The following is a 115,343-nucleotide window of genomic DNA, read 5'->3' on the forward strand; positions in this document are numbered from 1 at the left end:
GGTTCATCACGCAGCCCACGGCGCTTGATTCGTCACCCTTGTGATTCCCTCCTTTCCAGCTCCTTCGATTCCCCTCCGCCCGTGGCTGGTGGCGCTTTCGCTTGGCCTCGTGACCAGCCTGGGAGCTCAGATCCTCAATCCGCTCAACCCGCTCGACAACCTCGAGGATGAGGTAGAAGACGAAGGATTTCCGGCAATGAAGATGCTCATCGAGGGGAGCATTCTTCAAGGCGTCACAGTGCCCCAATACGACGCGGAACACCGACTCAGCTCAGTCATGCGAGCGGCCAAGCTGACCATGGTGAATGAAGACCTGATCAACGCCGAAACCCTCCGCATCGACTTTTACAATCCAGATCGGACGCCGAAGGGCCGGATCGAGCTCGAAACTGCCACGGTCGAGGACCAGAAGACCCTCCGCTCGAGTGATCCTGTCTCATTGGTTTCCGATGAGTTGAATTTAAAAGGCACTGGACTCGTTTATGAACTGAATAAATCGCGTGGCTTCCTCTACGGCCCCGCCCATGCCACCACCCTCATCGATACCCGCACTTCCATGAAATCCACTCCCACGCAACGTTCGGTAATCGCCGGAGCCATGATTGCAGCCACGGCAAGTGCGTCGGCTGAGGGACTCGACAAGCTCGACGACCAACAACTCAAAGGCCTCGATCATCTGGCCGCCTCAAAGAAGTCCGAAGCCGAAGCGGCCGTCAAAGAAGCAGACGCAAGCCTCGAAAAATCCACCCGGCAATCGGGCGAAGCCGACGAGTCCCTCGGCAAGTTCCTGCGAGATGCCGCGATCGACGTGCCAAGCGGAGCCATCCCCGACCTCCAATCCAAGGTTCCTGATCCGGAAGAACTCGAGGCCCAGCAACTGGCCTCATTCAGCGCCGACGACGGAATCTTCTTCGACTCGGAGGCCGGTCTGCTTGTTTTCCTGAAAAACGTCAAAGCCACCCATCCGGAATTCACCCTGGTCGGGGCCGATGAAGTCAAAGTCTTCCTCGAGAAAGTGGAGAGCAAGGAGAGCAGCACGGCAGGCCCGGAGCCTGGCGCCAGGAAGATCGACCCGAAGGAGGCCGGCGACCTGTTAGGCGGAGCCAAATTTGGCGACCCTTCAAAGATCATTGCGACCGGCACCATCGTGGTAGAGAAAATCAAGACCAAGCCCGGCGACAAGAGCGCCAAAGCTTCCGGCCGCCAGATCGTCTTCGATTTCAAAACCAATGAAGTCATTCTCCGGGGCGGAGAACCGTGGATCATTTCTGAAACCATCAGTGGTCGCGTAGTCGATCCAAACGGTTACATCCGAGTGAATGTGGAAACCGGTGACGGATCATTCGTCGGAGATTCGGAAGGCTTCGTCGCATTCGACAAACCGAAGAAGAAATAATTTGATGGTCTCCCCAATGCCTATTCCTGAACCGCTGCTCGTGGCTGATGGCCTGCGCAAATGCTACTCCGGTCGTGCGGTGGTCGACAACGTCACCCTCAGCGTGGCGCCCGGCGAAATCGTCGGCCTGCTCGGACCGAACGGTGCCGGCAAAACAACATCCTTCTACATGATCGCCGGGCTCGTGCCACCCGATGCCGGTTCGGTCCAGTTCGGTAAACAGGACATCTCTCGCCTGCCGATGCACCGCCGCGCCCGGCTGGGTCTGGGCTACCTGCCCCAGGAAGAATCGGTATTCCGCAAGCTCAGCGTGCTCGACAACCTTCTTGCCGTGCTTGAGACGCGGCCGGAGTTCAACAAGAAACAGCGACTCGAACGGGCTGAAGAACTTCTGGAGCGCTTCAAGATCACCAAGGTCAGGCAGTCCGCTGCCATCACCCTCTCCGGTGGCGAAAAGCGCCGTCTCGCGATCGCCCGCACGCTCTGCACCGAGCCCAAACTGTTGATGCTCGACGAGCCGTTTGCCGGCATCGACCCGATTGCCGTCGAAGACATTCAAAAGATCGTCCGTGAATTGCGTCAGCGCGATGGACTCGCCATCCTGATCACCGATCACTCCGTGCGTGAGACCCTTTCGATCGTCGACCGCGCCTTTCTCATTCATGATGGAAAGGTGATCCTCGAGGGACCCTCCGACAAACTTGTCAACGACCCCATCGCGCGGAAACACTACCTCGGCGAAGATTTCCGGATGTAAAAAAAGCGCTCCCTTTCGGGAGCGCTTTTCCAAACACCAATGAACAAATTGTTTCGGTCTTAGGCAAAGACCTCTTTGATGGGAGATCCCTTGTCGGCCATGCGGAATGGGCGCTTCGTTGGCGACATGATCACGAGATCGTGCGGCACACCGAGAGCGTGACCAATGGTCGCATTGAAATCCTGAACCTCGACAGGGTTTTCCTTGATCCGGGTCGCACTCGCATCGGTCTCACCATAGCGGTAGCCACCCTTGATTCCGCCGCCGGCCAACAGGCAGGTAAAGGCAGCAGGATGGTGATCGCGACCGTTGTTATGCTCGGTTTTGATTTCCGGTGAACGTCCGAACTCGGTAGCCACGACGACCAGCGTGTCCTTGAGCATGTCCCGCGACGCGAGATCCGAAATCAGGGCCGAATAGCCCGCATCAAATTCCGCGCAGCGTGCTTCAACACCAGCGAAGTTGTCATAGTGGGTGTCCCAGCCTCCAAGATAGACCTCCACGAAGCGTACATCATGTTCGACCAGGCGGCGGGCGAGCAGACAGCCCTGGGCAAAGCGTCCGTTGCCGTAGTGTTTGCGAGCGGCATCGCTCTCACCCCCAATGTTGAAGGCCTTGAGGTCCTCACTGCTCATCAAGCGCACCGCTTCGGAGTAGAGCTCCTCGTAACCTTTCACTTCGGAATTCTCATAGCGATCATGGAACTGCTTGTTGAGGCGGTCCGCCAGAGAAAGCCGGCGATTGAAATCCTCACTGCCTACCGACCCAGGTCTGCGGCTATCCTTGAGGCCTTCGTTGGCATTCCCGATGGGAGCGGCGCCAAACTTGGCACCGAAGAATCCCCCTCCACCGCCGCCGCCATTGATGGCGACGTATCCCGGAATGTCAGGATTCAAGCGACCGGCAAGCTTGAGTGTCCACGCTCCAAGAGTCGGGTGTGAGATCGTGCCACGCGGTGCGTAGCTGGTTCGCATGATGTAGGAGCCCTGTTCGTGGGCTCCTTGATTGGACGTCATCGAGTTCACCACACAGACCTTGTCCATCACCTTGGCGGTCTTTGGCAGATAGTGGCCGATCTGGATGCCGTCCGCGCTGGTCGCGATCGCCTCCGTTTCACCCATGACATCCTTCTTCTTCGGCTTGGGGTCGAAGGTATCGACGTGGCTCATGCCGCCACCCATGTAAAGATAGATGACGCGCTTTGCTTTCGCGCCGGAGATCTCGGCGGCGTTGCCGACATTCGACCCGAGCATCGGGAAGAGATTCACCCCCAAGTAGCACTTGGCGGCGTATGACATGAACTTTCGGCGATCCAGTTCACTCAGGCGGTTGGCTTCAGACTTTTTCATGATTTTTTGGGACTTGGGTTTTTATTGAAGAAACAGGAACTCGGATGACATCACGAGTGCCGAGAGGATGTTACGATAGGCGTCGTCGGTATCGCCTGAGATTTTCACCTCGTCCATCATCCATGACATTTCCTCGTCACTTGGAGGACGGCTGAGGATGCCGACATAGAGGCGGCGAACCTTCTCGGTCGGACTGGAGGCGCCATCGAGGCTCTTGTAAATATGGGCACTGGAGTTGTTAACCAACTGGTCCTGGACGAATCCGTTCATCAAGGTGAGCACCTGGCTCACATTCGGCTCGGAGTTGGCACCATTGACGGTGTCGCGAGTGGACTGCCCGAAGAGGAACAGGAGGTGGCCATTCGGAGCAGGACTTGGAAGCTCGGAGGCGCGCACCTGGGCACCCTTCCCGTAGTCCCTGATTTCCTCACTCATCATCATCATCGAGTCACCACCTCTTTTCTTCCCCTTTCCGCCCACCATCGCGGCAAGTTCTCCGCAGTAGGCATCCAGTTCGGCAACGGTCTTCAGCTTGAGCACTTCATCGGAGAGATCCGACATCGTCATTCCGGGGATCACGGCACCCCCTCCGTTCCGACCGATCCGGACGCGATTGTCGAGAGTCCGGCGTGGCTTGGAATCCGGATTGCCGCCTGCCAACGTGATCAGCGAGTCCCAAATCTGCTCTGCCGAGAGCCGGGTCAGCTGACGACCATGGAAATCGTCTCCGTTTTGCACTTTGGCCGGATTCGGATTGGGTACGAATTGAAAGGTCTTGGTATTGAGAAGGATCTTCTGGAATGCCTGCAGATCGTAGTCGACCTCGACAAGGAGGTTGCTGATGTAGCTCATCAGGCCGGGAATGTTGGTGTCCTTCGCAGCCACATACTCGTTGATCGGCTCGTAAATCCCTCGACCCATGATCTTCTTCCACAAGCGATTGGCCATGACGGCCTGGAACTGTCCGTCGGTCTTGGTGGTCACCCACTCGGCAAGCTTGGCGCGACCATCGCCATCAACGCCACGATCCGATGTCCGGACCGTTTTCCCGAAGGGAGTTCGACCACCGATCACCTCGCCAGGTTGGGCGTCGCGATACTGGTAGTCCTTCGGCAGGCTGATCCGTCCACTTCCTCCCCCCATCAGGGTCTGCTCGAGGATCTGGTACCGCACCAATTCGATGATGTCGCTCTTTGCCGTGCCGCGATTTTTGTCGAGACGGGCTTCCTCATACAAAGGGCGAGCCTTGCGCTCCATCGGCACCGGGTTCTGGCCTTCCGTGAATGCCGCCAGTTCATAGAAATCGTGGCGCTCGGTGTCGCCAAATGGGTCGTCATGGCATTGCGCGCACTCCATCTGCGTCCCGAGGAAAATTTGCATGGAGTTCGCCAGATTGTCCAATGGCATGCCCTGATCCCGGAGGTAGTAGCCAACCGCGGCCTGGCCGTCAGCCCACAGCGACCCTTTGCTAGCGAGCAGCTCGGTGGTCAATTCATCCCACGGCTTGTTTGCCGCCACGAAATTGCCAACCCAATCCCGATAAGGGTTTCTTCCCGAGTTCACCCGCGCCATCTCATCCTTGATGCGAAGCAGATCGAACATCCAGTTCGTCATGTGGCTCGTGTAGCCCGGCGAATTGATCAGGTAGTCAATCAACTCGACCCGCTTGTTCGGATCATCCATTTCCAGGAAGAACAAGCCTTCTTCCGCAGTGGGGACCCGACCAATTCCCACCAAAAAGGCGCGGCGCAGAAAGGTTGCATCGTCGGTCACATCCGGCACTGGAAGCTTCTTCTGTCGGTACCAACCAGCGACGTAGGTATCGATTTTGAGGGCCGCCTGACGCACAAAATCAGGGTCATTGCCCTTGCTCTCGGTGTTGGCGCCGCTCAGAGGGCCGGTTGCCAGCAGCAAAATCGATGCAATGCAGGTAGAAATAGGGTTTTTCATGGTTTTTGGGGTTCGCTAAGAACTAGGTCCGGAGGGGGGCTCCGTCAATTTCAGAAGCCCGCGGCCGAGCACGCGCCTGCTCATTGGGTTCTCATTCCAACGAGCAGCAGCGGCCCCGCATGACGCGAGCATCCAGATAGTAACACGGGGGAATCTGGAAATCTTAGTGGAAATCGGAAAAAACCGGCTTTTTGTCGATCTCCCAGCCTTTTCCCCTGAAGTGACTCTCGCTCAACCGACCCAGAAGAGCCCGGCAATCGCGGCACTCATGAGATTTGAAAAGCTTCCCGCCATGACGGCCAGCAGACCAAACCGCGCGATTTCTCCCCGTCGCATCGGGGCCATGCCCCCCAGACCGCCGAGCAGGATGGCGATTGAGGAGAGATTGGCAAAACCACAGAGTGCCACGGTCACAATCGCCTGCGAACGGGGAGCCAGCAACTCTCGCCACTCCCGAAACTGCCCATAGGCCACGAACTCATTGAGAACCAGTTTCTGACCGATCAGGCTGCCTCCCATCGAGGCCTCACTCCAGGGAATGCCAATGGCCCATGCCACCGGTGCGAAGAGCTTCCCCAGGATCAGCTGGAGCGAGAGGTTCTCATGACCAAACCAGCTTCCGATCCCGCCCAGCATCAAGTTCAAGAGGGCGATCAGGCCAATGAAGGCCAGAAGCATCGCCCCCACATTCAAGGCCAATCTCATCCCACTCCCTGCTCCCAAAGCAGCGGCATCGAGGACATTGACGGGTTTGTCGTCACCTTCAGTCCATCCGAGACTTCCCTCCTCAGGCTTCTCCGTTTCGGGAACGAGAATCTTGGCAAAAAGCAGCCCACCGGGAGCTGCCATGAATGACGCCGCGATGAGATACTTCAATTCGGCGCCTAGTCCGACGTAGCCGGCCAGGATCGAACCCGCAACGCTGGCCAAACCGCCGCACATCACGGCAAATAATTCCGATCGCGTCATGCTCGCGATGTAGGGCTTCACCACCAACGGAGCCTCCGTTTGGCCGACGAAGATGTTTGCCGCAGCCGACAACGACTCGGTCCGGCTGGTTCCGAGCAGCTTCTGCAAAGCTCCGCCAAGCACCGCAATGACGACCTGCATCACCCTCAGGTGGTAAAGCACCGCGATCAGCGAAGAGAAGAAAATGATCACCGGCAGCACTTTGAAGGCGAACACGAAGCCGATCGAATCCACTTCCACCAAGGGACCGAACAAAAAGGCAATGCCTTCATTTCCCGCCGAAATCACGGCCGACACTTTGACGGAGACCCACTCCAGCGCTGCCCGCCCCCACGGCGCATAAAACACCAATGCCCCTATCGATACTTGAAGGGCTAATGCCCATCCCACCGTCCGCCAGCAAATCGCCGCACGTTCCTTCGACATCGCGAACGCGATCAGAAGCAGGAGCAGGATTCCCAGGACGGATACCATTCTCGCTGCTGTTAGCCGATATCGGGCCACCTCGCCAGCCAATAGCTCGGTAACGGGCACCGATGGTCTCGCGAGGTGCCGGCTCGAGACCGAAACCTGCCGGGTTGCACTTTACGGCGAAATCATTGCCCGCCCGGGGTAGGCGGCCACAAGCGCCACCCCGAGTCCGGACCAGATCAGCCGATCGCCCCATTCAGCGTCGCGCTCGGGCGCATCGCTGCGGATGTCTTGGCAGCATCCGGCTGATAGTAACCACCGATGTCGACAGGCTTGCCCTGCACCTCGATGAGTTCTCCGACGATTGTCTCTTCACCTGATGCAAGTGCTTCAGCGATCGGGGTGAATTCCGCTTTGAGATCCGCATCCTTGTCCTGCTCCGCAAGAGCTTGGGCCCAATAGAGAGCGAGGTAGAAATGCGATCCACGGTTGTCGATCCCACCCAACTTGCGGGTTGGCGACTTGTCGGTAAGAAGGAACTTGGTCGTCGCATCATCCAGCGTATCGGCAAGCACCTGAGCCTTGCTGTTGCCGTACTTGTTGGCGAGATGCTCAAGGCTCACGACCAGCGCGAGGAACTCCCCGAGTGAATCCCAACGAAGGTAGTTCTCTTCAACAAACTGCTGAACGTGCTTCGGAGCAGAACCACCAGCACCGGTTTCGAAAAGACCACCACCGTTCATCAGCGGCACGATCGAAAGCATCTTCGCGGAAGTGCCGACTTCGAGGATCGGGAAGAGGTCGGTGAGGTAGTCGCGCAGCACGTTTCCGGTCACCGAAATGGTGTCCTCACCCTTCTTCAGACGCTCGCAGGTGTAGGTCGTCGCCTCTTCCGGGGACATGATCAGGATTTCGAGACCATCGGTGTCGTGGTCTCCGAGGTACTGGCCGACCTTCTTGATCAACTCCGCATCATGGGCGCGGTTCTCATCGAGCCAGAACACGGCGGGGGTGTTCGATGCACGCGCTCGGGTCACTGCAAGCTTCACCCAATCCTGAATCGGTGCGTCCTTCGCCTGGCAGGCGCGCCAGAGGTCGCCGGCTTCAACCTCGTGCTCTAACAACGTCGCCCCATTTCCATCGACGACGCGGATGCTTCCCTTGCCAGGAGCCTGGAAAGTCTTGTCGTGCGAGCCGTATTCCTCGGCCTTCTGGGCCATCAGTCCGACGTTTGGCACGGTGCCCATGGTGGTTGGATCGAAGGCACCATTTTCACGGCAGAAGTCGATCGTCGCCTGATAGACGCTGGCGTAGGACGAATCAGGAATCACCGCGAGGGTGTCCTGACGTTTGCCTTCGCTGTCCCACATTTTTCCGGAATCCCGGATCATCGCCGGCATCGAGGCATCGATGATGATGTCGCTCGGCACGTGGAGGTTGGTGATGCCCTTGTCGGAATTCACCATCGCCAGCGCCGGACCATGCTCGTAGCAGGCCTGGATGTCTGCCTCGATCGCGGCCTTCTTGTCGGCAGGAAGTTGATCGAGCTTGGAGATCAGATCACCGAAGCCGTTGTTGAAGTCAACACCGAGGGCATCGATGTCGGCACCGTGCTTGGTCAGCAGGTCACGGAAGAACACCCGCACGCAGTGGCCAAAGATGATCGGGTCGGAAACCTTCATCATCGTCGCCTTCATGTGCAGCGAGAAGAGGATGCCTTCTTCCTTCGCGCGCGCGATCTGCTCGCCGAGGAAGCTGATCAGCGCGGCCTTGCGCATCACCGTGGCATCGAGGATTTCGCCCTCAAGCAAAGGTGCGGAATCCTTCAGGGTCGTGACGCTTCCGTCTTCCGCGACGAACTCGATTTTGAAAGTGGTTGCCTCTTCGAGGGTTACCGACTTTTCATTCGAGGCAAAATCGTTTTCGCCCATGGTCGCGACCTTGGTCTTCGAGTCCTTCGACCAGGCGCCCATGCGATGCGGGTTCGCCTTGGCGTATTCCTTCACCGCCTTTGGTGCGCGACGATCGGAGTTGCCTTCGCGGAGCACCGGGTTCACGGCGCTGCCCTTGACCTTGTCGTATCGGCCACGGATGTCCTTTTCGGCATCAGTCGATGGCTCGTCGGGGAAGTTTGGCAGTGCGTAGCCCTGGGATTGCAGCTCGGCGATGCAGGCCTTGAGCTGGGGCACCGAGGCGGAGACGTTCGGCAGCTTGATGATGTTTGCCTCCGGAGTTTTCGCAAGCTCGCCCAGCTCGGCGAGGGCATCGGCAACGCGCTGATCGTCTTTGAGAAAATCGGGGAATTGGGAAAGGATCCGGCCGGCCAGCGAGATATCGCGGGTTTCCACGTTGATGCCCGATGATGCGGTGAATTTCCGGATAATCGGAAGCAGCGAATAGGTGGCAAGCGCGGGGGCTTCGTCGGTCTGAGTGTAGATGATGGTAGGAACCTGGGACATAATGGCAGCCGGACTGGTTTTGTCGGGCGAGCGTTTAGTGCACGTGGCGTGCCGGGTCAACTGGAACGCGGAAATCGGCCTGATCTGGACAAGAGAAATCCCCGAAAAGGAAGATTTCCACAGAAGGACGCGAAGATCGCGAAGCTAAATTCCCACCCCGCATCAGAAGTTCTTCCTTTGCGGCCTTCGCGGCCTTCGGTGAAAACCCGATGGATCGATGGGTAGCGCCTACGGCCGTTTGAGCGTCATCGTCCCGCGATCCGCCTTTGATTGGTAGGTCGCCTCGAAATCCGTCTTCGTCAGTTTGCCCTTCACCGCATAGGTCCCGAGACCCGCCGGAAGCTCCATTTCCCCCTCCAGCGGCAGATTTCCCTGCGCATCCGGCGTGGCGGCGATGGTGTGCTTGTAGTCGCCAAAATTCACCAGCCCCCAGCCCGCCCGATAGCGAAAATCATACTCTCCGGCCTTTTCCTTGCTCGGATGGACGATGCACCAAAGCGGTCCCTCGTGGCCATTGACCTCGCTTTTCCACTCGCCGACCCACGCGCCTTCGACCGAGGTCGGCGGCTTCGGTTGGGCGAGCGTCTCTTTCGCGAAATCCCGCGTGTAGGACCCCGGGACGCAGGAGGCGAGTAGTATTGGCAGCAGTGGCAGCAGAATAAGTCGGTGCATCGTTCGAATCATCTCTGCTAAAGACTCCCCCATGCCGCCCCGCGAGTCCACTTCCGATGCCGAGAAAAAGGTGCGCGAGATCTACGCCGTGTGGGAAAGCCGTCCGCTTGAACGCGCCTGCACTGGCATCGCCCGCTGCTGCCATTTCAAGCTCAACGGCCGCACGCCCTACCTGACTCGCGGCGAAGCCATCGTCGCCGCCCGCGCCTGGCGCGCCGCCGGACGCAAGGAAGTCGTCCCCGCCCCCGACGGCTGCTGCCCCTTCCTGAAAAACGAGCGCTGCCAGATCTACGACGGTCGCCCCTTCGGCTGCCGCACCCATTTCTGCGAAGCCGCCGGCGGTCCCGCCTCGCGAAAGGAAGTCCGCGACCTCATCCAGCGGTTAGAACACATCGACCACCAACTCGGCGGCGACGGCCCAGTGAACTTCGTCACTGCGGTGACGGAGGCGATGGGTTTACTTGGGAAGTGATCGAGTCGGAGCCTCCGTCCGTTTGTCGGAAGGAAAAACCTTCTCGATCTGAGAAATTGGATAGTCCCTCTTGTTGAGGAGAATGGAGGTGCCATTGACTCGCCCTCTAACACTCAGAACATCGTGCTCTGGCATCACCTCAATCTCCTGCGTGAACCATCCACCCATTCTCTGGCGCGTTTCCGGAAGTCGCCTTCGAAGCAGCGGAAGATGAGCGGCTCGCGACACGCCCACATGATCGCATTTTCGAGAGCATCTTTAAACAATTCTCCTTCGTGAATATCGTCCGAAGTCGGCGTTCAGCTCGGCAAACCTTTCAGCCAAAAGTCGGACTTTTTCGGAGACGGCCATGGGCGAATGACACTTCATACCCGCTTCCCTTCCAGCACTTTTCCTCTGGACGGAGGCCCAACAGAACCAAGCTCCAATCCTCTCCGGTTACGGATTCACCGCCTTCACCCGAATCACCTCGATCCCCAGCGGACTGCGCGGTTTTTCGCCATCGGCGCGATAAAAGACCACGATGCTGTGCTGGCCCGGGCCTTGTTCGAGCGACCTCGAAATCAAACGCTGCAAGCCATTGCCTTTCGCTAAACCGACCTGAAAACCAATCGGCTTGTCGGGACTCAGCGGACGCATCACCGGACGAAGTGGCGGCAGGGCGATCCGTTCCGAGTTGTAGACCACCGCCAGCGGTCCCGGCGCGACATTCACCATGCTCGCCTTGCCTGGAGGAAGATTCGCGGGAATCACCAAGGAGGATGGCTTGTCCCAGGTGTTGTCCTTCTGACCCCGCCACATCACCACGATGAAGTCGCCACTTTCCGGCGGTTGAAGGCGATGCCACGGCTCGCTTTCCTGGCCGGCCTCGGGCACTCGGAAAAGCAAAGGACTTCCTCCGCCCGGCACGGTCACCGGCGCACTGATGCTGCCAATCCGCAACCGCAAGGAACCGCTCGCCTCATCCTTCCCCTCGGACGAAGCCACCGATACCTCAAGCGCCACCGGCGGCAAACTCCCGGGAGGCGCGGGCAACTGATAGCGCACCCCATCGCGAATCTCCTGACGAAATGGCGGCTCTTCTCCGACCGTCAGCAGGCGCATCTGGCGCGGCGGTGTCTTCACCGGCTTCGCCTCCTCCTCGGCACGGAGGACGAGCGCCGCAGCAAGCAACAAGAGCAACGATAAGCGAAAACGCATGCAACGGAATGAATCAGACTTCATCGGGGCGCAACCAGCGGAATCGAGTCATGATGAAACGTCGGCCAAAATCTCCCGCCTCGCCCGGGTTCTCGGGATTCAATCCGGTGTGATCAGGGTTTAGTGGCTGAGGCGTTCGTTGCACGATCGCCTCACACCAGGCTCGAGCCAATACCTTGCCCGACAGCGTCGAGCTTTCCCCGTAAGCCCGGATCACGAAGCTGTCCGACCGCGCCGTCAACACCGGGGCCAGCACCTGCAGCACATCTCCCTGCGTCAGGTATCCCGGCGCCCCCCAGGCCTTGCTGTTAGGTTTGAGCGTCTGTTCAAGTCGTGTGGCGTCGCGAATGTTGTCGGGGTGTCTGTAGTCACCGAGCGACTTCTCATTATCGAGCGGGTAGCCAGCATCGAATACCGCATTGAGACCCGCCCTGTCGATTGCAGCCTGCAGCGCCCCCGCATGCGAAGTTTCGTCGTCACTGAGCCGACGATTCACGAAATCCGACATGGAAAGGAAAGGCCCGCGAATTTTCACTTCCTCGACCACGGCCTCGGCCAAACTCGTGACCTCGTCGTCACTGAGCATTCGGAATGCCGACCAGACATTACCCTGGCCGTCGGCCCCTACTCCGCGGTCAACGCCATCAAAGCGATTGAGCAACCTCACCATCGGTGTGCCTTTCCCGTCACCCACATCACGAGTCGCAGAGAGCATCGCCTTCCATGCTTCGACACTTGTTGAATTCACATTGAAGGCTCCATCGACTGCCAGGTGATAAGCGGCCCGATGATAGTCGGAGAGATCCTCCGTTGTGACCCTCCTGGACGCTCCAGGAGCCAGCACCATGCGACCATTGGGAAGCGGGTACTTCATCGGGTCATCGACAAACCTGGCCTTCCTCTCCGGATCCCCACTCGACAGGAAGAAGCGATCCCACAGGGCATGATTCAATTCATAGGAAAGATCGTAAACCAGGAGATCCTTACCTGGCACGTCTTGCAGCAAGGCACGTGCGGTATCCGCCCAGTCACTCTTCGAAGCCGATCTTTCCCGATCGTTGGACCAGCCAATCACATCAGGGTGAAACCCGGCCGCCTCTTCCTCCGCGGCTGAGGCCGATGGCGGAACGGTGCGCGCGGAATGTTCGAGGCCAAGCCGCGGGTCGATCAGCGAATTCCCGATGGCAAACGAAGGGTGCCAAATGAATTCCGAGACCTGCGCATTCTGAAGCTGGCCCAGCGAAATCACACCCGTTTCCACTCGAGGAAGTTCGAATAGCACGTGATCACCCTGGCTTTCCTGAGGGGGCCCGAAGGGATTCCCATGATATCGCCCCTTTCGGAAGACCGGCTCCTGAGATCCCCAACTCACCGCATTGTCCGGCAAGTCACGAGTGTAGAGACCAAAGAACCATGGTCCGCCACCCGATCCCACACTAGCCAGCTTCCCGGCGATATTTTCCCATGGTGAACGCACCGAAAATGCCGCGCGCGGGTTCCAGTTGGCAAAGAAGGCTTCTTCAAAAACCTGCTCTTCGTTCGACAATCCACCGGCGTTGAGAATATTCGAGTAATGCTCATCAAACCACCTCAGGCGAATGCCCTCCCGAGTTCTCGGGTCCGGTTCAAGTGTCGGCCGGGGATCATCCCGATCAAGCAGCTCAATGTCCATCTTGCGCGAGTCGTCCCAAGCAATTCGGGGTTCCTTCCCGGCGCCATACTGAAGGGATGAGGAGATATACGACAGTTGCGGCAGTGCGTCGAAACGCTCGAAAGTCACCGGCTCGCTCCCCTCCAGCTTCTTCACCACCACTCGTGTATCATCACTCTGGTTGATCACGCCATTGCCACCATTCGACCAGTAAGGCGTCGGAGCATACCAGAACTGCACCGGGCGATAATTGATGCCACGAAGCGATGATCCCGAAACATAAAAACTTCGTGAAGGGTCCGGCGCCGTCGTGCAACTCAGCCGATTGTTCGACAAATCGTAACTACCAGGCTTATAGTAGCTGAGACCATCGTATTCCGCGGCATATTCAGGGGAGAAGACAAGGCACTCGCCGGGCCCGAATGTCGTGGCCGGGACCGTGAAATAATACGAACCCATGTAGGGATCCTTGTAACCCTCGTCACTGAAGATCCCCAGGCCTTCTCCGACAAATGAAGTACTACGTCCACCTTCAAAGGAAAGCCACTGGCTGCGCGAACGAAACACGACACCTCCTGACTGACTGTAGTGCTCGTTCTCCGTCCACATTTCCCATCGGCCGTTCCCCTGAATCATTACGATCATGTCTTCCGAACCGAGCTCGACGTTGTAGGGATTCCAGACCACCACCCGGGGATAGAGATGAGTTCGCATCTGAAAGCCTGATGTGGGTGAATCCGATAGCTTGAAGGTACTGACCTGCACAAAATTCGAAGCCTCCACGACAATGGGCTTCAGACTGGACCCTGCGTTTCCATCGAGAACGACCGGTTGCTCGTTGCATAGCGCAAATGCCTCACTCGAACCCGCCTTCCCTGAATCCGTCAGGGGACCGTAGGCCGCGACCTCCATGCCGGAAAACGGAACCACCTTTGTTGCCCAATCCCGGAGTAACCCGAACCTCGGACCCGCAAGATTCCATCGACTCTGCTCCCCCCCATCGATCATCGAATCCGTGTCACTCAGCCCCGCCACTCCACGCAACCTGGGCACCGTTCCATGGCTTTCGAAATAGGCGCTCAGATCGCTCTTCAGCCCTCCCCGGCTCACATCGGTCAGCAGGCCCTGCGAAGCGGTGGTGAAATCATGAAAATTCCTACGCGACCACTCGCGTCCTTCATTTCCCAACAAGGAGAGCGAGTGGGTGCTGAGCAGCGCAGTCACTCGGTCATCTGGAATATCAATCCCATCACCGATCACCTCCGCCTCCGCATGCTGAGCCGCCATCAATCGGAAATGAGCGTCACTCGCCTGTCCGGGAGTCACCTTCTCGTCCGCGAAGCGGTCAGGTGAAGAGACATTTGCCCGAACCCCCAAATCCCCGGTCCACCACGCCATGGCCCCTTTTCGACCATCCATTTCTCCGATACCGACCAGCGGCACCCGCACAAAAGAATCCCTCGTCGCCACCGATCCATCACCTACCAGCTCCACCGAATCGCTTTCCGCGAGCGACACTCTTGGATCTCCCTCTCCACTGACCAGCCATTTCCGAACCCGATTCTTCGCATCCCAGCCTTGTTCATTCCGATGATCCAGAAGGCTGCCACTCTGAGGATCGCGCGACCAGATCGAGGATCCATCGGAATTCCGGGTCGACCACGTCCCCGTCCAATGCGGATCCTCCCCGAGCGCGAGGATTCCCGAAGTCGCCGACACCCTCTGATCCGGACCGAGTTCGAGCTGGAGCTGGCCGATTGCCTGCATCAGAGCCATCCGCGCGTTGGCCCTCGCCGCCGCCAGATCGTGACCCGTGCTCGAGCGCCGGAGTTCGATGACCGAGAGGCTCATCAGTCCGATCAGGATCATGACCAGCAGGGACATCACCAGGACACAGGCGACCAAGGCAAACCCGCGCTTACGCGGGGGCCGGAGGAGACTGATCCTGGCAGCCGATTGCACGCCGACTCCATACAACTGCAAGGCCCTGATGGCCAAACCTTTCAGAGCCCCATGAAGTCACCGAAGCCTGAACCTCCCCGGACGAGGCCCCGTATTTTCCACGATCCATTCGCAAAAATCGGAATATCTGCCATCTTTCGTCATCCTAGAAGCCGCCAATAGGCACCACCTATGATGAAACCATCCCTACTCAGCCTGCTCCTCCTCGGTCCCGCCCTCATGGCTGCCGAACCTAGTCTTCAATCTCAGCTCGAAGCCCGCTCCGCAGAATCCGCGAAAAAAGGCGATCCTGCCGTGCGCAGCGAATACGCCAAGGGAATCGAAGCGGTCGCCGCCTCCGGAATCGTGGATAAAGCAAAAAATGTCGGGGATAAGGCCCCGGATTTCACGCTCAAGAATGCCACCGGCAAGGAGGTTTCCCTCAAATCGCTTCTCAAGGACGGACCGGTCGTGCTGACCTGGTATCGCGGCGGATGGTGCCCCTACTGCAATATTGCGATGGCCGCACTTCAGAAGGAGCTTCCGGAAATCAAGAAGGCCGGTGCCCAATTGGTCGCCCTGAGCCCGGAACTCCCTGATAAAACCCTGACTACCAGCGAGAAAAATCACCTCGAATTTGAAGTGCTCAGCGACACCAACCACGGCGTTGCCGACGACTATGGCATCGTCTTCGAGCTCACCCCGAAGGTCCGCGAACTCTACAAAAGCAAGTTCGACCTCACGGAATTCAACGGCAAGGACGCCGGCGACGGTAAACTTCCACTCGCCGCCACCTACATCATCGATACCGATGGCACGATCCGCTGGGCCTTTCTCGACGCCGACTATCGCAAGCGCGCTGAACCTTCGGATATCGTCGATTTTCTCAATGAAATGGCCGAATAGCCGAAAACTATCGACAGCAGGCCTCTGACCCCGTTCCCATTCCCACGCCTAAGCGGCACTGCTGTCCCATGTCCTCCCGCCTCTCCATCCGGTTCATCCTGGCCGCCAGCCTGCTCGCTGGTGCCGTGACATCCTGCACCACGCGCTCGCCAGCGCCGCCCCCAAAGGCGCAACGCACCCTGTATGAGTGGCACGATGATCACGGACCTGGAGAGGTCAAGGTACGCATCAACCTTACGTCCCAGCGGGCCTTCTACACACGCGGAGACCGCCCGATCGGCTGGTCCTTCGTGGCGACAGGCAAGGAAGGACACGGCACTCCGACCGGCACCTACTCGATCACCGAGAAAGTCGTCGATAAGTATTCCAATGCCTACGGTTGGATCGAGGACGAGTTCGGAAATGTGGTCAATGGCGATGCAAAGCCAAGCACCCCGGTTCCGCCCGGATGCGTCTACGTCCCGGCCCCCATGCCCTATTGGATGCGGCTCACCAACTACGGCATCGGCATGCACGCCGGCGTGATCCCCGAGCCCGGTGAACCGGCTTCCCATGGCTGCATTCGGCTGCCGAAACCACTCGCGCCGATCCTCCACGATGCAGTGGTCATCGGCACACCGGTAATCATCGAACGCTAGCCCCCGTTTCCTTTCGGAGGCGCATCGAATCCCGTGGCGCCGCGGTTGATTTGGTGGTATTAAGGTCCAGCTCGGATCGATCATGGGAATCTTCGCGACACTCCCGCGGGATGACCACGAGCGAATCCACCTTGTTTCCAACTCATGAACCGTCTGATTCCCATCGTCTTTTCCCTGTTGATCCCCAGCTTGCAGGCAGCCGAGCCCATCGAAGCCTACCCGCCGGCGGAAGAAGGGATGACCCGCCACGTCCTGAATCTTCCCAAAGAAAAGGATGAATCGCTCTTCAAGGTTGAGCTCATTTTGGGCAAAACCATCGAAATCGATTCCGCCAATCGGTATTTTTTTGGTGGAAAGCTTGAGACCAAGACCATTGAAGGCTGGGGCTATTCCTACCACATTTTGCCCGAAATCGGTCCGATGGCGGGAACCCTGATGGCGGTTCCGCCTAATTTGCCTAAAGCCAAGCGATTCATTGCAATCGGTGGCGAACCCTACCTGATCCGCTATAACAGCAAGCTCCCGGTTGTAATTTATGCCCCGAAAGATGTCGAAGTACGCTACCGTTTGTGGCGAAGCGACAGCGAAAGCAGCCTCATCCCCGAAGGATGAAATCGGGCAAGCACCGCAAATACACGATCATCCAAAAATTTCCCCGAGGTTGACCTCGGCCTGATTTCTGACTAACCACCCGCGCCACTACCAAGTCTATGATGCCTAAAATCCCCAAGCGAGTCGACTGGATCAACACCGTCTTCCTCCTGGCAATCTGCCTGATTGCCATCATCGGTGCCCCTCTCTACCTCTGGAAATACGACCTTCACCCCGTGCTCATCGGCATGACGGTGTTCTATCTTATCGCCACCGGCATGAGCATCACGCTCGGCTACCACCGTCTTTTCTCTCACCTCTCGTTCAAGGCCAAATGGCCGGTTCGTTTCTTCACCCTCGTTTTCGGTGCCTGCGCTTTCGAAAACTCCGCGCTCAACTGGTGCTCCGATCACCGTCGCCACCACAAGCACACCGACCACGAAGACGATCCCTACGACATCTCGCAGGGGTTCTTCTGGGCACACATCGGCTGGATTCTCTTCAAGAGAACTCCCGAGCCCCCACTCGATAACGTCGCTGACCTGCGCAAGGACAAGCTCGTCATGTGGCAGCACAAGTGGGACAAGCTCATTGCCCTGACCGTCGGCCTGCTGCTCCCCACCGTGATCGGCTACTTTCTGGCAGGTTGGGAAGGCGCTCTCGGAGGCTTTCTGATCGTCGGCACGCTCCGCGTCTTCATCGTCCAGCAGTGCACCTTCTTCATCAATTCGCTCTGCCACACCATCGGTGAGCAGCCTTACTCGACCCGTTGCAGCGCCCGTGACTCCTTCGTGATGTCGCTCGTCACCTACGGCGAAGGCTACCACAACTACCACCACGAGTTTCAGCACGACTACCGCAATGGCGTGAAGCCATGGAACTTCGACCCCACCAAGTGGGCCATCTGGACACTCTCGAAGCTCGGCCTCGTCTCGAACCTCCGTCGCGTCCCCCACTCGCGCATTGTCATGGCGGAAATGACCGAAGCCCGCCGCCGTGCTGAAGCCGAATTGGAGCGCGTCGCCGCCTCCGATGACGCCGCTTGGCGCGAGTCCGCCACCGAAGCCCTCAACGAGCTTCTCGAAAAGCTCGCTGCCAGCTACCACGAACTCGAGACCGCCCTCGCCGACAAGGTTGAGCTTTCGAAGAAAGCGCTTTCCCGCTGGCAAGGTGACACCCGTGAATTCCTCGGCCATCTCGCCGAAATTCGCGCACGCCGCCTGCCGTCCTTCGCCTGACCCGGCGAATTCCCCTTCCCATGCCGGCCCCGCACCCGCGAGGCCGGCATTTTTTTACCCAGCAGAGCCACCAAGCGTGCCAGCATCACCTCGGCCGCGGAAAAGCTCGATCCATCGCGCCGATGGTCCGACAGCCGAACTTGGCGCCAAGTCTGGCTCATCCGCCATTTCCGTACCAGATGCGGCCGAGCTCGACGGCCGCCGCCACCCGGCGGACCTATGCACTGACATTTCCACCGATTCTTTGCTGAACCGAGACCACCTTGGATCCGGATATCACGCTCTCGCCACACTGCCCGCCTAGCCGCTTGCTTTCGTGGCTCAACCACCCCACTCTCCCGCGCTCGCACCCATGGACTCTACTGAAGGCCAAACGATTCTGCTCGTTGACCCGGACCACGATTATCTCGAGTGGGCCACGAAGCATCTTTCTGCTGAAGACTTGCGGATCCTCCGCTGCGATCAGGCCGACAAGGCGATCAAAGTCGTCGAGAAGGCCACCATCGATCTGGTCATCGCCGATATGTCACTGCAGCCCTTTGACGGACTTGAGCTTCTCTCGCGAATCCGTCAGACCGCTCCCAATACCCTGGTCATTCTAACAACAGGCTTCCCGAGCACCGGTCAGGTCATCGAAGCCACTCAACAGGGCGCGCACGACGTGATGCGCAAGGAGTCGCTGGCCTTCGAACTGCGACCGGTTGTCGAAAGCGCCCTTCAACTCGCAGGCGAACGCCGCGATGCCGACCATACCGATCCGGAAGTCCAGCAACTGGACGGACGGGTGAAAATCATCGGCGTGTCACGTGCGCTCCAGGATGTTTTCAAAGTCGTCGGTCGTGTCGCCCGCTCGGATGCGCCCGTTCTAATCTTCGGTGAGTCGGGCACCGGCAAGGAGCTCGTCGCCCAGGCCGTTCACGAGTATTCCCCGCGTCGGCAACAGGAATTTCTCGCCATCAACTGTGGCGCCATCCCCGAAAATCTTCTCGAAAGCGAACTCTTCGGCCACGAGAAAGGCGCCTTTACCGGAGCCATCGCCAAACGCGCCGGACGTTTCGAACAAGCCGATGGCGGCACCCTTTTCCTCGATGAAATCGGCGATATGCCGCTATCCGTTCAGGTGAAGTTGCTGCGGGTTCTTCAAGATGGCACCTTCTCCCGCGTCGGATCGAACGAGACGCAGAAGGCCGATGCACGAATCGTTGCAGCGACAAACAAGAACCTGGCCGAAGAAGTCGCTGCCGGACGCTTCCGCGAAGACCTCTACTACCGACTCAACGTCGTGGAAGTGAAGCTTCCCGCCCTCCGGGAGCGCCCTGAAGACATTCCGCTTCTCGCGGAGTACTTCCTTCAGCGCATCACTCGCAAGAATGGCATGGCGCGCATCAAGCTTTCCGGCGAAGCCGTCACGGCCCTGCAAGCCCACCGTTGGCCCGGCAACGTCCGGGAACTGGAGAATACGATTGCCCGGGCATGCGCCCTGGCCTCTTCGAACGTGCTCCTCCCCACGGACATCCCTCTGGCCACCGCCCCGGGCGCATCGCGCAAGTCGCTGAAAGCCGCCATCGATACCCTGCTCGATGCCATGCCGGCTGGCAATGGCCACCGCTGGATCAACGAAGAGATCTGCTCGCGCACCCTTGAGAAAAACGATGGCGACCTCAAGCAAGCGTCCATCGCACTTGGCATCAGCACGGCCGAGTTCCGAAGCCAACTCCGCAAATCCTAGATCCAGCCAATCCCGCTAATCGAATTCCCGGCAAAAGCTCACAGGCAACTTGCCCGTCATCTCATCGCAGTTTAAGGTTTAGCGTTCCGGCATTTCATCGCTATTCTTCCGCCATGTTTCGACGCGCCGTCTTCCTCATCGCCATGATACCCATGGCGGAGGTTACGGGTGCCGCTTCGAAATTGGACGAAATCCCCGCCTACTCTCTGGGAATCGATGCCCTCTCCGGACAACTGTGGGACGTCGCAGCCGCCCGTTTTCAGGATGCGCTGGGTGAAAAAGACCTCGAAGCTCCGCAAAAGCAGGATCTTCTTCTTCGCTTGGCCGAAGCTCAGATTCGCGGGGGCAAGTCCGAAGCGGCTATCAAGACCCTCTCCGATCCGACACTCGCTGAGAATCCCGCGGTGCCATTCTGGACCGGACAGGCGCTGGCTGCGACGGGCCGCTTCTCCGAGGCGATCGAGTCCTTGAAGTCGGGTGCCACCGATGCCAAGTCCCCCCATCGCCGCGAGGCCCTGTTGACCCAGGCCGAACTGGAACGCGCCATTGGCGACACCGAAGGAGCGCTCGCCACTGTCGACGTTTTGTTGAAAAGCGATTCCCGGTCGATTCCCGCCCGTCTTCTGAAGGCCAGCCTGCTGCTCGACCAAGGCCTCGCCGATGAAGCCCTCAAGATGATCCCGGCCGATTCCAATCTGGATGACAAGACGGCCGCTGAAGCGAAATTTCTCCGCGCTCAGTCCCTGCTCGCCACCAAGAAATACGAGGACGCCCTGGCGATTTTCAATGCCCTGATCGAGTCTCCCAAAGGTCAGACGCTCGATCGCTACCACGCTGCCATTCTCAGTCGGGCCCGTACCCGGCTGGACCTCGGAGCCACCGCGGTCGCTGCTGACGGGCTCCTCGCCTTTATCCAGCAGAATCCGAAGTCCCCCCGTCTCGACGAAGCTTTCGATCTGCTCATGGAGTGCGTTCCGGAACAACCCACACCCAACGATGCCATACTAACACGTATCCGGGAATGGATCCCGAAAGTCCGTCTAACATCGCCAGCCATTCCTTCATCCAGTGAGCGAGCCGCCGCGAGCTGGCCATTCGTCGAGCCGGACCGGAACCCACTGGCCCCCGAGGCGATGTTCCACCTCGCGCTCGGGCTGAGGCGCGAGAATTCGATCGACTCGCGTGCCGCAGCGCGCCGCATGCTCAATCGCCTGCGACTTGAGTATCCGAAGCACCCGCTGATCCCACGTGTGATGCTCGAAGCCGGGCGCTGGGATCTCGAGGATGGTCGCAGGGAACAGGCCGCCTCCCATTTCGCGGCGCTCATCAACCTTCCGAACGTCCCACCCGAGCTGCGGGCACAGGGGCTCACCCTCGAGGGCACTGCACGTTTCAAGGAAAAGAATTTCGAAGGTGCCGCAGAACTTTTCACCCAAGCCGCGAGCTTGCTGGAAAACGAACAGCGCAATACCGCACGCCTCAACGCCGCAACCTCGCTCCTCTCGAGCGGCAGCCTCGCCGCATTCGAGGAGCTTAGCAGCGAAGTGGAAAACTCCGACCTTCAGGACCAACTCGACCTCGAGCGGGCTCTTTTCCTCGCATCGAAGCGTGATCCCGCCGCACTTCCGGCGCTGCGCGCCTTCGTCGAGCAACATCCAGAGCACCCAAGACTTCCGGAAACGAGGCTGAATGCAGCCTTGGCAGCACTCGATGCCATCCCTCCGGACGTCGAGTTCGCCCAACAGCAACTTGACGCCATTTCGAAGAAAACACGCCTGACCCTGCCCCCCGACCAGTTGGCACTTGCCGAGATCCATCTCCACAATCAACTCGGCGAATGGGCCGAAGCGGCCGAGCGCGCAAAGACCTACCTCAAGGAACACAAAGCGAGTCCGATGCGGCACTCGATTCAGTTCGAGCAAGGCAAGGCGCTCTTCCAAAACAAGGACTACAATGCCGCCCGACTTGTCCTGGAGAAACTCGCTCTGGAGGCTCCGGACTCCCCCCAGGCGGCTGCCGCCCTACTCCTTTCGGCACGCGCCGCCGCCGAGGGCGCAACGCCCCAGTCCCAGACGGAAAGCATCAATCTCTTCAACAAGCTGATCGAGTCGAACTCCCCTTTTGCCGATGTCGCCCGTCTCGAAAAGGCCGACATGCTGATTCACCGACTCTCACGCCTGGAAGACGCGATCCAGACTCTTGACCCGTGGTTCAAGAAGATGAAAAAGGACGACCCCTTGCTCTTGAGCGTCGGCCTTCTCCTCGGCGAAGCTCTTTTCGCCAGTGCTGAAAACAACACCGAGGTCCTCGTGCAAGCCCTCGCCGTCTATGACCGCCTGCTGGAGGAGCTCCCCAAGGATTCTCCCAGCCGCTCAAGCATCCTCTACCGCAAAGGCATGACTCTCGAGCGCTTCGAAATCCGTGAAGATGAAGCATTGGATTGCTACGTCGGCGTCGTTCAGGTCGCCGGCGATAGCTCGCGAACCGATTGGAAATCGGTCGAGTTGTGCGGCTTCAGCGCATTGCGGATTCTTGAGAAACGCGAACAATGGGCTGCCGCGAAAAAATTTGCCGAACGCATCGCGGACCTCAAAGGCCCGCGCTCCCAGGAGGCTGCGGATCGCGCCAAAGACATCGGCCTTGAGCACATGATCTGGGACGACCAGATCAACAGCGACCAAGAAAATCCAGCGGTCGAAAAGCAGGAGAACTGAGATCGCTGATCCCACACTCATTGGGAACTAAAGGTCCGGACGATAGAGGAGCCTCCATAGCGCCAGTCATGGCTCGCGCACCCGCTGCGTCGGAAGGCCGGGCGATCCCGTTCTAGTAGCCTGGATTTCACCTCGGACGATTTTTTTGGCGACAATCGCCAACTTTCTGCTCGATCTTTTTGCACTTCTGTCAGACAACTTTACATCCCCCTAGAACCCGAGCCTCTCGCGCGATTTCCCGACGAGCCGGAGAATTCAAAACCCGATAAAAAGAACCAAAACCCCTATGAAAATGAAACTGATGACGCTTCTGGCGTCGCTCACGCTGGTTTTGCCGGCAATGGCCCAAACGACGGTGATCGGAGGGGACATCAATAACGGCAACCTGGAAACACCCCTTGACTCGGCCCCTTTCCTGCCACCGGGCGGCTTGCTCACCAATGAACAGGACCACACGACCGGATCTGGCATGTCGCTCAAAATCGATCTTACGGCGAACAATGGAGCGGGCCAATGGAAAGGCTGGGCAGACAACGGGGCGAACGGGATCGAAGCCGACGTAGTTCCAGGCCAAACGGTCAGTGCCGGATTCTGGGTCTATGTCCCCTCGGAGACCACCTTCGGCGAGGGAAAAGGAGACGGTTCCACCGTCGGGCCCAACAAAATCGTCCAATACATCGAATTGTACAATCCCACTACCGATACCTGGACAGGGCTTAACTTCAGCAATCTCAATCTCGATACACTCACAACGAGAGACGCCTGGGTGAAATACACCATGCCTCCAGTAACCGTCGAATCACAATATACCAAGATTCGCACCAGAGCATGGAACCTCACTACCAACAGCCATGTAAACGGCAAGGAAGCATTCACCCCCGGGGGCGATCCTGAAAACAAGGCCGAACCCTCAGACTGGGAAGCTGCCGGATACAGTGGGGCCATCTACCTCGATGACATTTCACTGGTTGTGAGCGATCCGCCCCCGCCGGGCATCGGGATTGAAGGCAACGTCAGGAATGGCAATATTGAAGCGCTTGAGCTCACGCCCTTCGGAGCCCGGCCCTATCAATCGGCCTCCACCGAATTCAACCACACCCCCGGCGGCAGCAAATCGCTCGCCATCCACCTTGGTGGCGAGGGCGGGAACCAGCAGTGGAAGGGAATCACAGCCGGCAGCAACGTCACCTTACTCGTCAACCAGGGCGAGGTCATTGAACAGTCGGTGTGGGTTTACGTTCCTAGCGGAACGGTCTGGCCTACTGATCCAACCTGCCAGCTTCTGTTTCGAGTGAACAGCAACACCAGCTCGGAAGCCACCGGCATCAACACCAACCTGAAAACCCTGCCACAAGGAGAATGGAACCTCGTCACCTTCGACAGACCCGTGGAAGCGGGTGAGACACAAGTGACCACGAGTAAATGGTACATTACGGTGGGCGGAAGCGGAGGTGTGGACGTCGAGCAATTCAACGGGATTAACATCTATCTCGATGACTTCACTCTAACATCCAAGGTTCAGCCGCCGCCACCACCCCTTGAGATCGTCGTTGGCCCTGGAATAAACAATGGCGACATGGAGGCTGACACGCTTTCCCCGTTCAATACCGCTGGTGGAACCCGATCGACCGTCCAGAACCATACTCCCGACGGGACCAGCTCTCTCGCCATTGATCTCACGGCGAACAATAGTAACGGTCAATGGAAGGGCATCATCCCGGGTGGAATCAATGCCCGTCTGGCAAGTGACCTCGATACCGTCAACATGACAGCATGGGTTTATATCCCCGCATCAACAAGCTTTGGTCCAACAGCGAGTCTCAACCTTGAGCTTCGGACAAACCCGGGCAGCCTATACACTGCCGGAGCTCCTACCTTCAATCTGACCACTGCGGTCCGTGACACATGGATCAAGGTTGAAGCGCTGGGACTTCCGGTCGCCGAAGGAGCCACCCAAATCAGCCTCGGGAACTGGAACCTCGCCACCGTCGCCATGGTCGGTGCCAATGGAGACATCCCCGCAACCTCGGCCACTCCCGCCGACTGGCAGGCCGCTGGCTACAGTGGCTCGATCTTCATCGACGACGTCCAGGTTGAACTGATTCATCCGCAGGGACCTGACATTGTCGTCAACTCGATCGCATATGACGATTCAACGGGCGATGTCACCATCGAATACAGTTCGAAGGTGGGCCCCATCGATGTCTGGAAAAACATCCAGGGTGACCTCAATCCCGCCAACTTCGAAGTATGGGATCAGGATATTGATGGAGGAATCTACGTTGATACCTATGTCGACATCCCAGGCGAGCCAAGAGCGTTCTACGTGCTCGTTTCAGCGGGTGAAGAGCCTTATCCCGAACCATGATTTAGGATCGGAAATCCACCGGCCGCCTGCGTCCAATCGGGAGACCAGGCGGCCTTCTTCAGTCATCCTGACTCGGCGCCGGGAATTTTTGATTCAACCCTCCCTCGCCTCGGTTTACTGACAGGATCTATCCTGAAACCCGATGAACCCGCAGAGGAATTGCCCATTTCCCAAGATCCCTCGGACATGGCTGGTAATGACCAAACTTGCCATCACGATCGGCATCCTTGCGATTTCATCCTGTCAGGAGAAACCCGATTCCGATCGGGCCGGGCCTGCAGACCCGCCACTTTCTGTCCTGGATCTCGTCAAGCCAGCGCCGCGGCCACTTCACCCCAGCAGCAGCGACCCGGCCACGAGGGCGGTGCAGGTCCACTGCTCACGCTGCCACGCGCTGCCCGACCCTACCCAGCTCACCCGAAAACTATGGATCAACAAGGTCCTCCCGGAAATGGGTTGTTACCTGGGAATGCAGCAGCTCATCCCACAGTACGCGTCTTTCATTGAAAAGGGAGGCACCCCTGAGGAGGCCAAGCTTTACAGGGATCGCGGGATCTACCCCACCACGGCACTCATCCCGCAAGAGGAATGGGACTTGATCGTCGGATGGTTTCTCCAAAACAGCCCGGAAACCCTTCCGCCCAGCAACAACTTCCCTCAGCCTCCGCTCCCAGACGGCAAGTTCGAGATTGCCTTCGTCGGGCCGAAGAACCCGGTTCCAGAAACGACACTTATTCATATCGACCCCATCAGGCAGCAGTTCATCAGTTCAGATGCTGCTTCTAACAGCCTTGCACTCCACGATTCCTCCGGTCGGCAACTTGCCATCGCCAACGGACCGAGCCCCTTCACCGTCGCGAATACTCCCGCCCACTCTCCCACTCAACAGTTTCTCGCCATCGGCACTCTCCAGCCCAATGATGCGATGAATGGTTCCGTTTGGAGCAATCCGGGAAGCGACAGTTTCAGCGACATCAAGATCTCTTCGCTTCCTTTGCTGAAACGACCAGTCGATGCCGTTTGGCACGACCTCGATCACGATGGCAGTGAAGAGCTCATCGTGGCCGAATACGGCAACAAGACCGGTCAGCTCAGTCTGTTCAAAGAGGTGAACCAGGGTTCGTGGAGTCGAACCATCCTCAACCATAGCTCAGGCAACATCCGGGTCGAGGTCGTTGACATGAACAAGGACGGCTGGGAAGACCTCGTCGTCTTACGCGCCCAGGAATTTGAAGACGTCCTGATCTACTACAATACCGGCCAGCTCAAATTTCACGAATCTCATCTGTTGCGCTTTCCTCCCTACTGGGGAAACAATGATTTCGACCTCGCCGATTGGAACCAGGATGGTCACCTCGACCTGCTTCTCGCGAATGGCGATAACGCCGACAGCACCCCGGTTCTCAAGAATTTCCACGGTGTCTACCTTTACCTGAACGACAGGAAAGGCGGCTTCCAGTTCAACCAATCATTTCCTCTACATGGAGCATATGGAGTTCGCTCACTCGACTATGATCTCGATGGCGACCTTGATTTTGTCACCTTCTCAACGTTTCCCGATTTCGAGAAGGATCAGATTCCCGTCCAGATCATGGAACAGACCAGCCACCTGAAATTCAAAACTTACTCAATTCCCTCATCCAACAACTCCCGCTGGATCGTCATGGATGTCGGAGATCTCGATGGCGATGGAGACATGGACATCATCTTCGGCGCGAACCTGCCCAGTCCATCATCAGTCCCCCAATATCTCCGCGATCGGGCAGAACTGCTTCCTGGTGCATTTCTCGTTCTGAAAAACCTCGCCAGACGGTAGTGATGCCCTACCCAGACAGACTCAGACTTGCGATAAGTTGGTGGATTTCGAATGGTCAGCCATTCATCTCCATTGATCACTGAACGACAAACTCTAAAGAACCATCTGTGATTTGAAACCTTGGAAAACCTCCCGACTTCCCGCCGCAGAGTTCGTTCTTGCAACGCTCTGTCTGCTTCCCGCGATGCCCAACCTCGCCACCGCGGAAGTTAGAATCACAGAATTCCTGGCATCCAATGACGAGGGACTCAAAGATGAGGACGGCGAGCGATCTGACTGGATCGAAATCCATAACAGTGGAGCCTCGTCCGTTGATCTCGACGGATGGAAACTAACCGACAATTCGTCGAATTTAGGAAAATGGAGCTTCCCCTCCATCAACATCCCCTCCAACGGTCGAATTCTCGTCTTCGCTTCAGGCAAGGATCGAGGGCTTCCCGGTCTTCCGCTGCATACCAACTTCTCTCTCAGCAAAAACGGCGAATATCTTGCGCTGATAAAAAGCGACGGCACCACCATTGCGACGGAATTCAGCCCCTCCTATCCCATTCAGGCCAACGACGTTTCCTTCGGACATGCCGAAGGAGTGACAAGCGAAACCGTGGTCAGCCTCGAGACACCTGCCAGCGTCGGCATCCCGAGTCATCTCTCTCAGTTCAATTCCCAGTTCACTGGGTGGAATACCCACATCAATGGTGCCTTCAATGGAAGTGCCTGGAGCCCCATCACTCTGGGGGTCGGCTACGAAACGGATAACGGAAGCTATGGCAAGTTGATTGGTTCGGGCGGCGACATCGAAGAGAAGATGTTCATGGTCAATGCATCCGCCTTCATCCGCATCCCATTCCATGTCGCTGATGTCGGCGAGGTCACGGCGGCTTCGCTTACGATGCGCTGGGACGATGGCTTCACTGCCTATCTCAATGGACAAGTCATTGCTTCGGACCGAGCACCCACGACAGCGAGCTGGAATTCGACGTCCACGGACTACCGAAACGACGCCCTGAATAGCGAACAGATCCAGTTCCACATCGATCTCAAAACGTCCCCACTTGTCGAGGGGCTCAATCTTCTGGCCATTCAAGGATTCAATCAAGCCAGCAACAGCTCTGACTTTCTGATCCAACCTGAGCTCGTTCTTTCCCGCACGACCGGCATTACGAACGATCTGGTCTATTTTCCCACTCCGACTCCCGGAACTGCCAATGGCCTGGGAGAGAACGCACTCGCCCCGATCTTCGGAGAGGTCACCGACAGAGCCCCCCAACCACCGACGGGAAACGCTGAAAGCCCCCCGCTCACCCTGACAGCTGAAGTGCGTGACGGCACGCACAGAATTGAATCTGTTAGAGTCTTCCATCGAAGGATGTTCGCTGAGGAGATCAGTATCGTCATGAAAGACGACGGCATGGGTGTCGACTCGGTCGCCAATGACAAGATCTTCTCCGCTGCCATTCCCACCTCGCAGATTGAAGAAGGAGAGATGCTTCGCTGGAGATTCGAAACCTACGACGTCAGTGGCAACTCTAGAAGCTCACCTTCATTTCTCGACCCACTCGACAGCGACAAATACTACGGAACTGTCGCCACCGATCCGGATATCGCCACTGCCAATCTGCCGGTCATTCAAACTTTCGTAGAAGACGAAGTGGCCGTCGACACGCGTGCCGGAGGACGGGTGTCGCTCTACTATCTCGGACGTTTCTACGACAACATTCAAATGGATCTTCATGGGCAGTCGACCGCCGGCCCCTCTTTTCCCAAAAAGAGCCATGATCTCGACTTCAACAATGGAAATCGTTTCACGTGGAAAGAGGGTGAAGCGAAGGTCAAAGATGTCAATTTCCTCACCAACTTCGCCGACAAAAGCAGAATCCGCAACAGCCTGACCTATGAACTCTATCAGCTAACGGGGGCCGGCTACCACTTCGCCGTTCCCGTCAGGGTCGAACGCAATGGCCAGTTTCATGGAGTGATGGATATGGTGGAGGACGGCGACGATCGATTCCTTGAAAGACTGGGACTCGATCCGGAAGGATCCCTCTACAAGATTTACGACAGGTTGGTTGATCCGAATGCCTCGGCAAAAAAGACACGCAAAGAGGAAGGAACCCAGGATCTCCAAGACTTCATCGACAGCTTGTCTTCTTCCCTTTCCCTCACCCAACTCCGCAGAAACGCCTACGATAACATCGACATCGCGGCCACGATCAACCATCTCGTTGCCAATCAGATCATCGCCGTTTCGGATACCGGACCCAAAAATTACTATCTTTACCGCGACACCGAAGGATCCGGCGAGTGGAGACCGCTTCCGTGGGATGTCGATCTATCAATGGGTCGGCGCTGGACGGCGGACCACCAATATTTCGATGATCAGCTTTACGTCAATTACACCACTTATAACAACAATCCGCTTTTCACTCTGATCAACACCGCTCCGGAGTTTAAGGAAATGTTCGTGCGCCGGTTTGAATCCCTGCGGCGTCAGATCTTTCAATCCGCCTCCCCTCCTCAGGCAAATGACTGGTTCCGCAGCAAGGTGATTGCCAGTGAGTCCGCGATCAATCCTCCGGGGACGACATCGGACATCGATCTTGATTTTGCCAAATGGGGTTCGTGGGGAGACAATCTCTGGTCCACAGGATCCGCGGCCCGGATCTACAACGAGTGGCTTCCACGCCATCGCAAGCTCATTTTTGGAGACGACAAGCTGCTTGGCTTATCCATCCCATCAACGCAACCCGCTGCTCCCGACATCGTCATCAGCTCAGTGGACGAGAATCCTGCTTCAGGATCTCAGGAGGAGGAATATGTGATCATTAGGAATAATTCCGGCGATACGGTCGACCTCTCCGGCTGGACCTTGAGTGGTGCCATCGAATACACTTTTCCCGCTGGAAGTGTGATCCTTGCGGGAAATGGCCAAAGCGTATCGAACTACAGGGGCCTGATTCACGTCGCCAGGAATTCCGCCGCGTTCAGAGCCCGATCAAGTGGCCCGAAAGGCAACGAGTTCCGCTATGTGCAGGGCCCCTACTCCGGACAGCTTTCCGCACGCGGAGAAACTCTGACACTTCGCAATGAGGCCGGTGCTTTCATTGACGACTTCACGATCACCCCGAATCCGACACCCGCTCAGCAATATCTTCGGGTAAGCGAAATTCAGTACCATCCCAGCAACCCGACACCCGGCGAGTTGTCAGTCGATCCCGCGCTTGATGATTCGGATTTCGAGTTCATCGAACTGATCAACATCGGCCCGTCGTCGCTGGTTCTCGATGGCGCCTCATTCATCGAAGGCATTGACTTCACTTTCCCCACTGGAATCACGCTCGCCTCGGGGTCCCGCATTGTTGTAGCCAACAACCCCAGCGCTCTGGCAATCCGCTATCCGAGCATTCCGGTTCCGGTGTTAGGCCCTTTTCTCGGGCAACTCGACAACGCCGGGGAGCGTCTTCAACTCATCGACAAGGTTGGAGAGAACATCCTCGATTTCGAATACTCCGATGACTGGTATCCACCATCCGATGGAGAGGGCGCCTCACTCGTCCTGCGCGATACCTCCATTCCCTACAACGACTTCGACAAGCCATCTTCCTGGGGCAGCAGCCCGGAAGGCGCCGGCAGTCCCGGGGAACCCGGCACCGGCTACCTGATCCACTTCAATGGCTGGCAGGCTGAACACTATCAAGCCGCCGCGCAACTGCCCGGGCAACCCGGTCACCCCGATGCCGACGACGACAACGACGGCTGGTCCCTTTGGTATGAATACGCGCTCGGCATGGATCCGGACGTCTTCGATCCCCCGCTGTTCAAGCCAGAGACCATCGGCAGCGGATCATCAGCCAAATTTGGCATCCGCTACTCACGCCGCCCGAGAACCTCCGATGTGAACATTGAACTGCTCGCCTCCGGCAATCTCACGCGGCCCACTCCGCTCGACCATGCCGTGGAGGCCGATTTGCAAAGCGTCAGTCCCGACAGGGAATCCCTGCTTTTGCACGACCCAAGCAGCATGTCATCGGCTCCGAGCAAATTTTACCACCTCAGGATCCGGCCGGACGCTTCCGATCCCTGAGGCACCGCGAGGGGGTGGGGCGAAGTTGCGGGACCGTCAAATCCACCAAGATTTCCCAATTTCCCATTTTCAATCCGTCCATTCCCCCCTATTTCCCGCGCATGTCCTCACCAAAACTTTTTGCACCCGGCCCGGTCGACGTTTCCCCTGAGACCTTCGCCGCCATGTCCCACACCATGATCGGCCACCGTGGCAAGGACTTCGAGGAACTCTACGCATCGCTCCAGCCTGGCCTTCAGGCCATCTTCGGCACCGAGCGCCCGGTCTTCATCTCCACATCATCCGCTTGGGGAGTCATGGAAGGCGCGCTCAAGAATCTCGTCCGCAAAAAGGTCCTCTGCCTCTGCTGCGGAGCTTTCTCCGACAAGTGGCTCGATGTTGCCAGAAAGATGGGCTACGAGGCCGACTCCATCCAGGTCGAGTGGGGCGAAGCCATCGATCCCGCCGCCGTGAAGGCCAAGCTTGAAGAAGGCGGCTTCGATACCGTCACCTTCATCCACTCCGAGACCTCGACCGGTGTGCTTAATGACCTCGAAGGCGTTGCCAAGGTCGTGAAATCCTTCCCGGACACGATGCTCATCGTTGACACCGTCTCCTCGCTTTCGACCGTGCCGATCAACATGGATGCAATCGGTGCCGACGTCATTCTTGCCGGTGTGCAGAAAGCCTTCGCGCTTCCTCCCGGCCTCGCCCTGTTTGCCGTTTCCGAAGCCGGCATGGCCCGCGCCAAAGAGATCCCGAATCGCGGCTACTACTTTGATTTCTTCGAGTTCGCCAAGAACGCCGAGAAGAACAACACCCCGTCGACCCCCTCGATTTCGATCCTCTTCGGTTTGCAGTACATGCTCGGCGAGATTGAGAAGGAAGGTCTCGAGAACCGCTTTGCCCGTCATGCCAAAACCAACGCCATGATCCACGCATGGGGTGCCAGGCACGGCTTCGAACTCTTCGCACCCGAAGGCCGTCGCTCGACCGCCCTCACCTGCTTCGCCACCCCGGAAGACTTCGACCTTTCGACCTTCATCAAGGATCTCAAGTCGAAGTACAACTTCCTCATCAACGGCGGTTACGGCAAAATCAAAGGCAGCACCTTCCGCATCTCCAACATGGGCAACGAAACCGAAGCCACCATGCAGGAACTCATCGATGCGATGGATGACGTGCTGGGTTGATTTGGAGTGCGGTGGCAGAGCCCTGTAGGGGCGTCGACACCGCTTTGCGAGCCAGCATTTCACAGCTCTTCTCAAACCAGATTCGGCTGATGCTCAAGCCTCAGCCCATCTGGAAATTTCCCGTCTTCCATCGGCGGCCCAGATAAAAACGGCCCACACCGAGCGGCACCGACACCAGTTGCAGCTTGGAGATTTGCTACTTTTCCGGTGGCCCGTAAAGCGGTGTCGACGTTCGAAGACTCACGTTGCCACCGCAGTCCAGAGCCTCCGGCCCATCACGCATTCATCAGCTCCTCGATCTCATCGACCTCGATCGGGATGTTCGCCATCAGGTCGAAATTTGAGTCTTTTCCCACGACCACATCGTTCTCCAGCCGGACGCCGAGTCCCTCTTCGCGGATGTAAATTCCGGGCTCCACCGTGAACACCATGCCTTCCGCAAAGGGTTCGTGCGGCGGGGCCACATCATGCACGTCGAGCCCCATGTGATGGGAGGTGCCATGCATGAAGTATTTCCTCACCAGAGCCTTTTCCGGCCCCTGCTCCCGCGCAGCTTTGGCATCAATCAGCCCCAGCCCCACCAGCTCCCCTTCCATCAATTCGATGACTTGCTTCTGATACTCCATCGGCGTGTTCCCCGGCCGAAGGATCTCATTCGCCCCACGGAATACGCGAAGCACGGCGTTATAGACGGCACGCTGACGATCGGTAAAACGGCCATTCACCGGCACTGTCCGCGTCAGATCCGAGGCCCAGCCGCCATACTCGGCCGCCACATCCATCAGCAGCATTTCACCATCCTGGCATACGCAGTGGTTCTCCAAGTAGTGCAACACACAAGCATTCTTTCCCGAGCCGATGATCGGGGTGTAGGCAAAGCCCCGCGAACCCCGACGAAGAAACTCGTGCATCAACTCCGCCTCGATCTCCCACTCACCCACACCCGGCTTGATGAAGCCCAGCGTGCGACGGAATCCAGCTTCCGTAATATCACAAGCCTTCTGGATGAACTTGATCTCCTCGGCATCCTTCGTGATCCGCAGACGATGCATCAGGGGGGCGAGCCGCTCGTAACGATGGAGCGGATATCTCGCCTGACAGCTCTTGATGAAGCGGTCGTTCGCCGTCTCGACCACCACCGCAGCGCGCAGATGCTCATTGGTCGCCAGATAGATATGTTCCACTTGCGGAACCAGCCGATGAAGCCAGCCTTCGAATCCACTCACCCACTCCACCCGCTCGATCCCCGTGTGCTCCTTCGCCTGCTCCTTGCTGAGCTTCTCGCCCTCCCACACGGCGATGTGCTCGCTCGTTTCCTTGACAAAAAGGATCTCCCGCTCCTTTGGGTCCACCGCATCCGGCATCAGCACCAGCACCGTTTCCTCCTGATCGACTCCTGTTAGATAAAACAGATCCGCGTTCTGTTTGAAGGGCATCGCTCCATCGGCATTCGTCGGATAGATGTCGTTCGCCTTGACGATGACGATGCTGTTCGGCTTCAGCAGGTCTCTCAGGCGTTCACGGTTGCGGACAAAAAATTGCGGATCAATCGGCTCGTAGCGCATAGCCGATTCCACCCGATCCCCTCTTGCCCGGCAAACCCAATCGGGCTGCAATTCAGCCTCCCCGCCAATTCAGCTTCTGCCTCAGCGCGGCATAGAACGAACGTCCATCCAGCCTCACCAAATTCAATTCCTGGGGTGCCTTCCTGACTTCCACCCGATCCCTCGCCACGATCTCAATACAATCCCGGCCATCAACCGTGAAAAGCATCGGTCCCTCAGAGGTATCATCCGGCGAAAGCTCGATCACGGCCTCATCGTCCACAATCAGCGATCGCTGACTCAGCGTATGCGGACAAATCGGCGTGATCACGAAAACCTCCGCAGAGGGACTGATCAGCGGTCCTCCGGCGGATAGCGAATAGGCCGTCGAACCGGTCGGAGTCGCCACGATGATGCCGTCCGCGCGGTAGTGGTTGAGCAATTCCCCACTCACCGAGGCACTCAGTGAAACCAGGCGACCCGTCTGCCCGCGAGCGAGCACCACTTCATTCAGAGCCATGAAATCCCGCGGCTCACGACCTTCACGGATCACCCGTGCCGAAAGCAAGGTCCTCCGGCTCGTCGAATAGGTCCCTTCTTTGAGTGCCGCTGCGAAGGACTCGATCTCATCGTCCGTGCAGCTTGTTAGAAAGCCCAGCGTTCCGATATTGATCCCCGCGATCGGCTTTGATGTGCCCCCAAGCCGCGCCATCGCATTGAGCATCGTCCCATCACCCCCGAGCACCGCGAACATATCCGCCGTCTCTGCCAGCTCCAGTCCGCCAAGCCCGTCGCTGCGACCGATCAAATCCGCGGTCGCCTTTTCGTAGACCTGTTCCATTCCGCTCGTCTCCAGCACATCACCGAGACGCTTCAGCGCGGCTTTTGCCCCAGGTTTATGGGGATTGGCGACGATACCGACCTTCATGGGTTACGTTCTAACCACATCACCCCAACCATGCAAGGAACTCGCGGTTCCCATCGGTGCCGGTGATCGGAGAATCCACCAGGCCTTTCCATTCGCGACCAAGCTCGTCCACCGCGAAGCGGCGGATTTTTTCCACAGCCCGCTCATGCAGCTCCGGATCCCGAACGATGCCTCCCTTCCCGATATCCTCCCGCTTCAGCTCGAACTGCGGCTTGATCAGCGGCACGATGCTTCCTCCGTCCGCCAGCACTCCGAAGGCCGCCGGCAGGATCTTGGTCAGCGAGATAAAGGACACATCAATCACGATCAGCGCCACTTTCTCGCCAATGTCCGCCTCCACCATATTCCGGGCGTTGAACTTTTCCTTCACCACCACCCGCGGGTCGCTGCGGATTTTCCACGCCAGTTGATTTGTCCCCACATCAACCGCATGGACCCGCTCCGCCCCCTGCTGAAGCATGCAGTCCGTGAATCCACCGGTCGACGCGCCGATGTCCAAACAGACCAGCCCCGCCGGCGAAATCCCGAAGGCCTCCAGCGCCCCCTCGATCTTGAATCCCCCGCGCCCCACGAACTTCGGTTTCTCCTTCACCTCCAACGGCGTGTCCTCCGGGACCTTGGTCGATGGCTTGTCGATCATCCGATCGCCACTCCGCACCTCCCCCGCCAGCACCAGCCGTTTCGCCTGCTCACGAGTCTCACAAAGCCCCCGAGCCACTAAAAGCACATCCACCCGCTCCTTCTTCACACCGCCGAGTATCCCGACTCGATGCCATTCGTCCAGTGCTGAGACGACTGGAGGAGAGACCTCAGGAGTGCTTCCCGCCTTTGGGGGCAGGATTCAGGGGCTAGGGGTCAGAAAGGCAGTTTGACGCTACCGCGTTGCCTCTTGCTTTTTGTCTTTCTGATCCCTGCCCCCTAGATCCTGTACCCCAAAGCCCGCAGCACCTCACCAGTCCATTCAACAAAACCACCCATCCCAGCAAAAAACCACCCCAGGCCCACTCATCTCCCCCACTTCCCCCTTGCCACCCGGCACCCGCCCCTTGCAACTTCCCTCCGTGACTCAGCACCGCACCGACGACCTCCGCATTTCCGGCCTCAATCCTCTGATCTCCCCAGCGGTCCTGAACTATTTCCAACCCGTCACCGACGAGGTCTCCGAGCTGGTCGCCTCCGCCCGCACCGAGGCTGATGCCATTCTCAAGGGAAAGGACGATCGCCTGCTCGTCGTCATCGGCCCCTGCTCGATCCACGATCCTGCCGCCGCCATCGAGTATGGCAAAAAGCTCAAGCCACTCATCGACAAGCACCGCGACGATCTTCAGATCATCATGCGGGTCTACTTCGAGAAACCACGCACCACCGTCGGCTGGAAGGGCCTCATCAACGACCCGCACCTCGACAACTCTTTCGACATCAATCACGGCCTCAAGGTCGCCCGCGGTCTCCTCATCGATCTCGCCAAGCTCGGCATCCCCGCCGGCACCGAGTTCCTCGATACCATTTCGCCGCAATACATCGCCGACCTGATCGCCTGGGGGGCCATCGGCGCGCGCACCACCGAAAGCCAGATCCACCGCGAACTCGCCTCCGGCCTCTCGATGCCCGTCGGCTTCAAGAACGGCACCGGCGGATCGATTCAGATCGCCCTCGATGCCATCCAGTCGTCCTCGCGACCCCACCATTTCCTCTCCGTCACCAAGCAGGGCGTCTCGGCCATCGTTTCCACCACCGGCAACGACTCCTGCCACATCATCCTGCGCGGCGGAAAATCCGGTCCGAACTACGAAAAGAAGGACATCGATGAAGTCATCATCTCCCTCGATGAGCAGAAGCTGCCACCGCACGTCATGATCGACTGCTCCCACGGCAACTCGCTCAAGGACTACCGCAACCAACCGCTCGTCGCCGCCAACCTCTGCAATCAGATTTCCAAAGGCTCGAACTCCATCGCCGCCGTGATGATCGAGTCCAACCTAACAGAAGGAAACCAGAAGCTCGATCCCGACCGCAGCAAGATGACCTACGGTCAATCCGTCACCGACGCCTGCATCGGCTGGGACGACACCCTCGAGGTCCTCGAAAAGTTCGCCACCGCCGTCCGCGAGCGGCGCAGCTCTTAATTTGGAGTGCGGTGGCAGAGCGCAGCGGCGACACCGCTTTCGAGCAAACCCACTCGGTTTCTCGGGCCATCGAATCTCTCCTCCCGAAGAATGTCCGAGCGTCCCGCCTTATGGATGCACCGCGCCGACGGAAAAGAAGTCGAAAGATTCGCAACACAAAGCCCAAACGCGTCGCCTCTCCTTCTGGATTCTCTTACGACTCCTTCTCCAAAGCCCTGACCCGCTTCAACAACTCCGGCAACTTCCTCAGGGAAGCCTGCTGTCTCTGATGCGTGATGAGAGGCTGCGCCGGAATCCCGCCGTATTTCCTCCCGCCTTCAAGATCCGTCGCCACGCCACACCTTCCGGCAAGCATCGCCTGATCTCCGACCTTCACATGACCTGCGATGCCCGCTTGGGCCGCCAGAATCACGTAATCGCCGGTCCTGGAGCTTCCGGCAATGCCGCTTTGGGAGACGATGAAATTGTGCTTCCCGACCTGCACGTTGTGCGCGATCTGCACGAGGTTATCCACCTTCGAGCCCTCACCAATCACCGTCCGGCCAAATCGCGCACGGTCGATCGTGGTATTCGCTCCGATTTCAACATCGTCTTCCAGCACCACGATGCCGATCTGATCGATCTTCACGTGACGGCCTTTCACCGTTTCAAAACCAAACCCGTCCGAGCCAATCACCGCGCCCGGTTGTACGATCACCCGCTCACCTAACAGGCAGCGCTCGCGGATCGAAACATTCGCATGCAGGTGGCAATCGCGGCCGATCACTACCTGCTCTCCGACCACCACATTCGGACCAATCTCGGTGCCGTCACCAATCACCGCACCGGCCATGATCACCGCACCGGCGTGAACACGGACTTTCGCCGGATCCATCTTCGCCGATTCATCGATGATCGCCTTCGGATGAATCCCCGCTTCAAATCGACGCGAGAGGGCCTTCGTAAAATGCGTTACCGCAAGGCCGAAGGCATACGACGGATTGTCGGCACCAATCAGCGCCACCCCCTCCGGTCCATCCTTCAGCTCCTTCGGAACGATCACCACACCCGCCTTCGTTTCCAAAAACTGGCTGAAGTACTTCTTGTTTCCAAGAAACGAAATATCATCAGGCGTCGCCTCATCGAGCGACGCGATGCTTCCGAAGGAAACAGAAAGCTCGCCCCGGATGATGTCTCCATCAACCAACTGGGCGAGCTCTGAAAGGGTCAATTCAGCAGACATGCAGGTCGATTACTCGCCGCCTTCTGCTGCAGGTGCTTCTTCCTCGGTCACTTCGCTTTCTGGCGGAGCGTCCTTGTTGAGGGTCTTGAGCAGGACAGCTGTGATGTCAGTCGCATCCTTCGTGTAGAGAAGGAATGGAACCTGCGAGGTGCTCAGACCGGACTTATCGAAAACGTAGTCGTAGTCTTCAGCCTTGGCCTGCTCTTCACCCAGCTTGCGGATTTCCTCAAGGATGCCCTTCATGCGCTGCACCATCTTTTCGTTGAGCGCCTGATTACGACGCTGAAGGAACTCACGGCGCTCGCGGTCAAGCGCGATGCCTTCGTTCTGCTTCATCTGCCAGTCACGATAGACGGTCTGCTTCTTCGAATCGGAGATCGAGGGGTCGTCGAGCTGCTTGCGCATGTTCTGAAGCTCGGTGTCCAGCTCGCGGATACGGGCCAAGCGCTCGTTGTTCTCCTTCTGAATGCGGGCACGCTCGACGTTGATCTGCTTCTGAGCTTCGTTCGTGCGGTGGTATTCCTTGAAAAGTTGCTGCATGTCGATCGTGGCGATCTTCAGCTTCCCGTCTTGGGCGGCGGCGGTTCCAACAAGGCCGACGGCCAGGATCAGGGCGGTAAAACGACGAATAATGGTCATGAATAATTGGGGATGTCCCGTAGGTTTCGAGCGCAGCGTAACCGAAATCGCCACCCCGTCAACGGTCCGTTCCGCACTTGCCGGATGCCTCCCCGCCGGAAATCCTCGCCGCCATGCGCATCGTCGTCGATCCCGCCGCCATTCCGGCCCTTCCCGCTCTTCAGCAGTCGTCCCGCATCCTTGTCCCAACCATGGGCGCGCTGCATGAGGGCCACCTCGAACTCATCCGCCGCGCCCGGACCCTTGCCGGACCGAATGGCGAAGTTGCCGTCTCGATTTTCGTCAATCCTATCCAATTCGACCGCCCGGACGATCTCGCCGCCTACCCACGCCCGCTTGAGCAGGACCTCGAAAAATGCCGTGCCGAGGGCGTCGACCTGGTTTTCACCCCTGAAGCGAGCTCCATTTTCCACCCCGACCGCTCCACCGCCGTCCTCGAGTCCTCGCTCTCCAAGACCCTCTGTGGCGCGACCCGCCCCGGTCATTTTGACGGCGTTTGCACCATTGTCCTCAAGCTCTTCAACCTTCTTCAACCCACTGCTGCCGTCTTTGGGGAAAAAGACTACCAGCAACTCGCCATCATCCGTCGCATGGTCCGCGACCTGAATGTGCCCGTGGAAATCATCGCTGCCCCCACCGTCCGCGAATCCGATGGTCTCGCCATGTCCTCACGCAACACCCGCCTCAACCCCACCCAACGCGCCGACGCCCCGCGGATCCGCCAGGCCCTTCTCAGCGCATCGAAAGAGAGCTCTCCGGAAGCCATCCTCGCCACCGCCCGAGCTGCCATCGAGTCCTCGGAAAACCGCATCGATTACCTCGAACTCGTCGACGCCGAAACCCTCCAGCCCGTCGAGGACCTCTCCTGTCCTACACTCCTCGCGACCGCCGTTTTCTATGGCGATGTCCGCTTGATCGACAATCATTCGATCCGGCCCTGTAGGAATTGATCGCAGCAACACACGAATCCGTCCGCTCGCTCAAACTCCTTTCCGTTGAAGGCCGCCAACCGCTGCCCAAATCCGATAATTTGATTATCAAGTCGGTAATTTTGTCGCTCGGAGGCCCTCACTCCTTGTGTAGACACGATATTTCTTGGCCATTCCCGCCGAATCCCGATTCAATCCGCCCCACCCCATGACCTCCGATTTTCTCGTTCTCGGCACCGGCATCGCAGGCCTGTCCTTCGCGATCCGCGCGGCCAAGCACGGCAGCGTAACCGTCATCACCAAGGGCAAGGCGCTCGATTCCAATACCGCCTGGGCTCAAGGCGGCATCGCTTCAGTCCTCCCCGAAAGCCTTCGTGACCCAGGCGATAGCTGCGAACTGCACGTCGCCGACACTCTGGATGCCGGCGCGGGCCTGTGCAACGAAGACGTCGTGCGCACCATCGTCGCCGAAGGTGCCGCAAGCATCGACGATCTCGTGCGATATGGTTCGGAGTTCGACAAGGAAGGAGAACGGTATCAACTGGGAAAAGAAGGGGGCCACAGTAAACGCCGGATTCTCCACGCGCGCGACACAACGGGTCACGAAATCGCCACCTCACTTCTGGAAACCGCCCGCCAGACCCCGAACCTCAAGATCCTCGAGGATCACTTTGCCATCGATCTTATCACCACCGGAAAACTCGGAGTCGTCACCGAAGACCGCGTGCTCGGTGCCTATGTGCTCGATCGGCAGTCAGGCGAAGTCCGGATCTTCCGCTCTGATCGCATCATCCTTTCCACCGGCGGCTGTGGAAAAGTCTATCTCTACACCACCAACCCCGACTCCTCGACCGGTGATGGCGTGGCGATGGCGTGGCGCGCCGGCGCCCAGGTCGCGAACATGGAATTCATCCAGTTCCACCCCACCTGTTTCTACAACCCCGCCGCCACCGGCCCGGAGGCCCGCTCGTTCCTCGTCTCCGAAGCGCTGCGCGGAGAGGGTGCCGTGTTGCTCAATGCCGCGGGCGAAGAATTCGTCAATCAAGTCGACCCGCGCGGCTCGCTCGCACCGCGCGACATCGTCGCTCGCGCCATCGACCGCGAGCTGAAAAAGACAGGCGCTCCCTGCGTCTACCTCGACGTCACCAAGAAGCCGAAAGGCTTCATGAAGAAGCGCTTCCCCTTCATCTACGAGAAGCTCCGTAGTTTCGGGCTGGATGCCGAGACCCAACCAATCCCGGTGGTTCCTGCCGCGCACTACCAGTGCGGCGGCGTCGTCACCGACGTCAACGGCGTCACTTCCATCCGCGGTCTCTTCGCGATCGGCGAAGTCGCCTGCACCGGTTTGCACGGCGCCAACCGCCTCGCCTCCAATTCGCTCCTCGAAGGAAACGTCCTCGCCCGTCGCGCGCTCGATCACATCCTTGGCCACTACGCCCCGGAAAGAAACGCCCTCCACGCGCCCGACATTCCCGCATGGGAACATGGCGACACCAATGCCCCCGACGAACTGGTCGTCATCTACCACAACTGGGACGAACTCCGCCGCCTGATGTGGGACTACGTTTCGATCGTCCGCACCGACAACCGCCTGCGCCGAGCCGCCACCCGCCTGCGTAACCTCAAGAAAGAAGTCCGCGAGTTCTACTGGGGCCACCGCGTCAATGCCGACGTCCTGGAGCTCAGGAACCTCGTGGCCGTCGCCTCGCTGGTCGTCGATTGCGCCATCCGGCGGCGCGAATCGAGGGGCTTGCATCATACGCTAGACTACCCCCAAACTGACCCCCGATTCCAGCGGGACACCGTGATTCGCCGATTCTGACAGCCCCAAAAAAACCACCGTGGCTATCTTCAATAAAACCTCCTCTATGCGCCCATTCACTCATGCCCTCAGCGTCGCCCTCCTTTTAGGAGCCGCACCCTGCCTGCATGCGCAGGTCTCCAGCGCCGCGAACCTGCCACGCGTCGTCATCCCGACCAGCCGCCAGCCGATTCAGCCAGCCCGGCCCGCGCAGCAGTCCTCACAGCTTTACCCATGGCGCCAGAACATCACGGCGACGGTTTTCTGGATCGGAGAGCGCCCGACCCAGAACAATCCGACTCCCAATCACAAATCCTCATGGGACCAGCAGTGGGCCATCAATTACGGCGGCTACGACGATCCCGATCCGAATGCCCGCCACGCCGATCACCGGACCAGTGAGTTCCGACCGAAGCATTTCACCCCTAAGCTCAATCCCTTCTACATTGCGCTGCCATACAACGACGTGGCCGGATGGGGCCGGCACAAACCCGAAGCCTCCCGCGTCATCCCCTGGTTTCGCCGAATGAACCCCAAGCCGGGAAAAACCGTCCTCAAGGGAAGATGGGTTCAAATCTACCACGGAGGAAGAAGCTGCTACGCCCAGTGGGAAGACTGCGGCCCATGGGTCACCGACGACTACCACTACGTCTTCGGAAACAGCCGCCCGAAGAATCGGTCGAACAGCAGCGCTGGCATCGACATCTCCCCGGCAATCCGCGACTACCTCGATCTGAAGTCCGGCGAACAATGCCACTGGCGCTTTGTCGAAGACGTCCAGGTCCCCTACGGTCCGTGGAAAAAATACGGCCAACAGAGGCCGTCTCTCGCGCCTGATGGCACCGACTTCGAAGCCAAGCGCAAGTATCTCGAATACCTCCGCAAGCTCCGCGACGAGCAGTATCAAAAGCAGAGTCTCGATCAGATCAGGCACTGACCGCTCCGCGAGGCAGGCCGTCTCGCCCTTGGCCCATCTTTAGAGCCACTGTTCCACCTTCTTCTTGAGCTCCGCTTCCTTTGCCGGATCCCGCGTCCTGCCTTCGTAGCGCACGGCATAGTGGTACTGGATCAATTCGTTCGCGAAATCCGGTGCCTCGTCCAATCCCTGCACCAGTCCACGCAGGGTGCGGCCGGGGGGAATTCGAATGCCTCGTTCGCGGCACTTCGAGACAAAAGTCTCAAGATAGGCCACGCGTCGAGACTTCATGTCGACCTTGGCTCCCCAGGTTCCCGAATCTTCCCGTTTGAGCGAGCGCCAGCTGAGCATCACCAATCCCGGGATTCCAAAAAGGGCCGCGAGGCCGAGACCATATTTCCAAACGGGCCGCTCCGCTGCCAGCTCGTCCTCCGTTTCAACTCCCAAGTCCTCTGAGCCCGGCGGCTTTTCTCCCTCGGCAGCCCGCTCGGGATTCGGCCGCTCGAGCGCCGTGGGCGGGGTCGGATCCAGGACCACCCAGCCGTATCCCTTCAACCAGACTTCGGCCCACGCGTGTGCCTCGCGCGCCCGAAACACAAACAGACGGCTTCCTTCATAGTAGGTCCCGCCGACCCATCCATAGCTGATCCTTGCGGGAATCCCTACCGCCCTGGCAAGCAAGGCCCCTGCCGTCGCATACAACTCACAGTGCCCCTTCTGCTCGTAGAACATGAAATTCTCCAGAGGATCGCGGTTGTTCGGGTTCTCGGTGACGAGCGAGTATTCAAGCGTCGTGCGCAGGTGATTGCGAATCCGGGTCAGCCGGTCCATCACCTCGCCATCTCCCGCCACCACCTCGGCCTGAAGAAATATTCGCGATCCGAGACTCCCACCCGGCAATTCCAACAATGAGGCCGGTATTTGCATGGGAAGCTTCACATCCTCACCCGCCAAATCATCGATCGTCCGGGGTTTGGAAATCGTATCGTACTCGAAGCCCTCCTCCTGCTTCGGCAAAAGCTGCAAGCGGGCGTCCAGCGAAGCCACACTCTCGACCCGCGCCGCCGTTAACCCCTGCAAGCCAGTCAAGGGGTTCTGGCCGTTCTTTTCACTCCCCTGATAGACCCGGCAGGAAATCGCCGCTCCACTGCGCTCGCCCGGCAATCGCAGCCAGCCATCATCCTCAGATCTCAGCGTCCGAGCTTCACTCGAAAGCGCCATCCAGGCCGCCTCATCGTAGCGACTCAGAGAAAAGGCCTGCACGTAGAGCCGTGAATCCAGCATCCGCGCCGCGTCGATCTCACCCGATGGCTGAAGGAAAATCTCTGGACGGTTTCCTTGCTTGAAATTCGTACGTTTGGGCAGTGGACGGCGCTGCTCATCGTTCCACAGCCAGTTCCCTTGGCTCGTGTTTCGTTCGCCCTCGGTTTCCACTTTTCGGGCGGCTGCCATCTCCGGCCGCAACCACTCCTCCACCCTCGCCGCAGCCGATTCCAGCGGCTCGGGAAGTGTCGAGAAGAAGACGAGGAAAAGACACTCGATGGACAGCACCGCAGCCCCAATCGCCAGGTAATCCATCCAGCTGGCCCGTCGACGACTCTCAACAAGCTCACCCTTCTCCCCTTCACGTTTTCCCCAAAGCCCGACACCCGCCACCAGGATCAGCACGGCAAGACAAGTCCGCAGCACCGCAGACCATGCCTCGGGATATCCCCGCAGCAGCCCATACGCCGCCGCCATCGCCAGCACCATGACAAGACTACGCACGCCCCCTCCTCTCCCGCTGTTTTCGTTCGTAGGAAACGATGTCCACCAGAACAAGGCGCGACCTCCTGCCGAGGTAATCCTTCCAATGTACCGCCGGCATATCGGAAATCACGACCAGCGCTTCGTCCCGACCCAAATCCTCAAGCCGGCCTAACAGCTCGTGTTCTTCCGTGCCCCCCGCCCTCTTCGTCTTCGCCAGCATCTCGCCTGCCTGCCCCAATTGCTGCCGAGTCGCCACACGTCGCGGCACCCATTCCTCGAAGTCCGCAAGCAGCACGGTCGGCACACCACTCGCTTGGAAATGCCGCATTGCCCCCCACACCAAAGAAATCGCCCGCTCAAAGCGATCAGGTCGGATCAGCGCGCCATCAGTGGCGAACGAATGAAATACGATTACCGCCTTCTGAGGATGAAACCCCGGGGGATCGAGCTCGCGCACCATCAGTCCCCCGCCCCGCGCCTGCGATCGCACGCTTGCAGGCCAGGCGATCACCTTCGCCGGATCACCCGCGCGGTATTCACGCAAGCCGCGCGGTTCACCAATCGCCTCACTGATCGCCGCAGTCCTGCGCGGCTCCGCTTCCAGAGCACTGCCAATCGCAACCAGCTCGCGCGGCATCGAGGCATGAGGCAAAACCAGCAGGGGATGAGCGATTTCATGACTCACGGAAAATCGAAACAGTCCCAGTGGAAAACGGGAACTCACCACCGCACCAATCCGCTCGCCATACCCTCGGCCCGGCAAATCTTCCCGCAGCTCCGCATCGGCCGCCGAACCCGCCGGCACCCAGGGAACCTGACACTCCGTCTCCAAGCCCCCCGGAGTCTTGATTTCCAGGCCCAGCCCGAAGGCATCCAGCATCCGGCGTCCATTTTCAATCGTCACCCGCATCCTCATGGGGACCCCGGCCTGCACCACCCTTGGCATTTCGATGCCGACACGCAGACGGCGGAGATTCATCCAGGCCAGCACCCAACATAAAAGCAGCAGCACCGCCGCCGCGCATCCCAACGCCATCAGCACGCCATCGACTCGCAGCAAGCCCGCTGCCGAGAGCGCCACCGCGCCCCCCAGCAACACGCTTCCCCGCGTCTCGATCTGCCCCATCCGCATTTCCGAACATTGCCCGCCTTCGATTTACTTCAAGGCCAGAGACCGCTTCGCGCTTCCATCTTTTCCCTTTGCACCCTTCACTCCCGCCAATGAACGTCCGCACACGCTTCGCGCCCTCACCCACCGGATACCTCCACGTCGGCGGTGCCCGCACCGCCCTCTTCAACTACCTCTTCGCCCGCAAGCACGGCGGCAGCTTCGTGCTGCGCGTCGAGGACACCGATGCCGCCCGCAATACCGACGAAGCCCGCGCCGCAATCTTCGAAGGCATGAACTGGCTCGGCCTCGACTGGGATGAAGGCGAAGGAAAGGGCGGCGACTTCGGTCCCTACAACCAGTCCGAACGCGCAGAGCTCTACGACAAATGGTTCGAAGTCCTGCGCTCCAAAGATCGCGTCTACGAAGACGACGGCGCCTGGCGATTCCGTTTCGAGCGCAAGCCGATCACCATGCGCGATCTTGTCTGCGGTGAAGTCACCATCGACTACACCGACGAATCCAACACACCGGACATGGTCGTGCGCCGTTCCGACGGCAGCTACGTGTTTCATTTCGTCAACGTCGTCGACGACCTCGAAATGAAGATCAGCCACGTGATCCGCGGCGAAGACCACTTGATGAACACCCCGAAGCATCTTCAGCTCTTCGAAGCCTTCGGCGTGCCGGCCCCGGAATACGCCCACATTCCTCTCATCCTGAATGAGAACGGCTCGAAGATGTCGAAGCGCGATGCCGGTGCCGCCGTTGGCGACTACCCGCGCCAGGGATTCATCTCCTCCGCCGTCGTCAACTTCCTCGCCCTGCTCGGCTGGAACCCGAAGACCGATGAGGAAATCTTCAGCCTCGATGAGCTTATCGAGCGCTTCTCACTCGAAGGCGTCAACCGCGCCCCAGCCCGCTTCGATTCGGAGAAGTGCGCGTGGCTCAACCAGCAGCACCTCATGAAGCTCGGAGCCAACGATTTCGCCACCGACGCCCGACCATTCGTCGAGGCCGCAGGCTTGTTAGACGGCGCCCACGAATCCCGCTACATCCGTGCTGCCGAGCTCGTGCAAGACAAGGTTCGCCTGCTTTCCGAAGTTCCCGATGCCGTTAGCTTCCTGCTCCAGGACGAGCTCAGTATCGATCCCGAATCGCTCGCAAAGGTCGCTAAGAACGATCAGGCCGCCGCGCTTCTTGCTGCTCTGGCCGACTCCTTCGAGGCTCTGGCCGAATGGTCCGCCGATGCCGCGAAGAATGCCATTGGAGAAACCGCCAAATCCCTCGGAGCCAAACCCGGCCAACTGATGTTCCCGACACGGGTTGCCCTTTCCGGAAAATCCGGTGGTCCCGACCTTGGCGACATCATGACCCTCCTCGGACGCGATCAATCCGCCGCCCGCGTGAAGAACCTCGCCGGTTTGCTAAAGTCGTCATGACCGTTCACAGCCTTACTGACCTCGCGTCCCGCGACTTGCTGGACGCTGGTCACTCAAAGCCCGCACGCCTCGCCGTGATCGGACATCCGGTCGCCCATTCCGCCTCGCCGCGCATGCATCAGCCAGCGCTCGACGAGGCTGGCATCGATGCCCGCTACATCGCGCTCGACATCGAACCCGGCCAGGTCGCCGAGGCTTTCAAGCGCATGCGCGAGCTCGGCTTCATCGGCTGCAACGTCACTGTCCCGCACAAGTTCGATGCTCTCGCCGCCTGCGATGAGATCGATGATGCCGCCCGCACCCTCGGCGCCGTGAACACCGTCCGCTTCGACGACGATGCCACACGCGGGTCGAATACCGATGGTTATGGCTTCGAACACGCCGTCAAAGAGTCCCTCAATTTTGATCTCGCAGGGAAATCCGTGCTCATCGTCGGTGCCGGAGGTGGTGCCGGAGGTGCGATTGCCGCCCACTGCGTGCGATCCGACGTCGCCCGCCTGATCCTCGTCAACCGCACGCTTTCAAAGATCGAATCGCTCGCCGAGCGTCTCACCTCCGACAAGACGGAGATCATCACGCTTTCATCCGAATCGATGACCGAGCCCTCGAGCATCGCGCTCGCTCACTCATCTGATCTGCTCGTCAACACCGCATCCCTCGGCCTCAAGGAAGGTGATCCTTCGCCGCTTCCGGAAGCCTGCTTCACTTCGCGGCATTTCGTCTTCGACACGATCTACTCGCCCCCAGTCACCTCCTTCATCCGTGCGGGTAGGGCCGTCGAAGCGCGCACCGCCAATGGGGCTGGCATGCTTCTTCACCAGGGTGTTAGAGCCTTCGAAATTTGGTTTCCCGGAAGCACCCCTACCGAAGCGATGCGCCAGGGCCTATCTTCCGCTCAGACATCCTAACAACCCGGCCAACTACTCGCTCAGACCAAGATCATCGAGATCATACCAGTGGCAGGCCAAAATTTCCCGGATCGCAAAGGAGCGTTCCTCCCCAGGCTCGCGCACCACCCGGACGCGCAGGCGGATCATCCCATTCGGGTCCTTGCTTCTTGCCTCTGAGCCATAGATCCCTTCCCCAGCATCAAGTTTGGCAAACGCCTTGGAAAGCACTCGCGCGGTTCGCGAATCCGGATCCACCTCCACCTCGGGAGATGATGCGCCGAGTTCTCCTGGCGTACCCGGGCGGGGGCCGACCAGCACCACGCTTGCCACTTTGCCTTCTCCGGAATGATCCTCTGAGCGGCGGCGCGCCAGCAAACGGAATTCCCCTTCGGCCTGTTCGGTTCCAAGAAGAAAGAGCGCCCAATCGTGATCTGAGAATCGGACCATATTGGCCCAATCAATCTTCCATTCGCCCTTGTCGTCTTCGAAAAACACGGCCTCGACCTGACGGTTCCCACTTAACTCCCACACCGTCTCGATGCCCTTGCCATTCGGGGTCTCGATTACATCGAGAATCGAATAATTCAAATCCTCTTCAGCGGTCGTAAGGGTGATCTCCTGCTGCCAACTCGACATCCGGCGAAGGGATTCAATCGGATTGATCACGTACTTGACGCGCCCTTCAGGGGAACCCGCCTCGAGGAATTCCATCACCTTCCTCTTACACTCATTCAACTCCTCGGAAACGAGCAGATCATTTTCCGAGACGATCCCCAATTCAGGTTGCTCATCATCATCAACCGAATCCTGAAAATACTTCACCGCCGTCGCCAACACCACCAGGATGACCAACCAGATCCCGACAAAAACCGCCAGACCGCTTCGCTCCTTTTTCCGTTCCTTCTTTCGTTTCGAATTCCCGTCGCTGCGCTTGCTTCCCGAGTGACTTTCTCCCGTCCGACCGGCGAACGATTCCGCCCCGTTGCTCACTGCGGCCTGCACGAATGCCATCTCCGATGACCCGACAACCGGATCCCGGCCACAATCCGGACACTGATCGGGAACCTCTCCCCCCACCTCGGCAGCAAATAATGAGCCGCAGCGCCCACAGTGAAACCATCCTGTCTTTTGCCCGTCTTCCATACGATCATTCATGGTTCGATCCACCCATCTCCAATCACCCGGGTGATCGTAAACTGGCCAAACTCGCCACGCCCCTCGTTCTTGAGTTCCACGATTACCGCAGCGAGCGACCGTTTTTCCAATAGGACGGACTGTTCATTCAAAGAATCCGCCAAGGCTCGAGCGGGCTCAGAGTCAATCTTCGCGTACCCGTAGATCTTTTCCGTCCCTCCGAGATTCCACATGCTGTAGCAATGAAACTCATCATCGGGGTAATCGACGGGATGGAAGTTCTCTCTAACCAGAACGAGGCGCATCTTCACGAGATCACCCACTTCGATGTTCTTGAGCTGATCGAACTCCACGTCTCCCAGCCCGTTTGAAGCCTCCCAATCGACTTTGAACCCACCGTCTTCCTTTATCAGAAGGTTGGCAAATTGCTTGCCTCTCAATTCCCCCGTCAGCAGGACAGTGGTCCTGGCATCATTCTGTTCCATTTCTCCCGTCACCGTCAGCGCCTCATTCTCATCTCTCCCCATCGGTTCCCATTGATCGGTCAGCCTCGACCTCAGATGTTCCCCGTTTCGGATCAGGGGAATCGCCTCCTCCAGCGTCTTGGCCGTTGAATACTCGCTGAAGAGCCCAACCGCTTCCTTAAGAATTTCATCGGAATTCGCGATCTTCTCCGGGTCCGGCTCCAGCTCATCAATCGCCTCCATCGTCTCGAAGTAGGCCCTATTTCCAGGCTCTTCCTTGCGCAGGGCACCTGCGGAGAGGACGACAGCGACCGACACTATCACCGCCATGCATGCCATGAAAATGGTCAGCGAGCGCTGATTCAGCCAACGTTTGCTCCCTGTTCTCGGCAGCACGTCGGGAGTTCCAGGCTCCTCGTCCTCCACCCGTCGGTTGGCCAATGGCATCGCCTCCTGGTCGAGACGCACCACATCTTCGTCGTCAGGACCATTCCCACCTCCCTCGCTCAGGGCCGCTTCGTCCTCTTCCCGTCCTCGTCGCAGGTCGCTCGAGCTCTCGCCAAATACACGCACCTCTACGCTACCCCGTCCGGTGCGGGCGGGGCGCTTGGGCGGCATCTTATCGTCGCTACTCATTCTGACGCGCAAAACCTGCCCCCAATCCAGTCCCCCGACAAGTCTTCGTCAGGCCATCATTCGCCCAGCTTGCGAGCCATGGCCTCCTCCATCGCGCGCTCCACCAACCGGGCAGCCACTCCCTCGGTCGCACGATCCAGCTGCTGCACTGCGGCCTTCAGTCGGTTTGCCTCACCATGTCCCATCGCCTCCCGGACTTCGGCCGCCACTCGGCGGATTTCCTCCGCCTCATCCGCACTCACCAAATCTCCCCCTGCGCCAAGCACGGCATCCACCGCCGGAAGCAATTCCTCGGCCTTCAACCTGGCCTCGGTAAAGATCCTCTCACTCATGTCCTCAAAGGCATGCTCCACCGACTCGCTCACCATTTTTTCGACCTGTTCATCATCCACATCCACGGCGGCACTCTGGATCTGGACGACCGTATCGCGTCCGGTTTCCACATCGCGTGCCAGCACTTCCAGAATGCCGTTCTCATCGATCCGGAATTGCACTCCGACCCTTGCCTGCCCCTTCGCCGCGGGTTGGAAATCGACTTCAAAGTCCCCCAACTGCCAGTTGTCGCGCGCCATCTCCCGCTCACCTTGGAGCACCCTCAGGCGCATCGACTTCTGCCCCGCCACCGCGTTCGTGAACATCTCCCCGGCCTTGCAGGGAATCGTCGTGTTTCTGGGGATCAGCACATTCATTAAGCCACCAAAGGTCTCGATCCCGAGACTGAGCGGAGTCACATCCAGCAGCACCATTTTCTGCATCGCCCCACTCAGCACGCCCGCTTGAATCGTCGCACCCAAGGCCACCGCCTCATCCGGATGCTGGGAAAGATCCGGCTCCCGTCCGAAAAAGGCCCCAACCGCCCTCCTCACCTCCGGAATCCGCGTACTTCCCCCCACGAGAACCACCGCATCAAGATCTTCCTTCGCAAGCCCCGCATCCGCCAAGGCTCGGCGACAACAGTCCAAGGTCCGGTCGATGAAAGGCTTCGCAAGGGCTTCAAAGTCCTCACGGCTCAGCTTCAGCTCGACGCTCTTACCGCCATCGAAAAAGGGAAGTCGGAAGACCTCGTGCTCCCGATCTGAAAGCATCCGCTTGACCCGCTCCGCCTCCTCCATCACCCGAAAATCGAGCGCCTTCAGACCTGCCTTTTCAACGCACCAGGCCGCCAGCGCCGCATCCAGATCATCTCCTCCGAGCTGCGTGTCTCCATGGGTCGACAGGACTTGAAACACGCCGTCCTGCATCTCCAATATCGAGAGATCAAAGGTCCCGCCACCCAGATCGTACACCGCCACCCGCGACCGATCGCCCAACTTATCGAGACCATAGGCCAGCGCTGCTGCCGTTGGCTCGTTGACAATTCGTAGCACCTCCAGCCCCGCCAACTCGCCGGCTCGTTTCGTCGCACCCCGTTGAGCATCGTTGAAATACGCGGGAACCGTAATGACAGCTTTGCGAATCGGGACCTCCAAGCGCCACTCCGCCACCCGCTTCAGCTCGCCCAAAATCTCCGCACTCACCTCTTCAGGAGAGCGATCCAGAATGACGATGCTCCCGTCCTTCCCCTTTTCCATCTCCACGGGAAAATCCTCCACCTCGCCCCACCGCCGGCCTATCAGACGCTTGACGCTTGTCACCACCCGACCTGGATCCAGAGCCCGACGTCGCAGCGCCTTCGCACCCACTTCAAGCCCTGCATCGCCGAACCAAACCGCGCTTGGCATCACCCGCTTGCCTTCCTCATTCGCCAAAAGCATCGGAAAACCCGACTCGACCACCCCGATCGCCGAGTTTGTCGTCCCGAGATCAATCCCAACAATCACTTCATTCATTCGCCTTCAAAGAAGGCGGCAACCCGCAACATTCCAATGCTCAATTTCCAAAATTGGGCCGCCGCTTGCTGAGCATGTCTCCATTGCCACCGAAATCCAGGTCAGTGGCCCAGCACGTCGCAGAACCCTCACCACAATCCTGCAAACCTCTCCCTCACTTGAGCCTGCCATTTCTCCAGAAAAGCCAACTCCCGCGCGACCATCCATCCGTCACCCTCCCCCCGCTCGATTTCCGCAAAGCTCGCCACCCTCCCGGCAATCTCCTCCGTCAAACGCTCCTGAATCTCCTCCAAATCCTCCCTGCAAGCCTGCACTCTTCCCTCCAACAATGCTTTTGCCAACTGGCTTGCCGCCGCCTCCCGCTCACGAATCAAATCATCTGCCGCTTGGAACTTCGGCCCGATTTCGGAAAAGATGCTCACCAAACTTGAGGACAAAGCACCCCGGAAATCCCCTTCGATTCCCTCCAACTCCAGCCAGTGACGCAACCGGGACGATGGCTGACTCAGAAGGTTCATCGCTTGCTGGATTCTCGAAAAACCCTCCGACTCGCCACCGCCGTCCGGGTGCACGGATTTCCCCTTCTCACGAAAAACCGCGCGTAGATCCTCGCTCTCCAACGACAATCCACGCTTCAATCCAAGTTCTCGAAAAGCATCCATCATCCGTTTCCTTGCACCGCAGACCTACGCCGAGAAGCTCTCCCCACAAGAGCAGGTCACCACCGCGTTGGGATTGGTCACCTTGAAGCCTCCCTGCTGCAAATCGTCGGAGTAGTCGAGTTCACTTCCGCTGACGAACAAGGCGCTCTTGGGGTCGATCACCACATTGACCGCATTGCTTGGCACGAGAATGTCCCGATCCCTCGGACCATCGACCAAATCCATTTTGTACTGCAGGCCACTGCAGCCACCGCCGATCACCGCGATCCTCAGCGCCCCGTCCGGGCGACCTTGCTTTTCCAGCAGGCCACGCAGATGCGACGAAGCCCCATCGAGGACCTTGATCAGTTTCTCGTTTCCGACTTTGAAGTTGGCCGTGCTCTGCGTCATCGCGGCCAATCTCACCCGCTTCTCGGGAACTTTAAACCGAAATCTTTTCCGTCTCCCGCGGTCGCCCATCCCACCGAGCAGTGCGCCGAAACTTGCGGAATGGTGGAGGTCGAAACCTTTTACGCGATCGGCTCTGGATCATTCCGGCACTTCGGCCTTTGATCCTGCCCACAGCAACATGGAAAACAAACTCCTAGGCATCCTTCGTGACGAACTTCTCGATACAGCAGAACCCCTCGACGCCGAAAGCGATCTCTTTGCCGCCGGTCTGGACTCCATGGGGATCATGCAACTGATTCTCGCCATCGAGGAGCACTTCGATACCATCATCGATCCCTCAGAACTCTCCCGCGACAACTTTGCGACTGCCACCCGCATTGCCACGCTGATCCGCTCGAAGCAATCAGCCGCCCAGTAGGCACCGAGCTTCCCGACTTCCACCTGTCCCCTTCCCTGAAAAACACGATCCATACCACCGTCAGCGACGGCTTCCTGCTTGGATTGGAATCCCTGATGCGCCGGAAAGGTCAGGGGCATCATCTCGCCATCACCGTTCTGGAGTTGGAAGGTCAGCCGAAGCTCGACGAGCTGAAAGCAGCCGCCGCGATGCTTGGCAATCGTCACCCCATTCTCCACTCAAAGCTCCGCCGGAGCCCCCGAACCTTCGTAGCCGCCTGGCATCCATCGGAACCTCAAGCCATTCCGGTCCATGCGCATGATCCGCAGGATCTTGATCCGCTCATCCATCGACTTCTCAACGGGAATTCCATCGATATTCTCGCCGACGGGCCCAACCTCCATTTTCACACCGTCCCCCTGAATGCCGGGCGCTGGGCGCTGCTGATTCTCTGGCCCCACGCGCTACTCGATGGAATCGGGATCAATCGATTCGTCGCGGAACTCGCGGGCAATCCGCCGGGACCCGCGCATGGCGACACCTCGACCATCAACGGAACCCCCGCGACCTTGTGGAAGCAGGCCGAGCCCGTGCTCAAGGAAATGCGCAGCTTCCCCGAGCACCGCATCCGCTCACTCCACCGCAAAGGCAGCAAACCCACGACCAGCCACTTCGAGGTCATCCGATTCAACTCATCCGAGTCGGCCGTCATCCGCAGCAAAATGGCATCCACCGCCGGCGAACTACTACTTCTCCCGTATTTCGCCTGCTGTGCCTCTCGCGCCGTCCGCAGTGTCATTTCCCACCGCCACCCCGAGGAAGACGCCCCCATCCTCCTTACCCTCCCGGTTCAGCGGCAGCCCAATCCGTCCCGGCGTCCGCTTTTCCACAATCACATGGTCGCTTACTCACTGCTCCTGACCGGCGAGCAACTCGAGGAACTCGCGCCCGCCACCAAAACCCTCTACCGCAGCTACGCAAGCTTCCTCCGTCGCAAGCTTCCCGCAGCCATGGAACCCCTCACCAAGCTCATGGAGCGCTGCCCCTCGCGCTTCTATCTCAAACCGGCCTCCCTCTACCTCAAGGGAGAAGTCTGCTCGCTTTTCCACTCCCACACCGGCCAGTTCGCCCCCGGAACCAGCTCGCTTTTCGGGTCGCGCCTGTTCAATGGTTATCACGTCCCCACCGTCTCCTCCCCGCCGGGCATCGGCATCTTTTTCTCCGAGTTCGACGGTCAGCTGAGCTGCACCATTTCCTGGAAAGAAGGCAGTCTCAGCCAAACGGAACTCCCTCTCCTCAGAGACACCCTGCTTCGCGACCTCGGCACCCATCACCCACAGTGACCCATGACTCCCTTCAATCTCATTGAAGAAATCTCCAGGCGACACCCCGCCGATGCTCCTGCTGTCGTGGCCGGAGAGCGGGTGGTGACTTTTGGCGAACTCTTCGGTCTTGCCCGCCCGATTGCCGAATCCATTCGCCAGCACAACACGCTCGACCGCCACCCCCGAATCGGCCTCCACTGCCCGAACGGCCTCGATTACATCATCCTCTCACTCGGCATCCTCCTCGCCGACGCCTGCCTCGTCCCCCTCGCCGAAGAGCTCACCCAGGACGAGCGCGACGAGATCACGCAAACCACCGCGCTCGATTTCATTGTGAAAGGCGCGCCTCACCACTCCATGATCAATTGGGAAATCGAGACAGTCGAGTCACCCGCAGTCCAGTTCCCCGAGTCCGAGTTCCAATCCCTCAATCCCGCCTTCATCCGATTCTCCTCCGGCACCACCGGCACCAGCAAGGGAGTCGTCCTCTCCCACGAAACCCTGCTCGCCCGCATCACGGCCGCCAACGAAGGCCTGCAGCTCGGCCCGCAGGACCGCGTCCTGTGGATGCTCCCCATGGCCCATCACTTCGCGGTCTCGATCGTACTCTACCTCCACGTCGGTGCGCTCACCATCCTCGAGCACTCACCGCTCCGCGAGGACATCCTCGCTACGGCGGAAAAGCATCAGGCCACCGTCATCTACGGCTCACCCTTTCACTTTTCCCTGCTTTCCGGCGACACCAGCGACTTCCAATGGCCCAGCCTGCGCCTTCCCGTCGCCACCGCGGCGGCGCTCCCGGAAATCACCGCCCGCGCCTTCGAGCAGCGCTTTTCCAAGCCCCTCGTTCAAGGGCTCGGGATCATCGAAGTGGGACTCTCCGTCCTCAATCTCGACGCCGCTTCCGAGAAACCCACTTCACTTGGAAAAGCGCTCCCCGCCTATCAGGTCCGTCTGGTCGACGACCACGGAAGCCCTGTCCCCGACGGCGCACCCGGAGAGTTTCAAATCCGCGGCCCTGGCTTGTTAGATGCCTATCTCGTTCCTTGGAACCCCAGCCCTCTAACAGATGGCTGGTTTTCCAGCGGAGACCTCGTCGTCCGCGATAGCGATGACTACCTCACCCTGGTGGGGCGCAAGAAATCCGTCATCAACATTGCCGGCATGAAAGCCTTTCCCGAGGAGATCGAAGCGATTCTCAACACCCACCCTGACGTCAAACGCAGCCGCGTGCTCGGAAGGGAACACCCGCAGATGGGCCAGATCCCCGTCGCCGAGATCATCCCTGCCGATCCCTCGGCACCTCCGAAACCCCTTGCACTCCAGAAGCACTGCCGCCTCCACCTCTCCGCCTACAAGGTCCCGATGCGTTTCAGCTTTGTCGATACCCTCCCCCTGACAGCCTCCGGAAAAATCAAAAGAACCTGAGCACTCGACAGCCGCCACTTTTCAGCTTTTCAGCTTTTCAGCTTTTCAAAAAAGAATCCATATCGCCGAAGAAGTCGCCGAGTTCATCATCGCTGACCTCGGCGCCCATCACGTCGTCATAACTCGTGTGAAGCACGTGCTCGTCATCCAGCTCGCTGACGAAGGTGCTCGGCGTGCAGCCGACCTGCTGCCCCCACTTCTTACGCACGTTGCAGTAGGTCAGCGTCAAGCGCTTCTGGGCGCGCGTGATTCCCACATAGAGCAAGCGCCTCTCCTCATCCTTCGTCCCCTCCTGGATACTTCGCTGGTGGGGTAGGACGCCTTCTTCCAGCCCCACTAGATAAACGATGGGAAATTCCAACCCTTTCGAAGCATGCAAAGTGATCAGCGTCGCCCCTTGTTTCTTTTCCAGATCATCATCTTCACGGTCAGACGCCAACGCGCTGTCATCGAGAAATTTTCGAATGCTCTTCCCCCGCTTCAGGTGCTTCGCAAGGTCGTTCAACACCCCCTGAATACTCTCACCTCGATTCAGCTTTTCCTGCTCGTTCTTACAACCGCGTTCAAGCCAGGGCAGATATCCCGTATCATCGAGAAATTCGCGAATCACATGATTCGCCGGAGCCACTCCCCCTTCGATCTTCGACTTCGCCGTCACCACCTCGGCCACAAACGCTTGGATCCCGTTTCGAGCCTTCGGTCCCAGGATGTCAGTAAACTCCGGTGAACACATCGCCTCCCACACGCTGATCTGGCGTTCACGACTGAAATCCGTCGCCATCACCGTCGCCGCCTGACCAATGCCACGCGGTGGCGAGTTGAGAATCCTCAGCAAAGGAACGTCGGCATTCGGATCATCGATCACCGACATGTAGGCCATCACGTCCTTCACTTCCCGCCGGTCGTAGAAACTCTGAGCCCCGACCATCCGGTAGGGAATCTTCAGATGCCTCAGCGCCTCCTCGAGCTTGCGGCTCTGCATGTTGGTCCGGAAGAGGATCGCAAAATCCTCCCATGGCCGCTGCTCGGACGCCTTCACCGCGAGGATTTCCTCGGCAATGAATTCGGCTTCCTCTTCATCGCCCGGCATCCCGACCACACGCACCGGCTCTCCACCCGCCAGCGTCGCCCGCAGCATTTTTTCCCGCCGTCCGGCATTGCGACGGATCAAGCTGTTCGCCGTGTGGAGAATGGCATGCGTCGATCGATAATTTTCCTCCAGACGGATTACGGTGGGATCCGGAAAAAAGCGCTCGAACTCGAGAATGTTCGCCACCTCCGCACCTCGCCAGCCGTAGATCGATTGATCATCATCACCCACCACGCAGACGTGATAGGGCGGCCCGACCAGCTGCTGAACCAGCTGCATCTGCAGGCCATTCGTGTCCTGGAACTCATCGACTGTCACCCGCCGGTACAATTGACGAAAATGCTCCCGGACATCCTCGTGTTCCCTCAGCAATTTCTCGGCAAGCAAGAGCAGGTCATCGAAGTCGACCGCATTCTGGGCACGCAGTTCATTCTGATAGGCCACTGCCAGTTGCGCCATGAAATCGTCCTTCAGGTTGCCGAGATCCGTGCCCGCATTCTTCGCTTTCGAGATCTCCGCCAACACCGCCTCGGCCTTCAATTTCTCCTCCTTGCCTCCCTTGCGGATGATCAACTGCTTCATGATCCCCACCTGATCGCTACCCGAACAGATCGAGAAATTTTTCTTATAGCCGATCTTCTCGATCCCACCACGCAGGATTCTCACGCACAGCGAGTGGAATGTGCAGACTGTCATCCGCTCTGCCAGCTTCTTGGAAACCATTCCTCCGATCCGTTCCCGCATCTCACTCGCCGCCTTGTTGGTGAAGGTCACCGCCAGAATGTTTTCCGGGGCGATTCCGACTTCCAGCATGTTCGATATCCGGCAAGTCACGGTTCGAGTTTTGCCCGTCCCCGCACCCGCGAGAATCAGCACCGGGCCATCCAAGGTCGCCACCGCCTCCCGTTGTGCCTTGTTGAGTGAATCAAACGAAAATCCTTCAGCCATGCGAGGCGCGGAGGAAAGCCCCGACCGCCTCCGATTTCAATCACCCATCCACAAAATCTTCCCGCGCATCATCAGCCCCCGTCCATTCTCGCCCTTCCATCAAAACCCAGCTCATTTCGCCATTCCCTCCGACCCGCATTTCCGTTCTTCTCTCCGTCAATGTTCGGCTTCATCGCCTCCCCCTGCGCCCGCTGCACCAGCGCGGAGTTCCCGTTCTGGCGCGGAACCTTTTGCGGACTCGCGCGCGTCCTTGCCCGCGAATACTCCGCCCCGGCACGGCTCCTCGTAAACCGCGACGCCACTTTCCTCGCGCTTCTCGGCCTCTCGCTCGATCCCGAATCGCCCAACTGGAAAAACGCCACTTGCTGCAATCCGCTCGCCACTCCTTTCCCTGTCGACGACCAGCACCCCGCTGTCGCCCACGCCGCCGCCGTCACCGTCTGTGGACTGGCCACGAAACTCGACGACGACCATCACGACGAAGGGGGTATCCGCAAATACCTCTCTCGATTTGGCTCGGCCATCATCACTCCCGCCGTGGATCTGGCCATCGCCCGCCTCAACTCGACGAACTTTCCGACCCATGACGTCATCCAGCGTCTCAAGCATCAGGAAGTCAACGAACACCACAGCCCCCTCAGAGCCGACGAATCCACCGCCGCCTCATTCGGACTCATCACCGCCCACCTGGCCGAACTACTGAATCTCCCTACGCTCAAACCAGAGCTCGAAAAAATCGGCGCCGCCCACGGGCGCCTCGTTTATTGGCGCGATGCTTGGGACGATCAGAATTCGGATCTGAAAAAGGGCCGCTTCAATCCCTACTTCCATCTTGAGAAGCCGACCATTCAAGGTCGCATCGAAGGCGCCTGGCATGACTTCTCATCCAGTCTCCAGGCTCTTCCTTATCACCGTCACTCACAACTTCTCACCCACCTCACCGACCATACTGCCCGGCGTCATGGGGAGTTTCTCAGTAGCGAAGCTTCCAGCAAAGATAAGAAAAAGAAGCGTAAGAAAGACCACAGCGATCACTGCTGCCACCACTGCGATTGCTGTGGCGGCTGCGACTGCTGCCATTCCAGCAGCGGCTCGCGGAAAGGAGGAGCCTGCGATGCCTGCTTCGACTGCGGTCCCGGCGACAAGGGCTGCATCGATTGCTGCCCTTGCGACGGATGCGACTGCTGCCCCTGCAACTGATCACTCCCTGCGGCCGAGCAGCATCGATGCCCAGTAGGCAAGCTGAGCAATCGCTCCAACAGCAGCAGCCACGTAAGTCATCGCCGCCCAGAAGAGCGCGTTCTTTGCCTTCTCATGCTGCATGTGGTTGGCCGCTCCACTTTTCTCGATCCACGCCAGAGCGCGGTTACTAGCATCGAATTCAACCGGCAAGGTCACGATCGTAAACAAGGTCGTCACGGCCATCGTGCCAAGAAAGGCCCAGATGAACACCGTCCCGCCACCCTGGAAGACGAGAACACCAAAGATCATCAGCATCATCAGGAAATTCTGCATGCTGCTCGCGAACTGAACGGCCGGCACCATCTTCGAGCGAAACCCAAGCCAGGCGTAGGCCTCCTTGTGCTGCACGGCGTGGCCACATTCGTGCGCCGCCACCGCCACCGCGGCCACATTATTCATCGCATAGACTGATTCGCTCAGATTCACGGTCTTCTTCGTCGGATCATAGTGATCCGTCAGCTGACCGGGCGTGTGAATAATCTGCACATCATGAATGCCATTTTCCCGAAGCATCGCCTCCGCCGCCTGGGCTCCCGTCATCGCTGTCGGGATCTGAGAGTATTCATGGAAGCGGCGCTTGAGGGTACCACTGATCAAACTACTGACCACCATCGTGCCAATAATCAGCGCCCAATATCCCATGCCGATTCCTTGAAACCCACTTTGCTGCTGAGCGAGAAACATCGTTTCGAAAATCATGGCCGGAGTCTAACCCGACATTTGCAGCCTGCAACCTCATCCCGATTGGAAAAGCATCGCGAAATTCCAAGTGACCGGATCACCCGCAGATCCGACCCGACAAGTCACTGGTCCGTCGTCATTCGCGACTCATCCTGCAGCAACGCCTTGGCCTCTCCAACAAGGAAAAGCGAGCCCGCTACCAGCACCGGCAGCCCATCCCTCACCGCCGCATCCAGAGCACTCCGGACCGACTCGTGATGAATCACGGTGTTGGAGGAAAATGCCGACGCCAATTCGGAGGTATTCAGCGCCCGCGGCGTATCGACCGGGCAGAGGTGCACCTTCGCAGCGAGCGGCTCCAGTGAGGAGACAATCCCCTTCACATCCTTCGCCGCCACCGCACTGAAGACCAGCGAGCACTTCCGCTCACCGAAGCGCTCTTTCCATGTCTCTGTCAGAACCAGTGCTCCTTCCGCATTGTGAGCTCCATCGAAAACCAGAGTCTGCTCACCTTCTGTCACGACCTCAAACCGGCCCGGCCAGCGCACCGACGAAAGCCCGTACTGCACCGTCTCATAGTCGAGACGATACCCCGCCGCATGAAGGCACTCCAGTGCCAGCGCCGCATTCCACTTCTGATGTGCACCCGGCAAACCAATCGAGTACCCCCCGAGTGGCTGCTCGACAAACGTCAGCGGAGACCGGCGCTCATTCGCTTCCCTCTCCAACACACGTCGAGCCTCCGGAACCTGCGGCGATGAAATTCCGGGCTTCCCTTCGACGAAAATCCCCGCCTTTTCGAAAGCCACCTTCTCCAAGGTGTCGCCCAGCCACTGCACATGATCGAGCCCGATCGGCGTGATCGCACAAACATCGGCCGGCACCGCTGTCGTCGCATCCAACCGACCGCCCATGCCTGTTTCCAAAACGATCAGCTCCACCTCACACTCGCGGAACCACCTCATCGCCACGGCCAGCGTGATCTCGAAAAAAGTCGGATGGGGATCAAGCCGTTCACAAAGTTCCCTGACGTCCGTCAAGAGTGCCGCGCACTCCTCTTCACGGATCTCATTTCCCGAGACCTTCATTCGTTCGCGGAAATCGATGAGATGGGGGGACGTAAACAGAGCCGTCCGGTTCCCACCTGCCCGCGCCACCGAATCAATGATCGCGCAAGTACTACCTTTCCCGTTGGTCCCCGCGACGTGGATCACCTTTACCCCATGGGCCGGAAAAGCGAGGAAGTCCTTGAGCAGACGCCGCGGCCCATCAAGCCCCAGCTTGATCCCAAAAAGCTGGGTCGAGTATAGCCACTCGATTGCCTCAGTGTAGGTCATGACAAAATCCGCCGAATGTCCTGCTCAACAGCCTCGTGAAAGAACAGCTCCATCAATCTCGATCTGCTCGGAGCCTCGACATGACCTCCCTTGCAGGAATCATCTTTGCACGACCAGACTCCACCTCCTCTAGCCGATCTTCAGCCAATCTGAGGCTCTCCCGCTCACCCTCCACATACTCCATCAAGGTATGCGCCAAACGCTCGCGTTCATCAGGAGCAAGGCCGATCGCCTTCTCAAGCAGTGCCGTCGCTTCCTCACTCATGACCTAGGGTAATCGATGATTCGTCGGATCAAACCGAAAATTTAAAGACTTAGGGCATCATGTAACCAAGCAGCGTCGACAGCTTGGCACGCAGCTTCTCACGCGGCACGATCGCATCGACCAGTCCGTGCTCGAGCATGAACTCCGCGGTCTGGAAACCCGGTGGCAAATTCTGGTGCGTGGTTTCCTTCACCACGCGCGGACCCGCAAAGCCGATCATGCACTTTGGCTCGGCCAAATTCACATCGCCAATCGTCGCGAACGAAGCCGTTACCCCACCCGTGGTCGGGTGCGTCATCACCGAAATGTAGGGAAGCTTGGCCTCTGAAAGACGAGCCAGTGCTCCGCAGGTCTTCGCCATCTGCATCAGCGAGAGCATGCCTTCCTGCATTCGTGCTCCGGAAGAAGCCGACACGATGATCACGCCACGCTTCTCATCGATCGCCGTTTCGATCGCCCGGGTAATCTTCTCGCCGACGACCGATCCCATCGATCCGGCAAAGTATTTGAAATCCATCACCGCAATCATCGCTGGCTTTCCACCCACGCTGATCTTCCCGGTCAGCACCGCGTCCTCGAGACCGGTCGTCTCCAACAACTTCGCCGTCTTCTCGGCGTAGTTTGCAAAGTCCAGCGGGTTCGCCGAGGTCAGCCCGGCCGAGGTTTCTTCAAAGCTCCCCACATCCGCGATCAGGTCGACCCGCTCGCGCCCACCCATCAGGAAATGGTGGTTGCAGTGATGGCAGGTCTGGAAGTGCTGTTTCAGTTCGAGCTGATGAAGCATCGCCTCGCAGCTTGGACACTTGGTCCACAAGCCCTCAGGCATCTCGTCTCCCTTTCCCTTATTCCTACGGAGCTTTGGCTTATTGAAGATTCCCATGGTGTTGCCGTTAAAAAAAGATGCCGCTTGGCGATGACGGTGAGATTAGCCGCGCATGACCGTCACGACAACCACCTTTTGGACCCCGAATTTCTTCAAAACCCGGGCACATTCGTTGACTGTGGATCCGGTGGTGAACACGTCATCGACAAGCACCACCCCCGGCCCCGGGTCAAATCCCCGAACCACCTCAAAGGCCCCACGCAGATTCTTCTGGCGCTGGGACCGACTCAAGCGAGTCTGAGTCACCGTCGGCCGGATCCGTTTCAGCGCCTCCACGACCGGCAATCCCACGGCCCGTCCCAGCGGCAGCGCCACTTCCGACGCCTGATTGAAGTGCCGCCACCGGCGCCTCGCCCGATGCAGCGGCACCGGAACCAGGGGCCACCTTTCATCCAGGACCGCCGCCAGTCGTGGATCGTCAAAAGCTCGCTCGGTCAGCTCGGCAAGCGCTCCCGCCAGCTCGAGACGACGAGCGTATTTCAAGTCGTGAACCATCGTCATCGTGCCCGCCGATCGCACCAGTGCCGGCCTCGCGAACTCGAAGAAAAATTTCTGATCACTGCAATTCGGACACTTGAAAACCGCATCAATCTCTCCCTCGAATTGCTCGCCACAAGTCTCGCAAAATGGGCGCTCCAAGCCTGGCAACTCCTCAGCACAAGGCGGACAAAGTGCCCCACCGTGCGATAGCCCTTCACCGCACAAATGGCACACACCTGGATAGACCACATCAAGCAGGCGGCTCCACCAGTGCCGCGCTCCGGATGGCTCACGCACGCTCGGCTTCATCACTCGAGCGGGTCAGAAATGCCACTAAGAACCCGGTGATCACCATGATCATCAACGGAAAGAGCCCCTCCAGCAGACTCACCCCCACCAGCCACCTCGCCATCTCCGGCAGGTCCGCAGTCGGCCAAGTCGCTGATTTGAAAATCGCGTAGGAAAATACCCAGCCCGCATGCAGGCCGATCGGCAGCCAGAGGGATGCCGTCCTCCAGCGCGCCATCGCCAGCACCACTCCTCCCGCAGCCAGCACCATGAATCGGCTAATCACGGTCATCGGGTCCGCGAAGCGACTGAAGATCTGCCCAAGCAGCACAAATCCCGCATTCACCGCCTCGGGATCCGGAACCTTTGCGCCAATCGGAGGCTCAAGGAAATGCACGAAGGCAAATAGGAACGACAGCGCCACTATCGCCGCCGCCGGCTTCATCGCCCTCAAAAATATCCCCAGCAAAATCCCCCGAAAGAACACCTCCTCGATCGTCGCCACCACGAATGCCGCAGAAACCGCCTTCCTCAGTGCTTTCGACCAATGGATATCGAGCACCACGGGATTGGGAACTCCACTTGTCGAAGTCGCCGCATCCCGCCACATGAACATCCCCGCTTGAATCATCAACCAGCCGGAAACCAGCAACAAGCCGGCTGCCAGAAGGAAGCCCATGAGTCCCTGGATCACTCCTCGAGGGTTCCTCCGCAGTGGCTGGCCACGGTCCATCACCACGGCCGAGTCCGGCAGCCGTAGCGACCACGGGGTGTCACGGAACCTCCCCGCCTCCCGCCCCACTCGCAGCCACGATCGAAGCGGGAAGAGCAGGACCACCGCCGCTAGCAGCAGCGCGCGGTCGAAATAGCGCGGGAAATTGTCCTCCGCGTTTCGGGCATGGGTGGCCAACCAATGGATCACACCATTGGTGTCTTTTCCCTCGGTCACCTCCGCCAGGCCCATCCCCAGATTGTAGAGCCACGGCGAAATCACCGCACCCAATGCAAGCGAGGCGGCGACGTAGAGAAAAATCTTCAGAACGTCGCTGTGCATGGGGCGGGTCACCCCGCCTTGTCTGCTTCCCTTAAGCATTTCTGCCAAGATTGAAGTATTGTCCCGATTCTTAAAAATCGTCCTCCTCCAGAATCTTGTCGATTGCCTGAATCCACTCCCAGGGACAGCGTTTCCGCTGATATTTCCGCCACAGCACATCCCGCAGCGCCTCCCACATCTCCCGAGGAACGGGATCGATGGGTTCCCAATCGGGGTCCGACTTCAGAGTCGTTTGAAAAGTCCATTTTCCCGCGTAACGATTCGCCCGCCAGAAACGCAATCCTTCCTCGGTCCGTTCTCTCCATTCGTGCGAATCCATGCCCGGAGCCTCTAGGCTAAAACCCGCCCCTGACAATCCTCAATTGGCGATTTCAGCATTCGACCTTCGCCCTCCAATATTCAATCCTCACCGCGATGACCAAGGACGACCGCAAATTCCTCTACCAACTTCTCGAAACACCCAGCCCCACCGGCCGCGAAATGCCCGGCCAGCGCGTCTGGGCCGATTACCTGAAACCGACCGCCAATTCGGTGGAATGTGACTTTTACGGATCCACCTGGGCGACCCTCGAAGGGAAATCCAAACGCAGCGTGATGCTCGCCGCCCACGCCGATGAGATCGGCTGGATGATCAAGCACATCGATGACAAAGGCTTCCTGCGCATCGACCGCGTCGGCGGCTCCGACCACGCCACCGCCCGTGGCCGCCGTCTCCGAATCCTCGGCGATAAAGGCGAAGTCCTCGGCATCATCGGAAACACCGCCATCCACCTGCGCAAGGACGTCTCCGACGAAAAAGTCCCCAAAGTTCACGAACTCTGGGTCGATGTCGGAGCTTCCTCCGCCGCCGAAGTCGCCAAGCTCGGCCTGCGCGTCGGACACTTCGCCGTCTATGTCGACGGTCCCACCGAACTCGCCCACAATCGCATCGTCTCCCGCGCCCTCGATAACCGCATCGGCAGCTACATCATCGCCCAGGTGATGCGCCGGGTCGCCAAGGAGAAAAAGAAGGCCGATCACTCGCTCATCTGCCTCAATGCCATTCAGGAAGAAATCGGTGGCCACGGCGCCATGATGGCCGCCTACCGGATCTTTCCTGATGTCTGCATCTGCCTCGACGTCACTCACGCCACCGACACCCCCGGCCTCGATGCCTCCCAGCACGGTGCCATTTCTCTCGGCGGCGGCCCAACCGTCACTCACGGCACCGCCAATCACCCGCTGATTGTCGAGCGCCTCACTGAGATCGCCGAGAAGCACCAAATCCCCCTCCAGCATGAAGCCAGCAGCCGCTTCACCGGCACCGATACCGACAAGATCTACACCCAGCGCGAAGGCATCCCGAGCGCGCTCGTCTCCCTGCCGCTGCGCTGCATGCATTCCGTCGTGGAAACCGCCCACCTCGACGACATCGAGAACACCATCAAGCTGCTTACAGGCTTCGTCCTTTCGCTCGACGCGAAAGCGAGCTTCCATCAAAGCCTGTGAGAGCACTCGTCGTCGGCCTCCTGATGCTGTGCCCGCTCGCCCATGGCGAGTCGGGCCCGTCGGATGCCGCCGTCACCTTTCTTATCAAGCTCGCTCGTGACCGCATCGATCTCACGCGGGACACCGCTCTCCATGAAGGCACCACCGCCGAGAAAGAGGCCGTCATTCGCAGACAACTGAAGCGGCTCTCCTCAGTCGTCGATGAAGGAGAGCTCCGCGCCATCGATGAAAAAGTCGAGGGCGATCTCGCCGCAGTGCTCGTCTCGCGCATCATCGACTACGATCCCTCGCAGTTGCAGATCTTCGCCATCGGCATGCTCAGGCGCGACGACCGCTGGCTCCCCGCCCCTGTCCCCGCCTCCTTTGAAAACACCGGCATCACCTATCTTCCCGAACTTTCCCGCTCATCCAGAGAGCTCGAAGATTGGATGCTGCGGGAAAGAACCCATCATCTGACCCGCCTCCGCGACGACATCCAGGCCAACTTGTTAGACGACATTCACAAGGCTGGCAGCATCGAGGAGCTTCGCGAACTCTCCCCTGACGAGATCGTCCTGAACTTCATCGATGCCTGTAGCGAGAGGGACCTCCCCGGCGCCCTGCTTTATCTTGGCGGCCTTGAAGCGAAGCGTCCGAAAAACTGGGACGACATTCTTCAGTTCGTTTCCTCGAACATCCGCGAGATCAAGGAGCCCAATGAAGCCTGGCGTGATCTCACCCACATGGATGGGGCTCGCGCCGTGATCCAGACGGACACCTTTGCCAACGGCGCCATGGTTAGCATCGGAGAGTTTTCTCCCTTTGAAAGCATCCCGGGGCAACCCGAGATCAGCATCTTTCATTTTCCTCTCGAGCGGTCGCTGGACGAAACCTGGCGATTGAAACTTCCCTCATGGCTGCTCGATGGGATTCCACCCGACGGAGCCGACCCCAGTGACGTCGAGCTGATCGAAGCATTTCCTGAAAAGCTCATCGAAAAGCAATCTCCGCTGACTTTCCGCAATCCGGGCGCGTTGATGGAGTCCTTCCAGCAAGCCCTCTCCAGCCCGCGTTTCGAGAACATCCTCCCCTACATCAGCCCGCCCCCGTCCGGCGATGCGCTTGCAGTCCTCGAACGTGCCTCCGAGCTCTGGCTGGATTTCCGTGGCCGCGACAGTCAGGCCCCGCTGCTGCTCGAAGTCCAACAGGACGGCGATCAGGCTTGCGCCTTGATATCGCTCTTCGATGACCGCAACCCACAGATCCGGCGCTCTCTTGTTCGACGCGTCTTTCTCCTGCGTAAGGACGATCACTGGGCGATCCCCGCTCATCCACAGGAGAAGACCGACCAGACGTCTCAGAAACTGGTCGCATGGGCCGAAAAGACCAGCGGACTCGATGAAGAGGAATGGCTCAAGCGACTGGGACTCGCCACCACGATCGGCGGCATTCCTGCCGACTCTGCTCCGACCGAAGCCGAAGCCCTCGTCGCCGCCAAGGCGTGGCTGGAATCCATCCGATCCCGGGACCCCCGGGCCATCCTTCGCAGCGTCGCCGCCTTCGACGATGAACGCGGCATCAAAAACCTTTTCCGCACCATTGGCCACGAACTTCAGGCTGACCATCTCACAGAGGTCCTCAAGATTCATCGTCGGGGACGCTGGGCCGCCGTGAGCGTCGATACGTTCCCCACCCAGCGGAGCGATGATCCCTACCTGCTCCTTTATCCCATCGTCCGCACCGAATCCGGTCCGCGTGTCCTCGCCGAAGCGCTGCTCTATCACGCCGACACCCGCTCCCGCGACTTCCTCAATCAAACCACCTGGAACCGACTCAACGATCGCCTCCCCGAGGCCGCCGTCGCCGAGCTCAAGGAGATCCAAAACGCCCACGACGCCCTCGCCAACAAGCCCTAGCTCGTCCGCCAATTTTCATTATCCCATTTTTTTCAATCCCACATGCCCACCCCTACCGAAACCGCAAAACTTCTCGAGCAATCCGTCCATCGCGTTGTCCGTGGCCAGGACGAAGCCGTCCGTCGCATTCTCGCCTGCTTCGCCGCCGGGGGCCACGCCCTCATTGAAGACGTCCCCGGAACCGGCAAGACCACCCTGGCTAAAGCCATTGCCAAATCAGTTTCAGAAACCGCCTTCAAGCGTGTCCAGTTCACTCCCGACCTTCTTCCCAGCGACATCCTCGGCATCTCGGTGCTCGACCCTCGCACCCAGGAGTTCAACTTCCGGCCGGGGCCGATCTTTACCGACATCCTTCTCGCTGATGAAATCAACCGCGCTTCACCGCGCACCCAGTCCGCGCTGCTCGAAGCCATGGCCGAACGTCAGGCCACGATCGATGGTACCCGCCACGACCTCGACGGACTGTTCTTCGTCATCGCCACCCAGAACCCCGTCGAATTCCGTGGCACCTACCCGCTTCCTGAAGCCCAGATGGATCGCTTCATGATTCGCTCGCGCCTCGGCTACGTCAGCATCGAGGAGGAGTGCTCGATTCTATCCGATCAGGTCGACACCCACCCCGTCGATCACCTCGAACCTGTTGTCTCGCGCGGCGACATCATCCTCCTGTTAGACGCCGTTCGGAAAGTTCGCATCAGTGACGAACTCCGATCATACATCGTGGAGATTGTCGCCTCCACCCGCAACCGGGACGAAGTCCAGCTTGCGGCCAGCCCGCGCGCCTCCCTTTCCCTGATGAAAGTCGCCCAAGCGCTCTCACTTTTCGAAGGCCGCGATTACGTCATTCCAGAGACCATCCAGAGCATTGCCTCCGATGTCATCGCCCATCGACTCGTTATCGCTCCCGAAGCACGCCTCTCCGGCACCGATGGCGAGAGCATCGTCAGCATGATCCTGGATGAGGTCGCGGCACCCGCTTGATACGCCATTCTCCGTAAAAGCGTTGCCGCTTCCGGATCACAAACTCGGTCTCCAGCCCTGATGGAGATTCCTCAATTCGTCCATTCTCAGAGAGCTCCCGGTCTCACTTGTCCCCGTTCTAACAGGAGCTACCCTCGCCGAAGACGGGGCGCGTCCGAATGACTTGATGATCCTGTGACGCGATGCCTTTTCATTCCCTAACAAAAAAGCCGCCCGGTTTCCCGGACGGCTTTCGAGATCTGCTAAGCAGCGAACTTAGGCAGTCGGCACTTCGGCGATCGTCTTGAGAATGCGCGAAGCGATCTGGTAAGGATCACCCTGCGAGTTCGGACGACGGTCTTCGAGGTAGCCCTTCCAGTCATTATTGGCGAAGCTGTGAGGAACGCGGATCGATGCACCGCGGTCAGCGATACCCCAGGAGAACTGGTCGATCGACTGAGTTTCGTGGAGGCCGGTCAAACGCAGGTGGTTGTCCGGACCGTAAGCGGCGATGTGCTCTTCGCAGTTCTTTTCGAACGCAGCCATGAGCTTTTCGAAGTATTCCTTACCACCGACTTCACGAAGGTGCTTGGTGGAGAAGTTGGCGTGCATGCCGGATCCGTTCCAGTCGCCCTTGAGAGGCTTGCAGTGGAACTCGATGTCGACGCCGTAGCTTTCGCAAAGGCGGACGAGGAGGTAGCGAGCCACCCAGATCTGGTCAGCTGCTTTCTTGGAACCCTTGCCGAAGACCTGGAATTCCCACTGACCCTTGGCCACTTCAGCATTGATGCCTTCGTGGTTGATGCCGGCGTCGAGGCAGATTTCGAGGTGTTCCTCGACGATCTGGCGGGCGATGTCGCCAACGTTCTTGTAGCCAGCACCGCAGTAGTACTCGCCCTGGGGGTCGGGATAGCCGCCGCCCTTCGGGAAACCGAGAGGACGTCCGTCTTCAACGATGAAATACTCCTGTTCGAAGCCGAACCATGCATCCTCGTCGTCAAGAATGGTCGCACGGGTGTTGCTTGGGTGCGGGGTCACACCGTCAGGCATCATCACTTCGCACATCACGATCGCTCCATTGTTTCGGGTGCTGTCAGGATAGACAGCCACTGGTTTGAGCACGCAGTCCGAGCTGCTGCCTTCGGCTTGCATGGTCGAGCTACCATCGAAACCCCACAGTGGAAGCTGCTCGAGGGTCGGGAAGGTGTCGAATTCCTTGATCTGGGTCTTTCCGCGAAGGTTCGGAACAGGCGTGTAGCCATCGAGCCAGATATACTCCAATTTGAACTTGGGCATCGTATTTGTCTTGGTTTGGTGGTTTGGGGTGCGTTTTAGCGCGAATGGTAGGTGGCGCGCCCAAGCATTGGTGCTTGAACGAGAACCACGTGAGCGAAAAAGCACTTAGCGGGCCACCCTACTTAGTGAAACGAAAAAAAATTCGGTTTGTGACACCGCCTCCATCCCGGCAGGCTTCGTCCAGCCAGAGAAATCCATGGAATCCTCTCCCGAAGTCCCTACTCCCAAGCATCTACGCTGGTCCGGCGTCACTGACCCTGGCCGATTCCGAGCCAACAACGAGGATGCTTTTCTCGCGGTGACTTTCGACGCCCGGGAATTTCACTACCTCGGGCGGGAAGGCGAGGGCTCCCTGGAATCCTCCGACTTCGTCTTCGCCGTCAGTGATGGCATGGGTGGCGCCAAAGCTGGAGAAGTCGCCAGCAAGATCGCCGTTGAAAACATCACGCGACTCCTCCCGAAGAGCTTCGGCATGGCGGCGCAGCATCTCGACAGCGGGTTTTCCGATGTCCTCAGCACGATTTTCGAACGCACGCATCGCTCACTCCGCGACCTCGGTCGCCACTACGAGGAGTGCAGCGGTATGGGCGCGACGCTCAGCCTCTGCTGGTTCATGCCCGACTGGATGGCCTTCGCTCACGTCGGTGACAGCCGCATTTATTATCTGCCGAAAAATGGCGACATGATCCAGGTCACCGACGATCACAGCGGTGTCGGCTCGCTTTTCCGACAGGGGAAAATCAACGAGCGCCAAGCCCGCACCCATCCGCGGAGGAACGTCCTCAACCGCGTGCTCGGTGGGAAAACCGAATCCATCGAAGCCCAGACCGGGCGTGTCGGTTACGAATCCGGCGACCGCTTCCTCATCTGCTCCGATGGTCTCGTCGACGGCATGTGGGACAAGCGCATCGACGAAATGGGCCGCGGCGAACTCAATGCCCGCACGCTTGTCGACTTCGCCATCGGCGAGTCCGGCCGCGACAACACCACCGCGATGCTCATCGAGATCGCTTAGGGAAGAAACGCGAAGCAGAGATACGTTGTCGCCGCCATTTCCTCGACTCTCATTCTCCGAGTGCGGTCGTGATTGCTCCAGCTCTCGAGAAAGAAGATCTCATTCCGCAGAGCATCGTAACCCGTGATCACCGAGGCATGCAGTGGCGCGTCATCGCCCGGCCAGGTCGAGCTCTCATCGACCATCGCCGGGTCGGGCAAAATGGCCTCCGGATCGCTGGCGAACTTGTCGTGCAGTCGATTCCGCTCATGGGAAAAGCGTCGCCACACCACCACCGGCAAGCCGTTTTCCAGCGACTTCCTCACCGTCGCGAGGTCGAACTTCGACGAACGATCCAGCGAGACTCCCGCCTCCGCCGCCACCGCGTGGTAGAGCTTCACCATGTTAGAACCGCCGGCACTTCCAGTATTCTGAAATCCGGCAGCGACCGCCATCCAGTCCTCATCGAGCATCATTCCAAGATGCCGCGCCGCCATCGCGAGCGTGTTCAGCCCACAGTAGGGTTTGTATCCCTGCGGCACGGTCTTGATCCCTTCCACATGCACGGCACCCTTTTCGCGACTCACCGACGATTGGTATCGGGCCAGGCGCGCACGTGCCGACTCCTCCTCCAATCCCGGAGCAAGCCAGCCATCGGACTCCTCGCCTTCCGGCGAAATCGTCAGCCGGATCAGTCGATTTTCCGCCGCAAAAAGCCGGATCAGCAAGCCATCCTTCTTCCATTCCTCTGGCTCCACCCTCAGCATCCGTCCTTTGCCGAAGCGCACAACCTTTGGCTTCGGCTTGTCCGCCGTCTCCGAAATCGTCTCCCGCAGCGAAGCAAGCGTCTCTTCATAGCCTGCCCTGAATTCCTCCTGCTTGGCGGCCAGCCGCATCGCCATTTCCTCCTCCATCTGGCGTCGCGTCAGTCCTTCCGGCAGCTTGTCATCAAAGTAACCGAAGAACGACCCCGCATCCACAAAGGTCGCCTCCAACTGCGCCAATCGGCCCTCCCGTTCGGTCGAGCGAAGCAGCAGCACCTCCCGATCGAACAATTTCGGCCGCGCCAGCAAATGCGCCTGAGCCGAGCTGCCAACCGTTCCCTCATCCACCCACTCCCCCGGTAGCCGCCCCTCACCCTGCCACAGCTTTTTTCCCAGCACCTGATCCGTCAGGTCCTGCCCATTGAGCGGGCTATTCGCCCCAAACACCGGCCCAATCACGGAATTCGGAATCGCAGCGCAGGGAAGCGCGAGTGCGAAAAACACGGAAACAAGCAGGGAAGTCGATTTCATCAGAACTTACCCCATCAGACGCCCGTCGCCTCTTCGGATCAAACGGAAAATCCCTGACGGCCAACGCTCAGAGAAAAATCACCCCCAAATTCAAGCCCGCCCAAAATCCTGCTCTTGCTGACTTCCCCATCCCCCGCTAAAGCCCCGCCATGCACGGCTTCGCTTACAAGAACGGCTCGCTTCACTGCGAGGATGTCGACCTCTCCGCCCTCGTCCAGGAACACGGCACTCCCCTCTACGTCTACTCGGCGGGGACCATCCTCGACCACTATACCCGCCTCGATCAGGCGCTCGAGGGCGTCGAGCACGAAGTCGCTTACGCGGTCAAAGCCAATTCGAACCTCTCCGTCCTCCGTCTGCTTGCCGAGCACGGCGCCTCCTTCGACATCGTGTCCGGTGGTGAGCTCTTCCGCGTCATCAAGGCCGGCGGTGATCCTGCCCACTGCACCTTCGCCGGCGTCGGCAAAACCCGTGAGGAAATCGAATACGCCCTCAAACAAGGCATCTACTCCTTCAACGTCGAGAGCGCCGAAGAACTCCGCTACCTCGATAAAGTCGCCGGCGAGCTCGGCATGGTCGCCCCCGCCGCCGTGCGCGTGAACCCGAACGTCGACGCCAAGACCCACAAGTACATCTCCACCGGCAAGTCCGAGAACAAGTTCGGCGTCGACTTCGAAGCGATCTCCGATCTCTACGCCCGCGCTGCCGAAGAGCTCCCCAACGTCAAGCTGCGCGGCCTGCAAATGCACATCGGCTCGCAACTTACATCCATCAAGCCCTTCGTCGAAGCGGTCGAAAAAGTCACCCCGCTCGTCAAGCAGCTCAAGGCCGATCACGGCATCGAGTTCTGGTCGATCGGTGGCGGCATCGGCATCGTCTATCAGGACTCGCTGGAGTCCGGCAGCGTCGATTGGTGGGACAGCAAGTCCGAACAGGACCGGCCTCTAACACTCGCCCAGTACGGAGACGCCCTTCTTCCCAAGCTCAAGGACCTCGGTCTCAAGATCCTCCTCGAACCCGGCCGCGCCATCGTCGGCAATGCCGGCGTGCTCCTCACCGAGTGCCTCTACGAGAAAAAGGGCAGCGCCAAGACCTTCAAGATCGTCGATGCCGGCATGAACGACCTCATCCGACCGGCCCTCTACGAAGGCCACCACGAGATCGTCCCCGTCAAGGAGCCCGGCTCCGAACGCGTGAAGGTCGACGTCGTCGGACCGATCTGCGAAAGCGGCGACTTCTTCTGCCAGGACCGCGAGCTCCCCGATTTCCAACCCGGCGAAGTCATCGCCCTGATGTCGGCCGGTGCCTACGGCTTCGTCATGGCCTCCAACTACAACTCCCGACCCTTCCCCGCCGAGATCCTCGTCGAAGGTGCCGAAGCCAAGGTTGTTAGAAAGCGTCAGACCCTCGACGATCTCATCGCCGGCGAGGCGTAAGCCTCAAGGAGCGGCGGTTTCAGCCGCCGGGCAAGCCCTTCCTCCCCCTCTATCGGGGATTAAAATCCCCGCTCCTTGAACCCGTACCTCCAGCTTCACCTGCTCGTCGTCCTCCTCGCGATGACGGCGATCCTCGGTCGGCTCATGACGATCACTGCGCCGGTGATCGTCACCTGGCGCACCTTCCTCGCAGCCCTGGCCGCCTTCGCCTGGGTCGTCTCGATGCGCAGGAAGAGGCTATGGTTCGGCTGGCGGAAATCGCTGACCCTTCTGGGCATCGGCGTGATCCTCGGGCTCCACTGGCTCGCCTTTTTCGCCTCCGTCAAGATTTCCAACGTCTCCGTCTGCCTCGTCGGGCTCTCCACCATCTCACTTTTCACCGCCTTCACCGAACCTCTATTGGAGAAGCGCCCCATCCGCTCCTTCGAGGTTCTGTTAGGCATCATCGTGCTGGGCGGCATCTTCCTGATCGCCGGTTTCGAGCGCGGCCATCTGTTAGGTCTATCACTCGGCATCCTTTCCGCCTTCCTGGCGGCCATCTTTCCGGTTCTCAACCGCCGCTACGTCAACCAGGGCGGTGATCCCCTGACCATGGTCGGATGGGAAATGGTCGGAGCCTGCGCGATCTCCCTCGGCTTGTTGCCATGGATCGAATCCGAAGGGTACTCCGCCCTGCTGAGCCTCCACGGACTCGACTGGCTATGGATGCTGATTCTTGCCCTCGTCTGCACCGTTTTCGGGCACGGCCTCCACATCCATCTCCTGCGCCGAATCAGCGCCTACGCCTGCAACCTTGCGATCAATTTCGAGCCCATCTACGGCATTGCCATCGCCTCATTGCTGTTTCACGAGCACCGCGAGATGCACCCCGCCTTCTACCTCGGGGCCGCGGCGATCCTTGTTGCGAACCTGCTCCACCCCTGGTTTGAAAAGCGGAGCAAGCTTCCTTGATCCGAGGAGGAAAGCTACTTGGCCTGGCCGAACTGGCGCAGCTTGAAGCCGCCCCAAATCGCCACGATCCCGAGGACGATGGCAAGAACCCCGCAGAAGCGGATGAAGAGGCTGGCCGCCAGCAATGGAGCCATGGCAATGACCACCCCGAAGAGGATCGAAAACACGCCATTGAGGATCATCCAGCCTTCACCGCGGATGTTCTTACGCTCACGGATGGCGGCGACAATTTCCATCACCCCACCAAAGATCGACCAGCCCGCGATGATGAAGATCACGCTCAAAGCAGCGATGGCCCCAAAAGCCAGCGGGTGCCCCAGCACAAAGACTCCCGCAAGAATCCCTAGAATGCCTCGGGCAATCGTCCAACCCCGGGATTCACTGCGGCCACTGAAACCCGCAACGAGTGCCAGAACGCTGTCGGCGATCAAATAGCAACCGACCGCGAAGGCCCAAGCCATCAGGCTCAGACCGGGGTTAAAGAGCGCGTAGATCCCCAGAACCATCAGCAGCAGGCCCCGCAGCAGCAGGACCCACCAACGGGCACCCACCCACTGGCGCATCGCATCCACGGTCTGGCTTTCAATGGAAGTTTCAGGTGCGCTTTCGGGAGTGCTCATGATCAATGGAAAATTGTCGAGTTTCGGACCCGCTTGAACCTGGCGCCGGAGCCTTCTGCGGACCACCGGCACGGCTGAGCTCAAGCGAAATCACCTTCAGCGATTCGGATAGATTCGAGTGATCTTGGTGCCTTGAAGACTGACTCCGGCCATCAAACCCTTCTGGTCGAAGAACATCGCGTAGGCATCCTTGCCAAGTTCACGCTCGGTGAGTGAATCAGCCACGCCGGAATCGAGCACCGTCACGCTCGTCGAACCGCTGAACTCCCAGCCACCGCGGCGGTCGAGCTCAGCCACCGCCTTGTCGTTCATCAGGAAAAGGACATAGCCGTATTTCTGGGCGCCGGCCTGAAGACCGTAACTGAGTCCACTAGTTTGGTAGTACTTCGAAACATCACCACCCGGCACCAGCAGCGCACCGTTGCCAGCCTGACCGCCGACGACGAATCCGGCCGAGGTGATTTCCGGGAAGACCAGCACCGCCTTCGAACGGTTCGCAAGATCGCGGGCACGGGCATTTTTCTTATAAAGATCATCCACCGCGCGGCGTGATTCGTTGGCGATCGTCGCGCCACTGGCATTCTTCTCGTTGATCTGGGTAACAGGGCCATGGGAACAATGGCTGAAGAGCAGAACGGCGGAAGCGAGAACGGAAAGGCGGAGGATCGATGCTGAAATGTTCATCATGGTTGGAGGCTGAAATAAAATTTGAAGAGATTGAAGGGAAATCGCGGAAAGTGCGTTGTGAGGAGAATGTTAGAAAATAAGGCTTCGGCGCCTGCTCCGGCTGGGGGGAACTCGAACTTGTCTAATTCCAGAGAATTCGTTTTCAGAACTCTAGAAGCGAAGATGGGCGGAGAGGAAGCTTCGCACTTCCTCTCCGCAGAGCTCTCGGTCGACCTCGTCTGCTGGGAGCATACCTGCATGGGGCGCTTAATGTGACTGGGCGATCAGTTCGAGGCACCCTTGGCACCCGAGGTGATCGATTCCATCACGCGGTCGAGGCTAAAGCTGCCAGGCTTCATGCGTGGTGGAAATTCTTTGAAGCTCTGCATCCAGTTACCGATGTAGCCACCGGCCGGCATGATCATGAACATGTGCTCAATGAACCAGCGATTGTAGTCCATGCCCTCTTCATGAGCACGTTCGAAAGGATCCATGCGGAGGTTGTGGAGCATCGGAGCACGCAGCTCGGTGAAGGGCTCGATCCAAACGGAAAGCCCTTCGTGGTCCTGACGAAGGAAAGTGGCCTTCCAGTCGTTGTAACGGAGCGCGGCGACGCTGCCACCGTCGGTCCAGTAGATGAAGCTCTTGCGCGGCCATTCGACGGACTGATCCTTGAAGTAAGGCATCAGGTTGCTGCCATCGAGGTGCACCTTGTAGTCCTTGCCGTCGATGGACTTACCCTTCTTGAGGTCTTCAACCACGGTCGTATCGCCCACGGCGGCCATCAGGGTCGGAATCATGTCCTCATGCGCGGCGACGCCGTTGATCACCGACCCCTCCTTGATCACACCCGGCCATTTGATCAGGCAAGGGACACGGTATCCCCCCTCCCACTGGGTGTTTTTCTCACCCTTGAAAGGCGTTGTGCCACCGTCGGGCCAGGACATGAACTCGGCACCGTTGTCGGTGGAATACATGATGATCGTGTTGTCGGCGATGCCGAGCTCGTCGAGCTTGTCGAGCATCTGTCCGACCATGCCGTCATGTTCGACCATGCCGTCGGCGTAGATACCTTGCCCGGTTACCCCTTGGGATGCTTCCTTGAGGTGGGTGAAGATATGCATCCGGGTGGTGTTATACCAGAGGAAGAATGGCTTGTCGGCCTTGTGCGCGCGTTCGATGAAATCGAGAGACTTGGCGGTGACCTCTTCATCGATGGTCTCCATGCGCTTTTTGGTCAATGGGCCGGTGTCCTCGATCTTGCCATCGGCGGTCGAGTGGATCACGCCGCGGGGGCCGAATTTTTTCTTGAACTCATCACCTTTCGGATAATCCGGATGCTCGGGCTCCTGTTCAGCATTGAGGTGATAGAGGTTGCCGAAGAACTCGTCGAAACCGTGGTTGGTCGGAAGGTGCTCATCGCGGTCACCGAGGTGGTTCTTGCCCATCTGGGCAGTCATGTAGCCGTGCGGCTTGAGCAGGGTGGCAAGTGTCGGATCCTTTTCGTTGATACCGGCGGTGTCGCCGGGCATGCCGATCTTGAGCAGGCCGGTGCGGATGGGCGATTGGCCGGTGATGAAGGCGGCGCGTCCGGCGGTGCAGCTCTGCTGGCCATACCAGTCGGTAAAGCGGGCACCTTCCTTGGCGATACGGTCGATGTTAGGGGTCTGGTAACCCATCATGCCGCTGTTGTAGCAGCTGGTATTGAACCAGCCGATGTCATCACCCCAGATGATGAGGATGTTGGGTTTCTTCGCCTCCTGCGCGTAGGCAGCCGTACTAAGAATGCCGCACACGGCGGCTGTTAGGATATGTTTTGCTTTCATGATTGGAATGATTAGGAATTGGAGCTGGGGATCCTGAAACGGGCTGTCCAGCACGAACCGTCCGCGACCTCCAGAGCGAAGCGATGGTAATCTCGTCACTTCAGACTGTGCCACAGGATGAGACACAAATTTCCAAGTGATGAAATTCCGCACAACACGCCGAGATCCACGGTGAGAACTAGACCAAGTTTGCCAGCGTTTCAATCTTTGCTTGAAGCAGAAGGTGCAGAACGCGCAAAATCAGTCGGGAGGCAAGTCCCGCCACTCAGCATGAAGGAACAGTTTTCAACGGGAGCACACGCCGTTTCCGACCCTGCGGAGTTTCCGGACCTGGTCGCACCAGTCTGGGAAGTTGTCCACGATCAACTCGATTCCGGGACATATGAGGGAAAGTTCGACTTTGCCACGGACGGCGTCTCGGTTTGTTACCACGAGCAATTGAGCCGGCGAGTCCGGGTACGCGGAGCGATGGCGCCGGGACTGGTTGGCTTTGCCATGGCCGATGGAATTTGCCGGGAGCAAGGGCGATGGTGGGGACGAAGCCATCCGGTCGGTGGCATGCCCTTCATGGGACCGGCAAACCGTGAACTCGATATCGTATTTCCCGCAGGAGGCCACAAGCGCGTGGTGGTGATGAGCGCCGATGTTTTTCGGGAATCCTACTCCTCCCTCTCTGGCCGCGACCCTCGATTTCTCGATAGTGGTGCGCATTTCCTGAATCTATCGATGACCGCACAAGTTCGGATATGGCGGCGCCTCAAAGCGATGTTAGAGCACGCGAACAAAGGAGGATCCTTCACGCCAAATGAGTTAGTTGAGATATTCGTAGATGCCTGTCCCGATAACAACCCGGCACTTCACCTCGGTCCTTCTCGAGCAAAACACCTGGTCCATCGAGTCATGGAGCTTGCCGAGGAGTCCAGCTTCACGCTTTCCGTGGCTGATCTGTGTGTTCTCCTACGGGCCAGCAAACGCACCGTCGAGTATGCCTTCCGCGACTACCTCGGAGTCTCGCCCTATGCCTTGCTGCAACGGCATCGCCTCAACAAATGTCGACGGCAACTGCTCGCCGCGGATCCGGGCACTACGACTGTCCATCAAGTTTCGAACGCGCTCGGGTTTCGCGATTCAGGAAGATTCGCCGCCCTCTATCGTCAGTATTTCGCGGAACTGCCATCCGCCACGCTGGCCCGTGCTGCTTCGGACGCGTTGCGCCTTCCCGGATTCAGCGCTCCGAGGCGGAAGCTCGGTTGATAAGTTCGTTTCCTAAGCGAGAACCTTCGAGATAGCTGAGGATTGCCGGGCGGGACGAGGGATAGACGGGTTCGCCACTTTCCAGAATCTCGGCGTAGAGCTTGGCAACACTCCAGCGCTGCCACTTCTGCAGGTCGAGAGCGACGAGACCGGAAAGCGGGCGTCGCTTTTCTACGAAGGCCTCGAAGGCTAGCGCGATGGGTTCCCGGAGAGCCGGATCACCTTCATTGGCGTGCATGCTCAGGGCGAGGAGCGCGCATTGGATCTCGTCGAGGGTTCGATCGCGGTCGTCGATGTAGCGGCTGACGATGAAATCGATGGCCCGCGGGCCGCTGGCCGAGAGTTCGGCATCCAGCAGGGCGGCGAGGTGGCTCGAGTCGTTCTCCTTCCAGCTTGTGAGAATCGTTCTGCGGAGTCGTGCCTTGATCGGGCGGTCAGCCTGCAGGCCGAGCAGAGTCCAGTAGAGCGAGGCCTCACCAGCGCGGGTCGGATCATCGAGCCAGCTGAGCAAGATATCTCGATCCGGCAGCGGGCGCTGCCGGCGGAGGACGCGGTAGGGAGCGAGTGCCCAGGCGGTCCAGGCGGAGCTCGAGATCCGTGGATCGCGGTGGCTAAGGTAGGGGCGAAAGGTCTCCAGCTGCTTGCTCCAGCCGGACTCGCTACTCGGTTCGAGAGTCTTGAGCGGAAAAATCAGGCGCATCAGCTCGGTGAGCTCCGCTGAGTAAGGACCGAGATGGATGGGAAGAGAGTCGTCATCGGGAAATGCGAGCAGCACGCGGCTGCCGATGCTTGGTTGATCGATCATGACCTTGGTCCCCGGCTCGGGGTGTGCGCCACGGAGGCGTGCTTCGATCACAAAGGAACCGTGCCCCCCGGCGCGGGCGACGGCGAGTCGATCCGCCTGGATGATTTGCTCGGCGAAGCAGGGCGGACGGATGCGGGAGCCGAAGCAAATCGGGCACGAATCGGCGGGTTGCGCGGAAACGAGCAGACCGCCAACAAGGCAAAGGCCTCGCGCAAGTCGTCGGACGATGCTCATCGAACGGTAGGCAGGGCTGAGCGTTCAAGGCGTGTACCAGATCGGCGAGGACCAGGCGCGTTCCTGAATGGTGGTGGGCACTCCCTTGGGTGGGGCAACGCCGTATTGGACCGCATCGTAGGTGGTCCAGCGAGGAGTCGGGATCTCCAAGGTGCGGGTGTAGTAGAGGGCGTGGAGCGATGGATCGAAGTCGGGATCGGTCCAGCTGCCCATCAGTTCGGTGGCGCCGATGGTGTTGGTGTAGTAGGCGGTTTTGAGGTCGACGGTGTTGCCCACCGGAGTTTTGCAACGTCCGTCGTCGCCGATCTGGCGCTGGTCGGAAACGGCGACGTCGTAGATGCGCTCCTTGGCTTCGCCTTCTTTGGTGACCCAGCCCTTGATGATCTGGATGCGGTCGAGGTTGGCGCCATCGGGGTCCTTGCTGGCGTGGAAATAAAAGGTCGGGGCCTTGTCGAGCTTGCGAAGGGTGGAACCCATCGCGTGGCCCTGATCGTAACCGGTCTTCACCAGGGCGACCGAATCGGCCGGGTTGCCCGGGAGCTCGGCGCCGCCGAAGAAACGTGGCCGGATGCGGGTGCCGGAGGTGACGAAGGTCTCGCGATTCCGCAAGGCGTCCCAGATGGCGCCGCGGGTGTTCTTCTCGGCCCACACGCCGGTGATCGATCCGGGATTCGAGTCCTTGCCGTCGATCCAGCCGGTGATGTCCTTGGTGAGGCGACGCTCAACGGGTCCGTCGGCGCCGCCGTGGCTGCCGTTGTAGTTGTCCTCGACGACATCGCTGGGGGTGCCGTTATGGCTGTCGGTGCCGCCGACAAAGCCGAGCTTGTAGGGATTGGCGCCGAGCGACTGTTCGTATTCGAGACCCTTGATGACGGCGGCGCGGACGAAGAAGTCCTTCTTATAAGTCCGATCGCTGCTGTTCTGAATGCTGTCCGCATTTTCGAAATCGGCGAACTCGTCGGCAGGCCAGAACTTGCGATGCACTTCGGAGTTGCCCTTGATCTGCATCATCTCGATGAGCGGCTCGAAGTGACTACGGCGTTTGGCGTAGTTCAGGTCGATGGGGTTGCCGGAGTTGTCGACTGGCTCAAACATGAAGCCCTTGCTGGCGTTGGAGTTGTGCGGGATGGCGAGGAGCTTGCGGCCCTCCTTTTCCTGCTGTTCCATCCAGTCCCAGAGTTTTTCCTCGTCGGTGGACTCGACCGCGCTGAAGGGCAGGTCGGGGACGTTGAGATCGCGGAAGAGGACGTTGCGGTGCATGTTTCCTCCGCCGGGAGCCGCGGTCCATTCGTAGCCGACGATGGTGCTGAAGCGGCCGGGGTTGTAGTGGTCGACGGCCGCCTTGATCATCAATTGCCAGGCGCTGCGGGTGGTTTCCACGCCGGCGTAGAAGGGCGGATGGGCCGCGCCCTTGCCGCGGTTCGGGGTGACGACGTATTTCACGAACCACTTCTCCTGCTCGGTGAAGTCAGTCATGCCACGAAGCGTCTTGAGGTCCTCGTGGTCGTGCCCCGGAGCATCCGCGACCTGGGTGGAATACATCTCGCCGATGTACTCGGCATGATCGGTCACGGCGCAGAAATCGAGTGGCTTGACGATGTTGTGTTTCTGTCCGTTGACGACCATCGTCTCGCCCTTGGCGAAGCGGTAGGCGTCGTCGGGGGTCAACCTCGCCCCGCCAATGTAGGCATCGAGCGAGTAGGAGGTATGGACGTGAATCTCGCCGAAATAGGCTTCCTTGAGTTCATTGGTGGAAACAGCGGCCTCCTTGTCGGCCACACCGGTTTCGGCGTGGACTTGGGTAAGGATGAAGGGAAAAAATGGAAGGATGAGGAAAGGCAGGCGGTTCATGATGCTGGTGATGTTCAGTTGCTGGAAAGTAGGGTGGCGATGACCAGACCATCTTTACCTAGGCATCGATGAAGGGCTTTTAGAAGCCATAAGGCGAAACCTAGATCATGATCGGTTGGCACGTCGATATCCAACTCCATCCCTTCGGCGTTTCGGTGCTGCCTTCTGCACAAGTGTTTCCAGAGCAGCACTCGAGTCCGTTCGTCAATCTGGTCCAGATGCCACCTTGCCGCCTGTTATCTCCGGATCCTCCAGTGCGGGGCCCATCAGGACGGCCAGCCAGCGGGTCGGCGGATAGGCATCGGCGAAGGCACGTACCGCCATGCTCAGCGGCACAGATACCAGCATTCCGACGACCCCGAACATCCAGCCCCAGAAGACCAGCGACAGCAGCACGGTCACTGCCGACAAGCCGAGCGCCCGACCCACGACGATGGGTTCGAGCATGTTGCCGATCAGAATATTGACAGCCAGAAAGAGCAGCACCACGCCGCCGGCGTAGATCGGCGATCCGTGCAGCAAGGCTAACAGCACCGGCGGAACGGCGGCGACAATCGAGCCGAAACTGGGGATGAAGTTGAACATGAAGGCCAGAAAGCCCCAGAGACCGGCATATTCGAGTCCGAAGATGCTCAGCCCGATCCAGATCAGGATGCCGGTCAGCGCACTGACCACCGCCTTTGTAGTGATATAGAGATGGATATCACGCAGCAGGTGCGCCAAGGCAGGCGCCGCCGCCCCACCCGTGCCCATCACTTTAGCCAGCTTGCGCGAGAAGTGAGTTGCTTCGGCAAGCATGAAAATGACGACAAAGAGAACCAGAAGCGCGTTGCTGACTGCGGAACCCATATGGGTGATCGCCGACTCGGTCAGATGATTGATCCGCTCTGGAGTGAAATGGTGGAGAACGCCGCCTTTGTGAGGATCAATGCCCTTGGCCGCGAGCCACACGTCCAGACGGTCCGAGTGCTCTACTAACTGATCATGGTAGAGCGGCAAGGCTTCGCTGAAGCGGTTGAGGGCGGCGCTCAACAACACCGAAGAAGCACTCAGCACGACGATGACGACGATGATTCCAAGAAGGACCGACGCTCCAGTTGAGACGCCAAGCTTTCTAAGCCACTGAAGTGGTGGCGAGGCGATGGTGACGATGAGTAATGACAGCAGCACCGGTTGGACGATGTCGGCTGACTGCCGCAGCAGAGCGAGGATCACGCCGATGGCGGCGAATGTGACGGCGGTGTTCCGTAGCGGGTGAACGTGGGGCTCGGATGAATTCATGGAGTGGATGCTGGCGCGGAATTATCGGCATGCTCCGGCCGTGATTGGGAGAATCTCAATCGGACCCACTAAACCACTGGGCGAAGATGTTAGGGAACACCGGGGTGAAATTGAAGGCGATCATCCACTCCTCGCCGAGCCCATCGGGCTGGTCGAGAAAGTAGTTCATCTCCAGCCCGAGACGAACCGGCACCTCACCGAACTTCACGGTCTTCGAGGCGAACAGCTGAAGTGGCAGCGTCCATTCCTCGGCTTCCCAGTTGTAACTGATGATCGGACTGGAGCCGAAGGCCCACGCCTTTCCCGGCAGGAACACCACCAGTGGTTGGAGAGTTGTGCGATTGATCGTCGCCGGACCACTGATGTCCCACAGGTGGCTCGGAAAGAAACCAAATAGGCCGTGCTCGTTCTTGTAGCCGACCAGGAACTCCGGACCAAGGGCCCAGGTTTCGCTAGAGAGATGTTCGGCGCCGATCGGCACACTGCCCGACATGCCGACCCGGGCAAGAAACCCGGATTCGGTGGTCACGCCATAGCCGAGGTCAAAGCCCATGTCGGAAAATCCCGAGCGCGATTCAACCCGCCCGCTGGCGGCATCATAATACGGTTGGTCGACGAGATAGCTGAACGCGGGACGGAAGCTGACCGTGGTGATGTCGTCGATGGGAAAGGGAAACACCGGCTGAAACTCGAAGACGCCGCTTTCGAGACCATCGGCACCGGGCAAGTCGCCGCCCCAGCGGATCCACTGGTTGCGAAGGGTCAGGGTTGCCAGAGGAGTGTTCGGATTGGCAAGCTTCTGGGCGATCTCGTTGGCGTCGAGGCTCGACGGGGATTCCGTTTCTTCGACAACGTCGACCGTCAACTCGCCTGGAGTGTCACGGCTGGTTTCGGCCGATGTCACCCCGAACGTGGCGAGACCGAGCAGCGGAACAATGGGAAAAATAATTTTCATGAAATGGTCAGTCGGTTAGCGATGGTGAACAACAAGTCAAGCGATGAGACCGAAGCTATCTGAGCGAGGGTTCGCACTCAAGGAATCATCCCGACAAGCGCACGCCCATTCCGCGCATCCCACGAACTCGATTTTATGTGAAGTGTCTGATACGGCTTTTCGGTCCTGACATAGGTGCCATTCGCCGACGTGGTACTGCTATCCTTCCAGAACCACTTCCTTCAACGTTGAGGCCATCATGCATCGACGGCGGGTCATCGCCTCCATGACCATGAATCCGGGGGAAATCGCCTTCCAACCAAGCGGCGGAATTGGTAAGCGTTCCGCTAGATGGATGATCTCACGGCGGCGCGGGCGACGATGGCATTTTCGCTTGGTTTCCACATCATTTTCGCGGCGATCGGAATGACGATGCCGTTCCTGATGTCGGCGGCGCATTACCTGTATTTGAAAACAGGCACGAAGCTCTATCTCGAGCTGACGAAGATGTGGATGAAGGGCGTGGCGATCCTGTTTGCGGTCGGCGCGGTGTCCGGGACGGTGCTGTCCTTCGAGCTCGGTTTGTTGTGGCCGGGCTTCATGGAACACGCCGGGCCAATCATCGGGATGCCCTTTTCCTGGGAAGGCACGGCCTTCTTCGTCGAGGCGGTGGCGATCGGGCTGTTCCTCTACGGTTGGGGCCGGATGAAACCGTGGGTGCATTGGGGGACGGGATTGGTGGTCGGCATTTCGGGATTCGTCTCGGGGATCTTCGTGCTGGCGGCGAACGCGTGGATGAACTCGCCGGCGGGATTTGACTGGGTCGATGGCGTGGCGACCAACATCGATCCGGTGGCGGCGATGTTCAACCGGGCCTGGCCGCATCAGAGCCTGCACATGCAGCTGGCGGCGCTGCAGGCGGTGGGCTTCGCCGTCGGTGGCGTGCACGCCTGTCTCTACCTGCGCGGACGAGCGAAGGAGCTGAACCTGAAGGCGATGAAGATCGCCATGGTCTTCGGCGCGGTGGCGGCGCTGCTCCAGCCGATCAGCGGGCACATCGCCGGCGAGCGGGTGGCGGAGTTCCAGCCGGCGAAATTGGCGGCTTTGGAAGGTCACTTCGAGACCAGCACCTACGCTCCGCTGACGATTGGCGGGATCCCGGATGAGGAAACGCAGACGATGAAGTGGGGCATCGCGATCCCCGGCATGCTCAGTGTGCTCGCCCATGGGGATCCTTCCGCCGAGGTCATCGGTCTTGATCAATTTCCACGGGAGGACTGGCCGCCGGTGCTGATCACCCATGTGGCCTTCCAGATCATGGTGGGAATCGGGATGCTGATGGCCTTGCTCGCCGTCGGGTTTTTCTGGTTCTTGAAACGGGGCGACTTTCCCCGCTGGTTCCTGCGCCTGCTGGTGGCGGCGACGCCGCTCGGGATGGTGGCGATCGAGGCCGGCTGGGTGGTCACTGAGGTCGGACGCCAGCCATGGATCATCTACGAGATCCTTCGTACGAAAGACGCCGTCACGCCGGTTCCCGGAATGGTCTACCACTTCTATCTCTTCGTCGCCCTCTATTCGGGGCTGGCAATCGTCACCCTCTGGTTGTTCGGACGACAGATCCGCATCACCCAGGCGAAGCTCGACGCGTCATGATCAGTCTCCTCATCTTCTTCCTGGCGGCCTCGCTGCTGCTCTACATCCTTCTGGGTGGTTCGGACTTCGGGGCGGGGATCCTCGAGCTGCTCCCCGCCGGGCGCCAGCGCGAGGCCCAGAAGAAGCTCATCAATGGAGCGATGGGGCCGGTCTGGGAGGCCAACCACATGTGGCTGATCCTGATCGTGGTGATCCTTTTCATGGGCTTCCCGAAGATTTTCACCACCCTGATGGTCAGTCTGCACCTGCCGATGCTCGCCCTGCTGGTGGGGATCGTGGTGCGCGGAACGGTTTTCACTTTCCGTCACTACGACGCGGTCCAGGCGCCGGTCAGCCAGCGGGTCTACACTTGGCTCTTCGGCCTATCCAGCCTGTGGAGTTCGCTGTGGCTGGGGATCATCGCGGCCAGTCTGCACCGGGGAAAAATCGACCCCGGGGCACGCGATTTCTGGACGGCCTATGTGGCGCCTTGGTGGGGTTGGTATCCGCTGGCAATGGGCATCTTTGTCGTCTGTCTGTTCGCCTTTCTGGCGAGCATCTTTCTGGTCGGCGAGGCGCAGGATGAGGACATGCGTCAGCGTTTCCGTCGACGTGCCGCCGTCTTCAATGGCGCGGCGATCGTTACCGGCGGGCTGGTATTTCTCGCATCCCTCGGCGAGGAACCGAGCCTGTTCCGGCTATTCGTGAGTCATCCGCTGGCGATTGGGGTGATGCTGCTGGCGACGGCGCTCTGCGTGCTGCTCTGGTTTCACGTCGGGCAGCGCAAGGTCATGCTGACCCGGGTGGTGGCCTCCGGGCAAGTGGTGCTGGTGCTGCTCGGCTGGTGGATCCTCTACGCGCCGAATGCTGCGACGACCACGGAAGGCCCACTTGATTTCTATGCCGAAGCCGCCCCACCCGCCACCATCCGGCAGCTGATGTACGCGCTGCTGATCGGCAGCCTGTTCATCTTTCCAAGTCTCATCTTCCTGTTCCGGGTCTTCAAACTCGGTCGGCCGCAGGACCATGAGATCGAGCGGAGGTAGGGAAAGGGCGACTTGTATTTGAGGGCGGATTCGTTTCGAGGTCTGGTCGCTTCGCTCCAAAAAAGGCCGCGCCGGGTGTGCCGACGCGACCTGAATGAGTTTCACCTGAGTGATTCGGCTACTTCACCTTTTCGATGTCACCCGGCTTCCAGCTGCCATCGAGCGCCGGTTCGGTGGGCGCGTAGAGGCGAAGGATGGCGAAGTAGCCGCGACCGGGCACCGTGGCGAGCCAGTTGCCTTCCTTACCTTCCGGCGCTTTCGGACCGAGGTGGAGGATGGTGCTGCCATCGGCTTCCTGGGCAGGCTTGTTCAGCTTGCCGAGCGAGGGAAATGGTTGGCCGTTGTCGAGTCCCGAGGCGTTCTCCGCTTCGTAGAGCGTGACTGACCAGAACAGCGCCGCGGGGATGTCTTTGGGCAGGTCCAGCGTGTAGTTGTTTTCGCCGTCGAGCCATTCTCCGTCGGCGTCCTTGAAGCCGATCATGTAGTAGGCGCCCTTACCGGGGGTCATCGAGACCATACCCGGACTGATCGAGTAATAGTCGGTGAAGAACCACGCCCGGCCATCGAGACTGCGGACGCCCTGCTTGGTGTCAGTGAAGCTGAGGTCGACGAAGGAATCCGGCCAACGGGAGGTCAGGTTGTTGATCGGATTGAGCCACTGGCGGTCGTCGTAAACGCGAAAGTCGGCACCACCGAGGCCATACTCGGTGCCGATGACACGCGAGGTCTTGTAGGCACTTTTGGCGGCGGCGCCGAGGATTTCCTGCTTTTTCGCATCCGGGTCAAAAGGTTGTCCCTTAATGATTCCAAGGCCCGCCAGCATGCCGAGCCAGTCGGGGCCGGCGAGATGGGAGCCCTCGGTGTCGACCAGATACTTGAGTTGTTTAAAGGCTTCGACGTCGGTGCGCGGCAGCATGTTGTGCGGCTTTCCGGAGGCATCGCTGAACTCCATCTTCTTCGCGCTGTCCTTCTTTCCGAGCGGGTATAACACGGATTGCTTCAGCACGTCGACGGCCGGCTGGATGTTGTCGAGCGACTGATAGAAGGAGCGCAGGAAGATGAAGACGTTGTTGGTTCCGGAACGGTAAACGTAGTAGCCCTCCGGCACCTCGCCGTCGTAGCCCGGCGGCAGGATGAGGAATTTGCCGCCCTTGCCCTCGTCCGGACCGGGCAGACCGAGGTCGCCGAAGAACTTGCCACCGTCGACCGGGATGGGCCGTTGCCAGAAGTCGAGCAGGATGCCCTGCAGTTTCGGGGGCGCTTCAAACACCAGCGGGCCGGTCTTCGAGAGGTCCTCGAAAACCATGCCGTAGATCAGGTCGGAGTTCGGCGTGGTGATGAGGGTTTTGGCATCGAGGCGCTTTTCCCAGATCGCCATGACGTTGTAGCCGGTGCCGAAGGCCTCGTCGAAACCATCGCGCATGCCCATCGTGTTGAGCAATGGCATGGCCCACAAGTAGGTCTGGCTGGCGCGCTGGAAGACCAGCTCGTCCATCAGAGTGGCGGCGGTTTCCGGAGTGGCGCGGTTGTGGTCCAAGGGAAGCTCCGCGAGGGCGGAGAAACGGCTGGCGTCCTGGGCGGGCAAGAGTCCCGCTGTTAGAGCGAAGGCGAGCGTGGTGAGACTACGGGGTTTGAAGATGGAGCAGATTCTCATGGCGGATTGTTAGATTGAACTTCGATGATTCAATGGATGATTCCGTTTTGTTGGCACATGTCGTTGGATTCTATTTCACGAGTTCGATGTCCGGCAGGCTCCAGGTCTTGTCGAAGTAGGGTTCGGTCGGAGCATAGAGGCGGAAGTAGGTGAACCAGCCTTTGCCGGGCAGCGTCTTGATCCAGTTTTTCTGCGGCTTGTCGGCGGGTGGCTCGGGGCCGAAGTAGAGGTCCACGGAGCCGTCGGCGTTGGTCTCGATGTCGTCGCGAGATGAGCGGTCCGGGTAGGTGCCGGTGTCGATCAGGCAGCGGCTCTCGTTGTCATACACGGTGAAGGACCAGAACTGCTTCACCGGCACATCGGACGGGACGTGCAGAGTGTAGTTCTTTCCGCCGTCGAGCCAGGCACCGGTCGCGTCTTTCTGGGACTCGAGATAAACTTGGCCGGCACCGTGGAGGCGGCCCATCATTCCGATGGAGATGCCAACGGCTTCGTAGAGCCAGCTCGCCCGCTCGTCCAATTCCGTGTAGTTCGGGGTTTCCTGATTGGTCTCCTTCAGGAAAAGCGAATATTCCCATTGCTTTCCGGGCCAGACCGTCGAGCCGGGAAAGCGCTTGGCGTAGCCGTTGCAGCGCGCCATGAGCTCACCCACATTGGCGGCGTCGGTGAGAATGCGGGTCAGGCGTTCATCAGGTTCGAAGGCTTTACCTTTTTGAATGCCCATCGGGGCGAGCATCGCCAGCATGATGCGGTCGCGTTCGACCGGGGGTTCCTCGTCGATCAGCTTCGCGAGCATTTCCCAATACTTCATGCCGCGCGGTTGTTCGCCGGTCCACGGCCTGCCCTCGGGCCGCAGGTGTTTCGATTCGGGCGGGTTCTCGCGCTGGCTGTAGGGATAGATCTTAAGCTGGGCGCAGAGGGCCTTGGCCTTTTCCACGTCGGCGTCCAAGCCGCGCATCGCGACCCAGACATTGTTGAACAGAGCCGCTGCGCGGCAATTTCGTTTGGTGGGTATTGCAGAGGTGAGGCGAAGCCGTCATGGCTCACTAATGCGTAAAAAAGATAATGCACATAAACGACTCGCCTCAGCCACTTGGTATCAGGAATTCAATCGCTTTGTCGACCTCAAAGGCCTCGCCAAGCGCACTCGTCAAACCTACCTCGGGTGGGTCCATCAACTCGCCGACCACTACCCGAAATCCGACCTTCCGGAGCTCCCACCCGAGAGCGTGCTCGACTTCCTCATCCATATCCAGGACGAGCGAAAACTGCGACCCAGCACCGTCAATCAGGCGGTCTGCTCGCTGCGCACCCTCTACCGCGACCACCTCGGCATCGACTGGGACATTTGGAAGAAGATCCAGATCAAGTTCGACGAACCACTGCCCCACGTGCTCACCCGCGAGGAGGTCCTGCGTCTGCTCCAGACCTTTCGCTGCCCACGCTTCAAGACCTTCTTCACCCTGGTCTACCAGTGTGGACTGAGGCTCAATGAAGCACTTCACATCAAACCGAAGCACATCAATGGCGAGCGGCTCGTCATCTTGATCCCCGAAACCCACTCGAAGAGCCGAAAGGCCCGGGAAGTCCCGATCACGCCTCGACTCCTCAAGCGCCTTCGCACTTTCTGGCTCTCTCACCGCAACAGGGAATGGCTCTTTCCTGGCATGGGGCGCGGCTGGAAGAGCTCCGGACTGAGCGTTGAGCAGGCCATGCACCGCAGCACCAAGTCCATGAGCGAATCTTCCGTCTGGCAGGCGATTGCGGTTGCCGTGGCGGAATGCGGCTTATCGAAAACCCATGTGCACATCTCCACCCACACACTGCGACACTCCTTTGCCACGCACATGTTGGAAGGAAATGCGTCGATCATTCAGGTCGCCAGCTACCTCGGGCACAGCTCGCTCAAGGACACCATCCGCTACCTCCACGTCACCGAGATCAGCGATCAGAAGGGTAGGGAGGCACTCGACACCTTGGTAGACCCGGGGGAATCGGAGGGCATCTAACATCCGCGAGTCCGCCACTCGTGGCCCTCGACCTAGCAGAGCTGCTCGGTGAGCATTGGGAAGACTACGCCCGTGCCCACCGGCAGCACCTATGCGCTGCCCACTACCGGGCCGTGCAGCGCGTCCTTGCGTGCCGCACCCCGGAAATGGGTGGTCGCATTTACCGCTGCGGCGGCTGCGAAAAGAACCACTATGCCTATCATAGTTGCAACCACCGCAGCTGCCCACGCTGCGGTGCCCTCGATCAGCAGATCTGGACAGCCAAGCAGGAAGCCCGTCTACTGCCTGTCCCGTACTTCCTCATCACCTTCACCATTCCCGAGGAGCTGCGCACCCTCTGCCAGCAGCATCCCAAAACTTTCTACGATCTCATTCTACAGGAAAGCGCCGCCGCCCTGCAGGACATAGTCGGCACCAAATACCACGGAGCGCAATGCGGCTTCACCAGCGTGCTCCACACCTGGGACCGGAAGATCGGCCATCATCCGCACGTCCACATCATCATCCCCGGAATCGCCTTCAATGCCGCCACCCGCCAGCTCGTCCATCCCGCCAGCAATAAGTTTCTTGTTCACTTTCGCCCCCTTGCCCAGCGCTTCCGCAGCCGGCTCCACAGCGCCCTGAAGGCCGATCATCCCGAGATCTGCCAACAGCTCAGCCCGAAGCAACGCCACGTCCTGAGCCCTGCCAAGACATGGAACGTCCAGCTCCAGCCCGCCGGCCAGGGCAAGACCGCGCTTCGTTACCTCTCCCGCTACGTCCAGCGCAGCGCCTTCGGGGCCAAGCGCCTGTTAGGTTACGACGCGCATGGCAAGGTCCTTCTCCTCTGGACATGCAGCAGCACCAAGAGGACCTCCGTCATGACCCTGCATCCGCACGAATTCATTCGTCGCTGGCTGCTCCACGTCCTGCCCAAAGGCTTCACCCGCATCCGCCACTACGGATTTCTGGCCAGCGCCGCGCGGAAGAAGCGACTCTTCATCCGCCTTAAGCTCGGTCAACTCGGTGAGCCGCTCCCCGAACTCCCCGAAACCGCACCCTTCACCTGCGAAAGCTGCGGTGGCGAACTCACCTTTCTGCGAGAAATCGCACCCATCCGTCTCATGCGCGGGCCGCCTCGGAAGCAACTTGTTAGATCATGATCACTCCGCTCCAGACATCTCGAAGCGCATCGCAACCCGCCGTGCCCAGGGAACGAGCACCCACGAACTACGACAAACCTCGTAATTCGCTCCAATCACAACTCCAGATGGCAAGAGCGACTCACTCGAAGGGAGCAAGCGTCCCCGGCGCCGGGCGAATCACTTCGTCATTCGCCTCGCGGCCCCCGCAAAGAGAGCTGCCTTCCAAAGCGCCGCTCACTCATCCCGGCAAGTCATTGACTCTCAGGACTGAATTGAAACCGCAAGAGCGGTAGAAGCCGCGCCCACCCAAGCACCTGGGCCAGTTCAACAACGGATAGCATCGGGGCTATCGCCCGAAGCTATCTTTGGGGTTCGTCGCGGAACGGAACACGTAATAACCCTTCGGTGCCGGAGTGATGTCCTTGTCGTTGGGACCGAGAATCAGGAACTTGGCTCCTGCACCTTTTTCGGGACCGGTTTGGCCGCAGTCCGTCATAGGGCGTTGCCAGAAATCCAGAATCCCTCCGGCCATGGCTCCCGCGGGAACCTCGACCACCATGGGGCCGGTTTTCTCGATGTTCGGAAACGCCATCGAGTATGGGGTGGTCGCATTGGCGGTGAGCAGACCGAGCTTGTCCTTGTAGTCGAGGTAATCGACAAAATCGAAGTTGCCGGCTCCGAATGTTTCCTTCTGCTCGCGCTGCCACTCACCCATCGAGGTGTAGGGCAGAGCCCAAAGATAGGCCTGGCAGGCGCGCTGGAAATCGAGGTCGTCGTAAAGTTTCTGGACCGTCGATTGCGAAGGAAAGCCGTTTTCAATCTCAAGTTTTCCGAGGCGGGAATCGATGGTGCCGGTGGTTGGCAAATCCTGAGAAAGAACAGGAAAAGCAGTCGCGGCGAGACATAGCAGGGTGGATCTTGTTTTCACGAGGGTTTCAGGATGGGTTGATTTTGTTAGATGGTGAGGTGGTTAAAAAATGGGCCGGGAAAGGCCTCAAGTTCCATGGGCCTTGAGCTGTTAGATAAGGGTGCGAAAGAATACGTAAACGAAAGCAGACCTGGCCGGCAGACGGCAAGGAAGTTTCCTATCCGAAATCCGACAGTTTTGTCGCAATCCTGCGAGGCGGGGCTGAGCCGAATCCATGAAACACCTTCATGAGACGCATCAGTCGGTGACATAAGACACTCTTCAGCGTTTGTCAGAAATCCAGGCTTACGATGTCTTTGGGCAGGCGTCGCTTCAAACAATTGGAGATTGAGCGAGCCTGGGAATCCCGCTAATTCGAATCGAAGGATCCTGCTGGGTTCATGCAGGGGAAGATGAAGGGATGAGACTCGAAACGCAGCGACATGATCTGAAACTGGCGGGCTTCGATCCGGAAGTCCTGGCCGGGCTGCTGTCGGCGGCGCGACTTGAGCATTACATTCTCTCGCCGGGTGCCTGCGATGTGGAGCACCAGCACTGGAGCTGTGGAGATCTCAGCATTGATACCGGCCGTTACAGCTTCCCTTGTCGGAGCCTCGGACAATTTCCCCGCAACCGGGTAAGCATCGGCTACATGCGCGAGCTGAGCGAGCCGACCTGGGTGAACGGGTTTTTCGCCGACACCACGACTCTGGAGCTTTACCCTCCGGGTTGTGAGTTGAACTACCGGGCCGGCAGCCGGGGGCACTGGGTGGCGATCGAGCTTCCTGAAGAGCGGCTGCAGGCGGCGGCGCTAAGACACCTGGGACAGGAGTTGCGGATGCCGCAGGACGGGATGGTGTCGTTCCCCGTTCCGGTGAAATTGAGACAGGCTCTGGACCGACGCCTAACAGCGCTGATGACGGCGAAGCATCTGACCTCGGTCGCGGTGGAGCGGTTCTTCGCGGAGCTTTGCGGCTTGCTTGTTCATTTGCATCCGCGTGATGCCGAGCCCCTGATTCGCAGGGCGGCAAAGCGCCGGAAGCTGATCGAATGCGTCGACATGAAACTGCGCGGCCGGATCGGAATGGACTACGCGACTCGCAATCTGGCGAGGGAAGTCGGAGTGAGCGAACGCACGCTGCAGCGGCATTTTGCGGAGGCGTTGGGTGTCACGCCGATCGAGTGGGCGCGCTGCTTGGCGTTGCATCATGCGCGACAGCGCCTGGAAATGGGCGATCCGAACCGGACGAGTGTCGAAGGTCTCGCCCGCGAAGCAGGCTTCCGGCACATGGGCCGGTTTGCAGGATACTATCGCGAGTTATTTGGCGAATTTCCAACAACTACCCTGCGACGCTTGAAACGGACTTCGTGGGGGCAGCTCTGATGGAAGCGACCGAGCGAACTCATCTGACCCCTTCCTCCCTCGCCAGCTCGAAACCCTAGTTCCCCCTCGACAGGTGTCTGGCGGTGGCGAACAGCAGCAAGGCAATCAGAAGAAAAACCGCTCCGAAGATCTGCGATTGAGAAGGCCCGAAGTGAGATGTCACTCGATGAGCACCATACTGTCCCAGCCCCCCTGAAGTCATCAAGCTCACCGGTTTCGCAATCGCGAGCATCCCTCCAATCGTGAAGAACGTCCCCCCTACGACCAACGAACGCACTCCGGAATTTCGACTCGGGGGCGAAGGCCCTCTCACAGCCTTACCTCGTAGGTCTTGTTCGCCGTCAGTGGCTCACTGCGGACTTTTTCCAGTCTTGAACGGCGCTGAATCCCGCAGAGCAGTCCCACGGACGCCAGGGTGAAGACCAGGTTCGTGCCGCCGAAGCTGACGAAAGGAAGCGGCAGACCCGTGTTCGGTAGGACCGCCGTTGTCACCGCGATGTTGATCATCGCGGGAACCACGATCACGGCCGTTAGACCGATCGCCAGGCAGCGGTTGAAAACATTCTGGGCCGTCACGCCGATGCCGATGCCAGCGACGGCGATGACCACATAGCAAAGCACCGTTCCCAGCGTTCCCCAAAGACCAAGCTCTTCGCCGATGTTCGGAAAAATGAAGTCGGTATGGGCATAGGGCATGTGACCGAACTTCTCAAAGCCGTTGCCGAGGCCCTGGCCATTGACGCCTCCATTGCCAAAGGCGAGCAAGGCACGCCATTGCTGGAGTCCTTTGTCGAGTTGGTGATGGGGATCCTCAAGATTCAACCAGGCTTCGATTCGCTCCCAGCGGTTATCGTTCGACCTCACCAGGAATCCAAATGCCAACGCACCAAGACCTGTCGTAGGCAGGAGAAACAGCAATCGGCTGCCAGCGATGAAGAGCACTGAAAAACCGGCGGCCCCAAGACCCACAGCCGTGCCCATGTCGGTTTCAAACAGAATGAGTGCAAAAGGAATCCCCAACAACAGCGCCGGCACGATGAACCCGCGAAACAAGGTGCGGGTCTCGGTCTGCCAGCGGGCAAACCATCCCGCCATGGCAATCATCGTCACCGCTTTGGCCACCTCGGATGGCTGGAACTGCCCGATGCCCGGCAAGGTGATCCAGCGGGTCTCGCCATTGATCGTCTTCGAAATACCGGGCACGTAGCACAACGACAGCAGCACACAGCATACCGCGAGAATCCACGGCCACCACTGACGCAAGTGTTTGGGATCCAGGCGCGCAAGCAGGAACGCCGCCACCACCCCGAAGACCGCCATCCCGGCCTGACGCCAGAAAAAGTGGTAAGGTTCCTCGACTCCCTTCACCCAGGCACTGGTACTCGCAAGCATCACCAGTCCGAGCGCCACCAAAGCGGCAACCGCGGTACAGAGGGCAATGTTGCAGTAGCGAGCCATTGGTTAAGGAACCTCAATTATTGGGGAACCGTCAAGCTCATGCCGATCTTGAGGTGGCGGGCATTGCTGATTCCGTTGGCCTTCATGACGGCATCCACCGTACTTCCGTATTTTCTCGAAATCGACCAGAGGGTGTCGCCGGATTTCACCACGTGCGTGGCGCTCGATCCACTGCCGGCGGTCGTTGACTCAGCTGTCGCACGAGCCGGTGCTGCATCGGCGCGCAAGGCGGCGGCAGTCGGAATCATGGGTGGACCGGGATCGACAGCCGGTGGTGCCTCAAACGACGGTGCGTTGCTGCTCTCCCGAACGCTGGTGATTTCTTCAGGCTCCACAGCCACGATCTTCTTCGAAGGAATCCTCAGATACATGACTTGAGGGCTGAGATCGACGTCACCGTTGGCTTCGCGAAGCTCCGCTTCGTCTACCCCCAGACGCCTGGCGATATTTTCGTAAGTGTCACCCGTGCCAATGGTGTAAATCGAATCTCCGGATCTGATCTTTGGCATGCCATCGTCCTCCCGAGGCGCCAGCGCCACCGCGATCGGCTTCACCTGAGTGGCCTCGGCCACTTCCTTTCCTGACTCACCGTCGAGCCAGTGGCTGTGGAAAAAGATCCCTGCGATGGCCACGACGTGGATCACCAGAATGACGACCAGGGCACGTGCCACCCCGAGGTTGGGGACATCGCCATCGAGATCACCGGCCGGAATTGCCGCCGTCGAAGCGCGCTGACGCTTTCTCTTGTTGGCGACGTTGGCAAACAGCGTGCGGAATGCCCCCTTTTTCTTGGGGCGACGTTTCACGGGCATGCTTTGGAATTTCATAAGGGTGAGTGATGTTAGGAAAGTTTGTGAACGAGCCGGCAGAAGGTATCGCCCCGTTCCTCATAACCTGAAAACTGATCAAAGGAGGATGTTCCCGGGGAAAACAGAACCGCATCCCCCCTCTTGCAGTGGCGGCGTGCCGCATCGACCGCTTCACCTAGATCGGTGACGGGTTCTACCGGAACGACGTGGGAAAGCAACTCTGCAAGTGGGGCTGAAATCTGACCAAAGGTCACTGCAGCACGCGCCTTCTCGGAAAGCAGCGGCAGCAAAGGTCGGTAATCGAGTCCCTTCTCCTTGCCACCCGCGATCAGCACGACCGGACGAGTCTGCGAACGCAGCGCGCTTTCCAGGGCGTGCAGGTTTGTGGCTTTGGAATCATTGAGCCATTCGACCCCGTCCAAGGTTCTAACAAGCTCACAGCGGTGACGCGGCGGAGCATAGCCATCAAAGGCCTTCATCACAGCATCGATGGAAACGCCGAGTGGCAGGCAGGCCGCAATTGCCGCCATGGCATTCTCGGCATTGTGCTTTCCACGAAGGTGGGAACCCGTCTCGATACCGAGCACCGTTTCACCGGCACGCATGAGGAAACGGCCGTCTGAAAACCAGTCCGCCGATTCATCATCTGTCGAAAAACGGACAACCTGTGCCGCCAACTCGGGCAGGCTCTCGCCCAGTCGAACCACGGCCCATTCGGCAGCCGTCTGATTTTCGAAAATCCGCAGCTTGGCCTCCTTGTATTTTTCAACCGTCGGGTAGCGGTCCATGTGGTCGGGCGCAAAGTTCAGCCACACCGCCACGTCCGGCTTGAAATCCACCACCGTCTCCAACTGGAAGGAACTGGCCTCCAGCGCAAGCGCATCCGGGACAGGATCGCGCATGACAACTTCGCACACCGGCACGCCATAATTTCCACAGGCGACGGCGCTGATGCCACCGGCATTGAGGATCCGCTCGACGAGCTCGGTGGTCGTCGTCTTGCCATTCGTTCCCGTGATCGCGATGACCTTCCCGCTGAAATGACGGCAGGCAAATTCGACTTCGCCGATCGTCTCGTCCGCACAAGCCGAGAAAGCCGCCACCAAGGGCCCGAAGGTATCGATGCCCGGACTTACCACCAGCAGATCGCTACGTCCGTCGCGCGCATGTCCGACAGAGGCGGAAGGATGCACTTCGACCTCTTCCGGCATTCCTTCGATGGTCGCCGCCGAGTCGAATACCTTCACCCGGGCCCCGCCTCTCAAGGCAAGCGCCGCCGCAGCCCGACCGCTACGGCCAGCTCCGAGGATGGTGACGGTTTTTCCTGTGATATCCATTAGACGATTTTCAAAAGGGCGAGACCGAAGAGCGCGAGCATGATCGAGATGATCCAGAAGCGGATGATCACCTGACTTTCATGCCAGCCCCGAAGTTCGAAATGGTGGTGAATTGGTGCCATCGCAAAGATGCGTTTCTTCCGCAGCTTGAAGCTCCCGACCTGCAGCATCACGGAAAGCGCTTCCATCACGAAGACGCCACCGATGATCACCAGCAGCAGCTCCTGCTTGACGCAAATCGCGGCGGTGCCGATCGCTCCACCGATGGCCAGGGAGCCGGTGTCACCCATGAAGACTTTCGCAGGATGGCAGTTGAACCATAGAAAGCCAAAGCCGGCACCGGCAAGCGCCAGAAGAAACACGGTCAGCTCTCCGACAAAACGGTTGTAGGGAATCGTCAGGTACTCGTTTGCCATGAAATGATGGCCAGCGAGATAAGTCAGCATGCCGTAGGCGAGCGACACCGTGATCGTGCAGCCACTGGCCAAACCGTCGAGCCCGTCGGTTAGATTCACCGCGTTCGAGCACCCGATGATGATCAAGGCAAAGAACGGAATGATCAGCCAGTGGAGATCAATGATCGGAACCTTGAAGAGAGGAAAGGTCACTTCACTGATCTTCATCGGCAGGCCGTCGAATTTGTAACCCGGGGTATAACCGAGCTTTTCAATCGTCTCCGCCGTGGCTCCGTAGCCGGAGATCTCCACTTTGAAGTAGAGGAAGGAGCCCGCCACCAGCGCGACCACCAACTGCCAGAAGAGCTTCGTGCGGCCACTGACGCCATCCGACTTCTTCTCCTTCACCTTCTTATAATCATCGCAGAAACCAAGCAATCCGAGCGCACCCATCGAACAGGCGCAAACCGCGACGAAAGGATTGAAGGGACGAGCGCAAACCAGAGTCGAGATCAGCACCGCACCAATGATCAGCACGCCACCCATCGTCGGCGTTCCAACCTTTCCGCCGTGAAGTTCGGCCAACTTGTGCACCTCTTCCGCATTGCGGATCGGCTGACCGACCTTTAGCGAGATGAGTCGGCGGATGACCCGCGGGCCGAACATGATGCTCAATGAGAATGCCATGAGGCAGCCAAGCGCCGCTCGGAACGTGATATACTGCAGCAAGTTGAGAAAGCTCACCGCATGCGCCCAGCCCTCGGTTCCCGCCGCATTTTCCGCGTCAAATGCCGCCCGCCACCATTCGTAAATCCAGTATAACATTAGTCGTTAGGGGGAAATGCCTCGTTCATGACCCGCTCCATGGCCGCACTTCTGCTGGCCTTGAAAAGCACCGTGTCTCCTGCCACCACCCGCTCGGCCAACGCCGTCGCCGCCACTTGTCCATCAGGAAAAAAATCTGCCTCGCCCGCCCCTTCTGCAATGCCTTCCGCACCCGCACCCACGGCAATCACCGAGAGCCCGCGCTCCGCGGCGAGACGACCGATGCGAAGATGGGCTTCCGGAGCATGGGATCCCAGCTCACCCATCGGCCCAAGCACGACGTAGCGATGAGCCCCGGCATTCACAGGCGTATCCGCCATCGTTTCGATCGCCGCCGCCATCGACTCGGGATTCGCATTGTAGGTATCATCAAAGACCGTGATGCCCCGGCTGAAATAACGACGCAGGCGGCCACTTGTCAGGACCGTCGATGAAAGACGCTCGGCGATCAGTTCGGGCTCCATGCCAAGGAACCATCCGCAGCCGGCAGCCAGCAGCGCATTGGTGACCATATGCTTGCCGGCGACGGGGAGATCCACCTCCGCCACGGGCTGGTGATCAATGACCAGAGTAAACTGCGCACGACCATCGTCCTGACGGAGGTTCTCCGCCCGGATCAGACCACGACCATTTCCCACGGGGATGACGCGGGCCTTGGTCCTCGACTTGAAGTATTCGTAAAAATCACAGCCTGCCGGCACGAACAGTACTCCATCCTCAGGAAGCGCCCTCGCAAGCGATCCCTTTTCCTCGGCGATGCCTTGACGGCTTCCCAGATGCTCAATGTGCGCGGTGCCGATATTCGTAATGATCCCGATGTTAGGACGGGCGATCTCGCACAGCGGCGCAATCTCACCCGCATGGTTCATGCCCATTTCCACCACGGCTGCGCTGTCGCCTTCCTTGATCGAGAGCACCGTTAGAGGCACGCCGATGTGGTTGTTCAGGTTCCCGCGCGTGGCACAGACCTGATAGGCTCCGCTCAAAACCGCCGAAGTAAAATCCTTGGTACTGGTCTTGCCGTTCGATCCGGTGATGCCAACGACCGGCATCTCGTGCTGCATGCGGTACCAGTGAGCAAGTCTCTGCAAAGCGGCCAATCCATCGCCGACTTCAATCACGGCGCGGTCGCCCGGGTCACCCCCGTCCCAGCGCTCGACCACCGCGACCGTGGCACCGGCACTCAGCGCCTGCGGCGCAAAATCATTGGCATCAAATCGATCACCACGCAGAGCGACAAACACCGCTCCATCCGGAATCGTCCGGGTATCCGTGGAAATCGAATTCGCCAGCACACTGCCGGCACCGGCAATCAGACGACCTCCGGTCGCTTGAGCAATGGTATCGGCATTGAGTGCTTTCATCTTCTTGGTTCTTCAGGGTTTGGCCGCTCCTCCATGGCACGGCGGGCTTCTCGACGGTCGTCAAAGTCAATCGTCCGATCCGCGAACTTCTGATAGGTCTCATGGCCCTTTCCTGCGATCAGCACGATGTCTCCCGCGCCTGCCGCATGAATGGCGATTCGAATGGCTTCAGAACGATCCGTCACACTCTTGTAACGTGCCGAACCCATTCCAGATTCAATTTCCCGAATGATTTCCTCCGGGTCCTCACTACGTGGATTATCGGAGGTGATGATGCAGACATCGCTCTCCCGCGCCGCAGCCTTCGCCATCAATGGGCGCTTTCTGCGATCCCGATCGCCACCGCAACCAAAGACGGTGAACAAGCGACGCGGCTCCAGTTCCTTCAAAGTGTGGCAGGCATTCTCAAGGGCATCCGGCGTGTGCGCGTAATCGACGAAGATGGAAATGCCATCGCGGTTTCCGCAGTTCTCCATCCGCCCTGGCACCTGCGGTGCCTCAGCAATCGCAGCGACACCTTCGCGCAGAGGAATGCCCGCGGCCTGCGTCGCAGCCAGCGCCGCAAGAATGTTGTAAGCATTGAAACGCCCGATCAGGGGAGCCCGCACGAGGAATTCCCTGCCCTTGGCTTTCAGCTTGAACTGCATCCCGCGTGGCGACTGACGGAAGTTCAGAGCCTGATAGTCCGCTTCGAGGCCAAAGCCAAAACGAATCACGGACATGCGCCTGTCGAGCGTCTCGGCGAGTTCGGCACCCCGGCTGTCGTCGATATTGATGATCGCCACCGGCTTCTTGCCACGTGGGTTCTCGGCCGCGTCTTCGAACCACGAAAACTTGGCAGAGGCGTAGGCTTCCATGGTTCCGTGATAGTCGAGGTGATCCTGTGTTAGATTGGTAAAAACGAGCGCGTCGAATGCCATGCCGGCAACGCGTTTCTGATCGATGCCGTGGGATGAAACTTCCAGTGCCGCACCGCGGCAACCATTGTCCACCATCCGTCCTAACAGCGACTGAAGTGCCACCGGGTCCGGCGTGGTATGGCTCGCCACGGAGGCCTCGTCACCATCATCGACGATGATCGTTCCCAGCACTCCGGCGCGATGCCAGAAGCGCTTCATGATGTGATGCGTGAGGAAAGTCGTCGTCGTCTTTCCATTCGTGCCCGTTACCCCTACAAGGCGGAGCTTTGAGGCCGGATGGTCTTCCAGAAATGCCGCCACCGATGCCAGCGCCAGGCGGGGATCAGCCACCTGAATCCACGCCACGTCCGTGGGGTCTCCGGTCTCAGGTGCACAGTCCGCAATGATTGCCACCGCACCCTGCTCCTTGGCACTCGGAATGTAGGTTCGACCGTCCAGTTGATTTCCACGAATGGCGACGAAGATCGATCCTTCGCCAATCACCCGCGAATCAGAGCTCACCGAAGTCACGAGCGCATCGAGCGGACCCGATGCAAGGGGACGGTGCAGGCAAGGAAGTATGTCGCGAACAGTCATCATTCGGAAGTGTTGGCGAGAGCCTCTTCAGGCTCGATGGGCTCGGTTGGTGTGAGATTCATTTGAGTAGCTAGCCGGGTGGCAACCTTGGAAAAAATAGGAGCGGCAATGGTGCCTCCATAACGGCTCACTTCATCGGTCAGGGGGTCATCAATGACCACCAGGCAGACGAAGGCCGGGTCTTCAGCCGGCATCATGCCCGCAAAGGAAACCGTGTAGTGACCAGGCTGATAGCGACCATTCTTGATACGCACCGCCGTTCCGGTTTTGCCCGCAACCTTGAATCCGGCGACCTGCGCCAGAGTCGCGGTGCCGCCGGTCTCGGTCACCTTCCCCAGGGCGACCCGCATGTCTTTGGAAACCTTCTCGCTGATGACGCGGCGCACCACCTCCGGCTGAAACTTCTCAAGCACGGTTCCGTCTCCCGCGACAATCGAGTGGATGACCCGTGGCCTGATCAGCTCGCCACCATTCGCAATCGCGCCGTAGGCAGCTGCCACCTGCAGCGGTGTGACGTTCAGTGCGTAGCCGTAGGAGGCACGGCTGAAGTCGATCAGGTTCTTGGTATTCCTGACCACGCCCGAGGACTCACCGCTGAGAAGAATGCCGGTCGGCTGCCCGAATCCGAACTCCTTCGCGTAGTCATAGAAATTCTTCACGCCCATCTGACGAGCGATCTTGAAGGCTCCGATGTTGCTCGATTTGATCAGCACTCCCTCAACCGAAAGGTAGCCGTAAGGATGGTGATCGGGAATCCGCAGCTTCCCTTCCGTCAGCAAACCGTTGTGACAAAAGATCTGTGTCTGCGGATTGACGAGGCCTTCATTGAGGGCTCCCGCTACGGCCACGATCTTGAAAGTACTACCCGGCTCGTACACCCCTTGGAGCGCGTAGTTCATCGCACCTTTAGCGAGGCCTTCCTTGCGAATCAGGTTGAAGTGCGGGCGGTTTACCATCGCCAGCAACTCACCGGTCTTCGGGTCGAGCACCACGATGCATCCCCGCTCACTCTTGAATTCCTTGAGACCGGCATCGAGCTCTTCTTCGACAATCGTCTGAAGCCCCATATCGATCGCCAGGCGCACATTCAAACCATGGACCGGCGGCACCATTGTTCCCTCTTCACCCGGCATGGGAATGTTGAGGTGATCCCACAGGCCATCCTTGCCGTGAAGATACTCTTCCATCGCCGCCTCGACTCCGAACTTCCCGACTTGAACGAAAGTCGTCTTGCCATTGACGCCGACTCGTTTTTCCTCACCCGTGTAACCGATGACATGGGTCGCCAAATCAGGCGAGGTATACCATCGCTTGATCGAATTCTGAAACTGAAAACCCTTCAGGTGGTTTTCCTCGATCAGCTCGCGCAGCTGATCCGCCGCATCCTCGGGAAGATCCTTGGCGATCGGGAAAAACATCCGGCCCTTGCTCATCGGATCCTCGATCCGTGCCCGAAGTTCTTCGCGGCGAAGCCCGAGTGGTCGGGCAAGCACTCCCACGGCACGCGCGAGGTTCTTGCTGACGATCGCCTCCGGTTTTTCCTGCTCGAGGATGACGCTCCGTTCCGCCTTCAGGCGGCGCACACGATCGACCGCACTGAGCTGATCCCAGCCTTCCTCCATCGAGACACGCTCATAGGCCAACGCCTTCACCACCACCACCGGATCGCCCAGCAGCTTGGCATCCACCATCACCGTGCTCAGCGCGATGCTCTTTGCGAGCACTTCCTCATGGCGATCGACAATCTTGCCGCGCAATCCCGGCAGCACTTCGCTGCGGTCATAGGCGGCGCGTGCCCGGTCCGCATACTTTTTCCGCTCCCACAGCTGGATCTGAATCAGCCGGACAGATAGAAAGCTGAGCCCGGTCACAAAGACCAGGCACAGGATCAAACATCTGACCTGAAAGGAGCGGGTGGACATGGATCAGGAGCGGGCAGCGACGGGGGCCGCCACCGGCGCAGGGAGTGGGTGAACCTTTTCGACCACTCCGTGAGTCACGGGAATGAGATCCGAGCTCCAGTGCTCGAGCTGTTCACGGATCTCGTAGCGGTCGATGAGTTTTTCGCGGCGCACTTCAATCATTTGCATGTCGAGGCGGTGCTGCTCGATGCGCTGGCGCGTTTCCGCGATCTTGCGCTCGGTCTTGATCTGACCGTTGCGGAAAATGGCATGCATCGCTCCTCCCGTGGTGGCCGCAACGAAGGCGATCACCAAGGCGAAGAACGCAAAGTAATGGGACCGTGGGTCCTCGGAACGACGGCGATTCATGATGGAATTTGTGCTGGGTCTAGAAGCTCGGCGACCCGCAGTTTTGCGCTGCGGGCCCTGGGGTTCACTCGGATTTCTTGGTCGCTTGGCGCGATCGCTTTACGCTGTGGCAGCCGGAAGGCCCGTCGCGGGTTGGGCCTTGGCTCAGGCCAGTCCGGTTGGTCAAGCCAGACCTTTGATCGGTCCTGCATAAATCTTTTTACCATCCGGTCCTCAAGACTGTGGAAGGTGATCACCAGCAGCCTCCCTCCTGGCTTCAGAAGATGCACGGAGGCTTCCAAAGCCCGCTCAAGCGAGCCGAGTTCATCGTTCACCGCGATCCGGATGGCTTGAAAAGTTTTTGTTCCAGGATGAGTGCGACCAAAGCGCGGCACGGCCTTCTCGATACATGCGGCGAGCTCGGTGGTGGTCGTAAAAGGACGCTCGGCACGGCGCTTGATGATCGCTGCCACAATCCGGCGGGCTTTGGGCTCCTCGCCGTACTCCCAGAGAATCTTCAGCAGGTCTTCTTCCGACCATTCATTGACCACCTCAGCCGCAGTGAGTTCCGTTGCCGGCCCCATGCGCATGTCGAGTGGTCCTTCCCCACGAAACGAAAATCCCCGCTCCGCAGCATCGAGCTGCCGCGACGACACCCCGAGGTCGAGCAGCAGCCCATCAGCCAACTCTCCCCCCCAGGTCTCGCGATGATCTCCGAGATCCGCAAAATTGCCCTGCCATGTCCGGAAGCGATCCCCGTACATAGAAAGTCGCTGGGAAGCGTGAGCCAGAGCCTCGGGGTCACGATCGACGCCGAGCACGCGAGCGCCAGCTTTTAAAAAAGCTTCGCTGTGCCCACCGCCGCCGAGAGTTCCATCGATGATGAACTTGCTCTCGTCCGCACCCATCCACTCATCGGTTTCACGAGGGAGAACCGAAACATGGTAGCCCGACCCCTTTTCCGGGTCGGCGCTCATAAAAGTCACCGATTGCCGCTCCGCAAACCAACCATGGAAACCGGAGCGGGCAATCGCGTTGTGTCGATCGGAAGAAGCCACTGTCCCGAATGGCGTCCTCTTCTCAGCGGGAAAAAATTCCGCGGGCCGTGCCGTCAACCAGCCATGGAAAGCGGCACGGACCAGCGGTTTAATTGGCGAAAGGAGTACTGTCCCGAGAAACTCCTTACGCTCAGCCTGGAAAGTCACCGGCTGCCGCTCCGTCAACCAGCCATGGAAAGCGGAGCGAGCAGTCGTGTTGTGTCGATCGGAAGAAGCCACTGTCCCGAATGGCGTCTTCTTCTCAGCGGGAAAAAATTCCGCGGACCGTGCCGTCAACCAGCCATGGAAAGCGGCACGGACCAGCGGTTTAATTGGCGAAAGGAGTACTGTCCCGAGAAACTCCTTACGCTCAGCCTGGAAAGTCACCGACTGCCGCTCCGTCAACCAGCCATGGAAAGCGGAGCAAGCCGTCGTGTTGCAAACCACATCGCGGATCACTGTCCCGAGAGATCCGATCTGTGGCAAAAATACGCCCAACCCTGACACCGGAGCCGATACTTCGGCGGTGGGTGCCACCGGACGGCTTGGTCCGGATGTCAGAGTTGGTGGGGCGAACAGCATGTTGTCGTTCGTGGGTGAAATTCTTTGGGGATCAGAGGACTCCAAGTCCACCGTCATCCATGTTGAGATCAGCTTCGCTGATCCGAGTGAAAGTATCTTCCGTGCAGACGATGAAGTAGCTGTCACGGCCGGCGAGCTTGACGGAGCCATCGGCTTTCAAACCGATCTTGTCCGCCCAGTCCTTGGGAATGGTCAGCTTGCCCTGGGCATTGATGGAGACCTCCTTCGAAGTCATCCGCAACGCACCAGCGAGCTTGATCTTGTTACCCTGAGGAATGTTCGCCTCTTGGATCTGGCGAAACTTGTCCTCGAAAGCTTCCAGCGTGAACACCTTGATCACCTTCTCCTCGTGCTCCTTCGAAACCTGAAGACGAACCGCATCCCCTTCGTCCGGACGGAAAGCGACTGGGACGGAAACCCGATACTTCGGGTCCATCTTATAGTCGTAGTCACTTTCGTAGACTTTGGCGGATACGGACATGATACAGGTGTCACTTCGCTGACACGCCCAAATACACCAGAGTACACCAAAGCACGCAAGGATTATTGATAATTTCGCTTTCAAAGATTTCCATCCCTGATTTTCAGTGAATTACAAAGGGCACTTCAGTGCACAAGCAGCGCATCCAAGCCCGAGACATCGACGCGATTTTAAGTTTTTTTGAAAAAATCCGCCCATTTCCTTCCGATCATTCGAAAAATCCCAGCGTCGGTGTACTGGCTCTCGATCCAGTGTGTTCCGGTGTACCGCGCCCCTCACCCGCCCCTTTGCGACGCTTTCCCGTTCGGTGAAAATTCAAAAAAATTCCCGATCAGGGTGCCTCGACACCATTCCGCAGCACGGTCGATCTTTCATCCGGAGATGCCATTTCTCCGAATTCATCAAGGAAGCAATCTTCGAACTTGCAAGATAACAGAAATAAGCTCAAGTAGTCTTTAATCGTGCGCACTATCAATCACACGCGATCCGACAGGAAAGTTCGTCAGCTGACGAGGCCTTCCAGCGGGTGGATTGCGCACCGACTCTCTGCCTTTCGGGCATGAGCAGACGGTTTCTTAGGAAAGGCCATTGTGCCGAAACCGTCTGAGTTCCACCCCTATTCTTTGAACTCCCGGGGTCCCTCATTTGCGAGGGGCTCTCCATCTCTTTTTGTAAAAATGAATCATTCAATCGTACTCCGTACATCCCTTGCCAATCGTCTTAAGTCCCTGATCGACAAACCTCACCAGAACCCCCGGATCCCCGCCGCCCAACGGCAAGCTCTCGAAGAGCTTCTAACATCCGCCCACGTGGTGCCAGACGATGAACTCAGCTCCGACCGCGTCGACCTCAACGACGAGATCCGGCTGCTCGCGCCTGATGACTCGAACGACAGCTACTCCTTCTCCATTGTCATGCCGCACAACGAGAACATCGATGACGACCTGATCGCCATTGGAAAGCCGATCACTCTCGCTGTTCTCGGCCGGTCCAAGGGAAGTCTGGTGTCATGGGAAACACCCGTAGGGCATCGCGAAATGACCATCACCTCAGTCGGCAAGCCGGACCTTGCAGTGAGCGCGGGATAAACTCCCCTCACTCGCCAGCCTTAACTGTCAGCGACCTCCACTGCTGGAGGCCGTTGGCAGAGCCAACTCGAATCATACCCCACCCATCTAGGGTTTCGCGGTGAGCTACCACTTCATGAAGCACCACAAACCATCGCGACTCTTCGTCACCGCACCACGTTTGTGCCGTGCCAAATCAATCCTCTGGATCCGGCATCGAACAGGGAGAGCTTGAATAGCGTGCTCCTGAACCGTCCTTCGGAGGCAAATCCTCGAGTGCTTCCAAGACCAACTCGAGCAGCGCCGACCGATGACAGCGGGATTCATCAGCGCAGAAGCAACCCAGATGGATCGGAGATCGGGTCGCCATTGCGGCCAACAACTCGATCACATGTCTCTTATCCACAACCCGCATCTCACTGCGGTAGCTGCGAAAGAACTGCTTGGTCGATACTTCTCCAGCCTGATAGTTTTTCACCAATTCCGCACTCGGCGCGACAAGTGGCAGCCAGACGTCGAAATAGCCGCCCGGAACATATTCTTCGCGCTTCACTCCACGAGGCACCTGACGGGCCACGCCGATCCGAAGTCCCTCGAGTCCACCTCCCTCACCATATTGATAAAGCCCCACTTTCATGAATTGGCAGCCTAGTTCGCCTCGTTTCAAGCTCAAGAATCCATCCTCATTTCTCCAATGAAACATCCACTCAGATCCCTTGCCACCCGCTGCGCTCATGCCGGCTCCAGCGATGCTCCCGCGTCCGAAAACCCACCCTTTCATCAAGCCATCGCTCAGAGCAGCTTGTTCCGCCTCGGTACCTCCGCCGATGCCGAAGCGATCTTTTCCGGAGAACGGCCGGGGCATGCCTACTCGCGTTTCGGAAACCCGACGGTCGATCAACTCGCCAACACCCTGGCGGACCTCGAGGGGGGAAGCGGGGCCCTGATCACCAGCTCGGGAAACGCTGCGATCCTCTGCGCCGTCACCGCCGCCATGGCCGGCCGTTCCGGACCCCTCGTCACCCATCCGGGGATTTACGGAGGAAGCTTTGAACTGCTGAAACTACTCAGCGAGGTCTATCAACTCCAGGTCCAAAGCGTCGACCCGGGCAACTCCGAACAATGGAATCAGTCTCTAACAAGCGCCGCTGCGGTGCTGCTTGAAACCCCTTCGAACCCCCTGATGGGGCTCATCGATATCGCCGAAACCGTAACTCGCGCCCAAGCAGGGGGAGCTTCGGTGATTGTGGACAACACAGTCGCCACTCCCTACAATCAACAGCCCTTCAAATGGGGTGCCGATTGGATCATCCACTCCACCTCGAAGTTTCTCAACGGACACTCGGACCTGATCGGCGGATGCGTGATCAAACGTGAGCCCCTCACCGCCCGCGACCGCGCCATCCACAAGAACCTCGGTGGCACCGTCAATGCCATGGAAGCGTGGCTGGCCCATCGCGGCATCCGCACTTTCGCCCTGAGGATGCAGCAGCACAACCTCAACGGCCAAGCGGTCTTTGAATGGCTTCAACAGCGCCCCGAAGTCGCCACGGTCCACTATCCGGGATTCCGGGATGCCCATCAAATTCAGATCCGCGACAAGCAGATGACACATCCCGGCGCCCTCCTGTCATTCGAACTCAAGGGCGGACTCGAAGCCGCAAGCCGCTTTCTCGACCGTCTCAAACTGATCGTCCACGCCGTCAGCCTCGGCGGCATGGAAAGCCTCGCCACCCGGCCCGCCGGCTCCAGCCACCGCGGCATGACACCGGATGCCCGACAAGTCGCAGGAATCCCCGACGGCCTCATCCGACTTTCCGTCGGCACCGAAGACATCAGCGACATTCTCGAGGATCTCGCACAGGCCCTCGAAACCTCCCCCTAACAGCTCGGACCGACAGCTCTCCGAGCTCACTCGCCAGCGGTGATCGCCTTCATGATTTCATCACGCCAGTAGTCCAGCCGCGACCCATCCTGATAGTGATTAAAAATCAGACCAAAGCTTAGCGTTTCCCCCGCTGCTCCCTGGACATAACCCGTCCAGCTTCTCACCGAAGACATCGCTCCCCCCTTCCAGTGCACCTTCCCGTCGTGAGCCGCACTGAGCGAATCGCGATAGACCGTCGCCTCCGTCCCGCGCGATGCCACCCACTGAACCCGCGCCAGGCTTTCGGCTGAAACGAAATCCGCCCGCGACAGTCCCGAGCCATCGACCACTCGAATCCGCTCTACTCCGCGTTCTTCCCAATAATCCTTCAGTACTTCCGCGGCCGGTTGGGCTACCTTCACTCCCATCATCTGAAAGAGACACTCCGTCTCATGATTGTCACTCCGACCATGCAAGCCCGGCAGAATGTCCGCCAGACTCGGCGACTCATGCACCACCCAAACCTTCTCCCCCTCCAACGCCTCCACCCCCTCACCCAAACCACCCGCCCTCGGCCCCTTCCCCAGCGTGATCCCACGCTCCTTCAACAGCCGATCCAGGTGAAACGCCGCAAACATCGGCGGATCCGGAACTGCCGCTCTTACCCCGAAATCCCCCCCCATCGGCACGGTCCCTGTTAGAAGCATCCGCGTCGCCAGCGGACCGCCATAAACCATCACGCCGTCTCCACTCCCTGACGCGCCCGTTTTGACCTGATTCAGCCACTCCACCCCAGGCACCTCCGGTTGCGGCCCAAGAAATTCCGCCGCCTCTCCGACCGACTTCCCCGGACGAAACCCAGCCACAAAGCGGTTGTGTTCCAGGTTCAGCCCCGAGGTCGGACTCCCATAACCGTTCCCTACATCTCCCCAGCCCCAGAAGTCCCCCGCCATGCTCGGCGGAAAGATCGAGCCGTCCCCGACCACGCCGCCCTCAATCGCAGTCACCCCCGCCTTCTTCAAAGCATCCGCCCACGCTTCCAAGTCCCCCATCGCCAGCATTGGATCACCGCCACCCCGGACCATCAGGTTCCCCACAATTTTCCCAGCCACCGCCTTCGCCGAAACCACCTTCGTCGTGAACTTGAAGTCCGGCCCTAACAGATCCAGCGCGGCTACTGTCGTGAGCGTTTTGAATGTCGATGCCGGAATCATCGGCGTCTCGCCATTGCGCTGCGAAAGCACCTTTCCCTCCCCATCCAACAAACAAAATCCGACCACTCCTCCGGCCAAATCGGCCTCTGCCCTGTCGACCAACTCCTGCAAAGGGTCCACGAGTTCCCACCGCACTTCGGGGACCGGAAGCTCTTCAACTTCATCTTCAGGCTCTTCCAGAACCACCACCCGCTCGGGCTCCACCACTTTCTCTACAACCACAGTCTCCCTAACAGATTTCGGCTTCTGCCAGAGAAACCACCCGCAAACCGCCAGACCAGCCGACAAAAGAAAGATTAGGATATTTTTCGCCATCGCCTGCTGTTTCTCTCCCATTCTTTCCATTTCCACCACCTCATTTTCGGTTTTGGAATCATTGGTGACAGAGCTCCGACCCTCCTTGCCGGTTTTCAATTTCCCTGACGAAATTTCGATGAGACCAATGCTCCCCGATCAAGCCACGACACGACGTCGGAGCCTGATCGACATCCCAAACTGACAGCCCTGGAAAAATTGCTCATTGGCGCTCGATCATTCACGCTTAAATGAGAGATCCTACCGCACGATTTTGAGGCTTCCTATCTTAGAGAAGCTCGCCGTTCTTCGGATCGCGCAGCTCTCCTGTCCTCGGATCACGGACTCCCATGGGCTTTGTAAGTTTTTCGCCCGTTCGCTCAATCTTGGCAACCCGATCTTTCATGAGGGTTCCAGCCTCCAAGAACTCTTCCACCGCGGAAGGATCAAGGCCCACGACGTCCGGGTCGCTCTTGATTTTTTCAAGCACTTGGTCGATCACATAGAGCATCCGATCGTGGGTCTCCTCGTCGATACGAGTGGGATTTGCCTGGCCGAATTCCACCAGGTAATGACACTCATCCGAAGCGGAAGGCCTTCCTGCAGCGGCAGCAAGCGCCTCGACCGCCATCAGCTGCGCGGTCCCCCAGCCGAGGCCCATGTCCCATTGGTCGTGATGGAGTATCTGGATTGCAGCTTCCAAGCCGCCCTGTTCCATTCCCTCAAACAAATCTGCAGCATGGCCGCTTGGATCTTCAAATAGGGAATCGCTCATGTTCATGATTCTTGTATATGACGACTTAGCGTAGACAACTCCGCACAGGACTGTCCAGTGCCCAGCTCGAAAACTTGCACGCTTGGGCAAGTCAAACCCGGTGCTCCCCGCGATGGCTTGCCCCCGCGCAACCAGCGATTGCCGAAACCACAACGAGCAAAGCCGCGACTAACAGAAAGGTCTTCCTTCTGGATCTGTCATGTCGCATCTCCATCGGTTTCTATTGTGTATTGGCTGATGCCCATCGACCTCATGAAGTGGGTCCCGGCTCGTGAGTCACCAAAAAACATTCCGGCAGATATCAGCAGTAGTATGGATGACAATCCGCCGACAGTTCCGAGCTGATCAATATTCAGCGACAAATTGAACGACGGCAGAGGGATCAGAAGCCATCCAAAGCGCCCCCAACGCTTGATCATCGACACATCAATGTAGTCGCGCTGCTCACCCCAGAATCCCTTCCGCCGGATGACGTCAAAGCGTTGATTCAGGAAGCCCATCATCTCATCTGGGGAGCGAACCGTGAGTCGCCGGGCCCAATAGAAGCAAGCTCCGAAAAATGCGGCCACAACCCATGCTACTGCGATCCCTGTCATCTCGTTTACGAAATCAAACGATTAGGTGAATTCGAATCGCATGTTAGCAGCGATTCAAGACCGATCAACAAAATCATAACCGGTACATATCGCTTCGAAAGTTTCATTTCTTTGCCCAACGGATCAGTTCTCCACAAACCATGCAACTCAGCCATCCGAGTTCCCATCAGATCCCGACCCCGCCAACTACAACTTCCGCTCCACAAGACGGAAACGCTCGTCGAATTTCCCGCCGGCCAAGCGGCGACAGCAGTCGTAACAGGCCGCGGTTCTGCGCAGCCGGTGCACTCGATGAATCGTCGCGTCACAGTGCCTGCAATCGTAGGCGAACCTCTTCGCCACCCGCCTGCCGCCGAAGGGCAGGTTGTGCTTCGCGCTTTCGCCCGGAATTCCCAGCTCCGCACAGGCCTCTCGCCATTCGTTTCCATGGGCGGCAATCCGACGTCGACCCGCTCGATCGTAGGCAACCAGATGCGCCAGCTCGTGCCGCAGGGTCCGCCACAATTCCTCGTCGCCCATCTCCTTGAGTTTTGGATTCAGCTCGATCACTCCGTCCGGCCACCAGGCGCGACCTGCCGTCGTCTGCAAGCGCGGGTTCCAGCCGACTTGCACCCGCTCGGCCAGCTTCTCCAGTCCGATCGTCAGGGATGCCTCCCGGCACCATTCGCTCAGTGCCTCGTCCATCACCAGCAGACTGGGTCTGCGGCGTTTCGGGAGAGGCTTTCCCCCGCCGAACTGACGTCTGATCTTCTCGCTCCACCCACCCATGCCCCGCAAAAATAGCGCCCCACGATTTCAAAGCAACTCACCAGCACCCCTTTCGCTCTGGAAACAAAATTGGGTAGAAGTCGAACCACGGAATACACAGAATACACGGAAGTTAAGATTCATGGGCGCTGGATTTTGGGTTCAAAATGGGGAGAGCCCCGAGCGATTCGGTTTCCGTGTATTCTGTGTATTCCGTGGTTTGAATTTGGGATTTCACTTCATCGTCCGCCACCATGCGCGATCTTTACTGGTGAAGCCGCGACAATGAGGCGAGGATGTTGAAGCTTGAGCACGGCCAAATCCATCCACGTTCCCAAGAATCCGGAAGCCCTCGTAGGATTCCGATCCATTCTCTATCCCTTTTATTTCCACGGTGCGGCAATCAACCACTTTCTCCGGCGGCGCATTCGTCCTGCGGGGATGGGTTTGCTGATCATCGGCATGGTCGTCACCTGCATCGCTGGCGGCCAGGCGCCCAAGGACGCCAATCCGATCTTCATGCTGCTTTCGTTTGGCATGTCGCTCGGCATCCTCGCCCTGCTCGCGCTGCCGTTCCGCCGGGCACGGCTCGAGGTTGTCAGGGATTTGCCGCGCTACGCGACTGCTGGTGAGCCGGTCAAGCTCCGCTACCGGGTCAAGAACCTCGCCATGCTTTCCCTCCATCACGCCTGGCTCACCGAGACCCCTCCTGATTCGAGGCCCCGGAAAGCCAGCTTCCTCGCCGCTCGCGAACCTGGGGGCCACACTCGAAATGCCTTTGACCGCCTCTTTTCCTACTACTGCTGGAACTGGCTTCAGGACCGCCGCCTCGCCTTCAATGTCGGTGAAAACGATGATCCCCTTCAGCTCAAGGCCGGTGCGGTGCACACTTTTTTTGCCGAGATCACTCCACGGCGCCGAGGGCTCATTCGACTTGACGACCTCCGTGTCCTGCTGCCCGACCCCTTCGGTCTCTATCAGCGCTGCATGCGGGTCAAGGCACCCAGCGCCACGCTCGCCGTGCTTCCTCATCGCCACCGTCTGCCACCTTTCGAGCTCCCCGGCAGCGCACGTTTCCAACCGGGAGGCGACGCCACCTCCCGCACCACCGGCCCGGCGGGTGACTTTGTCGGCCTGCGTGAGTACCGCCCCGGCGACCCGCTGCGGCTCATCCACTGGAAAAGCTGGGCGCGCACGGGGCAACCCATCGTCAAGGAACTCGAGGACAGCTACTTCCCCCGCCATGGCCTGGTGCTCGACACGTTTCCTGATCCGGGCGACGAAGATCTCTTTGAAGACGCCGTCACCGTTGCGGCCTCATTCGTCGCTTCCGTGGATACCCAGGAATGCCTGATCGATCTGATGTTCATCTCCGGCCGTGAACGGGTGGTCACCGCCGGGCGCGGCGTGGGTCGCGCCGAAACTCTGTTAGAAGTTCTCGCAGGTGTCGAGGTCTCTGCCAAACCTCAGTTTGATTCCCTGAGGAAACTCGTCTTCCGTCACTCGGAAGACCTCGCGGGCTGCCTAGCGATCCTCTCCGGGTGGTCGGACGAACGAGCCCGACTCCTGAATCGCATTGCTGCTTTCGGGATCGAGATTGCCGCGATTGTCGTCTGCCATGAGCCTCCTCCCATGCCGCCACCGCGAGTTCACTTTGTCCGCTCCTCCCAGCTGGCCAAGGACCTCATGCGCCTTCCTCCGAATCTCTAGACTCCAAAGATTAAAAGCCGATCGATCATGCCAAGTTCAAGTCGCTCCACCAATGCAAAGCCCGGGCCTCCCCGGTTGTTGCTGGGGATCAGCCTGCTTTTCTGGGGAGGCATGGTCGGCCACCCGCTCATCGGCCTGCTGGTAGCCATCGCCACCGAGGCCGCGCACTGGACCCGTTTTCGTTGGGATTTTGGTGAACACGCCTTTTACCGGGCGTGGCAAGCATCGGTGCTCCTGCTGTTTTTTGCAGGTGTGCTTGTGTGGATGAACTCCTCGGTTGTTTCCGCACTTCCCCAAACGGTGGTCTGGTTGCCCTTGCTCTTTTTTCCCCTTCAGTTCGTCCAGTCCTATGGCATGCGGGCCACCATGCCGATCGCGACCTTTTCCATCTTTGTTAGAAAGCGTCGTGATCACGCGCGCAGGCACGGCCTGCCGTTCCGCGACGTTCAGATCGCCTTCGGTCACATCTACTTCACTCTCATCATCATTTCTTCTTCGCTGGGAACATTTGCCAAGACTCCGATTTTCTTCCCCTGCATCGTGCTCCTCATCGTCTGGGCATTCAAGCGGCAGTTCACCTGGAGGAAGCGCTTCGCACCCCTCGGTGCCGCACTTGTCCTGGGCTTCTCCGTTCTCGGCGGATACACCGGAGTGACGGTCATCGACATGATCTATCACAAGTTGATCGGTCTCGATCAGCACAACGGGGCCTTTGCTCGCGAAACCCATACCTCCATCGGCAAACTCAAGGAACTCAAACAATCCCCGAATATCATCTGGCGGGTCAAACCGCTGCAGGGGAGCCTCCCCCGTCATCTCCGAATCGCCAGTTACAACAACTATCTGAACGCCACGTGGAGAGCAGAGGTTCCGCCAGACGACGAAGGCACCCGAATCATCCAGGACTTTGAGGAGCTTCCTTTCATCGGTGTCGAGAACCCCTACCGAATCGTCGGTCGCGAGGCCAATGGCGAGTTCCTTTCCGGCGACATCGCCAGCGCCTCCTACCTCCCGCGCTTCATCCTTCGAGGAGCCATCCAACCCGAGGAATTGCTACCCATCCCCTCGAATGCGGCAAGCCTCGTCATTCCCGCGCAGAACCTGGAAATCAACACACTCGGCTCCCTCCGGATCGACCCAAAGCACCCGGTTGCAAACGCCACGGTGCTCTGGAAAAGAAACATCTCAACC

General features: G+C 59.0%; 94 protein-coding genes (2 of these 94 cut by a window edge). 40 read left to right on the forward strand and 54 right to left on the reverse strand.

Annotated features, from left to right (window positions below; all coding sequences use genetic code 11):
- The 3 genes in view from kdsA to lptB are tightly spaced (at most 16 nt apart) and all read left to right on the forward strand, a layout consistent with a single transcriptional unit that may run on beyond the window.
- Positions 1–28, forward strand: partial view of a 3-deoxy-8-phosphooctulonate synthase gene (gene kdsA / locus ACFQY0_RS15320; protein WP_379714015.1) — the final stretch only. It extends 797 nt beyond the left edge of the window; 28 of the gene's 825 nt are visible here — the last part of the coding sequence; its start codon lies beyond the left edge, outside the window; the stop codon is at positions 26–28.
- 12 nt (positions 29–40) lie between these two features.
- The gene (locus tag ACFQY0_RS15325; protein WP_379714017.1) at positions 41–1,396 is read left to right on the forward strand and encodes a hypothetical protein; all 1,356 of its coding nucleotides are present in this window, start codon (positions 41–43) and stop codon (positions 1,394–1,396) included.
- A gap of 16 nt (positions 1,397–1,412) precedes the next feature.
- Positions 1,413–2,153: an LPS export ABC transporter ATP-binding protein gene (gene lptB, locus ACFQY0_RS15330; protein ID WP_379714019.1), complete on the forward strand. Its 741-nt coding sequence runs from the start codon at positions 1,413–1,415 to the stop codon at positions 2,151–2,153.
- A gap of 59 nt (positions 2,154–2,212) precedes the next feature.
- Here the strand turns inward: lptB and ACFQY0_RS15335 are convergent, their stop codons facing one another.
- From ACFQY0_RS15335 to ACFQY0_RS15355, 5 genes are all read right to left on the reverse strand, one after another.
- Complete coding sequence (locus tag ACFQY0_RS15335; protein WP_379714021.1) at positions 2,213–3,502, reverse strand: DUF1501 domain-containing protein; 1,290 nt, start codon at positions 3,500–3,502, stop codon at positions 2,213–2,215.
- 21 nt (positions 3,503–3,523) lie between these two features.
- Entirely contained in the window at positions 3,524–5,452 is a 1,929-nt protein-coding gene (locus ACFQY0_RS15340; RefSeq protein ID WP_379714023.1) for a DUF1549 domain-containing protein, read from the reverse strand.
- Between the two features lie 231 nt (positions 5,453–5,683).
- Positions 5,684–6,895, reverse strand: a complete 1,212-nt coding sequence (locus ACFQY0_RS15345) for a NupC/NupG family nucleoside CNT transporter (protein WP_379714025.1) — start codon at positions 6,893–6,895, stop codon at positions 5,684–5,686.
- Positions 6,896–7,071: 176 nt separating this feature from the next.
- Complete coding sequence (locus ACFQY0_RS15350; protein ID WP_379714027.1) at positions 7,072–9,291, reverse strand: NADP-dependent isocitrate dehydrogenase; 2,220 nt, start codon at positions 9,289–9,291, stop codon at positions 7,072–7,074.
- A gap of 228 nt (positions 9,292–9,519) precedes the next feature.
- Complete coding sequence (locus ACFQY0_RS15355; RefSeq protein WP_379714029.1) at positions 9,520–9,963, reverse strand: hypothetical protein; 444 nt, start codon at positions 9,961–9,963, stop codon at positions 9,520–9,522.
- A 31-nt stretch (positions 9,964–9,994) separates the two neighbouring features.
- Here ACFQY0_RS15355 and ACFQY0_RS15360 point away from each other — a divergent pair, with 31 nt between their 5' ends.
- Positions 9,995–10,435, forward strand: coding sequence for a YkgJ family cysteine cluster protein (locus ACFQY0_RS15360; RefSeq protein ID WP_379714032.1), 441 nt, complete (start codon positions 9,995–9,997; stop codon positions 10,433–10,435).
- Positions 10,436–10,873: 438 nt separating this feature from the next.
- Here ACFQY0_RS15360 and ACFQY0_RS15365 read toward each other — a convergent pair whose 3' ends face one another.
- Both ACFQY0_RS15365 and ACFQY0_RS15370 read right to left on the reverse strand, forming a co-directional pair.
- Positions 10,874–11,635, reverse strand: a complete 762-nt coding sequence (locus tag ACFQY0_RS15365) for a hypothetical protein (RefSeq protein ID WP_379714034.1) — start codon at positions 11,633–11,635, stop codon at positions 10,874–10,876.
- Between the two features lie 13 nt (positions 11,636–11,648).
- Positions 11,649–15,170: a hypothetical protein gene (locus ACFQY0_RS15370; protein ID WP_379714037.1), complete on the reverse strand. Its 3,522-nt coding sequence runs from the start codon at positions 15,168–15,170 to the stop codon at positions 11,649–11,651.
- Positions 15,171–15,419: 249 nt separating this feature from the next.
- Between ACFQY0_RS15370 and ACFQY0_RS15375 the strand changes: the two genes are divergently transcribed.
- The 10 genes from ACFQY0_RS15375 (at position 15,420) to ACFQY0_RS15420 (ending at position 32,480) form a co-directional block, all read left to right on the forward strand.
- A complete protein-coding gene (locus ACFQY0_RS15375) occupies positions 15,420–16,133 on the forward strand; it encodes a peroxiredoxin-like family protein (RefSeq protein ID WP_379714040.1) in 714 nt (237 codons plus the stop codon).
- A gap of 68 nt (positions 16,134–16,201) precedes the next feature.
- Complete coding sequence (locus ACFQY0_RS15380; RefSeq protein ID WP_379714042.1) at positions 16,202–16,771, forward strand: L,D-transpeptidase family protein; 570 nt, start codon at positions 16,202–16,204, stop codon at positions 16,769–16,771.
- Positions 16,772–16,915: 144 nt separating this feature from the next.
- The gene (locus ACFQY0_RS15385) at positions 16,916–17,383 is read left to right on the forward strand and encodes an ecotin (protein ID WP_379714044.1); all 468 of its coding nucleotides are present in this window, start codon (positions 16,916–16,918) and stop codon (positions 17,381–17,383) included.
- A 101-nt stretch (positions 17,384–17,484) separates the two neighbouring features.
- On the forward strand, positions 17,485–18,600 hold the full coding sequence (locus ACFQY0_RS15390) for a fatty acid desaturase (RefSeq protein ID WP_379714047.1): 1,116 nt from the start codon (positions 17,485–17,487) through the stop codon (positions 18,598–18,600).
- A gap of 352 nt (positions 18,601–18,952) precedes the next feature.
- The gene (locus ACFQY0_RS15395; RefSeq protein WP_379714049.1) at positions 18,953–20,329 is read left to right on the forward strand and encodes a sigma-54-dependent transcriptional regulator; all 1,377 of its coding nucleotides are present in this window, start codon (positions 18,953–18,955) and stop codon (positions 20,327–20,329) included.
- Between the two features lie 113 nt (positions 20,330–20,442).
- Positions 20,443–23,043: a tetratricopeptide repeat protein gene (locus ACFQY0_RS15400; protein ID WP_379714051.1), complete on the forward strand. Its 2,601-nt coding sequence runs from the start codon at positions 20,443–20,445 to the stop codon at positions 23,041–23,043.
- Between the two features lie 286 nt (positions 23,044–23,329).
- The gene (locus ACFQY0_RS15405) at positions 23,330–25,411 is read left to right on the forward strand and encodes a carbohydrate binding domain-containing protein (RefSeq protein ID WP_379714053.1); all 2,082 of its coding nucleotides are present in this window, start codon (positions 23,330–23,332) and stop codon (positions 25,409–25,411) included.
- Positions 25,412–25,607: 196 nt separating this feature from the next.
- Entirely contained in the window at positions 25,608–27,227 is a 1,620-nt protein-coding gene (locus ACFQY0_RS15410) for an FG-GAP repeat domain-containing protein (protein WP_379714055.1), read from the forward strand.
- A 112-nt stretch (positions 27,228–27,339) separates the two neighbouring features.
- Positions 27,340–31,308 (forward strand): lamin tail domain-containing protein, encoded by a 3,969-nt coding sequence (locus ACFQY0_RS15415; RefSeq protein WP_379714057.1) that lies wholly within the window; start codon positions 27,340–27,342, stop codon positions 31,306–31,308.
- A gap of 101 nt (positions 31,309–31,409) precedes the next feature.
- Entirely contained in the window at positions 31,410–32,480 is a 1,071-nt protein-coding gene (locus ACFQY0_RS15420) for a pyridoxal-phosphate-dependent aminotransferase family protein (protein WP_379714060.1), read from the forward strand.
- A gap of 275 nt (positions 32,481–32,755) precedes the next feature.
- Here ACFQY0_RS15420 and ACFQY0_RS15425 read toward each other — a convergent pair whose 3' ends face one another.
- The 3 genes from ACFQY0_RS15425 to ACFQY0_RS15435 are packed head-to-tail and all read right to left on the reverse strand — an operon-like array spanning position 32,756 to position 35,700.
- Positions 32,756–34,045: an aminopeptidase P N-terminal domain-containing protein gene (locus ACFQY0_RS15425; protein ID WP_379714062.1), complete on the reverse strand. Its 1,290-nt coding sequence runs from the start codon at positions 34,043–34,045 to the stop codon at positions 32,756–32,758.
- Between the two features lie 52 nt (positions 34,046–34,097).
- Entirely contained in the window at positions 34,098–34,952 is an 855-nt protein-coding gene (locus tag ACFQY0_RS15430) for an NAD(+)/NADH kinase (protein WP_379714065.1), read from the reverse strand.
- 19 nt (positions 34,953–34,971) lie between these two features.
- Positions 34,972–35,700 carry a TlyA family RNA methyltransferase gene (locus tag ACFQY0_RS15435; protein ID WP_379714068.1) on the reverse strand — a complete coding sequence of 243 codons (729 nt, stop codon included), beginning with the start codon at positions 35,698–35,700 and terminating at the stop codon, positions 34,972–34,974.
- Between the two features lie 277 nt (positions 35,701–35,977).
- Here ACFQY0_RS15435 and ACFQY0_RS15440 point away from each other — a divergent pair, with 277 nt between their 5' ends.
- Positions 35,978–37,078 (forward strand): 3-deoxy-7-phosphoheptulonate synthase, encoded by a 1,101-nt coding sequence (locus ACFQY0_RS15440; protein WP_379714071.1) that lies wholly within the window; start codon positions 35,978–35,980, stop codon positions 37,076–37,078.
- A gap of 193 nt (positions 37,079–37,271) precedes the next feature.
- Here ACFQY0_RS15440 and lpxD read toward each other — a convergent pair whose 3' ends face one another.
- Both lpxD and ACFQY0_RS15450 read right to left on the reverse strand, forming a co-directional pair.
- The gene (gene lpxD / locus ACFQY0_RS15445) at positions 37,272–38,300 is read right to left on the reverse strand and encodes a UDP-3-O-(3-hydroxymyristoyl)glucosamine N-acyltransferase (RefSeq protein WP_379714074.1); all 1,029 of its coding nucleotides are present in this window, start codon (positions 38,298–38,300) and stop codon (positions 37,272–37,274) included.
- A 9-nt stretch (positions 38,301–38,309) separates the two neighbouring features.
- On the reverse strand, positions 38,310–38,939 hold the full coding sequence (locus ACFQY0_RS15450) for an OmpH/Skp family outer membrane protein (protein ID WP_379714077.1): 630 nt from the start codon (positions 38,937–38,939) through the stop codon (positions 38,310–38,312).
- A 77-nt stretch (positions 38,940–39,016) separates the two neighbouring features.
- On the opposite strand from ACFQY0_RS15450, the gene panC reads away from it, so the two are divergent.
- From panC to ACFQY0_RS15465, 3 genes are all read left to right on the forward strand, one after another.
- Entirely contained in the window at positions 39,017–39,889 is an 873-nt protein-coding gene (gene panC, locus ACFQY0_RS15455) for a pantoate--beta-alanine ligase (protein ID WP_379714079.1), read from the forward strand.
- Positions 39,890–40,076: 187 nt separating this feature from the next.
- Entirely contained in the window at positions 40,077–41,690 is a 1,614-nt protein-coding gene (gene nadB, locus ACFQY0_RS15460) for an L-aspartate oxidase (RefSeq protein WP_379714082.1), read from the forward strand.
- 46 nt (positions 41,691–41,736) lie between these two features.
- The gene (locus ACFQY0_RS15465; RefSeq protein WP_379714085.1) at positions 41,737–42,606 is read left to right on the forward strand and encodes a YdcF family protein; all 870 of its coding nucleotides are present in this window, start codon (positions 41,737–41,739) and stop codon (positions 42,604–42,606) included.
- A 39-nt stretch (positions 42,607–42,645) separates the two neighbouring features.
- Here the strand turns inward: ACFQY0_RS15465 and ACFQY0_RS15470 are convergent, their stop codons facing one another.
- Positions 42,646–44,352 (reverse strand): transglutaminase-like domain-containing protein, encoded by a 1,707-nt coding sequence (locus ACFQY0_RS15470; protein ID WP_379714087.1) that lies wholly within the window; start codon positions 44,350–44,352, stop codon positions 42,646–42,648.
- A complete protein-coding gene (locus ACFQY0_RS15475; protein WP_379714090.1) occupies positions 44,345–45,466 on the reverse strand; it encodes a DUF58 domain-containing protein in 1,122 nt (373 codons plus the stop codon). The genes ACFQY0_RS15470 and ACFQY0_RS15475 overlap by 8 nt, the downstream gene beginning before the upstream one ends.
- 89 nt (positions 45,467–45,555) lie before the next feature.
- Here ACFQY0_RS15475 and ACFQY0_RS15480 point away from each other — a divergent pair, with 89 nt between their 5' ends.
- Both ACFQY0_RS15480 and aroE read left to right on the forward strand, forming a co-directional pair.
- A complete protein-coding gene (locus ACFQY0_RS15480; RefSeq protein ID WP_379714093.1) occupies positions 45,556–46,884 on the forward strand; it encodes a glutamate--tRNA ligase in 1,329 nt (442 codons plus the stop codon).
- On the forward strand, positions 46,881–47,792 hold the full coding sequence (gene aroE, locus ACFQY0_RS15485; RefSeq protein ID WP_379714095.1) for a shikimate dehydrogenase: 912 nt from the start codon (positions 46,881–46,883) through the stop codon (positions 47,790–47,792). The genes ACFQY0_RS15480 and aroE overlap by 4 nt, the downstream gene beginning before the upstream one ends.
- Before the next feature lie 12 nt (positions 47,793–47,804).
- On the opposite strand, the gene ACFQY0_RS15490 is transcribed toward aroE, so the two are convergent.
- From ACFQY0_RS15490 to ACFQY0_RS15510, 5 genes are all read right to left on the reverse strand, one after another.
- Entirely contained in the window at positions 47,805–48,929 is a 1,125-nt protein-coding gene (locus ACFQY0_RS15490) for a hypothetical protein (protein ID WP_379714097.1), read from the reverse strand.
- Positions 48,926–50,008: a hypothetical protein gene (locus ACFQY0_RS15495; protein WP_379714099.1), complete on the reverse strand. Its 1,083-nt coding sequence runs from the start codon at positions 50,006–50,008 to the stop codon at positions 48,926–48,928. Before ACFQY0_RS15495 ends, ACFQY0_RS15490 begins: the two co-directional genes overlap by 4 nt.
- Before the next feature lie 56 nt (positions 50,009–50,064).
- Positions 50,065–51,837 carry an Hsp70 family protein gene (locus tag ACFQY0_RS15500; RefSeq protein WP_379714101.1) on the reverse strand — a complete coding sequence of 591 codons (1,773 nt, stop codon included), beginning with the start codon at positions 51,835–51,837 and terminating at the stop codon, positions 50,065–50,067.
- Between the two features lie 128 nt (positions 51,838–51,965).
- Positions 51,966–52,355, reverse strand: a complete 390-nt coding sequence (locus tag ACFQY0_RS15505; protein ID WP_379714104.1) for a hypothetical protein — start codon at positions 52,353–52,355, stop codon at positions 51,966–51,968.
- Positions 52,356–52,523: 168 nt separating this feature from the next.
- Entirely contained in the window at positions 52,524–52,889 is a 366-nt protein-coding gene (locus ACFQY0_RS15510) for a HesB/IscA family protein (protein WP_379714106.1), read from the reverse strand.
- A 178-nt stretch (positions 52,890–53,067) separates the two neighbouring features.
- On the opposite strand from ACFQY0_RS15510, the gene ACFQY0_RS15515 reads away from it, so the two are divergent.
- From ACFQY0_RS15515 to ACFQY0_RS15525, 3 genes are all read left to right on the forward strand, one after another.
- A complete protein-coding gene (locus ACFQY0_RS15515) occupies positions 53,068–53,307 on the forward strand; it encodes a phosphopantetheine-binding protein (RefSeq protein ID WP_379714109.1) in 240 nt (79 codons plus the stop codon).
- Between the two features lie 95 nt (positions 53,308–53,402).
- Complete coding sequence (locus ACFQY0_RS15520) at positions 53,403–54,629, forward strand: hypothetical protein (RefSeq protein ID WP_379714112.1); 1,227 nt, start codon at positions 53,403–53,405, stop codon at positions 54,627–54,629.
- A 3-nt stretch (positions 54,630–54,632) separates the two neighbouring features.
- Positions 54,633–56,039: a class I adenylate-forming enzyme family protein gene (locus ACFQY0_RS15525; protein ID WP_379714114.1), complete on the forward strand. Its 1,407-nt coding sequence runs from the start codon at positions 54,633–54,635 to the stop codon at positions 56,037–56,039.
- 37 nt (positions 56,040–56,076) lie between these two features.
- Here the strand turns inward: ACFQY0_RS15525 and ACFQY0_RS15530 are convergent, their stop codons facing one another.
- Positions 56,077–58,077 (reverse strand): ATP-dependent helicase, encoded by a 2,001-nt coding sequence (locus tag ACFQY0_RS15530; protein ID WP_379714117.1) that lies wholly within the window; start codon positions 58,075–58,077, stop codon positions 56,077–56,079.
- 159 nt (positions 58,078–58,236) lie between these two features.
- Here ACFQY0_RS15530 and ACFQY0_RS15535 point away from each other — a divergent pair, with 159 nt between their 5' ends.
- Positions 58,237–59,277 carry a DUF5685 family protein gene (locus ACFQY0_RS15535; RefSeq protein WP_379714120.1) on the forward strand — a complete coding sequence of 347 codons (1,041 nt, stop codon included), beginning with the start codon at positions 58,237–58,239 and terminating at the stop codon, positions 59,275–59,277.
- On the opposite strand, the gene ACFQY0_RS15540 is transcribed toward ACFQY0_RS15535, so the two are convergent.
- The 7 genes from ACFQY0_RS15540 to ACFQY0_RS15570 all read right to left on the reverse strand — a co-directional run bounded on the left by ACFQY0_RS15540 (position 59,278) and on the right by ACFQY0_RS15570 (position 64,626).
- Positions 59,278–60,018, reverse strand: coding sequence for a zinc metallopeptidase (locus tag ACFQY0_RS15540; protein WP_379714123.1), 741 nt, complete (start codon positions 60,016–60,018; stop codon positions 59,278–59,280).
- 104 nt (positions 60,019–60,122) lie between these two features.
- Positions 60,123–61,337, reverse strand: coding sequence for a bifunctional folylpolyglutamate synthase/dihydrofolate synthase (locus tag ACFQY0_RS15545; protein WP_379714126.1), 1,215 nt, complete (start codon positions 61,335–61,337; stop codon positions 60,123–60,125).
- A 52-nt stretch (positions 61,338–61,389) separates the two neighbouring features.
- Positions 61,390–61,602 carry a hypothetical protein gene (locus ACFQY0_RS15550; RefSeq protein WP_379714129.1) on the reverse strand — a complete coding sequence of 71 codons (213 nt, stop codon included), beginning with the start codon at positions 61,600–61,602 and terminating at the stop codon, positions 61,390–61,392.
- Positions 61,603–61,651: 49 nt separating this feature from the next.
- Positions 61,652–62,482: an acetyl-CoA carboxylase, carboxyltransferase subunit beta gene (accD, locus tag ACFQY0_RS15555; protein ID WP_379714132.1), complete on the reverse strand. Its 831-nt coding sequence runs from the start codon at positions 62,480–62,482 to the stop codon at positions 61,652–61,654.
- 45 nt (positions 62,483–62,527) lie between these two features.
- Positions 62,528–63,274, reverse strand: coding sequence for a ComF family protein (locus ACFQY0_RS15560; RefSeq protein ID WP_379714135.1), 747 nt, complete (start codon positions 63,272–63,274; stop codon positions 62,528–62,530).
- Positions 63,255–64,307, reverse strand: coding sequence for a CPBP family intramembrane glutamic endopeptidase (locus tag ACFQY0_RS15565; protein ID WP_379714138.1), 1,053 nt, complete (start codon positions 64,305–64,307; stop codon positions 63,255–63,257). Before ACFQY0_RS15565 ends, ACFQY0_RS15560 begins: the two co-directional genes overlap by 20 nt.
- Before the next feature lie 70 nt (positions 64,308–64,377).
- The gene (locus tag ACFQY0_RS15570; RefSeq protein WP_379714141.1) at positions 64,378–64,626 is read right to left on the reverse strand and encodes a hypothetical protein; all 249 of its coding nucleotides are present in this window, start codon (positions 64,624–64,626) and stop codon (positions 64,378–64,380) included.
- Between the two features lie 95 nt (positions 64,627–64,721).
- On the opposite strand from ACFQY0_RS15570, the gene ACFQY0_RS15575 reads away from it, so the two are divergent.
- The 3 genes from ACFQY0_RS15575 to ACFQY0_RS15585 are packed head-to-tail and all read left to right on the forward strand — an operon-like array spanning position 64,722 to position 68,671.
- A complete protein-coding gene (locus ACFQY0_RS15575) occupies positions 64,722–65,795 on the forward strand; it encodes a M42 family metallopeptidase (protein ID WP_379714144.1) in 1,074 nt (357 codons plus the stop codon).
- Positions 65,792–67,690 (forward strand): hypothetical protein, encoded by a 1,899-nt coding sequence (locus tag ACFQY0_RS15580; RefSeq protein ID WP_379714147.1) that lies wholly within the window; start codon positions 65,792–65,794, stop codon positions 67,688–67,690. The genes ACFQY0_RS15575 and ACFQY0_RS15580 overlap by 4 nt, the downstream gene beginning before the upstream one ends.
- A 42-nt stretch (positions 67,691–67,732) precedes the next feature.
- Positions 67,733–68,671, forward strand: a complete 939-nt coding sequence (locus ACFQY0_RS15585; protein WP_379714150.1) for an AAA family ATPase — start codon at positions 67,733–67,735, stop codon at positions 68,669–68,671.
- 255 nt (positions 68,672–68,926) lie between these two features.
- On the opposite strand, the gene ACFQY0_RS15590 is transcribed toward ACFQY0_RS15585, so the two are convergent.
- Positions 68,927–69,946 carry a glutamine synthetase beta-grasp domain-containing protein gene (locus ACFQY0_RS15590; RefSeq protein WP_379714152.1) on the reverse strand — a complete coding sequence of 340 codons (1,020 nt, stop codon included), beginning with the start codon at positions 69,944–69,946 and terminating at the stop codon, positions 68,927–68,929.
- A gap of 196 nt (positions 69,947–70,142) precedes the next feature.
- On the opposite strand from ACFQY0_RS15590, the gene ACFQY0_RS15595 reads away from it, so the two are divergent.
- Positions 70,143–70,961 (forward strand): PP2C family protein-serine/threonine phosphatase, encoded by an 819-nt coding sequence (locus ACFQY0_RS15595; RefSeq protein ID WP_379714155.1) that lies wholly within the window; start codon positions 70,143–70,145, stop codon positions 70,959–70,961.
- On the opposite strand, the gene ACFQY0_RS15600 is transcribed toward ACFQY0_RS15595, so the two are convergent.
- Positions 70,958–72,235, reverse strand: a complete 1,278-nt coding sequence (locus ACFQY0_RS15600; RefSeq protein WP_379714158.1) for a C39 family peptidase — start codon at positions 72,233–72,235, stop codon at positions 70,958–70,960. The two genes, ACFQY0_RS15595 and ACFQY0_RS15600, sit on opposite strands and share 4 nt — an antisense overlap.
- A 149-nt stretch (positions 72,236–72,384) precedes the next feature.
- On the opposite strand from ACFQY0_RS15600, the gene lysA reads away from it, so the two are divergent.
- Both lysA and ACFQY0_RS15610 read left to right on the forward strand, forming a co-directional pair.
- A complete protein-coding gene (lysA, locus tag ACFQY0_RS15605) occupies positions 72,385–73,671 on the forward strand; it encodes a diaminopimelate decarboxylase (protein ID WP_379714160.1) in 1,287 nt (428 codons plus the stop codon).
- Positions 73,672–73,746: 75 nt separating this feature from the next.
- Entirely contained in the window at positions 73,747–74,622 is an 876-nt protein-coding gene (locus ACFQY0_RS15610) for a DMT family transporter (protein ID WP_379714162.1), read from the forward strand.
- Between the two features lie 14 nt (positions 74,623–74,636).
- Here the strand turns inward: ACFQY0_RS15610 and ACFQY0_RS15615 are convergent, their stop codons facing one another.
- From ACFQY0_RS15615 to ACFQY0_RS15625, 3 genes are all read right to left on the reverse strand, one after another.
- The gene (locus tag ACFQY0_RS15615; protein WP_379714165.1) at positions 74,637–75,242 is read right to left on the reverse strand and encodes an HdeD family acid-resistance protein; all 606 of its coding nucleotides are present in this window, start codon (positions 75,240–75,242) and stop codon (positions 74,637–74,639) included.
- A gap of 96 nt (positions 75,243–75,338) precedes the next feature.
- Complete coding sequence (locus ACFQY0_RS15620; protein ID WP_379714167.1) at positions 75,339–75,929, reverse strand: lipid-binding SYLF domain-containing protein; 591 nt, start codon at positions 75,927–75,929, stop codon at positions 75,339–75,341.
- 263 nt (positions 75,930–76,192) lie between these two features.
- Positions 76,193–77,734 carry an arylsulfatase gene (locus ACFQY0_RS15625; protein ID WP_379714169.1) on the reverse strand — a complete coding sequence of 514 codons (1,542 nt, stop codon included), beginning with the start codon at positions 77,732–77,734 and terminating at the stop codon, positions 76,193–76,195.
- Between the two features lie 270 nt (positions 77,735–78,004).
- On the opposite strand from ACFQY0_RS15625, the gene ACFQY0_RS15630 reads away from it, so the two are divergent.
- The gene (locus ACFQY0_RS15630; RefSeq protein WP_379714172.1) at positions 78,005–78,988 is read left to right on the forward strand and encodes a helix-turn-helix domain-containing protein; all 984 of its coding nucleotides are present in this window, start codon (positions 78,005–78,007) and stop codon (positions 78,986–78,988) included.
- On the opposite strand, the gene ACFQY0_RS15635 is transcribed toward ACFQY0_RS15630, so the two are convergent.
- From ACFQY0_RS15635 to ACFQY0_RS15650, 4 genes are all read right to left on the reverse strand, one after another.
- Positions 78,960–80,027: a hypothetical protein gene (locus ACFQY0_RS15635; RefSeq protein WP_379714174.1), complete on the reverse strand. Its 1,068-nt coding sequence runs from the start codon at positions 80,025–80,027 to the stop codon at positions 78,960–78,962. The genes ACFQY0_RS15630 and ACFQY0_RS15635 overlap by 29 nt on opposite strands.
- 24 nt (positions 80,028–80,051) lie before the next feature.
- Entirely contained in the window at positions 80,052–81,878 is a 1,827-nt protein-coding gene (locus ACFQY0_RS15640; protein ID WP_379714176.1) for a DUF3604 domain-containing protein, read from the reverse strand.
- A gap of 204 nt (positions 81,879–82,082) precedes the next feature.
- Positions 82,083–83,159: an AI-2E family transporter gene (locus ACFQY0_RS15645; RefSeq protein ID WP_379714178.1), complete on the reverse strand. Its 1,077-nt coding sequence runs from the start codon at positions 83,157–83,159 to the stop codon at positions 82,083–82,085.
- Positions 83,160–83,214: 55 nt separating this feature from the next.
- Positions 83,215–84,114: a hypothetical protein gene (locus ACFQY0_RS15650; RefSeq protein WP_379714180.1), complete on the reverse strand. Its 900-nt coding sequence runs from the start codon at positions 84,112–84,114 to the stop codon at positions 83,215–83,217.
- A gap of 330 nt (positions 84,115–84,444) precedes the next feature.
- Between ACFQY0_RS15650 and ACFQY0_RS15655 the strand changes: the two genes are divergently transcribed.
- Both ACFQY0_RS15655 and ACFQY0_RS15660 read left to right on the forward strand, forming a co-directional pair.
- Positions 84,445–85,746 carry a cytochrome ubiquinol oxidase subunit I gene (locus ACFQY0_RS15655; protein ID WP_379714182.1) on the forward strand — a complete coding sequence of 434 codons (1,302 nt, stop codon included), beginning with the start codon at positions 84,445–84,447 and terminating at the stop codon, positions 85,744–85,746.
- Positions 85,743–86,771, forward strand: coding sequence for a cytochrome d ubiquinol oxidase subunit II (locus tag ACFQY0_RS15660; RefSeq protein WP_379714184.1), 1,029 nt, complete (start codon positions 85,743–85,745; stop codon positions 86,769–86,771). Before ACFQY0_RS15655 ends, ACFQY0_RS15660 begins: the two co-directional genes overlap by 4 nt.
- Before the next feature lie 118 nt (positions 86,772–86,889).
- On the opposite strand, the gene ACFQY0_RS15665 is transcribed toward ACFQY0_RS15660, so the two are convergent.
- The gene (locus ACFQY0_RS15665; RefSeq protein ID WP_379714186.1) at positions 86,890–88,425 is read right to left on the reverse strand and encodes a DUF1254 domain-containing protein; all 1,536 of its coding nucleotides are present in this window, start codon (positions 88,423–88,425) and stop codon (positions 86,890–86,892) included.
- A gap of 70 nt (positions 88,426–88,495) precedes the next feature.
- Positions 88,496–89,383, reverse strand: a complete 888-nt coding sequence (locus ACFQY0_RS15670; protein ID WP_379714188.1) for a DUF1214 domain-containing protein — start codon at positions 89,381–89,383, stop codon at positions 88,496–88,498.
- A 91-nt stretch (positions 89,384–89,474) separates the two neighbouring features.
- Between ACFQY0_RS15670 and ACFQY0_RS15675 the strand changes: the two genes are divergently transcribed.
- Together ACFQY0_RS15675 and ACFQY0_RS15680 are read left to right on the forward strand one after the other, a co-directional pair.
- On the forward strand, positions 89,475–90,434 hold the full coding sequence (locus ACFQY0_RS15675) for a tyrosine-type recombinase/integrase (protein ID WP_379714190.1): 960 nt from the start codon (positions 89,475–89,477) through the stop codon (positions 90,432–90,434).
- Between the two features lie 20 nt (positions 90,435–90,454).
- Entirely contained in the window at positions 90,455–91,576 is a 1,122-nt protein-coding gene (locus ACFQY0_RS15680) for an IS91 family transposase (RefSeq protein WP_379714192.1), read from the forward strand.
- Between the two features lie 328 nt (positions 91,577–91,904).
- Here ACFQY0_RS15680 and ACFQY0_RS15685 read toward each other — a convergent pair whose 3' ends face one another.
- Entirely contained in the window at positions 91,905–92,486 is a 582-nt protein-coding gene (locus ACFQY0_RS15685) for a DUF1254 domain-containing protein (RefSeq protein ID WP_379714195.1), read from the reverse strand.
- Between the two features lie 400 nt (positions 92,487–92,886).
- Between ACFQY0_RS15685 and ACFQY0_RS15690 the strand changes: the two genes are divergently transcribed.
- Entirely contained in the window at positions 92,887–93,849 is a 963-nt protein-coding gene (locus ACFQY0_RS15690) for an AraC family transcriptional regulator (protein WP_379714197.1), read from the forward strand.
- Between the two features lie 309 nt (positions 93,850–94,158).
- On the opposite strand, the gene ACFQY0_RS15695 is transcribed toward ACFQY0_RS15690, so the two are convergent.
- The 10 genes from ACFQY0_RS15695 to ACFQY0_RS15740 form a co-directional block, all read right to left on the reverse strand.
- Positions 94,159–95,307 carry an FtsW/RodA/SpoVE family cell cycle protein gene (locus ACFQY0_RS15695; protein ID WP_379714199.1) on the reverse strand — a complete coding sequence of 383 codons (1,149 nt, stop codon included), beginning with the start codon at positions 95,305–95,307 and terminating at the stop codon, positions 94,159–94,161.
- A 17-nt stretch (positions 95,308–95,324) separates the two neighbouring features.
- Positions 95,325–96,134, reverse strand: coding sequence for a LysM peptidoglycan-binding domain-containing protein (locus ACFQY0_RS15700; RefSeq protein ID WP_379714201.1), 810 nt, complete (start codon positions 96,132–96,134; stop codon positions 95,325–95,327).
- 14 nt (positions 96,135–96,148) lie between these two features.
- The gene (gene murD / locus ACFQY0_RS15705) at positions 96,149–97,453 is read right to left on the reverse strand and encodes a UDP-N-acetylmuramoyl-L-alanine--D-glutamate ligase (RefSeq protein WP_379714203.1); all 1,305 of its coding nucleotides are present in this window, start codon (positions 97,451–97,453) and stop codon (positions 96,149–96,151) included.
- Entirely contained in the window at positions 97,453–98,673 is a 1,221-nt protein-coding gene (gene mraY / locus ACFQY0_RS15710) for a phospho-N-acetylmuramoyl-pentapeptide-transferase (protein ID WP_379714205.1), read from the reverse strand. Before mraY ends, murD begins: the two co-directional genes overlap by 1 nt.
- Positions 98,673–100,037, reverse strand: coding sequence for a UDP-N-acetylmuramoyl-tripeptide--D-alanyl-D-alanine ligase (locus ACFQY0_RS15715; RefSeq protein WP_379714207.1), 1,365 nt, complete (start codon positions 100,035–100,037; stop codon positions 98,673–98,675). The genes mraY and ACFQY0_RS15715 overlap by 1 nt, the downstream gene beginning before the upstream one ends.
- The gene (locus ACFQY0_RS15720) at positions 100,034–101,536 is read right to left on the reverse strand and encodes a UDP-N-acetylmuramoyl-L-alanyl-D-glutamate--2,6-diaminopimelate ligase (protein WP_379714209.1); all 1,503 of its coding nucleotides are present in this window, start codon (positions 101,534–101,536) and stop codon (positions 100,034–100,036) included. The genes ACFQY0_RS15715 and ACFQY0_RS15720 overlap by 4 nt, the downstream gene beginning before the upstream one ends.
- Positions 101,533–103,455: a peptidoglycan D,D-transpeptidase FtsI family protein gene (locus ACFQY0_RS15725; protein WP_379714212.1), complete on the reverse strand. Its 1,923-nt coding sequence runs from the start codon at positions 103,453–103,455 to the stop codon at positions 101,533–101,535. Before ACFQY0_RS15725 ends, ACFQY0_RS15720 begins: the two co-directional genes overlap by 4 nt.
- 3 nt (positions 103,456–103,458) lie before the next feature.
- Positions 103,459–103,803 carry a hypothetical protein gene (locus tag ACFQY0_RS15730; protein ID WP_379714215.1) on the reverse strand — a complete coding sequence of 115 codons (345 nt, stop codon included), beginning with the start codon at positions 103,801–103,803 and terminating at the stop codon, positions 103,459–103,461.
- Positions 103,800–104,759: a 16S rRNA (cytosine(1402)-N(4))-methyltransferase RsmH gene (rsmH, locus tag ACFQY0_RS15735; protein ID WP_379714216.1), complete on the reverse strand. Its 960-nt coding sequence runs from the start codon at positions 104,757–104,759 to the stop codon at positions 103,800–103,802. Before rsmH ends, ACFQY0_RS15730 begins: the two co-directional genes overlap by 4 nt.
- Positions 104,760–105,432: 673 nt before the next feature.
- Complete coding sequence (locus ACFQY0_RS15740) at positions 105,433–105,882, reverse strand: hypothetical protein (protein WP_379714218.1); 450 nt, start codon at positions 105,880–105,882, stop codon at positions 105,433–105,435.
- Positions 105,883–106,559: 677 nt separating this feature from the next.
- Between ACFQY0_RS15740 and ACFQY0_RS15745 the strand changes: the two genes are divergently transcribed.
- Positions 106,560–106,970 carry a GreA/GreB family elongation factor gene (locus ACFQY0_RS15745; protein WP_379714219.1) on the forward strand — a complete coding sequence of 137 codons (411 nt, stop codon included), beginning with the start codon at positions 106,560–106,562 and terminating at the stop codon, positions 106,968–106,970.
- A gap of 175 nt (positions 106,971–107,145) precedes the next feature.
- Here the strand turns inward: ACFQY0_RS15745 and ACFQY0_RS15750 are convergent, their stop codons facing one another.
- Positions 107,146–107,586 carry a DUF488 domain-containing protein gene (locus ACFQY0_RS15750; protein WP_379714222.1) on the reverse strand — a complete coding sequence of 147 codons (441 nt, stop codon included), beginning with the start codon at positions 107,584–107,586 and terminating at the stop codon, positions 107,146–107,148.
- Between the two features lie 57 nt (positions 107,587–107,643).
- Here ACFQY0_RS15750 and ACFQY0_RS15755 point away from each other — a divergent pair, with 57 nt between their 5' ends.
- Positions 107,644–108,834, forward strand: coding sequence for a trans-sulfuration enzyme family protein (locus ACFQY0_RS15755; protein WP_379714224.1), 1,191 nt, complete (start codon positions 107,644–107,646; stop codon positions 108,832–108,834).
- Between the two features lie 26 nt (positions 108,835–108,860).
- On the opposite strand, the gene dacB is transcribed toward ACFQY0_RS15755, so the two are convergent.
- From dacB to ACFQY0_RS15775, 4 genes are all read right to left on the reverse strand, one after another.
- Complete coding sequence (dacB, locus tag ACFQY0_RS15760; protein ID WP_379714227.1) at positions 108,861–110,444, reverse strand: D-alanyl-D-alanine carboxypeptidase/D-alanyl-D-alanine endopeptidase; 1,584 nt, start codon at positions 110,442–110,444, stop codon at positions 108,861–108,863.
- A gap of 169 nt (positions 110,445–110,613) precedes the next feature.
- Complete coding sequence (locus ACFQY0_RS15765) at positions 110,614–111,189, reverse strand: hypothetical protein (RefSeq protein ID WP_379714229.1); 576 nt, start codon at positions 111,187–111,189, stop codon at positions 110,614–110,616.
- 107 nt (positions 111,190–111,296) lie between these two features.
- Entirely contained in the window at positions 111,297–111,602 is a 306-nt protein-coding gene (locus ACFQY0_RS15770; protein ID WP_379714232.1) for a hypothetical protein, read from the reverse strand.
- A 279-nt stretch (positions 111,603–111,881) separates the two neighbouring features.
- Positions 111,882–112,463, reverse strand: a complete 582-nt coding sequence (locus ACFQY0_RS15775; protein WP_379714235.1) for a SprT family zinc-dependent metalloprotease — start codon at positions 112,461–112,463, stop codon at positions 111,882–111,884.
- A 285-nt stretch (positions 112,464–112,748) separates the two neighbouring features.
- On the opposite strand from ACFQY0_RS15775, the gene ACFQY0_RS15780 reads away from it, so the two are divergent.
- Together ACFQY0_RS15780 and ACFQY0_RS15785 are read left to right on the forward strand one after the other, a co-directional pair.
- Positions 112,749–114,152 carry a DUF58 domain-containing protein gene (locus tag ACFQY0_RS15780; RefSeq protein ID WP_379714238.1) on the forward strand — a complete coding sequence of 468 codons (1,404 nt, stop codon included), beginning with the start codon at positions 112,749–112,751 and terminating at the stop codon, positions 114,150–114,152.
- 27 nt (positions 114,153–114,179) lie between these two features.
- Positions 114,180–115,343 carry the 5' portion of a transglutaminase-like domain-containing protein gene (locus ACFQY0_RS15785; protein WP_379714241.1) on the forward strand. 945 nt of this gene lie beyond the right edge of the window, so only the first 1,164 of its 2,109 coding nucleotides appear in the window; its start codon is at positions 114,180–114,182; its stop codon lies off the right edge, out of view.

This window comes from Haloferula chungangensis (assembly GCF_042664875.1).
In the GTDB taxonomy this organism is placed as follows: Bacteria; Verrucomicrobiota; Verrucomicrobiia; order Verrucomicrobiales; family Akkermansiaceae; genus Haloferula; species Haloferula chungangensis.

Excerpts from the sequence above, each read along its gene's own strand:
- lptB (WP_379714019.1), top strand. The coding sequence starts at position 1,413 with ATGCCTATTCCTGAACCGCTGCTCGTGGCTGATGGCCTGCGCAAATGC.
- ACFQY0_RS15335 (WP_379714021.1), bottom strand. The coding sequence starts at position 3,502 with ATGAAAAAGTCTGAAGCCAACCGCCTGAGTGAACTGGATCGCCGAAAG.
- ACFQY0_RS15340 (WP_379714023.1), bottom strand. The coding sequence starts at position 5,452 with ATGAAAAACCCTATTTCTACCTGCATTGCATCGATTTTGCTGCTGGCA.
- ACFQY0_RS15345 (WP_379714025.1), bottom strand. The coding sequence starts at position 6,895 with ATGGTATCCGTCCTGGGAATCCTGCTCCTGCTTCTGATCGCGTTCGCG.
- ACFQY0_RS15350 (WP_379714027.1), bottom strand. The coding sequence starts at position 9,291 with ATGTCCCAGGTTCCTACCATCATCTACACTCAGACCGACGAAGCCCCC.
- ACFQY0_RS15355 (WP_379714029.1), bottom strand. The coding sequence starts at position 9,963 with ATGCACCGACTTATTCTGCTGCCACTGCTGCCAATACTACTCGCCTCC.
- ACFQY0_RS15360 (WP_379714032.1), top strand. The coding sequence starts at position 9,995 with ATGCCGCCCCGCGAGTCCACTTCCGATGCCGAGAAAAAGGTGCGCGAG.
- ACFQY0_RS15365 (WP_379714034.1), bottom strand. The coding sequence starts at position 11,635 with ATGCGTTTTCGCTTATCGTTGCTCTTGTTGCTTGCTGCGGCGCTCGTC.
- ACFQY0_RS15370 (WP_379714037.1), bottom strand. The coding sequence starts at position 15,170 with ATGTCCCTGCTGGTCATGATCCTGATCGGACTGATGAGCCTCTCGGTC.
- ACFQY0_RS15375 (WP_379714040.1), top strand. The coding sequence starts at position 15,420 with ATGATGAAACCATCCCTACTCAGCCTGCTCCTCCTCGGTCCCGCCCTC.
- ACFQY0_RS15380 (WP_379714042.1), top strand. The coding sequence starts at position 16,202 with ATGTCCTCCCGCCTCTCCATCCGGTTCATCCTGGCCGCCAGCCTGCTC.
- ACFQY0_RS15385 (WP_379714044.1), top strand. The coding sequence starts at position 16,916 with ATGAACCGTCTGATTCCCATCGTCTTTTCCCTGTTGATCCCCAGCTTG.
- ACFQY0_RS15390 (WP_379714047.1), top strand. The coding sequence starts at position 17,485 with ATGCCTAAAATCCCCAAGCGAGTCGACTGGATCAACACCGTCTTCCTC.
- ACFQY0_RS15395 (WP_379714049.1), top strand. The coding sequence starts at position 18,953 with ATGGACTCTACTGAAGGCCAAACGATTCTGCTCGTTGACCCGGACCAC.
- ACFQY0_RS15400 (WP_379714051.1), top strand. The coding sequence starts at position 20,443 with ATGTTTCGACGCGCCGTCTTCCTCATCGCCATGATACCCATGGCGGAG.
- ACFQY0_RS15405 (WP_379714053.1), top strand. The coding sequence starts at position 23,330 with ATGAAAATGAAACTGATGACGCTTCTGGCGTCGCTCACGCTGGTTTTG.
- ACFQY0_RS15410 (WP_379714055.1), top strand. The coding sequence starts at position 25,608 with ATGACCAAACTTGCCATCACGATCGGCATCCTTGCGATTTCATCCTGT.
- ACFQY0_RS15420 (WP_379714060.1), top strand. The coding sequence starts at position 31,410 with ATGTCCTCACCAAAACTTTTTGCACCCGGCCCGGTCGACGTTTCCCCT.
- ACFQY0_RS15425 (WP_379714062.1), bottom strand. The coding sequence starts at position 34,045 with ATGCGCTACGAGCCGATTGATCCGCAATTTTTTGTCCGCAACCGTGAA.
- ACFQY0_RS15430 (WP_379714065.1), bottom strand. The coding sequence starts at position 34,952 with ATGAAGGTCGGTATCGTCGCCAATCCCCATAAACCTGGGGCAAAAGCC.
- lpxD (WP_379714074.1), bottom strand. The coding sequence starts at position 38,300 with ATGTCTGCTGAATTGACCCTTTCAGAGCTCGCCCAGTTGGTTGATGGA.
- ACFQY0_RS15450 (WP_379714077.1), bottom strand. The coding sequence starts at position 38,939 with ATGACCATTATTCGTCGTTTTACCGCCCTGATCCTGGCCGTCGGCCTT.
- nadB (WP_379714082.1), top strand. The coding sequence starts at position 40,077 with ATGACCTCCGATTTTCTCGTTCTCGGCACCGGCATCGCAGGCCTGTCC.
- ACFQY0_RS15465 (WP_379714085.1), top strand. The coding sequence starts at position 41,737 with ATGCGCCCATTCACTCATGCCCTCAGCGTCGCCCTCCTTTTAGGAGCC.
- ACFQY0_RS15475 (WP_379714090.1), bottom strand. The coding sequence starts at position 45,466 with ATGCGGATGGGGCAGATCGAGACGCGGGGAAGCGTGTTGCTGGGGGGC.
- ACFQY0_RS15480 (WP_379714093.1), top strand. The coding sequence starts at position 45,556 with ATGAACGTCCGCACACGCTTCGCGCCCTCACCCACCGGATACCTCCAC.
- aroE (WP_379714095.1), top strand. The coding sequence starts at position 46,881 with ATGACCGTTCACAGCCTTACTGACCTCGCGTCCCGCGACTTGCTGGAC.
- ACFQY0_RS15490 (WP_379714097.1), bottom strand. The coding sequence starts at position 48,929 with ATGAATGATCGTATGGAAGACGGGCAAAAGACAGGATGGTTTCACTGT.
- ACFQY0_RS15495 (WP_379714099.1), bottom strand. The coding sequence starts at position 50,008 with ATGAGTAGCGACGATAAGATGCCGCCCAAGCGCCCCGCCCGCACCGGA.
- ACFQY0_RS15500 (WP_379714101.1), bottom strand. The coding sequence starts at position 51,837 with ATGAATGAAGTGATTGTTGGGATTGATCTCGGGACGACAAACTCGGCG.
- ACFQY0_RS15505 (WP_379714104.1), bottom strand. The coding sequence starts at position 52,355 with ATGAACCTTCTGAGTCAGCCATCGTCCCGGTTGCGTCACTGGCTGGAG.
- ACFQY0_RS15510 (WP_379714106.1), bottom strand. The coding sequence starts at position 52,889 with ATGACGCAGAGCACGGCCAACTTCAAAGTCGGAAACGAGAAACTGATC.
- ACFQY0_RS15515 (WP_379714109.1), top strand. The coding sequence starts at position 53,068 with ATGGAAAACAAACTCCTAGGCATCCTTCGTGACGAACTTCTCGATACA.
- ACFQY0_RS15520 (WP_379714112.1), top strand. The coding sequence starts at position 53,403 with ATGCGCCGGAAAGGTCAGGGGCATCATCTCGCCATCACCGTTCTGGAG.
- ACFQY0_RS15525 (WP_379714114.1), top strand. The coding sequence starts at position 54,633 with ATGACTCCCTTCAATCTCATTGAAGAAATCTCCAGGCGACACCCCGCC.
- ACFQY0_RS15530 (WP_379714117.1), bottom strand. The coding sequence starts at position 58,077 with ATGGCTGAAGGATTTTCGTTTGATTCACTCAACAAGGCACAACGGGAG.
- ACFQY0_RS15535 (WP_379714120.1), top strand. The coding sequence starts at position 58,237 with ATGTTCGGCTTCATCGCCTCCCCCTGCGCCCGCTGCACCAGCGCGGAG.
- ACFQY0_RS15540 (WP_379714123.1), bottom strand. The coding sequence starts at position 60,018 with ATGATTTTCGAAACGATGTTTCTCGCTCAGCAGCAAAGTGGGTTTCAA.
- ACFQY0_RS15545 (WP_379714126.1), bottom strand. The coding sequence starts at position 61,337 with ATGACCTACACTGAGGCAATCGAGTGGCTATACTCGACCCAGCTTTTT.
- ACFQY0_RS15550 (WP_379714129.1), bottom strand. The coding sequence starts at position 61,602 with ATGAGTGAGGAAGCGACGGCACTGCTTGAGAAGGCGATCGGCCTTGCT.
- accD (WP_379714132.1), bottom strand. The coding sequence starts at position 62,482 with ATGGGAATCTTCAATAAGCCAAAGCTCCGTAGGAATAAGGGAAAGGGA.
- ACFQY0_RS15560 (WP_379714135.1), bottom strand. The coding sequence starts at position 63,274 with ATGAAGCCGAGCGTGCGTGAGCCATCCGGAGCGCGGCACTGGTGGAGC.
- ACFQY0_RS15565 (WP_379714138.1), bottom strand. The coding sequence starts at position 64,307 with ATGCACAGCGACGTTCTGAAGATTTTTCTCTACGTCGCCGCCTCGCTT.
- ACFQY0_RS15570 (WP_379714141.1), bottom strand. The coding sequence starts at position 64,626 with ATGGATTCGCACGAATGGAGAGAACGGACCGAGGAAGGATTGCGTTTC.
- ACFQY0_RS15575 (WP_379714144.1), top strand. The coding sequence starts at position 64,722 with ATGACCAAGGACGACCGCAAATTCCTCTACCAACTTCTCGAAACACCC.
- ACFQY0_RS15585 (WP_379714150.1), top strand. The coding sequence starts at position 67,733 with ATGCCCACCCCTACCGAAACCGCAAAACTTCTCGAGCAATCCGTCCAT.
- ACFQY0_RS15590 (WP_379714152.1), bottom strand. The coding sequence starts at position 69,946 with ATGCCCAAGTTCAAATTGGAGTATATCTGGCTCGATGGCTACACGCCT.
- ACFQY0_RS15595 (WP_379714155.1), top strand. The coding sequence starts at position 70,143 with ATGGAATCCTCTCCCGAAGTCCCTACTCCCAAGCATCTACGCTGGTCC.
- ACFQY0_RS15600 (WP_379714158.1), bottom strand. The coding sequence starts at position 72,235 with ATGAAATCGACTTCCCTGCTTGTTTCCGTGTTTTTCGCACTCGCGCTT.
- lysA (WP_379714160.1), top strand. The coding sequence starts at position 72,385 with ATGCACGGCTTCGCTTACAAGAACGGCTCGCTTCACTGCGAGGATGTC.
- ACFQY0_RS15615 (WP_379714165.1), bottom strand. The coding sequence starts at position 75,242 with ATGAGCACTCCCGAAAGCGCACCTGAAACTTCCATTGAAAGCCAGACC.
- ACFQY0_RS15620 (WP_379714167.1), bottom strand. The coding sequence starts at position 75,929 with ATGATGAACATTTCAGCATCGATCCTCCGCCTTTCCGTTCTCGCTTCC.
- ACFQY0_RS15625 (WP_379714169.1), bottom strand. The coding sequence starts at position 77,734 with ATGAAAGCAAAACATATCCTAACAGCCGCCGTGTGCGGCATTCTTAGT.
- ACFQY0_RS15630 (WP_379714172.1), top strand. The coding sequence starts at position 78,005 with ATGAAGGAACAGTTTTCAACGGGAGCACACGCCGTTTCCGACCCTGCG.
- ACFQY0_RS15635 (WP_379714174.1), bottom strand. The coding sequence starts at position 80,027 with ATGAGCATCGTCCGACGACTTGCGCGAGGCCTTTGCCTTGTTGGCGGT.
- ACFQY0_RS15640 (WP_379714176.1), bottom strand. The coding sequence starts at position 81,878 with ATGAACCGCCTGCCTTTCCTCATCCTTCCATTTTTTCCCTTCATCCTT.
- ACFQY0_RS15645 (WP_379714178.1), bottom strand. The coding sequence starts at position 83,159 with ATGAATTCATCCGAGCCCCACGTTCACCCGCTACGGAACACCGCCGTC.
- ACFQY0_RS15650 (WP_379714180.1), bottom strand. The coding sequence starts at position 84,114 with ATGAAAATTATTTTTCCCATTGTTCCGCTGCTCGGTCTCGCCACGTTC.
- ACFQY0_RS15655 (WP_379714182.1), top strand. The coding sequence starts at position 84,445 with ATGGATGATCTCACGGCGGCGCGGGCGACGATGGCATTTTCGCTTGGT.
- ACFQY0_RS15660 (WP_379714184.1), top strand. The coding sequence starts at position 85,743 with ATGATCAGTCTCCTCATCTTCTTCCTGGCGGCCTCGCTGCTGCTCTAC.
- ACFQY0_RS15665 (WP_379714186.1), bottom strand. The coding sequence starts at position 88,425 with ATGAGAATCTGCTCCATCTTCAAACCCCGTAGTCTCACCACGCTCGCC.
- ACFQY0_RS15670 (WP_379714188.1), bottom strand. The coding sequence starts at position 89,383 with ATGCGCGGCTTGGACGCCGACGTGGAAAAGGCCAAGGCCCTCTGCGCC.
- ACFQY0_RS15675 (WP_379714190.1), top strand. The coding sequence starts at position 89,475 with ATGCGTAAAAAAGATAATGCACATAAACGACTCGCCTCAGCCACTTGG.
- ACFQY0_RS15690 (WP_379714197.1), top strand. The coding sequence starts at position 92,887 with ATGAGACTCGAAACGCAGCGACATGATCTGAAACTGGCGGGCTTCGAT.
- ACFQY0_RS15695 (WP_379714199.1), bottom strand. The coding sequence starts at position 95,307 with ATGGCTCGCTACTGCAACATTGCCCTCTGTACCGCGGTTGCCGCTTTG.
- ACFQY0_RS15700 (WP_379714201.1), bottom strand. The coding sequence starts at position 96,134 with ATGAAATTCCAAAGCATGCCCGTGAAACGTCGCCCCAAGAAAAAGGGG.
- murD (WP_379714203.1), bottom strand. The coding sequence starts at position 97,453 with ATGGATATCACAGGAAAAACCGTCACCATCCTCGGAGCTGGCCGTAGC.
- mraY (WP_379714205.1), bottom strand. The coding sequence starts at position 98,673 with ATGTTATACTGGATTTACGAATGGTGGCGGGCGGCATTTGACGCGGAA.
- ACFQY0_RS15715 (WP_379714207.1), bottom strand. The coding sequence starts at position 100,037 with ATGAAAGCACTCAATGCCGATACCATTGCTCAAGCGACCGGAGGTCGT.
- ACFQY0_RS15720 (WP_379714209.1), bottom strand. The coding sequence starts at position 101,536 with ATGATGACTGTTCGCGACATACTTCCTTGCCTGCACCGTCCCCTTGCA.
- ACFQY0_RS15725 (WP_379714212.1), bottom strand. The coding sequence starts at position 103,455 with ATGTCCACCCGCTCCTTTCAGGTCAGATGTTTGATCCTGTGCCTGGTC.
- ACFQY0_RS15730 (WP_379714215.1), bottom strand. The coding sequence starts at position 103,803 with ATGAATCGCCGTCGTTCCGAGGACCCACGGTCCCATTACTTTGCGTTC.
- rsmH (WP_379714216.1), bottom strand. The coding sequence starts at position 104,759 with ATGAGCGCCGACCCGGAAAAGGGGTCGGGCTACCATGTTTCGGTTCTC.
- ACFQY0_RS15740 (WP_379714218.1), bottom strand. The coding sequence starts at position 105,882 with ATGTCCGTATCCGCCAAAGTCTACGAAAGTGACTACGACTATAAGATG.
- ACFQY0_RS15745 (WP_379714219.1), top strand. The coding sequence starts at position 106,560 with ATGAATCATTCAATCGTACTCCGTACATCCCTTGCCAATCGTCTTAAG.
- ACFQY0_RS15750 (WP_379714222.1), bottom strand. The coding sequence starts at position 107,586 with ATGAAAGTGGGGCTTTATCAATATGGTGAGGGAGGTGGACTCGAGGGA.
- ACFQY0_RS15755 (WP_379714224.1), top strand. The coding sequence starts at position 107,644 with ATGAAACATCCACTCAGATCCCTTGCCACCCGCTGCGCTCATGCCGGC.
- ACFQY0_RS15770 (WP_379714232.1), bottom strand. The coding sequence starts at position 111,602 with ATGATGGGCTTCCTGAATCAACGCTTTGACGTCATCCGGCGGAAGGGA.
- ACFQY0_RS15775 (WP_379714235.1), bottom strand. The coding sequence starts at position 112,463 with ATGGGTGGGTGGAGCGAGAAGATCAGACGTCAGTTCGGCGGGGGAAAG.